The following is a 113,160-nucleotide window of genomic DNA, read 5'->3' as shown; positions in this document are numbered from 1 at the left end:
CGCCGCCCTGTACCTGCGCCGCCCGCTGCTGGTCACCGGCCCGCCCGGCACCGGCAAGTCCTCGCTCGTCTACGCGGTCGCCCGCGAGCTGCGCCTCGGCCCCGTCCTGCGCTGGAACATCACCAGCCGCAGCACCCTGCACGACGGCCTCTACCAGTACGACCCGCTGTCCCGGCTGTACGCGGCCCGGCACGCGCAGGCCACCGAGGCGGGCATCGAGGACCACCTCCGCCTCGGCCCCCTGGGCACCGCCCTGCTCCCCTATGCCCGCCCGCGGGCCCTGCTCATCGACGAGATCGACAAGAGCGACCTCGACCTGCCCAACGACCTGCTCAACGTCCTGGAGGAGGGCCAGTACGAGATCCCCGAACTGGTCCGCGGCGCCCGCCGCACGCCGACGGCGGAGGTGATGATCGACGGCACCGACGAACGCGTCCCGGTGGAGCGCGGCCGGGTCCGCTGCCGGGCCTTCCCGTTCGTGGTGCTCACCAGCAACGGCGAGCGCGAGTTCCCGCCCGCCTTCCTGCGCCGCTGCGTCACCCTGCGGCTGCGCCAGCCCGACGACGGCCAGCTCACGGCGATCGTGCGCGCCCACTTCGACGGTGAGCCCGACACCTACGCGCAGACCCTGATCGACCGGTTCCTGTCCCGGGTCGGCGGCGGCGAGCTGGCCACCGACCAGCTGCTCAACGCCATCTACCTGGCCCGTTCCTCCGACCTCGGCTCGGAGAGTCTGGACGAGCTGGCCGAGCAGTTGATGCCGTACCTGGGCGACGCCCCGCACACGGACGCCTTCTGAGGCCGGATGCCGTCCGACACCCCGGGCTCCCCCGAACCGCTGGCCCGTCTCGCCGACGTCCTCGCCGAGGCGGCCTCCGGCGTACGCCCGACCCCGCTGGAGCTGGCCGAACTGCTGTGGCTGGCACGGCACATGGAGCCGGGAACACCGCCCGACGAGGAGAAGCCCCGCCCCACCCCGGACGCACCGCGCCCCGAACCGCCGCCCGCACCACCCCCCTCCCCCGAGCCGCAGCGGCCGGAGACCCCTTCACCCGCCGACGCCCTCCCCTCCCCCCGCGCACCCCTCCACCTCCCGTCCGCCACCGGGCCCGGCGACGACCGCCCGCACACCACGCTGCTCGCCCCCGCGCCCCCGATGCTGCGCCACCCACTGGGCCTGCAACGGGCGCTCCGTCCGCTCAAACGCCGTATCGAGTCCCCCGTGGGACACGAACTCGACGAGTCCGCCACCGCCGACCGCATCGCCCGGCTCGGCGCGGCCCCCGAGTGGTGGCTGCCGGTCATGCGCCCCGCCCGGGAGCGCTGGCTGCGCCTGAACCTGGTGTACGACAGCGGGCCCACGATGCCCGTCTGGCACCCCCTGATCCGCGAACTGCACACGATGCTGGCCCAGTCGGGCGTCTTCCGCACGGTCGTGCCCTACCGGGCCGAACCCGACGGGACGGTGCGCGGCCCGGGCACCCCCACGACCACCGACGGCCGTACCGTCACCCTGCTGGTCAGCGACTGCATGGGCCCCCAGTGGCGCCAGGGGCCGCCCGGCACCCTGTGGTACTCCACCCTGCGCCGGTGGGCGGCGCGGATGCCGCTGGCCGTCGTACAGCCGCTGCCGGAGCAGCTGTGGCGGGAGACGGCACTGCCCACGACACCGGGACGGCTGTCGGCGCCGTACCCGGCCGCGCCGACGGCGGCGCTCACCTTCACGCCCTACGAACCGCACGAGCAGGGTCCCGCCGTGCCGCTGCCCGTGATGGAGCCCGACCCCGGCTGGCTGGCCAACTGGGCGGCGCTGCTCACGAGCCCCGGCACCTCCGAACTCCCGGCCGCCGTCGCCCTGTTGGACCGCCCGGCCGCCCCGGAGGACCGCGCGGACATCGCCCTGCTGTCCGCCGAGGAACTGATCCTGCGGTTCCGTGCGACCGCGTCACCGGAGGCGTTCCGGCTGGCCGGGCACCTCGCGGTCGGCCGGCCCGACCTGCCGGTGATGCGCCTGGTCCACGCTGCCCTCGAACCGGACCCACGCCCGCAGCACCTGGCCGAGGTCATCCTCAGCGGCATGCTCACCACCGTCCCCGGGCCGCCCGGCTCCTACGCCTTCCGCCCCGGCGTACGCGATCTCCTCCTGCTCGGCCTGCCCCGCTCCGCGCGCACCCGGACCGCCGAACTCCTCCAGCGGGTCGGCGCGTCGATCGACCACCGGGCCGGGAGCTCGCGGGGCGAGTTCCGCGCCTCCACGCCCTCGCCCTCGGGTACGGGGACCGGGGCGGGAGCGGACGGCGAGGCGTTCGCGACGGTGAGCCCGGAGAGCGTGCGACGGCTGACGGGTTCCCCGAAGCGGGCCGACCTCGACGCGCTGCCCGCCCCCGCGCCCCCGCCCGAGCCGCGGCGCCCCGCCGTGCTCTTCGAGGCCGACGACCTCACCGGCCGGCCGGAGGCGCGGATCGCGCTGGAGTACGCGGTGGACCGGATCCTGGAGCGCGCCGGGCTCGCGCAGCGCGAGGTGCGGGTGCGTGCGCACGGCTACCTGGTCCTGGCCCAGCCCGGCGCCTACACGCTCCCGGTGCTGGTGGCGACCCTGCGCGGGCTCGCCGAGGCGGTCGGGGAGCTGGCGGACCCGCCGCGGCTGCGGGTGACGTTCTGGCACACGGCCGGCGCCGGCGATCCCGTCGTACCGCCGGAGGTCCTCACCCTGCAGGACCGTACGCCCGCCGACGTCCTCCTCGTCGTCTCGCCGTCCTGGTACGAGGAGTTCGCGGCCAGTTCCGCCGCGCTGGAGGAGCCGCGCTTCCAGCCCCTGCACGGCGGCGCCCCGGACGAGCCGCCCGTCGCCTGGTACCTCACCCTGTCGACGGCGGGGCCCGAACCGGAGGAACGGGACCTGGTGAAGGGCCCGTTCATCACCCACGACCTGCGTCGGCTGGGCATCCCCGCCCCTGGCCGTACCGCGATCGTGCACACCCAGCCCGACGGGCCGCTGACCCTCCTCAACCCGGCGCGCCCGCACGGCCTGCGCCCGCCCCGCCGCACCACCTACTACGAGGTCGACCTCACCGGTCACCAGGCGTTCCGCACCGTCTCCCTGCCGAGTTCCGGCAAGGGCGCCTTCACCGCCGCGGTCGAGCTGTCCTGGCACGTCGTCGATCCGGTGGCGTTCGTGCGCGCCGAGACCACGCGTGTCTCCGAGCGGCTCCTCGACCATGTGCTGGACGCCGCCCCCCGCATCACCCGCCGGCATCCGCTGCGCCGGGCGGGCGCGGCGCAGCGGGCGGTCAACTCCGGGCTGGGCAGATGGCCGGTGCCGGGCCTGGCGATCTCCTACTCGGTGCAGCTCAGTACGGAGGGCACCCCGCCCCCCGTACCGCGGCGGCCTGCGCCCCGGCCCGCGTCCGAGCTGCTCGCCGACGCCGAGACGGTGCTGCTCGGCTTCGACGGTCCCGTCACCCGGCTGTTCTCCGCGCAGACCGCCCGGGAGGCGGCCCTGGACCTGCTCTCGGTGGTCGCCGAACAGCGCGATCCCGAGGACGCGTTGGCGGGCCGGCCGCTGCCGCGGGCCGCGGGGCACGAGATGTTCCCGCACCCGCTGGACGTGCTGCGCGCCTTCGCCCACGACCGGCTCGCCCCGCAGCTGCGCGACCGCCTCGACCAGCTCGAGCTGCGGGCCGTCCCGGACGCCCCGCTGACCCACAACTCGGTCCTCCTCGTGCGCGTCCTGCACCAGGCCGACCGCCGGGTGGCCGTCGTCTCGGACGTCTGCGAGGAGGCGGTACGTCAGTATCTGCGGCCGTTCCGGCTCCCCCTCGCCGGCGTCCACGGCCGCGCCGCCGACCTCGGCCTGCTGACGCCCGACCCGGACTGTCTGCGGCGCGCCCTGCGCTCCCCCGAAGCGCCGGCTCCCGCGAGCGTGCTGATCGGCTCCACGGTCGCCGAGCTGACCGCGGCCCAGCAACTGGGTCTCGGCTTCATCGGACTGGCCCGGAATCCGACGATCGAGCACGGCCTGCGGGAGGCGGGCTGCGAGGTCACCGTGTCCTCCCTCGCCCCGCTCCTCGAAGCCGCCCAAGCCCTCTGACTTACCTTTACCTTTCGTTCCCTTCGGACATAAGCCGCAAAACCGCCCATTCAGCGGCCCCCCGCCCGGCCCCCTCCAGGCAGCGCCCGGCTCCCGGCCCGCGCACGATGCGAGGGAGGCCCGCCGCCCGGCGGGCCTCCCGGATCAGGAACAGAGAACGAGGCCCGCCACCCTCCACCGGCGGCCCCCACGGTCTGCGCTCTCGGGAGGACCTGCCATGACCGCCAGTCTGGAGCAGCTGCGCCGCTGCCACTTCGCCGTCGACCTGGGGGCGGCCCGAACCCGCGTCTACGTGAAGGGCGCCGGCCTCGTCGTCGACCAGCCGTCCGTCGCCGCCGTGAACACCAAGACCGGCGCGCTCATCGCGGTCGGCGAGTTCGCCGAGAAGATGACCGGCCGCACCCCGCACTACATCCGCGTCGTACGGCCCGTCTCCGGCGGCACCGTCGTCGACATCGAGATGGCGCAGCGCATGCTGCGGCACCTGCTCGGCGACAAGATCCGCCGCACCCTGCGCCGCAAGCCCTTCCTGCGCGCGGCGGCCTGCACCCCGCACGACGCCGACCCGCTGGCCCAGCGGGCGGCCATCGAGACGCTCGTGGGGCTCGGCGCCCGGCGCGTGGAGCTGGTGGACACGCTGATCGCCGCCGCCGTGGGATGCGGGCTGCCCGTCGAGCGGCCCGAGGCCACCATGATCATGGTGTGCGGGGCCGCCGCCACACAGGTCGCCGTGCTGTCGCTGGGGTCGATCGTGACCGCCGAGCGCATCCCGGTCGGCGGTGAGGCCGTCGACCACGCGATCGTCCAGCACCTGCGCCACGAGCACGAGCTGATGCTGCCGAGCCAGTCCGTACGGCCCCTGCAGCTGGCCCTGTCCGGCAACGGGCTCACCCTCCAGGGCCCCGCCTCCACCGAGATCCACGGCCGCGACGTCGCCACCGGTCTCGCCCGGTCCGTGCAGGTCGACACCGCCGCCGTCCGGGACGCCATCGAGACGCCGCTGACGGCCGTGCTCGACGGCATCGGACGGGTGCTGCGGGACTGCCCGCCCGACCTGGTCGCCGACCTCGCCGACCGCGGGATCATGATGGTCGGCGGCAGCGCGCTGCTGCCCGGGCTCGACCAGATGCTGCGCGCGGCCACCGGCATGCCGGTGCACATCGCCGAACGCCCCGACGTGTGCGCCGTACAGGGCCTCGGCTACATGCTGGAGGGCCGGATCGAGCCGCTCGTGCTGGACCCGCTGGCCACCTGAGCGGCACGGGTCCGGGCCGCCGGCCGGTTCGGCGGCGCCTCACGGAGATCCGCGGGTCAGCGGCCGGCCGGCTCCGCGGCGGTCAGCGGGCGAACCAGCAGCGGACCGTGGTTCCTTCGGGGCCGGTGTGCACGCGGACGAGGTCGGAGACGAGGTTGACCAGGAGCAGGCCGCGGCCGCCGCGCTGCTCGCGCGGTGCGGGCCGGCGCCCGGCGAGCGGGTCGACGAGACGGCCCTTGTCGCACACCTCGCTCACCACGTACCCGTCCTCGGCCCACACCCGCACGGTGCCCGTGCCACCGCCGTGCACCACGCTGTTCGTGACCAGCTCGGCCGTGACCAGGGCCAGGTCCTCGACCCTGGCGGGCGCGAGGCCCAGCCGGGCGCCCTCGTCGGTGACGAGGTGCCGGGTCTCGCTGAGGGACTCCGCGTCGAAGCGCACGGCGGGGACGTCGGGGGCGGGCGGCAGGGGTTCGTTGTAGCGGTCGACGACCGTCTCGGGGGCGTAGACGCTGCTCTCCTCCGCCTCCCGCGATCCGCCGCGCAGCAGCACGGGGTGGGTGACGTACGCGTCGGCGATGACCTCCGGGGGCAGGCGCCGGGTGTCGTAGGGGCAGAGAATGGTCGCCTCCCGGCCCCGGAACGCCGCGTTGATCAGCGCCTCGTGCTGGACGCAGGCGGGGTACTCGGCGGGGGTGCGGCCGGCCCAGATCGGCTCGCCGATGATGTGGACGCGCGTGCCGGGCGCCTGGGCGTCGGCGAAGGCCCGCAGCACGCCGGGGATGATCCGGCCGGGGTTGCGCCCGACCTCGCGCATGTCCAGGAACCGTACGGCGTCGGCGTCGGTCCCCAGTTCGTCGCGGATCAGCCGGAGGTTCTCGGCGGGCACGGCCACGGCGACGGGCTCGTCGGCCGCGACCGCGGCGCGCACGAAGGGGACGGTGCCGGCCAGGTACTCGCGCTCGTCGCCGTAGAAGAGCGCGGGATGGACGAAGGGGTCCTGCGGTGTGGTCGCGGTGCTCATGACGACGGCACCTCGATCGTCGGGATGCCGGGCCAGAAAAGATCCAGCAGACGGCGCAGGCTGATGGGGGGTTGCTGAAGCACGATCCTCCTGCCCTCGTCCAGTGACTGCGCCGCGGCGGCGAGCGCGTCGGTGCCGGCGACATCGACGAAGGTGAGCGCGGACAGCTCCAGCCGGTACACGGGCCGCGAGTCGCGCGCGGCACGCGACAGCGCCCCCTCCCACTGCGACAGGGTAGCGAGTCCGACCTCGCCACCGACGCTGAGGCCGGCTCCGTCCGGCAGCGGGAACACGGTGAGCCGCGGTGCGCGGGAGGGCCCGGGCGGTACCCGGTACGGGACGTCCAAGCCCTTCTCCCCTCTTTTCGCGGCTGCTCGGTGGACCCCGGTGGTCGTGAGTTCACGTACCCGTGGGACGGGAGGACATTCCCGGCAGCAGACGGTGTGTACTCCGTCGCGCTACGGGCAGGCGCATGGTCAGCACCGCCGGGTCCCCGCGGGGCTGGTACGGGAGACCCGCGCCCGGCGGCCGGTGACTCAACGTCGTGACGACTGTCGGGAGCAGCGAGGCAGACATGACCTCAGCGGTACACACACCTCTCGGGGGGAAGCTGAACACCCTGGTCATCGACGCGCGGGTGGAAGAGGACCGGGCTGTGCTCACCCCGCGCGGCGAACTCGTCCACGGCTGTACGGACGTGCTGTCCGAGGCGCTGGAAGGGCTGCCGGCGCACGTGGACCGAGTGGATCTGGACATGACCGACGTGGTCTTCATGGACACTGCGGGGCTGCAGTTCCTTGAGCGGCTCGGCGCCTTCGGACGTCGGCGGGCGGTTCCGGTGCGGTCCGGGCACTGGAACGGCCAGCCGCGCCGGATCCTGGAACTCGCCGGCCTGGACCCCGACGCCCCCCTGCGGCACGCGGCCCACCCGGTGGACGGGGAACCCGAGTCGCCGGTCGCCTCCGCGGTCGCCCGGGAGCGCGCGGAGCAGTTGTCGGAGCTGCGCACGGAGGTCGAGCAGCTGAAGCAGGCGATGGCCTCCCGCCCGGTCATCGACCAGGCCCGCGGGGTGCTGATGGCCATGCACGCCTGCACCTCCGAACAGGCGTGGGAGATCCTGCGCGAGACCTCGCAGCGCTCCAACATCAAGCTGCGCGCGGTCGCCGCGGCGGTCACGGCCGGCGCGGAGCCGGACGGCCCCGCGCCTTCCGAGGAACTGCGCCGGGCCCTGCGCACGGCGATCTCGCACCACCTCCGCTGACGCCAGGGCCTGTGAGGTCAGTAGGGCAGGATCCGCCCCGACGGCGTCCTGCGGTCGACGGGGGTGTCGCGGGGCTGGCTCGGGCGGCGGCTGACGCGGACGCGTATCCGGTGGTTCATGACGACCTCCTCGGGTCTCTCGGTCCCTCTGGCCGACGTGAACCAGCCTGGTCCGCGTACCGCCCCGGCACATCGTGCCGACGAAGGCACCTGCCCTGCCTCTCCAGCGGGACCCGGCCGGGCGCCCGCTACTCCCCGGGGAGGAGGGTGACCCCAAGATCCCCCCGACGTCGCACCGATAAACGATCGTTTTCGGCCACGCCCCGAGTGACCTGGCCGAATCAGCTCAGTCCGAGGGAGGACAGGGCGGTGGTCCAGTCGGACGCGACCGCGTCTCGAGCGTCGTCGAGGCCGACGGTCCCGTTGCACACGGCCTTCTTCAGCTTGTTCTCCACGGTGTCCTTGTTGGCCGCGGTCGTGTCCCCGTAGCGCGGCTCGGGCCAGAGGTTCTCCGCGCTCTTCGGGGCGCCGCCGAGCTCGAGCGGGACGAGGTGGTCCTCCTCGTAGTCGGCCGTGCTGGTGTCCGCGTAGCCGTACTCGGCGATCTGCTTGACCTTGAGCGCGTTGGTGTAGGAGGTCGACGGCCGCACGGTGGAGGTCCATCCGGACACGCATATCGTCGAGCCGATGGTGTCCTGCGTGACGTCGGGGTTGTAGGCGCCGGGCTGGCAGACCGGATCGGGCAACGGCAGATAGTCCTGCGAGCAGCCGGCCGCGTGGGCGGCCGACCCCGTACCGAGGATCAGGCCGGCGACGGCGAGACCGAGGGACGTGCTCGTGGCGGTGAGGCGGCGCATGGCGCGCATGGGGGTTCTCCCGCGTTCGGCCCGGGGATTCCGGGCAGTCGTGGGCATGACAGCACCGGCCGGGTCTATGCGGGTAGAAGCAATGGGCGAAGATTCGGTGAACTGGCCGAAGTCTTACCGCCCCATGACGGCCGGTTTCCCAACCCCTGGCCATACCTTGGGAGTTGGGAAACCGACCGGAAACGAGGAGCGCGCGGTCAGTGCGCGGCGAACTGCACGCGGGTCGGCTGTACGACGTTCGGCTTCACGGCGATCCCGTCCACCGTCAGCCGCTCGCCGTAGATGTCGGTGATCCTGATGGATCCACCGCAGCCGCTCCCCTTCTCGGAGAGGAAGTAGTTGTACGAGGTGCGCGGCAGCGCCAGCCACCCGTTCCCGGCGCGCACCTCCAGCCGCGCCACCGGGTTGCGGTGCCCGAGCACCTGGATGCCGCACCAGTACTGGCTGGACCCGGTCTTGTACCGCACCGAGAGCGTCCCGGCGTCGGCGGGGCTCACCAGTTCCCAGGAGACGGCGATCCGCCCGGCCGCGGGCGCGGCGAGCTTGGCGAAGGCCTGCACGCTGAGGTCGAGCTGTCCGACCGCGCAGTCCCCCGGGCACTCGTTGACGATCCGGACCGTGACGGAGGCACCGCTCGCGGCACGGACACGGACGTACGCCCCGCACGCCTTGGACGTCTCGTAGTCGGCGGTGTTCATCGCCGCGATCATCATGTCCGCGCTGGGACCGAACGAGCAGGCGCCATTGCCGTCCGCGGCGTCGTAGTGCGTGGCGACGCCCTGGTAGGTGGTGCCGGGGACGATCCGCCCGGCCAGTGACGCCGAGGCCGGGACGGCGCGCGGCGCCCTGGCCGGTGAACTCGAGGGCCGTGCCGAGGCGGTGGCGGCCGTGGCCGACGGCTTGGCGGTACGGGCCTTCGGCGACGGGGAGGCCGACTCTTTCCGGGACGGCGTCGGCGACGGGCTCGCCTGCTCGGCATCCGCGACGGCCGTGGCCGCGGTATGCCCGGCGGAGGCGGCCGCGCCGCCGCCGTCCGGTCGGAACGCGACCACCAGGGCCACGACGAGTGCCACGGCCGCCACGGCGACGACGGACACGAGAGCCGTACGCCGGTCACGGGGCCGGCGATGCGGAGTATGGGACGCCACGGGCAAGGTCCTTACCTGTTCGGTGACGGGAACGTCGCCCCTGTGTCGCCGCCGACGCCGGAAAGGTTGCCGCCGGTTTTCAGGACAGCGCGCTGCCCGCCCGCCAGGTCGCCCAGTCGACGTTCCAGTCCCCGTAGCCGTTGCCTTCGGCGACGGTGTCCTTGGAGTGGACGACGGTGACCGGATCACCGAGGTGGACGTGCCCGAAGAACCACCGCGCGTCGCTCGTGCTCATGCCCACGCAGCCGTGACTGCCGTTGACCCGGCCGAACTTGCCCGCGTTCCACGGCGCCGCGTGCACGAACGTGCCCGACGGGGTCAGCCGCACCGCCCACTTCACCGAGCCGAGGTTGTACGCCTCGGGGCCGAAGATGCCCACCGTCCGGGAGTTCATCCGGATGCTGGGGACCTTCTCCAGGACGACCATGGTGCCGTTCCAGGTCTCGAAGCCGGGCTTGCCGCTGGAGACCGGAAGGGTGCGCAGCACCTTCCCGTCCTCCTTGACCGTCATGGTCTTGCGGTTCGTGTCGACGGTGCCGACGACCGCGTGGCCGACGTGGAAGCGCACGACGCGCTGCTGGGTCCCGTACACCCCGCCGCCCGCGTCGACGCCGCTCAGGGCCATCCGCAGGGTGACCTCGGTGCCGGACGTCCAGAACTTCCGGGGCCGGTAGTCGACGCGGTCCCTGCCGCTGTGGTCCTTCACCCAGCTCCAGGCCCCCTCGACGTGCGGGCTGGTGGTGACCGAGAGCCTGCGCTCCACGGCCGCCTTGTCCCGGACGGGCTTGTTGAAGACGACGGACACCGGCATGCCGACGCCGACGGTGGCGCCCTTCTCCGGGCTGTACTCGCCGACGAACGTGCCGCGCGCCCGCGCGGTGCCTATGGTGGTCCGCCGCGTCACCGTCTTTCCGTCCGCGTCCTTGGCCCGCGCGAGCACGGTGTACTTCGTCGCCGGGGCCAGCAGGGCGGACGACGTCCAGGTGTGCCCGTCCGCCGACAGCGAGCCGCCGAACTCGTCGGCGTCCGGGGCGCTCACCCGTATGTCCAGGAGTCTGCCGCCGGAGGAGTGGACGGTCACTTTGTCACCGGGCGAGGCGGCCGCCCCGCGCCCCGGCTTCACGGTGATGACGGAGTCCGGGCTCCTGGTGGCCTGCTTGCCGTCGCTCCCGCCGCCCCCACCGCCGTCACAGGCGGTCAGGAGCAGCGCGGCCAGGCCCACGGCGGCCGCCGCTCTCCTCGCCGACCGGCCGACCCCCGGAAGGTCCGCTCCCCGCGACCGTCGTGCCCGGCGCACCTGCATGAGTCCCTCCTCGTCGAACTCTCCTCCACGCTACGTCGGACGAGTGCCACGCCGGGGCCGGGGAATGTGTCGTCGCCGCACGCTTTCAGTGGCTCACCGGCGTGTCGTGGCCGCGGGCCTGCTCGGGGTGCCCTCGGCGCGCAGCGGGCTGCGGCCGGGCCCGGGCCGGCCGCCGGCCTCGGTGGTCCTCCTGGGGTGGTGCCGGGGTACGACGTCCTGCGGGAAGGTCAGCTGGGCGTTCATCCACTTCAGGGCGGCGGGCATCTCCCGTACCCAGGTCGGGAAGTTGTGGCTGCCGTTCTCGGGCAGGATCGAGGCGACCCGCATGGGCGCCTTGACGGCCCTGATGAACGCCTGCGTCTGCGCGTAACCCTTCTCGCCGTGCTTGCTGTTGGCGACCAGGACCGAGACCTGGGGGGCGGGCAGGTGCGCGAGCCGCCACATCAGGTCGTGGCCGTCTACCCGGGCCTGGCGGCCCGGACCGCTGCCGAAGAGGTTGCCGGTGGTGGGGTCGTCCTTGACCTTGTAGTCGGGCGACAGGGCGGCGGCCGTGGTGTAGGCGTGCGGGTCGCGCATCGCGAGCTGGAGGGCGCAGCTGGCGCCGGAGGAGTACCCCATGACGCCCCAGGCGGTGGCGTCGTGGCCGGCCCGGTAGACGGACCGGACGGCCTCCGGCAGGTCCTTGGCCAGGAACGTCTCGGTCTGCGGCCCGCCGGGCACGTCCACGCACTCGGTGTCGCGCGGCGGGGCGATGGTGGGCCGGATCATCACCATGATCGTGGGCTGCATCTGGCCCTTGCCCTGCAGCTCGCCCGCGGTCTGCGAGACCCTCAGGTGCTGGGCGAGGTTGAAGATGCTGCCCGGGTAGCCGCTCAGCGCGACGATCACCGGGAAGCGCATGCGGTGGTACGCCTTCTGGAAGTACTGCGGCGGCAGATAGACGAAGGCCGGGTCGACGACGCCGGTGCGCTTGCCGATGATCTTCACGGACTCGACCCGGCCGACGGCGGCGGCCGGCCCCTTGGGCAGCCCGCTGACCCGGCTCAGTTGCTCGTTGCCGGCCGGCTGCACGAGGGAGCCGTGCACGCTGCTTATGCCGTTGACCGAGCCGTCGCCGTTCTGGTCGGCGGCCTGCGTCACGCCCACGGGGGCGGTGTCGACGTTGCCGAACAGTTCTCCCCAGGAGCCGAAGAACTGGTACGAGGAGTTCACCCCGCAGGCGAAGGCCGCGACGATCGTCACCTGCGTCACACCGATGGCGCACAGCCGCCCCAGCACCTGCCACAGGCCCGGTTTCGCGAGCCGCGGCCACAGCCAGACCAGCAGCGCCACAGACAGGGCTGCCAGCGCCACCATCGCGTATACGGTCGTTCGACTGGTCAAACCCATGTCACTCAGTCCCTGAGATCCCTGCCCGTGCACTTGTCCTGCACAGGAGGAGGGCTGAAGAGCCTTCCGCGTTCCGTAACGAGAGCTTTGGGCGGAAGACATGGCCTGTTCCGCTATGTCACGCGGCGGGAAGACATCGGGCCCGAAACGGGCACGTCTCAGCCGGGCGGCGCGTAGAGGGCCTCGATGTCCGCGGCGAACTTGGCGGTCACGTAGCCGCGCCGCACCTTCTGCGACGGCGTCAGTTCCTCGCCCACGGCGAACCCTCGGCCCAGGATGCGGAACCGCCTGATGGACTCGGCCGCCGACACCGTCCGGTTGGCCTCGTCGACCGCTGCCTGGACGGCCGACCTGAGCTCCGGGTCGTCGCGGAGCTCCGCGACGCCGCCCGCCCACGACCGGTCGTGTTCGCGTCCCCACCAGGTGAGGAACTCGGGGTCGAGCGTGATGAGGGCACCGATGTAGGGCCGCCGGTCGCCGACGAGCACGCACTGGTCGATCAGCCAGTGGGCCCGGAGCCGGTCCTCCAGCGGGGCGGGCGCCACGTTCTTGCCGACGGCCGTGACGATGAGGTCCTTCTTGCGGCCGGTGACGGTCAGATACCCGTCGTCCAGCTCCCCGACGTCACCGGTGCGGAACCAGCCGTCGTCGTCGAACGCCTCGGCGGTGGCCTCCTCATCGTGCAGATAGCCGCCGAAGACGTTCGGCCCCTTCACCAGCACCTCGCCTCCGGGACCGATGCGTACCGCGCAGCCGGGCAGCGGGCGGCCCACGCTTCCGACGCGCTGGGCGCCCGGCAGGTCGAGGGTCACCCCGGAGGTGGTCTCGGTCAGCCCCCAGCCCTCCAGCACGGTGACCCCGGCCCCACGCATGAAGTGCCCGAGACCGGCCCCCAGGGGTGCGCCGCCGCTGCACGCCCAGGCGACCCGGCCGCCCAGCGCCGCCCGCAGCTTCCTGAAGACCAGCCGGTCGAACACCCGGCGCCTGACCCGCAGCCACAGGCCCGGTCCGCCGCGGTCCAGCGCCTCGCTGTAGGCGACGGCCGTCGCCTCGGCGGCCCGGAACATCCTCGCGTGGCCGCCCGCCACCGCCGTGCGCTGAGCGGTGTTGCGCAGCTTCTCGAAGATCCGGGGGACGGCCAGCAGCAACGTGGGCCGGTAGGTCCGCAGTTCGGTGGGGAGGTTCTCGAGGTCACTGGTGTGCGCGACCTGCGCGCCGTTGTGCACGGCGGCGAGCGCGACGACCCGGGCCAGGACGTGGGCCGGCGGCAGGAACACCAGGAGCGTCGTGCGGTCGGTCAGGACGTTCTCCGTGATCCCGTCGGCGGCGGCGACGTTGCGCACCTCGGCGACCAGATTGCCGTGGCTGATCAGGCAGCCCCTGGGCCTGCCGGTCGTACCGGAGGTGTAGACGACGGTCGCCGGCCGGTCGGCGCCGACCGCGCGCCGCCGCCGTTCGACCAGTTCCCGGGGCACCGACCGGCCCAGCTCGACGAGGCGCCCGAGCCCGCCGTCCATGCGCCACACCTCGCCCACCGAGTCCGCCCCGGCGGCGGTGACGACACGGGAGCGCTCCTCGCCCTCGACGAACGCGGCCCTGGCGCCGCTGTCGCGCAGGATCCACTCGACCTGCGCCGGGGACGAGGTCTCGTACACGGGCACGCTGACCGCCCCCGCGGTCCAGATCGCGAAGTCGCACAGCATCCACTCGTAGCGCGAGCCCGACATCAGCGCGATCCGGTCGCCCGGCGCGATCCCGGCCGCCATCAGCCCGGCGGCCAGCGCCTGGACCTCGTCGGCGAACTCCCTGGAAGTGACGGTCCGCCAGCCGCCGTCGACCTTGCGGGCGAACGCCTCGTGGCCGGGGCGGTGCAGGGCGTTGTCGACGATGTCGTCGGTCGCGTTCGCCCGAGGCGACGTCACGTACTTGGCCGGGGTGTACCACGTGTCCGCGTGCGCTGGCTCCTCCATGCCACCATGGTCGCGCTCCGCCGAGCGCCGGTAAGGGGACCAACAGCACCGCGTGAGGGCCCACCGGCCCAGGACGCGGCGGAGACGGGCATCCCACGATGGGGGCACGATGAGTCTTCAGCTCCGCCCCGGCGACGCACCCGCGGGCTATCCGTTCGCGTACGAGCGCGAACTGCGGCTCCGTGACGGCCGACGCGTCGCGATCCGGCCGATCGTGCCGTCCGACGCGCCGGACCTGGCGGCGGCGATCCGCTCGGCGGACGCCGAGACGCTGTACCGCCGCTTTCTGGGCGGCCCGCCGCGCCTCACGCCGGACCTGCTGAACCGGCTGACGAGACTGGACTACGTCCGCCGGTTCGCCCTCGTCGCGGCGGAAGCCGCCTCCGGAAAGGGCATCGCCATCGCGCGTTACGAAGCTCTGGCCGACGGCGTCGCGGAGGTCAGCGTCGCGGTGGACCCGGCCTGGCGGCGCGTCGGACTGGCGACCGCCATGATCGAGTTGCTGGCCCAGGCGGCACTGGAACGGCACATCCACAGCTTCAGCGCCTCCTACCTCGCCGAGAACCGCCCGGTGGCGGCGCTGTTGTCCCTCGCCGACCTCACCGGCCCGCAGGAGATCGAACTGGGACTGGCCGAGTCCGAGGTCGAGTTGGACCGCGGCAGTGTCGCCGCGGCCGTACACGCGATGGACACGCGGCGGGGTTCAGCCCTTGACCGCGGAGCTGGCCACGCCCTGGACGAACCACCGCTGGAAGAACGCGAAGACGATCAGCACGGGCAGGATCAGCAGGACGCCGAAGGCCAGGACCTGTCCCCAGTCGACCGGCATCTGTCCCTGGAAGACGCTCATCTCCAGCGGCAGGGGGCGCACGGCGGGGTCGGAGACCATCAGGACGGGCCAGAGGAAGGCACCCCACTGGGTGAGGAAGGTCAGGATCGCGACGGAGGCGAACACCGGCTTCGACATCGGGACGACGATCGCGAAGAAGGTGCGCCAGGGACCCGCGCCGTCGATCCGGGCGGCCTCCTCGATGCTGGGCGGGATCGCGCGAAAGAACGTGGAGAACTGGTAGATCGAGAAGGCGTTGGCGATGAAGGGGATCGCCTGGACGTAGATGGTGTTGCGCTGGTCGTCGAACATGTAGAACAGCGGGACGGCGACCGCCTCGAACGGTACGAGCATCAGGAGCAGGACGACGGTGAAGACGGCGCCCTGTCCGCGCCAGCGCAGCCGGGTGAGTCCGTAGGCGGCCATGGAGTTGACGATCAGACCGCCGAGCACGACGACGGTGGCCAGGAGCAGTGAGATGCCCATGAAGCGCCAGAAGTAGCCGGTGGCGTCGGAGTCGAAGCTGCTGAGGACGGCCCGGTAGTTGTCGAAGGACAGGTGGGTGGGCAGGAACCCGGTCAGGCCGTTCAGGACCTGGTCGGAGGGCTTGAAGCTGCCGAGGACCAGATAGAGGACCGGCAGGACGAAGACGAACGCGAGCACGCCGAGGACGGCGTAGTCGACGAAGCGGCGCAGGGGTGTGCGGGTCATGATCAGTCCTCGTTGCCGGAGCGGACGACGCGGCGCTGGATGAGGGTCAGGGCGACGACGATCAGGAAGAAGACGACCGTGATCGCGGCCGCCTGTCCGATGTTGTTCTGGTCGAAGGCCGTGGTGACGGCCTGGTACATCACCGTGCGGGTGGCGTCCTCGTCGAGTCCGCCGCCGTGGACGAGGACGTAGACCTGGTCGAAGACGCGGAAGGACAGCACCGAGGTGAGCATGGCGACGAAGACGAGGGTGCCGCGGATGCCGGGCAGGGTGACGTGCCGGAACTGCTGCCACCGCGTGGCCCGGTCGAGCTCGGCGGCCTCGTAGAGCTCGCCCGGTATCTGCTGCAGGCCGGCGAGCAGGATGACCATCTGGAAGCCGACGCCCTGCCACACGGACAGCACGATGACCGAGGCCATGGCGGTGACACTGTCACCGAGCCAGTCGAAGGCTCCCCAGTTGCCGAAACTGACCGCGTGCAGCGCGGAGTTGAGCAGGCCGTCGCCGCTGCGGGCGAGGATGAGCCGCCAGATGACCGCCACCAGGGCCATGGGGAAGACGACCGGTAGGAAGAACAGGGACCGGAAGACGCCGATGGCCCTGAGCTTGCGGTTGAGCAGGATGGCGAGTGCCAGGGCGAGACCTGTCTGCAGGGGTACGACGACCACGGCGAAGGTCAGGTTGTTCAGCAGGGCCCGCAGGAACGGGCCGGACATGTCGGGGTCGGTGAAGATGCGCCGGTACTGCTCGATGCCGAAGAAGCGCGGCGGCAGCGGCGAGCCGAGCCGCACGTTGTAGAAGGACAGGACGACGGCGTAGACGAACGGCACGGCGACGAAGGCGATCAGTCCGCCGAGAGCGGGCGCGGACATCAACAGCCCGTGCAGGGCGTCGCGGTTCGGGCGCCGGCGGCGTACGGGTTCAGGGGATGTGGGTGGTGCGCTCGGCTTCCGCCTGTCCGGTGCGGCGGGCGCGGGGTTCACGATGGTCACGGTGGGGTCCCTCTTCCCGGCCGGGAGGGACGGACGCTGTCAGGGGGCGTCCGCCCCTCCCGGCTGCTGGATGCCGGCTACTGCAGTCGGTAGCCGTCGTTGTCCGAGAAGTCCTGGTCGATGGCGCGGGCGGCCTTGGCCAGCGCCGTCTTCGGGTCGGCGCCGCCGTAGACGTCGCTGAGCGCCTGGCTGAACTTGGCGGTCACCGTGGGGTATCCGGCGGTGACCGGGCGGGTCACGGCGACGCAGGACTTGGCGATGTCGCTGTCACCGCACGGCTTGGCGAGCTGGTCGGCGAAGAGCTGGAGCGGGCCGCCCTGCTTGTACAGGCTGCTCTTGGTGAGCGCGCTCCGGGTTCCGGGAGGAGCACCGTTGGCCGTGGTCATCGCGGTGACGTTGGTGTCGTCGAGGAGCGAGTCGAGGAAGGCTCCGGCCGCCTTGCCGTTCTTGGTGGCGGCGCCGATGCCCCATTCCCAGGAGCCCTGGCCGGTCTTGGGGCCGTTGCCGAAGTCGGGCAGCGGCAGCACGACGAGGTCCTTGCCGACGGCCTTGCTGTAGGCGGGGTACATCCAGTGGCCCACCCAGCTCAGGGCGACGCGGCCCTTGGCGAAGGCGTTGCCGTCGGTGTTGGGGTCGACGTACCGCTTCCAGGACTGGACGGTCTTCAGCGCCGAGGTCACCGCCGGGGTGTCCAGGGCGCCTGCGGCCTTGCCGTTCTTCAGCAGTGAGCCGCCCGCCGACCAGACGACGGGGGCGAAGCCGTAGGTGCCCCACTCGTTGGCGAACCCGTTGCTCTCCTGCAGGTCCAGGCTCTTGCCGTCGGAGTCCTTGGCGGCCAGCTTCTTGACGGCGTCGGTGAACTCGGCCGCCGTCCAGTCGTCGGCCAGGCCCTTGGGGTACTTGATGCCCGCCGCGTCCAGCAGCTTCTTGTTGCCGTAGACGCCGAGCCCGGAGTCGTACATGCCCAGCCCGTACTGCTTGCCGTCGATGCTGCCCTCGGCCTTGATGGCGGGGGTGGCGTTGGCCAGGGTCTTCGCGGAGACGTAGGAACCGATCGCGGCGAGCTTCTTGTTGTAGACGAAGTTGGCCATCGTCGGGCCGTCGAACTCCATCACGTCCGGCAGCTTGGCGGCGTCGGTGGCGGTGATGGTCTTGGTGTAGTCGGTGTCGGGGATCAGCGTGAGCTTGACCTTGACCTTCTTCTGCGAGGAGTTGAAGGTCCGCACCGCGTTCTGCAGTGCGGCGGCCTCACTCGCCTGCCCCTGGTGGGCCCAGACGGTGATGGTGCCGGTGCCGCTGCCCTGTTCGGCGGAGGTGCCGGTGCCGCTGCCCCCTCCGCAGGCGGCCAGCGCGGCCAGGGGCAGGGCGAGGGCGACGGCCGTGGCGGCCGTGCGGCGGAATCTGGGGCTGCCGGGGTTCATGCTGGGTGCCTCCGGTGTGTCGTGCGGGCGAGGGTGGATGGTGCGGAGGTGTGGGGGTGGTGGGGGTTCGGGACCGGCCCGTGCCTTACGGCGACGAGGGCGACGGCTCCGTCATGGGGACCTGGCGGTGGGGCAGGTCGGTGTCGGCGCTCGGCTCCTTGACCGTGAGCGGCAGCAAGTGCCAGGCGTCGACCGTGTAGTTCAGGCGCGAGTCCGGCGCGGTGCGGGCCTCCAGGCGCCAGGGGCCGTCGCCCGTGGGGTAGAAGCGCACGGTGAGTACCTGGCCGGTGGTGGTCAGGAAGACCTCGGCGATGGAGTGGTCGACGACCACACGCAGGTCCACGGGCTGTCCGGTGGGGCAGGGCATGCGGTAGGAGCCGCGGTGGGCGCGGTCGTCGGACGAGGCGTGGTCACGGTCGACGACCAGTTCGCCGGCGGCGGCGTCGAGGCGGATGTCGAGGTACTCGTCCGGGCCGGTGAGCAGCCGCAGGCTCGCCGCCCCGGTCGTCTCCAGACGGGCCGTCAGGTCGAAGGCGCGTCCCACGCCGCCCAGTTGGACGGGTTCCCGGTGAGCCGCGCCTTCCGCGTGGAGCGTGTGCTCGCCGCGCAGGGCGAGGAGTTCGGCGGCGGGCCGCTGGTGCAGGGTGCCGTCGGCGGCGGCCGTGATCTCGCGGGGCAGGGTCAGTACGCCGGCCCATCCGTCCGCGACCGCCCAGTCCTCGTCGCGGGCCTCCGGGGACCAGCCCCACAGCAGCCACCGGTCGCCCGGTGCCCGCAGGAGGGCGGGGGCGTAGCAGTCCGGGCCGTGGTCCACGAGGGCGGGCGGCCCGGCCGCGAAGACGCCGTCGTGCTCCTCGCCGGTCAGCGCTGTGACGCAGCGGTCGCCGTCATGGTCGTTCCAGGCGCTGAAGACGAGCGCCCCGGGGCGTCCGGCGCGCGGCGGCAGGTACTGGGGGCACTCCCAGCCCTCACCGGTGTGCAGGCCGGTGGTGCCGACCGGCTCCTGCCGGCGGGCCTCGAAGGGACCCCGCAGCTCCCATGTCTCCAGGTCCGCCGACTCGTACAGCAGGGCCGCGCCCCGCCCGTCCGCGAGGGCGGCGCCGACCAGCATCCGCCACCGGTCGCCGTCCCGCCAGACGTACGGGTCGCGGTACATGGTGCAGTCCTCGGGCCAGTCGGGGACGACCAGGCCGCCGTGCGGGGTGAAGGTCCGGCCGCCGTCGTGGGAGACGGCGGTGGTGACCGGCTGGTGCTGGGGCGAGCGGTCCCGGCGGTTCGCGGAGTAGAAGACGACGAGGCGGTCGCCGTCGGACACCGCGTTGCCGGAGAAGCAGCCGTCGGCGTCCACGCCGCCGGGGTCCGGGGTGAGGGCGATCGGCAGCGGCTCCCAGCTCAGCAGGTCGGGGCTGCGGAAGTGGCCCCAGTGCATGTTCGCGTGCGTCGCGCCGTACGGGTTGTACTGGTGGAAGACGTGGTAGTGGCCGTCATGGAAGACCAGCCCGTTGGGGTCGTTGATCCAGTTCCGGGGTGGCCGCAGATGCGCGACGGGCCGGTACGGATCGCAGGGCGCGGTGGACACACGCGTGCCTTTCGGTGTGTGCGGCGGAGCATGCGAGGGCGGGCGGTGACCGGACGCGGCCGGCCGCGATCGCCTCGTGGACTCGGTGAAGGTGGCGCCTCCCGCGGCGCCTGTCGAAGGCCCCGTGGCATGCCGACGCAGGCCGGGACCGGCGTGCGGCCGACGGCGAGGCGCGGGAGGGGTGGTGTGCGGCGCCGACCTACGGGTCGGCGGCAGCGCGGCTCAGCAGGCCGCGGTGCTGTCGTGAATCAGCCGGTCATGGCGGTGCGACGGCTCGTTGAAAATGTCGGGGGACATGTGTGTACCCTCACTGTGTTCCGCGTACTGGCAGGACCGACGACCGGTTGCGACGGTCGCCTGTCACGGTGCGAGAGCTTCGCCGTCCCGAGGTCAGAGTCGGGGCGGCGAAGCGACCGATGCCCGCGCCACCAGCGGGCAAGGCAGCTTTTCCTTGGTGTCCGGGCCCGGTGGCCGGCCCGGAGTCTTGGTGAGTGCGAGCAGCTGGGCCACGGCCCGTGCCCCCATCTCGTAGTGCGGGAGCTGGACGGTGCTCAGCTGCGGGTGGACCGACTCGCAGACCAGCTCCTGGTTGTCGAACCCGATGACCGACAGATCCCGGGGGATGGACAGCCCCAGTTCGGCGGCGGCCCGGTAAGCCCCCGCGGCCATCCGGTCGTTGAAGCAGAACAGGGCCGTCGGCCGCTGATCCGCCGTCAGCAGACGGCGTGCGGCCCGGTATCCGGTGTCCACGTCACCGCCGACGGTGTTGAACGGCACGGCCGTCTCGGCCGCGACCAGCGACGGGTCGTAGGCGATGCCGGCCTCGGCGAGCGCCTTGCGGTAGCCCTCCAGGCGGCCGTTGCGGGCGGGCAGGTCGACGGTCTGCACGGTCACGCCGATCCGGCGGTGACCGTGGCCGATCAGCTCGCGCACCGCCACGTAACCGCCCTGGACCTCGTCGGGCACCACGGAGGGGACGGCGGGGTCGGGCGAGCTGGCGTCGAGCAGCACGGTGGGCGTGGCCCGCAGCGCCTCCGGCAGGGTCACGATGCGGTGGTACATGGCCGCGTACAGCACGCCGTCCACCTGACGCTGGAGCAGCATGTCGATGCTGGTGCGCTCCAGTTCGGCGTCGCCGCTGGTGTTGACCAGCAGCAGCACCAGGCCCTCGGCCGCGGCGGCCTCCTGGGCCCCCAGGATCATCCGGCCCGCGTGGGGGGTGGTGGCGATCTCGTCGCTGACGAAGCCGATGGTCTGCGACCGCTGCGTCCTCAGTCCGCGGGCCAGTCCGTTCGGCGCGTACCCGAGTTCGTCGGCGGCCTTCCAGACGCGCTGCCGCGTCTCCTCACTGATCCGCTTGCCCTCGACCCGGTTCAGGACGTGCGACACGGTCGCGGTCGACACACCTGCCGCCGCGGCCACGTCCTTGATCCCGATCCGGCGCGCCATTACCCCTGCCCAATGTGGTCGATTTCGGGTTGGCTAATCGTTTAGCCAACCGCGTGGACATGAGAGTGCCGTCAGCGGGAGCAACTGTCAATGGCTCGTTACGAACTCGTCGCCACGAGGTGTCGGCGCGCCAGGGGCGCCCTTGCGGCACCTGGGGGCCGCAGTGGACCTTGTCCGCCGGGTGCCTGATCCGGCATCAGCCAGAGCCTCCACACATGACCGGCTCGCGGCACTGGACGGCCTTCACGCCGCCTCGGGGAGGGGAGTTGCCTCCGCAGCGGACTGCCCTTCCCATGCGTGCAGGTCCTGTCGAACGGCCGGACCCGGGCCCGCATGCCCGGATCACCGACTTTCGCTACGACCACATCGTGTCCGTCGGGAACGCGCAGTCCGCCTGGGTTACCTGAGGCGCGGTAATCGCGGACCGGCGGCGCGAGGGCGGCCGCAGTCTCGAAGCACGCCGTGGCAGTTCATGCCCTACGTCACGGTGCTCATCCCGTACGACGGAGGCCCACCATGCCCACCATCGCGCCGCCCCCGCTGAGGGCTCTGTCCGCTGAACTCGCCACGCTGCGCCCCCGCATGGAGGCGGTGAGCCTGGCGATCCACGCGCGGCCGGAGCTGAAGTTCTCCGAGTTCCACGCCCACCGGGCGCTGACCCGCTGGCTCACGGAGGCCGGCTTCGCGGTGACGGGGGCGGTGGACGGGATGGAAACGGCGTTCGTGGCCGTGCACGAGGGCCGCCGGCCCGGCCCGTACGTCGCCGTCCTGGCGGAGTACGACGCGCTGCCCGGCGTCGGGCACGGCTGTGGACACAACCTGATCGCGGCCGGGGGCGCCGCGGCCGCGATCGCCGTCGTACGGGCCCTGCCGGCGCACCCGGGAACGGTCGCCGTCATCGGCACGCCAGGCGAGGAGATGGGTGGCGCCGGCAAGATCCGGCTGGCCGAGGCCGGCGTGTTCGAGGGTGTGGACGCGGCGCTGATGTTCCACCCTGCCGACCGCTCCCTCACCACCCAGCACTCGCTGGCCGCGGCGCACCTGCGCGTCGCCTTCACCGGCGTGAGTGCGCACGCCGCGAAGTCACCGTGGGAGGGCCGCAGCGCACTGGCCGCCGCCCAGGTATTCCTCACTGCCCTCGACGCGCTGCGGCAGTTCGTCCCGCCCACCGCACGCCTGCACGGCGTCGTCACGGACGGCGGGCATGCCCCGAACGTCGTTCCCGCCCACGCCGCCGTGGAGTTGTACGTACGGGACCGTACGGCCGCGTCGGCCGGGGCACTGGTCGAGCGGGTCCGCGCGGCCGCCCAGGGCGCGGCGTTGGCCACCGGAACCACGGCCGAGGTGTCCGAGACCGGACCGCTCTACGCGCAGCGCCGCGACAACACCGTGCTCGCCGAGCGGTTCGGGCAGGCGGTGCACGCACTGGGCCTGGACATCGCGCCCGCCGGTCCGGACAGCCCCGCCGGTTCCTCCGACATCGGCAACCTCTCGCAGCTGCTGCCGGTGATCCACCCGTACATCCAGATCGCCGAGCCGGGCACGCCGGCCCACTCCGAGGCGATGCGCGAGGCCGCGGCGACCTCGCTCGCCCACGACCGCACCGAGATCGCGGCGACCGGTCTGGCCCGCGTCGTCGCCGAACTGCTCACGGACGAGGAACTGCTGGCGGCCGCCAGAGCGGAGTTCGCACAGGTCGTTGCGGAAGCCGAGGTGCTGACGTGAGCAGGCTGCGAACCTACACTTCCCGTCATGCCGGTCGTGATCGTCCTGGAAGGGGCCGCCCCGGACCGCTTCACTGTCACCGTGTCGCCGCTCGCCGAACTGGCGGCGAGCCTCCACGTCCTGACCGAACACACCCACCACACCGAACACGCGCTCTGGGCCCAGGCGATCACCCGCGACGCCCCGCCCTCATTCCGGGCCGGCCTGCGCCGCTTCGCCCCGCTGTGGACGGCGCTGCGCTGGCGGGGCTTCTACCCGGGGCTGAACGCGCCCCTGCCGGAACTGACGACGGACCGGTTCGCCGAACTCACCGCCCACACCTGCGCCAGCGGCTACCGCGGCTTCGACTTCAGCCGCCTGCTCCACGACCCGGCACAGGCCACCGCGCTGCGCCGGGCGTCCTCCGGTCTGCCGGAACCGCACCCGGCCCTCGCCGAGGACCTGCTGCGCGACCCGGAGCAACTGCGCATCGACATTCTCGCGTTCCTCGACCTGTGCCGCCGCGTCTTCTTCGCCGGCCTGTGGGCGACGACCGAGCCCGCGCTCGCCCGTGCCGCGCACCTCGTGCGGCAGCGGCTCGCGGACGAGGGACCGGAGGCGGCCCTGCTCTCGCTCAGCCCGTCCAGCGCACGGCCGACCGGTCCGTCGCGGGTCGTCTTCGACAAGGTGCACCACGCGGTGATCAGCCCGGCCCGTACGCCGGTCCTGCTCATCCCGACCCGATACGGCGCCCCGCACCTGCTGGTGAAGGACGAACCGGGACTCCCACCGGTCGTCCACTTCCCGGTGGACGCGCCGGAGATCGGGGTCACCTTGGCCCGCAGCCGCATGCTCGCGCTCACCGATCCGCGCCGCGTCCGGCTGTGCCGGCTCATCGCCCGCCAGGCGATGACCACGGCCGACCTCGCGGACCGGCTGTCGATGACCCGCCCCCAGGTATCCCGTCACCTTCGCGCCCTGCGCGACCTGGGGCTCGTCCGCGTGGAGCGCAACGGCCGCTACGTCCACTACGGTCTCGACCTCGCGGCGGTCGAGCGCATCGGCAGGGACGTGGCGATAGGCCTGCAGCACTGAGGGCGGCGGCATGACGGGCCGATACCCGATCCTCTGCCACCGCGAACTGCGACCCCGGCTGCGGTGGAGCGCGTGGCGCGAGCGGCGCGCTCCGCTGGTAGCGGAGCCCGGTGGAATCCTCGTGCACGAGATCGACGGGGAGCACAGCACGGGGGCCGACGACACGGCGCGGGCCACCGCCGTGACCCTGGTGGACGTCCGCTCCGGCGTGCAGCTGTTCGCCGAATGGCACCTGGCCACGTCCGACTCCGCGGCACATTTCCGCGTCCGGGTGACCTACCACTGCACGGTCGTGGACCCCGTGACGACCGTACGGGGCCGTCGCACCGGCGCCTGGAACCCAGGCCGGGTCCTCGCCCAGGACACCCGCCCATGGCGCCTGCACGGGGAGCATGCCGAACGCGACGAGGACGGACTCCGTCGGTCCCTCACCGCCTTGCTCTCCCCGAGCCCGGCCCACCGGGAGCTCCCCGGGATACGCGTGGAGCTCGGCTGGGTGGACGTGGGGTCCGCCTGGCCGAACGACGTCGATGAAGCGTGATCAGCTCATCCGCCGTGACGCCGCGACTGCACCTCGTGAGTGCGGTCAGCGACGGAGTCGTCATCGCACTCCGCGAAACGGGAAAACGGATCACCGTCCATCTCGCCCTCACACCGAACCAGAGCACTGCTCGTCGTTCGATCAGGTGCTCCTAATGAACGCCGCAGGACGGGGTAGCAGGATTCCGGCAAGATTCCCCCGCACGAAGGTGATGCCAACTCCTATGGCGCAGACACGAGACGTCGTTGAACTCATTCTCCAGGACCACCGAAAGATGGAGGATCTCTTTCGTCTGATGCGCAGCGTCGAAGCCGACCGCGCTGCCGCTCTTCGGGAATTCTCCGATCTGCTGATCGCGCATGCACTGGCAGAAGAGGCGAAGGTCTATCCCGCCCTCAAGCGTTACAAGAAGATCGACGACGAAGAGGTGGAACACGGCGAGGAGGAGCACGAGGAAGGCAACAAGGCACTCCTGGATCTCCTGGAAGTCGACGAGGTCGGCTCCGAGGAGTGGGACGAGAAGCTTGAAGAACTCGTTCAGACCGTCACCCACCACGCCGACGAGGAGGAGCGCACCATCCTCAACGGAGCGCGCGAGAACGTGGCCACGGAGCGCCGCGAGGAACTGGGCGAGGCGTTTACGGAGGAGCGCGAGCGCCAGCTGAAGGCGGGCTGCGGCAGCATCGACAACGTGCGCCGCATCGTCGGCTCCTGACCACAACCCGTCGCCACGCCGTCGGACTGTCGGCGCCGGGTGGAGGGCTGCCGTGATCTCGCGGTTTCCGCTCAGTTCCTTCCCGGGGTCAGGGCGACGACCGTCGGCAGATGTCGGGGTGGCTGGGTCCGGTGGTTTGGAGGCGCAGGTTCCACTGCTTGACCGGGCCCCAGCTGTGGGGCCCGGTCACCAGGAAAAGTGGTAGTCACACCCTTTTTCCCGAGAGAGGGTCTTATCCGGGAAATGCCTGTGGGCCCCGGATGATCCGGGGCCCACAGGCATGTCGCCGCTCGGCGGGTTACCAGCGATACCAGCGTCCCTTACGGCCGCCTGCATCCGCGGAACGCATGACGAAACCCAGCAGCCAGACGACCAGCACGATGACCGCGACCCACCACAGTGCCTTGAGCGCGAAACCCGCACCGAAGAGGATCAGAGCCAGCAGAAGAACAAGAAGCAAGGGAACCATTGTTATCAACCTCCGTCGCTCCTGATGCCCGACAAATGCGGGAACACACGGTCGACTTCCATGGTTTCCCCACTGCTCTTGCGGGCACTCCATCCAGTTTCTCCACGAATACGGGCCGCCCCGGCAACCCCTGCCTCAAGGGCGCCCTCGGTCCGGCCGCCTTCGGCGCGGTGAGAACCAAGGACACCTACCAGCAAGCCCACGATCTGGCACATGCTCAACGATGTATGTGGTGGCCCAGTCCACGCGGGGGCGGCTCGCCGCCGCCGGTTCCGTTCATCGGCCCGTACAAGTCGGCCCCGGGCGCACGGGGACAGCTCCATCCTGTCCGACGAGCGGCGGCTCAAGAGGCCTCCTTCGGTCTGCGGGCTCTTTCGCCGCCGGCGGCGCCGGGGAGTGTGAGCAGCCCTGCCCACGCTTCCCGGCGCGAACCGACGGGCGTGCTCGCATCTCGATCCCGCGAGCCACGAGGTCAACTGACCCGAAGGTTCAACGTACGCAATGCAGGCATCCGAGATACATCGCCCCTATGGACCCTATGACCGACTTGACCGTAATCGGCGTCCCGTATCCGTCCTGCCGATCATGACCACACATAGCGAGACGCTCTACGAGCACCCCTCAACTCGTACCCAGCTCGCATGGTTGCTGGTCGGATCGACTCTTCTCGCGTAGCGAGTGGTGGGGCGGGTGGGACTCGAACCCACGGCCGACGGATTACGAGTCCAGGGAAACCGGACTTTCGGGCGATAATGCCAGCTCGCAGGTGGGTTCGAACCCGTTCCGCAGCGGATCGCCCTTCCCATGGGCAGACCCCCGCACCCGGCAACGCATGGCCGCGAACCCACCTACGCCGATTCGGCGAACTGGCCGAACACCATCAGGCCGGTTCGGTGAACTGGTCGAACACCGTCACGGCGGCGCGGGTGGCGAGGGACCAGCGGTCCTCTCCTTCCGGGTCCTCCAGGTTGGGGTGTCCGGCGATCCAGCGCATATGGAAGCCGTCGAGCAGGGCGGCGATGGTGGTGGCGAGGTGCTCGACCTTGTAGGGCGCGCGCATGCGTAGCCCGTAGGCGTCCAGCAGCGCCTGGTACGCCACGCAGGCGACCTCGGTGAACGACTCGCCGTAGTGCCCCAGGGCGTCGCGGACGCGCGGGTTGGCGGCGCTGGCGTAGAAGCCGAGCAGCACGCGGTAGATCGGGTCCACGCGGTGGTTCTCGTGATTGTCCGTCAGGACATCGTTGAGAGCCTCCTGCCAGGTCGTGCCGCTGTCGACCGCCTTCTTGAAACGACGGATGCTCTCCGGCAGCCCCGGGACCAGTTCGGCCTGTCGGCTGGTGAGGTGGAAGAGGAGATCTGCCTGGAAGTCGGCCTGCGCGGGCCAGATCTGGTAGATGGATCCGGTCGTGATCGCCGGTGCCGTGTCGTCGCCCAGCCTCTCCCGCATGATGCGGGTGGCTTCCTCGGTGACCCGCTTGACGCGGACGAAGTGGGCGCGGGAGAGGTCGTCGCCCTCCTCGGGGCCAACGGAGCGGGGAAGACCACCATGCTCAAGGCCGTCTCCGCCCTGCTGCGCCCCCTCGCCGGCACGATCACGTTCAACGGAACGGACCTCGGCAGGATCCCGGCGGCGACCCGCGCCCGCCTCGGCATCGCCCACGTCCCGGAAGGACGAGGCATCTTCTCCGGCCTCACGGTGGCGGAACACCTGCGCCTCGGTCACCGGGGCGAGCGCCTCGACCAGGCGGCCGCCCACCGTTACTTCCCCGCCCTGTCCCGCCTCCAGGACCGCAGGGCAGGACTGCTCTCCGGCGGCGAGCAGCAGATGCCGGCCATGGGACGAGCCCTGGCCCGCGGCCCCAAGCTGCTCCTGCTCGACGAGCTGAGCCTCGGCCTGGCGCCCATCATCGTCGAGGAGTTGCTGCCCATGGTCAGGCGCTGTGCCGACGACACCGGCTGCGGGGTGCTGCTCGTCGAACAGCACGTCGGCCTCGCCCTCGACATCGCCGACCGCGGCTACGTCCTGCCCCACGGCGAGATCACCGCGCACGCCACGGCCCGGGAACTCCGGGCCGACCAGTCCCGCATCATCGCCGGCTACCTCGGCGAGCAGCACACCTGACCCGGCCGGGCGGCCACAACCGCCGTGAGCCTCAACCGCTCGGGCCGGTCCACCTGTACAACTCGGCCGGATGCTCAGGGCTGCCCGCGTACCCAAGACAAGGAATCCGATGTTCACCTTCCACAGCGAAGACGGCGTCCAGATCCACGTACACGAATGGCAGCCGGACACCCCACCGCGAGCCGTCGTGCAGATCGCCCACGGCGTGGGAGAGCACGCCGGCCGTTACGCCCCACTCGCGGCAGCACTGACCACTCAGGGCTATGCCGTCTACGCCGACGATCACCGCGGACACGGGCTGAGCAGGCACGCCGAGCCCGGTCATCTCGGGGACGACGGCTGGAACCGACTCGTCAGCGACTTGGTCACCCTGTCGGAGGCCATCCGCGAGCAGCACCCCGGCCTGCCCCTGGTGCTGCTGACTGCCAGGACCACGCCCTCATGCAAGTCGACCGGCCGGGCCGCGATCCCGTCGAAGCACGCGCCAACGGGATCGTCCCAGTCGACGGCGGCGGCGGCGGCAGCCTCGGTGAGCCGGAAGTCGCCCAGCATCCCGGTGGCCCGCCACCACACCGCACCGACCCCGCCGCCCACGGCCAGAGCAACGTGGGCGAAGGTCCCCAGGCAGCCACTTCCGCTGACCTGCGTCCCATCAGCGTCCCAACTTCGGCGTCCACTCGCTCGCCGAGGCCTCCCGCGGCGGCTTGCGCCGGCAATGGGCTGATACGTGTATGCCGGTCAGAGCGGTTCCGACCAACACCGATCACAACGCCCTTTGAACTCACCGGCAGCGGATTCAGTCCGTTGCCCCAAAGTCCTGAATCCGCCCGCCCGAAGAGACGTTTCCCCAGGTCACAGGCCTGCACAGTGGGGCGGGTGGGACTCGAACCCACGGCCGACGGATTATGAGTCCGCTGCTCTAACCGGCTGAGCTACCGCCCCATAGCGGCGTGTCGCGTACATGTGTGCGCGCCGTCTGCCGCAGCATAGCCGCTCATACGATCTCCTGCTTCGCAGGGGCGACTTCGCATGCCCTTCAAGACTCCCCCGTGACCTGCACGGTTCCGCCGACACACGGTCGGACATGAAAAAGGACCCCGGCGGGGTCCTCGTTCAGCATGCTCCCCCGACTGGACTCGAACCAGTAACCTGCCGGTTAACAGCCGGCTGCTCTGCCAATTGAGCTACGGAGGACCGAGCTCCCCCGACTGGACTCGAACCAGTAACCTGCCGGTTAACAGCCGGCTGCTCTGCCAATTGAGCTACGGAGGAATGCCTCGTTGCATCGAACGTACCTACCTGGGTATTCGCCAGGGGGCGGGCGCTCGCTGCGACACATACATTAGCGCAAGCAGGGGGGTGCTCCGCCAATCGGTATCCCCCATGGACGGAAGGGTGGCTCCCCCATGCGCTACAAGCTCACGTTCGTCGTCGGCCTGGCACTGGGTTACGTGCTGGGCACACGCGCCGGACGCGAACGCTACGAGCAGCTGAAGAAGTCCGCGCGCCAGGTCGCCCAGAACCCCGCGGTCCGCAACACCGCCGAGACGGCCGCCCAGCAGGGCCGCCAGTTCGCCGGCAAGGCGTACCACGTGGTCAGCGACAAGGTCGGGGACCGGGTGCCGGACTCGGTGACGGACCGGGTGCGCTCCCTGAAGGGCCGGCACACCGACGGCGCCCGCGAGGACGACTGGGGCACCAGCAACACCTAGGCGTACGGCTCCGCGAACTCCCGCGGCTCTTCGCCCATAGAATTTTCGCCATGGGGATAGTCGCCGGGTTGGACAGTTCGCCCGATTTCACTCGCATCGTCGTCTGCGACACGGACACGGGCGCCGTGCTCAGGCAGGGGTATGCCCCCCACCCGGTGGACGGTGACCGCCCCGCCGACGTCGACCCGCAGGCGTGGCTGCTCTCCCTCGGGGAGGCGGCCGGCGGCGGGCTCCTCGAAGGCGTGCAGGCCATCGGCGTGTCGGCGCAGCAGAACGCGGTGATCGCGCTGGACGCGCAGGGCAACACGGTGCGCCCGGCGATGGTCGGCGGCGACAGGCGGACGCAGGTCGCGGCGGCGGATCTGATCGACGCGCTCGGCGGGCGCGAGTCCTGGGCGCAGGCCGTGGGGTCCGTGCCGCAGGCCGCGCAGCCGGTGACCAAGCTGCGCTGGCTCGCCAAGAACGAGCCCGACGCCGCCCTGCGCGCCGCGATCCTGATGCAGGCCCACGACTGGCTGGTGTGGCAGCTGCTGGGGCGGCCCGTGCGACGGACCACCGACCGGGGCGGCGCCTCCGGGACCGGCTACTGGTCGGCGGCCACCGGTTCCTACCGCACCGACCTCGTGGAGCTGGCGCTCGGTCATCAGGTCATGCTGCCCGAGGTGATCGGTCCGGCGGAGGCGGCCGGTACGACGCCGGAGGGGCTGCTGATCTCCGCCGGGACCGGCGAGACCATGGCCGCCGCCTTCGGGCTCGGCATCGGGCTGGGCGACGCGGTCGTCTCGCTGGGTGCCTCGGGGTCCGTGATGGCCGTACATCCCGAGGCCCTCGTCGACGGCACCGGGATGATCACCGCCCTCGCCGACGCGACCGGCATGCACCTGCCCGTGGTCACCACCCTGAACGCCGTACGGACCCTGCGCGGGACCGCCGAACTGCTCGGGCTGTCTGACCTGGAGAGCCTGTCCGACCTGGCGATGAAGTCGACGCCCGGCTCGCACGGACTGGTGTTGCTCCCCTATCTGGAGGGCGAGCGGACGCCCAGCCTGCCGCACACCGCCGGGACCCTCGCGGGCCTGCGGCGGGAGTCGATGAAGCCCGAGCACCTCGCCCGGGCCGCGTTCGAGGGCATGCTGTGCGGGCTCGCCGACGCGCTGGACGTGCTGCGCGGCCGGGGCGTCGACGTACGGCGGATCTTCCTGCTCGGGGCGGCCGCCGAGCTGCCCGCCGTGCAGGCCGCGGCGCCCGCCCTGTTCGGCGTGCAGGTCGTCGTACCGCAACCCGCCGACTACGCGGCGATCGGTGCCGCCCGGCAGGCCGCGTGGGCACTGGGCGTGTCGCAGGGCGCGCTCGACCCGCGCAATCCGCCGGCCTGGCAGGGCGCGGCGGCTCAGGTGCTGGAGCCCGGCGAGGAGCTGGCGGTCGGGCAGGCGGTGCGGCAGCAGTACGTGTCGGTGCGCGAGCAGACCCATCCGGGGGCGTTCCGGGCATAGCGGATCGGCAGCGGAACGTAAGGATCCGGTAGGAGGCCCACCCGGAAGGTCGTACGAAGCGCTGCTCTCGGCTTAATCGGTTGGGGTAACGCGGGGGGAATGTTCGACGATGGGGGCCACGGGCAACGAACCCGCCCCCCACCGCCGACTCCGAGAGACGTAGCGTGCTCATACGACTTCTACGGACCTACCTCAGGCCGTACAAGAAACCCATCGCCGCGGTGGTGCTGCTGCAGTTCCTGCAGACGTGCGCCACCCTCTACCTGCCGACGCTGAACGCGCACATCATCGACAACGGTGTCGTCAAGGGTGACACCGGCTACATCCTCTCCTTCGGCGCGCTGATGATCGGCATCTCGCTGGCCCAGGTCGTGTGCAACATGGGGGCCGTGTACTACGGCGCCCGGACCGCGGCGGCGCTCGGCCGGGACGTGCGCGCCGCGGTGTTCGACCGGGTGCAGTCCTTCTCCTCGCGGGAGGTCGGCCACTTCGGGGCACCCTCGCTGATCACCCGGACCACCAACGACGTCCAGCAGGTCCAGATGCTGGCCCTGATGACGTTCACCCTGATGGTGTCGGCGCCGATCATGTGTGTGGGCGGCATCGTCCTCGCGCTCGGCCTGGACGTGCCGCTGTCCGCGGTGCTGGTCGCCGTGGTGCCGACGCTGGGCATCTGCGTGACGTTGATCGTGCGGCGGCTGCGGCCGCTGTTCCGGGCCATGCAGACCCGCCTGGACACCGTCAACCGGGTGCTGCGCGAGCAGATCACCGGCAACCGTGTGATCCGGGCGTTCGTCCGGGACGAGTACGAGAAGGAGCGGTTCGGGAAGGCCAACGGCGATCTCACCGAGATGCAGCTGGCCACGGGCAACATGCTCGCGCTGATGTTCCCCGTCGTCATGACGGTGGTGAACCTGTCGTCCATCGCGGTGGTGTGGTTCGGCGCCCACCGGATCGACAGCGGCGGGATGCAGATCGGCGACCTGACCGCCTTCCTCGCCTACCTCATGCAGATCGTGATGTCCGTGATGATGGCCACCTTCATGTTCATGATGGTGCCGCGCGCGGAGGTGTGCGCAGAGCGGATCGAGGAGGTCCTCGGCACGTCGTCGAGCGTGGTCCCGCCGACGGCCCCGGTGCTGGAGCTGCGCAGGCACGGGCACCTGGAGATCCGGGGCGCGGGCTTCCGCTACCCCGGCGCCGAGGAGCCGGTGCTCAAGGCCGTCGATCTGGTCGCCCGGCCCGGTGAGGTGACCGCCGTCATCGGCTCGACCGGCAGCGGCAAGTCCACGCTGCTCGGCCTGGTCCCCCGCCTGTTCGACGCCACCGACGGGGAGGTCCTGGTCGACGGCACCGACGTGGCGACCATCGAGCCCAAGCTGCTCGCGAAGACGGTCGGCCTGGTCCCGCAGAAGCCGTACCTGTTCGCGGGGACGGTCGCGACCAACCTGCGCTACGGCAACCCGGACGCCACGGACGAGGAACTGTGGCACGCGCTGGAGGTGGCGCAGGCCAAGGACTTCGTCAGCAAGCTGGAGGGCGGGCTGAACGCGCCGATCGCGCAAGGCGGTACGAACGTCTCCGGCGGTCAGCGGCAGCGGCTCGCGATCGCCCGCACCCTGGTGCAGCGGCCGGAGATCTACCTCTTCGACGACTCCTTCTCCGCCCTCGACTACGCGACCGACGCGGCCCTGCGCGCGGCGCTCGCCGAGGAGACCGCCGAGGCCACCGTCGTGATCGTCGCCCAGCGCGTGGCGACCATCCGGGACGCCGACCGGATCGTCGTCCTCGACGAGGGACGGGTCGTCGGCACCGGCCGGCACCACGAGCTGATGGCGGACAACGAGACCTACCGGGAGATCGTGCTCTCCCAGCTGACGGAAGCGGAGGCTGCCTGATGGCCGGGCCGATGGCGCGGATGATGGGTCAGGGCGGCGGTCCCGACAGCCGTTCGATGGACTTCAAGGTGTCGGGCAGGCGCCTGATCGCCCAGTTCAAGCCGGAGCGGCTGACGATCTACGTGCTGCTGTGCTGCGTGGTCGTCAGTGTCGGGCTCAACGTGATCGGGCCGAAGATCCTCGGCAAGGCCACCGACCTGGTGTTCGCCGGGATCGTCGGGCGGCAGATGCCGTCGGGGGCGACCAAGGAACAGGTCCTGGACTCCATGCGCGCGCGGGGTCAGGGCCAGGTCGCCGACATGCTGCGCAGCACCGACTTCACGCCGGGCAAGGGCATCGACTTCGACGCGGTGGGCCGTGTCCTGCTGCTCGCGCTGTGCACGTTCGTGGTCGCCGGTCTGCTGATGGCGGTGGCGACCCGGCTGGTCAACCGGGCCGTCAACCGCACGATGTACCGGCTGCGCGAGAACGTGCAGACGAAGCTGTCGCGGCTGCCGCTGTCGTACTTCGACAAGCGGCAGCGCGGCGAGGTGCTCTCGCGCGCCACCAACGACATCGACAACATCGGTCAGACGCTGCAGCAGTCGATGGGCCAGCTCATCAACTCGCTGCTGACCATCATCGGTGTGCTCGCGGTGATGTTCTGGGTGTCGTGGCTGCTGGCGCTGGTGGCCCTGGTCACCGTGCCGCTGTCGTTCGTCGTCGCCACGCGCGTCGGCAAGCGGTCGCAGCCGCACTTCGTGCAGCAGTGGCGCACGACCGGCAAGCTGAACGCCCACATCGAGGAGATGTACACCGGGCACACCCTGGTGAAGGTGTTCGGGCGGCAGGACGAGTCGGCGCAGCAGTTCGCCGAGCAGAACGAGGCGCTGTACGAGGCCGGGTTCAAGGCGCAGTTCAACAGCGGGATCATGCAGCCGCTGATGATGTTCGTCTCCAACCTCAACTACGTGCTGGTGGCCGTGGTCGGTGGTCTGCGGGTGGCTTCGGGCGCCCTGTCCATCGGTGACGTGCAGGCCTTCATCCAGTACTCGCGGCAGTTCTCGATGCCGCTGACTCAGGTCGCGTCGATGGCGAACCTGGTGCAGTCAGGTGTCGCGTCGGCCGAGCGGATCTTCGAACTCCTGGACGCGGAGGAACAGCAGGCGGATCCGGTCGAGGGCGCCCGGCCCGAGGAGCTGCGGGGGCTGGTGGAGCTGCAGAACATCTCCTTCCGCTACGACCCCGAGACGCCGCTGATCGAGAACCTCTCGCTGAAGGCGGAACCGGGCCACACGGTCGCCATCGTCGGCCCGACCGGCGCCGGCAAGACCACCCTGGTCAACCTGCTCATGCGGTTCTACGACGTCTCCGGCGGCCGTATCACCCTGGACGGCGTCGACATCGCCACGATGTCCCGGGACGAGCTGCGGGCCCGGATCGGCATGGTGCTGCAGGACACCTGGCTGTTCGGCGGCACGATCGCGGAGAACATCGCGTACGGCGCCGCGCGCGAGGTCACCCGGGGCGAGATCGAGGAGGCGGCGCGGGCCGCGCACGCCGACCGGTTCATCCGTACGCTGCCCGACGGCTACGACACCGTGATCGACGACGAGGGCTCCGGTGTCAGCGCCGGCGAGAAGCAGCTGATCACCATCGCGCGGGCGTTCCTGTCCGACCCGGTGATCCTGGTGCTCGACGAGGCGACCTCGTCGGTCGACACCCGTACCGAGGTGCTGATCCAGAAGGCGATGGCCAAACTCGCCCACGGGCGGACCTCGTTCGTGATCGCGCACCGGCTGTCGACCATCCGGGACGCGGACACGATCCTGGTGATGGAGAACGGCTCGATCGTCGAACAGGGCTCGCACACGGATCTGTTGGCGGCCGACGGCGCCTACGCGCGCCTGTACAAGGCGCAGTTCGCGCAGGCGGTCGCGGAGGTGGACTGATACACCCGGGGGCTGGTCCGACCTCAAGGGGCGCGGGGCCGCATCGATATGCGGCTCCGCCGCGTGGGCGCGACCAGCCCCCACACCCCCGCACCCGGCATCAATCCAGATAGCCCCGAAGCTGATCCGCGAATGCGTGATCCCGGAGCTTGTTGAGCGTCTTGGACTCGATCTGCCGTATCCGCTCGCGGGTCACGCCGAAGATGCGGCCGATCTCCTCCAGCGTGCGCGGGCGGCCGTCGGCCAGGCCGTAGCGCAGTTGCACGACCTTGCGTTCCCGCTCGCCCAGCGTGGACAGCACCGCCTCCAGGTGCTCCCTCAGGAGCAGGAACGCGGCCGACTCCACGGGGCTCGCCGCGTCGCCGTCCTCGATCAGGTCACCGAGGGCCACGTCGTCCTCCTCGCCCACCGGGGCGTGCAGGGAGACCGGCTCCTGGGCCAGGCGGAGCACCTCGCCGACGCGCTCGGGCGGCAGGTCGAGGTGGGCGGCGACCTCCTCGGGGGTCGGCTCGTAGCCCCGTTCCTGCAGCATGCGGCGCTGGACGCGGACGACGCGGTTGATCAGCTCGACGACGTGGACCGGGACCCGGATGGTGCGGGCCTGGTCGGCCAGCGCCCGGGACATGGCCTGCCGGATCCACCAGGTGGCGTAGGTGGAGAACTTGTAGCCGCGGGCGTAGTCGAACTTCTCGACCGCCCTGATCAGGCCGAGGTTCCCCTCCTGCACGAGGTCGAGCATGGTCAGGCCGCGGCCGACGTACCGCTTCGCCACGGACACCACCAGCCGCAGGTTCGCCTCGATGAGGCGGCGCTTGGCCATGCGGCCCATGACGACCAGGCGGTCCAGGTCCAGCGCCAACTCGCTGTCCAGGTCGGGGGTGTTGCTCAGCTTCTCCTCGGCGAACAGGCCGGCCTCGACCCGGCGGGCCAGTTCGACCTCCTCGACGGCCGTGAGCAGCGGGATGCGGCCGATCTCGCGGAGGTACTGGCGGAACAGGTCCGAGGACGGTCCGCCGGTGTCGGCGCGGGCCCGCTCCACGGCGGGCGTCTCCACGGGCTCGGGAGTCTCCGTCTCCAGTGCCTCGGCGGGCGGTTCGGCCGCCTCGGGCGGCCCTTCGGGTTCCACGGGGTCCGCCTCTGGGTGGTGCACGACACGGGTCTGCGGAGGGACCGCGACGAGGACGTCGGCCTCCGCGTCCGGCTCCGTGACGTCGTTGCCGGTGTCGGTCTGGGTGAGGGTCTGGGTCTGCACGCGGGCGACCTCCAGGATGATCGCTGCCAGGGGGTGCGGCAGCGGTACTTCGGGGGCGGAGTCGGCGGCCTCGCCGCTGTCCGTCCCGTACGCGTTGAGCGGAACCGCGGGGGTCTGGGACCCGTACGGGACGGATCGGCCGCGCTCCGAGGACTCAGGCACCGGAACCCAGTGTGGAGTACGACACATCGTCGCCACGAGGGGCGTGCGGTGACTTTTTGCAATCGGGCCGTGACCGGGCGGTTACCGTGCCGTCCGGACGCCTCAGAGAGCGGCGGCGCCGTGTTCGCGCAGGGCCTGGTCGTACTGCTGGAGCACCCACAACTCGTTCTGTACGGCGGCCAGTTGGGCGGGGTCGCCGGAGGTGCCGAGGCGGGTGAGGGTGGAGGTGATGTCACGGACCCGGCGCTCGACGGCCCGGCGGCGGACGGTGACCAGCTGGGCGCCCGCGTACACCTCGTCGACCGTCTTGCGCATGATCGCCTCCACGGCCAGCTCGGTGACCATGGCGCGCACGGTGTCGTCCGGGGCGGCCTCGCGCACCCGGACCAGGTAGTCCTGGGGGTCCTGTACGCCGTACTCGACACCGCCCGCGTCCATGATCGCCTGGCGTACGGCGGCGTAGGGCGCGGCGGTGAACTCGTCGGCGCCGTACGCGTCGAAGGCCGGGGAGACCAGTTCGGGCCGCTGGAGGGCGAGCTTGAGCAGTTCGCGTTCGGTGGCGTAGACGGGGTTGCGGAGGGTGAGGGCGGGGCCGGAGGCGTGGGGGCGCGGGGCGGCGTCGTAGGGCTGCTGCGGGCCGCGGCCGCTCGGCGCGGGGCCCTTGCCGCCGCGGTCGCGGGCCCAGCGGGCGAGCTGGGCGACGCGCTTGACGACGAACTGGGTGTCGAGGATGCCGAGCATGCCGGCGAGCTGGACGGCGACCTCGTGCTGGGCGCCGCTGTTCTTGATGCGGGCCACGATGGGCGCCGCCTCGTCCAGGGCGGCGGCGCGGCCGGCGGGGGTGTCGAGGTCGTAGCGGACGACGATCTGGCGCAGCGCGAACTCGAAGAGCGGGGTGCGGGGTTCGACCAGGTCGGCGACGGCCTCGTCGCCCTTGGCCAGGCGCAGCTCGCAGGGGTCCATGCCGTCCGGGGCGATCGCGATGTAGGTCTCGGCGGCGAACTTCTGGTCGTCCTCGAAGGCGCGCAGGGCCGCCTTCTGGCCGGCCGCGTCGCCGTCGAAGGTGAAGATCACCCGGGCCGAGCCGTTGTCCATCAGCAGCCGGCGCAGGATCTTGATGTGGTCGCTACCGAAGGCGGTGCCGCAGGTGGCGATGGCCGTGGTCACCCCCGCGAGGTGGCAGGCCATGACGTCGGTGTAGCCCTCGACGACGACGGCGCGGCTGGCCTTGGCGATGTCCTTCTTCGCCAGGTCGATGCCGTACAGGACCTGGGACTTCCGGTAGATCGCCGTGTCCGGGGTGTTGAGGTACTTGGGGCCGTTGTCCGCCTCGTAGAGCTTGCGCGCGCCGAAGCCGACGACGTCTCCGCCGATGTCGCGGATGGGCCACATCAGGCGGCCGCGGAAGCGGTCGATGGGGCCGCGGCGGCCCTCCTGGGAGAGTCCGGAGAGGACGAGCTCCTTGTCCGTGAAGCCCTTGCCGCGCAAGAAGCGGGTGAGGTGGTCCCAGCCCTGGGGGCTGTAGCCGACGGAGAAGTGCTGGGCGGCGGCCTGGTCGAAGCCGCGCTCGGCGAGGAAGATCCGGCCGGTGTCGGCCTCGGGGCTGGTGGCGAGCTGTTCGGCGTACCACTCGGCGGCGATCTTGTGCGCCTCGACCAGGCGGATGCGCTCGCCGCGCTGGTGGGAGGGGTTGTAGCCGCCCTCTTCGTAGCGCAGGGTGATGCCGGCCTGGGCGGCGAGGCGCTCGACCGCCTCGGAGAAGGAGAGGTGGTCGACCTTCATCACGAACGTGATGGTGTCGCCGCCCTCCTGGCAGCCGAAGCAGTGGAAGAGTCCCTTGCTCGGACTGACCTGGAAGGACGGCGACTTCTCGTCGTGGAAGGGGCACAGGCCCTTGAGGTTGCCGCCGCCCGCGTTGCGCAGCTGGAGGTACTCGGACACCACGGCGTCGATCGGGACCGCGTCCCGTACCGCCTTCACGTCCTCGTCGTTGATCCGTCCTGCCACGCGTGAATTCTACGGTGGTGGTCGGACATCTAAGAGACGAGGCTTTCGAGCGGAACGTGCGGATCCGCCAGTGCCTCCGTGTTCACCCGGGTCCTGGTGCGGATCAGCTTCTGGATGGGGTCCGTGACGTTCCACACGTTCACGTTCATCCCGGCCAGCACCCTGCCGTCCGTGACCCAGAAGGAGATGAACTCGCGCTTGCCCGCGTCTCCCCGGATCACGACCTGGTCGTAGGTGCCGGGGGGCGCCCAGCCGGAGTACTCCATGCCGAGGTCGTACTGGTCGGAGAAGAAGTAGGGCACGCGGTCGTAGGTGATGTCCCGCCCGAGCATCGCCCGGGCCGCGGCGGGCCCGCCGTTGAGGGCGTTGGCCCAGTGCTCGACGCGCACCCGGGTGTCGAACAGCGCGTGCGGGAAGGAGACGACGTCTCCGGCCGCGTAGATGTCCGGGTCGGAGGTGCGCAGCCGTTCGTCGACGACGATGCCGCCGCCGTACGCCCGGTCGGCGATCTCCAGGCCCGCGGCCTCGGCGAGGCCGATGCGGGGGGCCGCGCCGATCGCGGCGAGGACGTCGTGCGCGGGGTGCTCCTCGCCGTCGTCGCTGCGGGCCGCCAGCACCATGCCGTCCTGGCCGACGATCTCCGTCAGCTTCGCGCCGAAGTGGAAGCGGACGCCGTGCTCGCGGTGCAGGTCGGCGAAGACGGCGCCCAGCTCGGGGCCGAGGACGCCGTGCAGCGGGGTCGGCCCGTGCTCGATGACCGTGACCTCCGCGCCGTACTGCCGGGCCGCCGCGGCGACCTCCAGGCCGATCCAGCCGGCGCCCGCGATGACGAGGTGGCCGTTGTCCCGGCCGAGCGCGGCGAGGACGTGCTTGAGCCGTTCGGCGTGGGCGAGGCGGCGCAGGTGGTGGACGCCCGCGAGGTCGGTGCCGGGGATGTCGAGGCGGCGCGGCTCGGCGCCGGTGGCGAGCAGCAGCTTGTCGTAGCGGACGAGGGTGCCGTCCTCGCCGAAGCGGACCGTCTTCGCCTCGCGGTCGATGGCGTCGACGGTCTCGCCGAGGTGCAGTTCGATGTCGTTGCGCGCGTACCAGGCGGGTTCGTGCACGAAGACGCTGTCGCGCTCCTCCTTGCCCAGCAGGTAGCCCTTGGAGAGCGGGGGACGCTCGTACGGGTGGTCGCGCTCGTCGCAGATCAGTATCACGCGGCCGCTGAAGCCCTCCGCTCGGAGCGTCTCGGCCGCCTTCGCGCCGGCGAGGCCGCCTCCGACGATGACGAATGTCTGATCCGCGTCGACCACTTGATGCCTCCTACGGGGGTCTGGGGGGTGTCCCACCAGAAAACACTGTGGGTGCCGCCACATGCGAGCGTCCCGCACGGAGCGTGATGGGGGAAGAGGGAGTGGCCCGATCAGGCCACGGAGTGTCACATTCGGGCTCATTCCTCGTCACCCACGCCCCCTCAGTCTCCCGTCTGCCCCGTCAGACGTCCGTGAAGCGATCGGGCCGAGGCGTCGGTGAGGGAGGCGATCTGGTCGACGATCACCCGTTTGCGGGCACGGTCGTCGCCTGCCTGCTCGAACAGGGACCGGAACTGCGGGTCCAGGCCGTCGGGCGCACGCGCGGTGAGCGCCTGCGCGAGTTCGGCCACGACGATCCGCTGGTCGGCGCGCAGCCGCTCCTGTTCGGCGCGCTGCATCACGTAGCGGTGGGCGACGGCCTTGAGGATCGCGCACTCCAGTCGGGTCTCGCGCGGTACGACGAGTGCGGCGTCGTACCGGGTGAGCCGGCCCATGCCGTACGCGGCGCGGGTGGCGGACTCGGCGGCGAGGGCGAAGCGGCCGATGAGCTGGCTGGTGGCGTCCTTGAGACGGGCCTGGGCGACGGCCGTTCCGTCGTAGGCGTGGGGCCACCACTCCTGGTCCTGGAGGCGGTCGAGGGCGGCGGCGAGTTCGGCCGGGTCGGTGTCCGCGGGCACGTAGCGGCCGCGGGCCACCGCGAAGACCTCCTGGCGCTCGGGCTCCGCGTGCAGGCAGTCGGGGTCGATGTGGCCGGCGTGCAGGCCGTCCTCGACGTCGTGCACCGAGTACGCCACGTCGTCGGACCAGTCCATGACCTGGGCCTCGAAGGTGGCGCGGGTGCCGGGGGCCTCCTTGCGGACCCAGTCGAAGACGGGGCGGTCGTCCTCGTAGACACCGAACTTGGGCGAGGCGGGGTCGGTGGGGTGGCCGCCCCTGGGCCAGGGGTACTTGGTGGCGGCGTCCAGGGTGGCCCTCGTGAGGTTGAGGCCCACCGAGCCCTCCGGGGTGAAGCGCTTGGGCTCGATGCGGGTGAGCAGCCTCAGGGACTGCGCGTTGCCCTCGAAGCCGCCGCAGTCGTGGGCGAATTCGTTGAGTGCCTGTTCGCCGTTGTGGCCGAACGGGGGGTGGCCGAGGTCGTGGGAGAGGCAGGCGGCCTCCACCAGGTCGGGGTCGCAGCCGAGGGCCGCGCCGAGTTCGCGGCCGACCTGGGCGCATTCCAGGGAGTGGGTGAGGCGGGTGCGAGGGCTGGCGTCCCAGGCCTGGTTACGGGTGCCGGGGGTGACGACCTGGGTCTTGCCGGCGAGCCTTCTGAGCGCGGAAGAGTGCAGTACGCGCGCGCGGTCGCGTTGGAAAGCGGTGCGGCCGGGGCGTTTGTCGGGTTCTGGGGCCCAGCGTTCTGTTGCCTGCGCGTCGTACGACATGTCTCGACAGTAAGGGCAGGGACTGACAATCCGCCCCAGGGGCCGCCGGGTTCCGTCAGACGGCGAGTGCGGGTCGTGGCCGGCCGGTCGCGCCCGTGAGGGTGTCGGCCCGCACCGGCGTGGCGAGGGTCTGGTCGTACCGGTGCAGGAGCAGTTCCGCCATCGCCGGGTGGGTGCCGAGCGGGGCCGAGGCGATCCAGGGGGCGGCCTCCGCGCACTCCGTCGCGAAGCGGCCGGGGGCCGTGAAGTAGGAGGCGACCGCGACCCGGTGACGGCCGCTCGCCGCGAGGGCCCGGATCGCGTCCGGGACGGTCGGGGCCGCCGTGGTGGCGTAGGCCGGGACCACCGGGACGCCCAGGCGTTCGGCGAGGAGTTCGGCCGTGCGTCCGGTGTCGACCTTGGACTCGGGGTCGCGGGAGCCCGCGGCGGCCAGGACGACCGCGCTCGCGCGCCGCGTCCCCTCGTCCATGCGGGCGCGCCAGCCGGCCTCGACGAGGCGGGCGTACAGGGCGTCGACCAGAAGCGGGTGCGGGCCCAGGGCGTCGGCCACGCGCGCGTGCACGTCCGACGCGGCGGCCATCTCGGGGATGTCGCGCTTGATGTGGTAGCCGCGGCTGAGCAGCAGGGGTACGAGGACCGCCTCCCGCCCGCCGAGGCCGGCCAGGGTGTCGGGGAGCAGGGGCTCGTTCAGTTCGATGTGGCCCAGGTGGACGGGCAGGCCGGGGCGCCGCTCGCGGACCCGCTCCAGGAGCGCGCGGACGGTGCTCAGGGCCCGCGGGTCGCGGCTGCCGTGCGCCACGACGACCAGCGCGGGAGGGGCCGGGCGGCGCCGGCCGTCCAGGGAGACGAGGCTGAGCTGGCCCGCGAGCCGGCTGCCGATCTGGCTCAGGAGGTGCGCCGTACTGTCCGTCATGCGTCGATCCTCGCCGGGGCAGGTTGCCTCCCCGTTGCCTGGTGATGACGGGCGTTTTCCGGCGGTTCACGCCGGGGGGTGTGGGCTCTGTGAGGCCGCACGACCTGCGGTTTCGTCGCGCGGAGTGAACCTGGTCACGTAGGGTGTGCCGAACCGCGGGGCCCGACGGGACGTCTCTGACTGTCGAGAAGCAGGCGGAAGAGGGGGGACGTTCGATGCGCAGACCGCGGCTGCCACGCACGCGTACCGGACAGCGGCGGCTCGTGCAGGCCGTGATGGCCGGGTGCGTGCTGGCGCTCCTTCCGGTGACCTGGCTGTACGTCTCCACGGCCGGGCGGCTGGGCACGGTCGCGGACGCGCCGCGCACCGAGGTCGCCGTCGTCTTCGGCGCCGGTCTGTGGAACGGCGAGCCGTCACCGTACCTGGCCAACCGGCTCAACGCGGCGGCGAAGCTGTACCGCGAGAACCGCGTCGAGGTGGTCCTCGTCACCGGCGACAACAGCCGCAAGGACTACGACGAGCCCGACGCCATGCGCACCTATCTGACCAGGCACGGGGTGCCGGACGGGCGGATCGTCAGCGACTACGCGGGCTTCGACACCTGGGACTCCTGCGTGCGCGCCAAGAAGATCTTCGGCGTGGACCGGGCGGTGCTGATCAGCCAGGGCTTCCACATCCGGCGGGCGGTGGCGCTGTGCGAGGCCGCGGGTGTGTCGTCGTACGGCGTCGGGGTGGACGCCAAACACGACGCGACCTGGTACTACGGCGGCACCCGCGAGGTCTTCGCGGCCGGCAAGGCGGCGCTGGACGCCGTGTTCCGCCCGGACCCGCAGTTCCTGGGGCCCAAGGAGAAGGGCGTCGCGAAGGCGCTGGCGAGCGCCCGGTGACACGGGGCTCACGCCGGCCGGCGCGGCACGGGGAGGCCGCCGTCCCGTCCGCGTAACAAGGGGCCGCGCCGCACGTAACACGGCCGAAGCACGCTGGCCGGTATGCAGAACACCGTGACGCCCACCCACTGCCCGTACTGCGCCCTGCAGTGCGGGATGAACCTGACGCCCACCGCGGACGGCACGGTCGAGGTGAGCGAGCGCACGGACTTCCCGGTGAACCGGGGCGCGCTGTGCGGCAAGGGCCGTACCGCGCCGGCCGTGCTCTCGTCCCGGGTGCGCCTGACCTCCCCGTTGGTGCGCTCCGAGGGCACTCTGGTGCCCGCCACCTGGGACGAGGCACTGGACCGGATCGCCGGCCGGCTGCTGCGGACGCGCGCCGAGCACGGGCCGGACGCGGTCGGGGTGTTCGGCGGGGGCGGCCTGACCAACGAGAAGGCGTACACGCTCGGCAAGTTCGCGCGGGTGGTGCTCGGCACCTCCCAGATCGACTACAACGGGCGTTTCTGCATGTCGTCGGCCGCGGCGGCCGGCATCAAGGCGTTCGGGCTCGACCGGGGGCTGCCGTTCCCGCTGGAGGACATACCGAGGACCGGCTGCGTGATCCTGGTCGGGTCGAACCTCGCCGAGACCATGCCGCCGTCGCTCAGGTTCTTCACCGAGCTGAAGGAGAACGGCGGCACGCTGATCGTCGTCGACCCGCGGCGCACCAGGACCGCCGAGCAGGCCGATCTGCACCTGGCCCCGCGACCGGGAACCGACCTCGCGCTCGCCCTGGGCCTGCTGCACCTAATCGTCGCCGAGGGCCGGGTCGACGAGGAGTACGTGGCCGGGCGCACCGCCGGCTGGGAGGACGCGCGGGCCGCGGCGATGGCGCACTGGCCGGAGTACGTGGAGCGGATCACGGGGGTGTCCGTTCCTCAACTCCGTCAGGCGGTGCGGATGTTCTGCGAGCCCGAGCACGCGATGGTGCTGACCGCGCGCGGGCCCGAGCAGCAGTCCAAGGGCACCGACACCGTGGGTGCGTGGATCAACCTGTGCCTGGCGACCGGCCGGGCGGGCCGGCCGCTGAGCGGTTACGGCTGCCTGACCGGGCAGGGCAACGGACAGGGCGGGCGCGAACACGGCCAGAAGGCCGACCAGTTGCCCGGCTACCGCAAGCTGGACGACCCGGCGGCGCGGCGGCACGTCGCCGAGGTGTGGGGCGTGGACCCGGACAGCCTGCCGGGGCCGGGGCGCAGTGCGTACGAGCTGCTGGACGCGTTGGGGACGGACATCAGGTCGCTGCTGCTGATGGGGTCGAACCCGGTGGTGTCGGCGCCGCGCGCCGCGCACATCGAGGACCGCCTCAAGTCGCTCGACTTCCTGGCCGTCTGCGACGTGGTCCTGTCGGAGACGGCGGCGCTCGCGGACGTCGTGCTACCGGTGACGCAGTGGGCGGAGGAGACGGGCACGACGACCAACCTGGAGGGCCGGGTGCTGCTGCGGCGGCAGGCGATCACGCCGCCCGTCGGCGTCCGCAGCGATCTGGAGGTCATGCGCGAACTCGCCGACCGGCTGGGCGTGGAGAAGGGCTTCCCGACCGATCCCGAGGAGGTCTTCGAGGAGTTGCGCCGGGCGAGCGCGGGCGGGCCCGCCGACTACTCCGGGATCACCTACGGCAGGCTCGCGGAGGAGAACGGGGTGTTCTGGCCGTGCCCGCAGGACCTGTCCGGTCAACTCCCGGCGCAGGCGCCCGAGGAGGCCCACCCGGGGACCCCCCGTCTCTTCCTCGACCGGTTCGCCACCCCGGACGGCCGGGCCCGGTTCGTGCCCGTCTCGCACCGGCCGATCGACGAGGAACCCGACGACGAGTACCCGGTCCTGCTGACGACCGGGCGAGTCGTCGCCCAGTACCAGTCCGGTGCCCAGACGCGCCGCGTCGACGAGCTGAACGCCGCCGCGCCGGGCCCGTTCGTGGAGCTGCACCCGCGGCTGGCGGCGCGGCTCGGGGCGGCGGAGGGCGATCCGGTGGCGGTGGTGTCGCGGCGGGGGCGCGCCGTCGCCCCGGCCCGCATCACGACGGCCATCCGGCCCGACACGGTCTTCATGCCCTTCCACTGGCCGGGCGAGGGACGCGCCAACACCCTGACCAACCCGGCGCTGGACCCGACCTCGCGGATGCCGGAGTTCAAGGCGTGCGCGGTGCGGCTGGAGCCGGTCACCTCCCGGGGGAGCTCCTGAGCAGCCAGTCCCCGCTCTCGATGGGCCGCCCGCGGGCCCGCAGGCGGGCGGCGACCGAGGGGGCGGCGACGTACACCCAGGCGCGGACGAGGGCGCCGTCGGCGTCGCGTCGCACCTCGCGTTCGACGCGCTCGTAGAGGTTGCGGGGGTCCCCGGGCGCGTACTCCTCCAGCCGGTCGAGGGCGACGAGCAACTCCGCGTACCGCTCGGGCATCGCGGTCACCAGCTCGCCGCACACCTCGCCGCCGCCGGGTGCCTCCACGGCGTACGGATAGCCGGGGCCCGCGTACAGCACCGAACCGGTCAGCCGCCCCGGTTCCTCGGCGCGGGTGCGGCCGCGCAGGAAGAGGTCGTGGTTGACCTCGCCGGGGCGAAGGGTGCCGTAGACGAAGAAGGGCAGCTGGGGGCTCACAAAAACGATTCTCTCTCCACACACACCTCCTCACACGCACTCTTTACGGCTGCCTGTCATGGCCCCTTAAATCTTGGTCAACACAGCGCCGACCACCCCCACGCGCCCGGCGCCCTACCGAGGAGATCGATGAGTCGGATCCGGCTGCACCCCACCACCGCCCGCAGGTCCCGTCGTCTCGCCGCCGCCACCGCCGTGGCCGCCACCACCGCCGCCCTGCTGGCCTCCGCGCTCTCCCCCGCCTCCGTCGCCGCCGACAGGCCGACCAGGGCCGGCGCGATCGAGAACGCGGCATCGGCCCTGCTCGCCCATGCCGCGAGCCTGGGTCTGACGTCCGCCGAGGGCACGTCCGTGCGGGACGTGATCGTCGACGCGGACGGCACGCAGCACGTCCGCTACGACCGCACCTACCGCCGACTGCCCGTTCTGGGCGGCGACTTCGTGGTCCACCTGGCGCCGGACGGAAAGTACCGCAGCGCGAACCGGGCGACGCGGAGCGAGATATCCCTGGCCTCGATCGTCCCCTCCATATCGGCGCCCAAGGCCGCCGACCTCGCGGCGAACGCCCTGCGCGCCGTGAACCTCGGCGAGACGCTGAAGCAGCTGACGGCCAAGCCCCAACTGGTCGTCGACGCCCTGCACGGCACCCCGAAGCTGGCCTGGCGCACCCAGGTGGCCGCCAAGGACTCGCTGGGCAACCCGGTCGCCCGCACGGTGCTCACGGACGCGAGAACGGGCCGGCAGATCGACGCCTGGGACGACATCGAGACCGCGACGGGCGACGGCAAGTCCCTCTACAGCGGCACGGTCCCGCTGGAGACGACCCTGTCGGGGTCGACGTACCAGCTCAAGGACCCGACCCGCGGGAACACGTACACGGGCGACGCGGCTAACAAGACCGACCTGTGCTTCCTGACGAACATCTGCATCAGCCGCGCCCCGTCGACGGTGTTCACCGACACCGACAACCACTGGGGCACCGGCGCCGCTTCGGACCGCGCGAGCGCCGCGGTCGACGCCCAGTACGGCACGGACGTCACCTGGGACTTCTACAAGAACACCTTCGGCCGCAACGGCATCGGCGGCGACGGCAAGGGCTCCTACAACCGCGTCCACTACGGCAACGCCTACAACAACGCGTTCTGGGACGACAGTTGCTTCTGCATGACCTACGGCGACGGTGACGGCACGACGTTCGGGCCGCTGGTGTCGCTCGACGTCGCCGGCCACGAGATGACCCACGGCGTCACATCCAAGACGGCCGCCCTGACGTACTCGGGCGAGTCCGGCGGCCTGAACGAGGCGACCTCGGACATCCTGGGCACGCTGGTGGAGTGGTACGCGAACAACTCGTCCGACCCCGGGGACTACCTCATCGGCGAGAAGATCGTGAAGTCCGGCTTCGGCCGGGAGGCGCTGCGGTACATGGACAAGCCGTCCAAGGACGGCAACTCGGCCGACTACTGGAGCAGTTCGGTCGGCAACCTCGACGTCCACTACTCCTCCGGGGTCGCCAACCACTTCGCCTACCTGCTCGCGGAGGGCAGCGGCGCGAAGACGATCAACGGGGTCAGCTACAACTCGCCCACCTCCAACGGCTCGACGGTCACCGGGATCGGACGGGACAAGCTCGGCCGGATCTGGTACCGGGCGCTGACGGTCTACATGACGTCGTCGACGAACTACGCCGGCGCCCGGACGGCGACCCTGAACGCGGCCAAGGACCTGTACGGGGCCGGGAGCACGGAGTACAACGCGGTGGCGGCGGCCTGGAGCGCCGTGAACGTCAACTGAACCGACGTCGAATCGCGGTTGCGGCCGCTCCGGTGCTGTCCACCGGAGCGGCCGTCCCGTCTCCCCGAGCCGCCGCTCAGCCCCCGTACGGCCTGCGCTCCCGCGCCTCCCGCAACCCGCGCGCCCACCAGACCAGTTGGTCCAGCATCGTCTTCGCCGCCGCGTCCGGACCCGTCGGGTCCTTCGGACGGCCGTCCTCGAAGGCGCCGCCCGCGTTGTGGAAGGAGACGGTGTCCCGCACCGTCACGGCGTGCAGCTCGGCGAGGACCTGGCGCAGGTGTTCCACCGCGCGCAGGCCGCCCGAGACGCCGCCGTAGGAGACCAGGGCGACCGGTTTGGCCTGCCATTCCGTGTAGTGCCAGTCGATGAGGTTCTTGAGGGCCGCCGGATAGGAGTGGTTGTACTCGGGGGTGAGGACGACGAAGGCGTCGGCCGCCGCCAGTTTCGGGGTGACCGAGGACAGGGCCGCCGCCGTCTCGGGGGTCCGGGCGAAGGTCGTGGGGAGTGCGGCGTCGGCCACGTCCACGACCTCCACGAGCAGGTCGTCGCGGTCGTGGAGGCGGGTCAGGAGCCAGTCGGCGACGACCGGGCCGAAGCGGCCGTGGCGGTTGCTGCCGATGACGACGGTGACCTGGAGAGGGGCATCGGGTGTCTGCATGCCGGTCAGCGTCGTATCTCAAGTTCGGTTGAGGTCAAGTCCGGACTCCGCCGGAGCCGGATCACCCGTTCACACGCGCGCTCTGCGCCCTTCGGGTGCTCTTCCGCCGAACCCACCCGACCCGCCGTTGACCTGCTGAAACTCCCCTCGAGGAGGTCGTGGGCGCGCATGTCTGACACCCATTCACCCCATTTCTGACGCTCCTTCAGGAAGCGCGCTCGCTCCGCTGCCACTTACCTCGGAAGGGCAGAGGACACCAGCAAGAGCTCGAAGGAGCACCGATGCGCCGTACCGCCCGTCTGCTGTCCGCCGCCGCGCTCGCCGTCGCGGCCGCGGGACTCGTCGCGGCGCCCGCGTACGCCGACGACGACGAGGGCGGCCTGGAGGTGTACCCCTCCTCGGCCGAGCCCGGCGGGCAGGTCACCGTGAACACCTCGGCGTGCGACGGCGGTACGGCGGAGGGCGACGCCGGGGCCGTGGGCGCCGGTGCGTTCACGCTCGCGCCCAGCAGCCACGAGGGCGACGCGATCGGACAGTTCCGGGTGCCGCCGAGCGCGCAGCCGGGGACGTACGAGATCGTCGCGAAGTGCGCCGAGGGCGACCGCGAGGTCTCCGGCGACCTGGTGGTCACGCTGTCGCCGGTGCGGGGCCAGGTGCAGCCCCGGGGAAGTGTGAAGACGGGGGTCGGTGGCGTGATGGGCCCCGACCCCGTGCAGACCGCGGCCGGCGTGGCGGCTCTCGCCGTCGCCGCCGCGGGCGGTACCTGGCTCCTGCATCGCCGGGCGAGAGGCGACGGGATCTGACGGACACCCTCCGCTGTCCGTCCGCCGGTACCGCATGTCCCTCCCCCTCCGGGTCCGACGCCCCTCGCGGCCCGGAGGGGGACCGGGGTTCCCAGCCGTGGCAGGGTCCGCCCGCTCCCAGGCAGGAGGCTCGTGTGCGCAGGTTCAGCAATGTCGCCATAGCGTCCGTGACCGTCGTCTCCCTGTGCACGGGCGCCTGGCTGCTCGGCAGCGGTGAGGAGACCCACGCCCCGCCGCAGCCCTCCGCGGCCGAGGCCCGCTCCGGGGCCGCCGATTCCCGGTCCGCGCCCGCGCTGCCGCCGTCCCCGCCGGACCGCATCCGCATCCCGTCGATCCGCGTCGACGCCCCTCTGATGGGCCTGGGCCTCACCCGGTCCGGCAGCCTCGGCGTCCCGCCCGCCGGGGAGAAGAACCTCGCCGGCTGGTACGAGGCCGGCACCACCCCCGGCGAGACGGGGACGGCGATCGTGGCCGGCCATGTCGACAACGCCGACGGACCCGCCGTCTTCTACGACCTGGGCGCCGTGAAGAAGGGCAGCGCCATCGACGTCGACCGGCGGGACGGCAGCACCGCCCGGTTCACCGTGGACGCGGTCGAGGTGTACAAGGCGGCCGGCTTCCCCGACCAGAAGGTGTACGGCGCCGCGGACCGGCCCGAGCTGCGGGTGATCACCTGCGGCGGGGGCTACTCGCGGTCGACCGGCTACCAGGGCAACGTGGTCGTCTTCGCGCACCTCACGGGCAGTCGTCGCTGACCACGGCCGCCACGACGGTCCGCGCGCAGTCCAGGGCCTCGGTGTGCGTGGTGTCCACCTCCAGGTCGTAGACCACGCCCTGGTGGACCACCTCCGCCTGCTTCTCGGCCATGCCCGGGGCCCGGTCGCCGCGGACGATCTCCCGGCCCGCGGCCACCGCCGCCTCGCAGCGCACACCGACCCACAGCACGTCGAGGCCGGCCAGCGGTTCCCGCCAGCGATCCTGGGACGCCGCGCCGCCGAGGAAGACGTCGTCGATGATCACCCGGGCGCCCGCCCGTGCCGTCGCCGCCACGCCCCGCCGCCAGGCCGCCTCCAGCCTGGCGAACTCCGGGCCCACCTGAACCGAGCCGTCCGGCGAGACGAGCGCGGCCTGCAGGGAGGCCGGCATCGCCTCGACCAGGCCGTCGATCCCGAACGCCAGCCACGGCTCGGGCAGCAGCGCCTGCAAGCACCGTACGATCCCCGACTTGCCGGAGCTGGAGCCGCCGTTCAACACGATCACCTCAGTCGCCATGCGGTGACCGTACCGTCCGGCCGCCCAGCGCTCGTAGGCAATATCCGCGGCCGCCGGCCGGCCCGTCGAGGCGCGCGGGCCCGGGCGCCCCCGCCCGGCCTCACACCACGCCCCCGGCGTGTGCTCCGAACCCTCACACCCACCCCGCGCGGGTACTGAGGGCAGCGTTCCCCGCGGGAAACAGACGTGATGCGGTCGGGTAACACCGGCAACGCACGCTCCTGGACATGACCTCGAATACGCGTGTGGTGGTGATCGGCGCCGGGCTCGCGGGCGTCCGGCTCGCCCGGCGGCTCGGTGAGCTCGGCACGCCCGTGACGCTGATCGGCGAGGAGGAGCACCGCCCGTACAACCGGGTGCTGCTCGCCGAGGTGCTGGCCGGGCGCTACAGCCCGGACGTCATCGCGCTGCCCGCGCCCGCGGAGCTGGTCCGCGGCCGGGTCACGGGCATCGACCGCGAGGTGCGAGCCGTACACCTCGCGGACGGCTCGAAGATCGCATACGACACCCTGGTCCTGGCCACCGGCTCGAACCCGGTGCTGCCGCCGCTGCGCGGTCTGTTCACGCCGGACCACGTGCTGCCGGAGGGCGTGCACGCGTTCCGCACCATGGACGACTGCCTGGGCCTGTCGAAGGCCGTACGGCCGGGGGTGCGGGCGGTCGTCATCGGCGGCGGGCTCCTCGGGGTCTCCGCGGCCCGCGCGCTCGCCCGGCGCGGCGCCCAGGTCGTCCTCGCCCAGCAGTCCGAGCGGCTGATGGAGCGTCAACTCGACCCGGCCGCCTCCAAGCTGGTCCGCCGGCACCTGACCGACCTCGGCGTCGAGGTCCACACCGAGTGCCGGGTACGGGACGTGCGCTGCGTCGGCGGCGCCGTCCGCTCGGTCGAGATGCACGACGGCTACGCGCTCGACGCCGACCTCGTCGTCCTGGCCTGCGGGGTCCACCCCCGCGTCGGCCTCGCGCAGACCGCCGGCCTGGAGGTCCGCAAGGGCGTCCTCGTCGACGACGAACTGCGCACCTCCGACCCGCACATCCGGGCCGTCGGCGACTGCGTCCAGCACGACGGCACCGTGTACGGGCTCGCCACCCCGGCGCTCGAACAGGCCGAGGTGCTGGCCGAGTCGCTGTCCGGCCGCTCCGACGCCCGCTACACCGGCACCCGTTCACTCACCCGGCTGACGCTGGCCGGTGAGGGCTTCTTCGACCTCGCCGCGTTCGGCGAGACGGAGCCGCGTCCCGGGGACGACGTCGTCCAGCTCACGGACGCCACCCGCGGCACCTACCGCAAGGTCGTCGTCCGCGACGACCGCCTGGTCGGCGGGGTCCTCGTCGGCGAACTCGGCACCGTCGGCGCGCTCGCCCGCGCCTGGGAGGGAGCAGAGCCGCTCCCCGACGACGGCCCCCTGCTCCACCTGCTCACCAATGATGGAGGCTCCTGATGACCGCCGCCCCGGAGGCCACCCCCACGATCGTGCTCGTCGGCCACGGCATGGTCGGCCAGCGCTTCCTCGAAGCGCTCGCCGCCCGCGGCCTGACCGCCACGCACCGCGTGGTCGTGCTGTGCGAGGAGCCACGTCCCGCGTACGACCGCGTCGCCCTCACCTCGTACTTCTCGGGCCGGACGCCCGAGGAACTCTCCATGACCGACATGGAGTTCATCAACGACCACGGCATCGAGCTGTACGTCGGCGACCCGGCCGAGACGATCGACCGCGCGGCGCGGAAGGTCACCGCCCGCTCCGGCAGGGTCTTCGACTACGACACCCTCGTCCTCGCCACCGGCTCCTTCCCCTTCGTGCCGCCGGTGCCGAACAAGGACGCCGAGGGCTGTTTCGTCTACCGCACGATCGAGGACCTGCTCGCGATCGAGGAGTACGCGAAGTCGAGGGCCACGGTCGGCGCGGTGGTCGGCGGCGGCCTGCTGGGACTGGAGGCGGCCGGCGCCCTGAAGGGCCTCGGACTCACCTCCCACATCGTGGAGTTCGCGCCCCGGCTGATGCCCGTCCAGGTGGACGAGGGCGGCGGCGCGGCCTTGCTGCGCACCATCGAGGAGATGGGCCTGAGCGTCCACACGGGCGTCGGCACGCAGGAGATCGTCGTCGGTGAGGACGGCGCGGTCACCGGCATGAAGCTGTCCGACGGCTCCGAACTCGCCACGGACCTGGTGGTGTTCAGCGCCGGTGTCCGGCCGCGGGACCAGCTCGCCCGCGACTGCGGCCTGACCGTCGGCGAGCGCGGCGGCATCACCGTCGACGAGCACTGCCGTACCGTCTCCGACCCGCGCGTCTTCGCGATCGGCGAGTGCGCGCTGGCCTCCGACGGCCGGGTGTACGGCCTGGTGGCCCCCGGTTACGAGCAGGCGGAGACGGCCGCCGCGACGATCGCCGAGGACGAGGCGTCCTTCACCGGCGCCGACCTGTCGACGAAGCTGAAGCTGCTCGGCGTCGACGTGGCCTCCTTCGGCGACGCCCACGGCGCCACCGCCGACTGCCTGGACGTCGTCTACTCCGACTCCCGCGCCGGCCTGTACAAGAAGCTGGTCATCGGCCGCGACGGCACCCTGCTCGGCGGCATCCTCGTCGGCGACGCGGAGGCGTACGGCACGCTGAAGGCGTTCACCGGTTCCGTCCCGCCGGTCAAGCCCGAGTCGCTGGTGCTGCCCGCCGGTGCCGGCGAGTCCGTCCAGCTCGGCCCGACCGCGCTGCCGGACGACGCGATCATCTGCTCCTGCAACAACGTCACCAAGGGCACGATCCGCGGCGCGGTCACCGAGCACAGCTGCACCACCGTGCCCGAGGTGAAGAAGTGCACCAAGGCCGGTACGACCTGCGGCAGTTGCGTCAAGGTGCTGGGCCAGCTGGTGGACGCCGAACTGGAGGCGTCCGGCGTCGAGGTCGACAAGGGCCTGTGCGGCTGCTTCTCGCAGACCCGCGAGGAGCTGTACGAGATCGTCCTCGCCCTGCGCATCAACACCTACCAGGACCTGCTGGACCGCTACGGCCGCGACGGCGCCCGGGGCGGCGACGGCTGCGAGGTCTGCAAGCCGGCGGTCGGCTCGATCATCGCCTCCCTCGCCCCCACGATCGGCGCGAGCGGCTATGTCCTGGACGGCGAGCAGGCGGCCCTGCAGGACTCCAACGACCACTTCCTCGCCAACCTGCAGAAGAACGGCTCGTACTCGGTCGTGCCGCGCATCCCCGGCGGTGAGATCACCCCCGAGGGCCTGATCGTGATCGGTGAGATCGCCCGGGACTTCGGCCTCTACACGAAGATCACCGGCGGTCAGCGGATCGACATGTTCGGCGCTCGCGTCGAACAACTCCCGCTGATCTGGATGCGGTTGGTGGACGCCGGCTTCGAGTCCGGCCACGCCTACGGCAAGGCGCTGCGCACGGTGAAGTCCTGCGTGGGCTCCACCTGGTGCCGCTACGGCGTCCAGGACTCCGTGCGGATGGCGATCGACCTGGAGCTGCGCTACCGGGGCCTGCGCTCCCCGCACAAGCTCAAGTCCGCGGTGTCGGGGTGCGCCCGCGAGTGCGCGGAGGCCCAGTCGAAGGACTTCGGCGTCATCGCGACCGCGGGCGGCTGGAACCTGTACGTCGGCGGCAACGGCGGCGCGACCCCGCGCCACGCGGACCTGCTCGCCCAGGACCTGTCCGACGCCGAACTGATCCGTCTGATCGACCGGTTCCTGATGTTCTACATCCGCACCGCCGACCGCCTGGAGCGCACCTCGACCTGGCTGGAGCGCATCCCCGGCGGCCTGGACCACGTCCGTGACGTGGTCGTGGAGGACTCCCTCGGCATCTGCGAGGAGCTGGAGTCCCTGATGGCGGCGCATGTGGCGAACTACGCCGACGAGTGGGCCACCACCATCAACGACCCCGAGAAGCTCGCCCGGTTCGTGTCCTTCGTCAACGCGCCGGACACCCCCGACCCGGTCGTCGGCTTCGTCCCCGAACGCGACCAGATCAAGCCCGACCTGCCGCTGCTGTCCATCGGCATGCGCCCCTCTGAAGACGTCCTGGAAGGAAGCGCCCAGCGATGACCCTGGCACCCGAGACCACCGACCTGAAGATCCAACTGCAGCTGGAGGACGGCTGGTTGACGGTCTGCGACCTGACCCAGCTGGTCCCCGGCCGGGGCGTGGCCGCGCTCCTGCCCGACGGCCGGCAGGCCGCCCTGTTCCGCGACCGCAACGGCGAGCTGTACGCCGTGGACAACCGCGACCCCTTCGGCGGCGCGGCGGTCCTCTCCCGCGGCCTGACCGGCACCCACCAGGGCCGCCCGTTCGTCGCCTCGCCCCTGCTGAAGCAGCGCTTCGACCTGGTGAGCGGCGAGTGCCTGGACGACGAGACGGTACGGATCGCCACGTACGAGGTCCGGGCGGCGTAGCCGCAGAAGCCGTATTCTTGACCGGTCGTTCTGGTCGCCACTAGCCTGCACACCGTGGCCAGGACCAAGGAGTTCGATCCGGAGGCCGCGCTGCAGGCAGCCCTGGAGCTGTTCTGGCGGCGCGGCTACGAGGCGACGTCCATGTCCGACCTGGTGGACCACCTCGGCATCGGCCGCGCCAGCATCTACGCGACCTTCGGCAGCAAGCACGAGCTGTACCTGAAGGCACTGGAACGCTACGACCGGGCCGGCCTCCCGCCGATCATGCGGGAGCTGTCCCGGCCGGGCCCGGCCCTGCCCGCCGTACGGGCCGTCGTACGGCGTTACGCCACCGAGGCCGCCGACGACCGGCTGCGCCTGAACGGCTGCCTGGTCACCAACACGGCCTCCGAACTCGCCCCGCACGACCCGGCCGCCGCCCGGCGGGTCGAGCGCAACTGGGACCAGCTGGAGACCGTGCTGCACTCGGCGCTGCTGCGCGCCCAGGCCCAGGGCGAGCTGCCCGCCGACCGCGACCCGCTCACCCTCGCCCGCATGCTGCTGGTCCTGCTGCAGGGCCTGCGCGTGGTCGGCAAGGCGTCCGGCGACCCGGCCCGCGTACGCGACGCGGCGGAACAGGCGCTGGCACTGCTGGACTGAACAGCGATTGGGCGGCGCCTTTTTATTTGCCGCCATATTGAACCGATCGGTCAAGAAAAGGGGAGATCATGACCAGAGCCCGTTTCACGGGGAGGACCGCTCTCGTCACGGGAGGGGGGTCGGGCATCGGCCGAGCCGTCGCGCTCGCGTTCGCCGCGGAGGGCGCGTCCGTGGTCGTGGCCGGCCGGCGCCGGGAACCACTCGACGAGACGGTCGCGCTGATCGAGCGGTCGGGCGGCAAGGGACTCGCCGTGCCGGCCGACGTCTCCGTCGGCGCCGAGGCGTCCGCCGTGGTCCGGACCGCCGTCGAGACCTTCGGCTCCCTGGACGTGGCCGTCAACAACGCGGGTGTCTTCAGGGGCGGCGCACCCCTGGCCGACCTGTCCGAGGAGGACTGGCGGGCACAGCTCGACGTCAACGTCACGGGCGTGTTCCTGGCACTGCGGGCGCAGGTGCGGCAGATGCGCGCCCAGCGCTCGGGCGGCGCGATCGTCAACGTCTCCTCCACCTTCGGGGCCCACACCAGCCCCGCCGGCGCCGCCGCCTACTCCGCCACCAAGGCCGCGGTGACGGCGCTGAGCCGGGGCGCGGCCCGGGACCACATCGGCGACGGCGTTCGCATCAACGTCGTCAGCCCGGGAGCCACCGACACGCCCATGTCGCTGCGGCCGGGCGAGACGGAGTCCGACCGCACCGAACGGGCCGCGGTCACCCTGCCGTTGGGCCGCATCTCCACCACCGGGGAGATCGCCGCCGCAGTCCTGTACCTGGCCTCCGACGACGCGGCCTCGACGGTGGGCACGGACCTGGTCGTGGACAGCGGCGGCTCACTCTGAGCGGGCGTGCCCGCAGGGTGGGTGCCGGGGGTCCTCAGGCCTTCAGCGCGTCGTACGTCACCCCGGTCAGCCGCTCCGAAGCCTCCCAAAGCCGTTCCCCCGCCGCGTCGTTGAACGTCCACGGCGCCCGCCACGACGGGGCCGGCGCCCCGCGCCACATCATGAACGACGGTCCCGTGAACGAGTCGGGGCGCACACCGGGCGCCGTCGCCGCGTACAGCACGGGCAGGGCGCCGGCCTCCGCCGACTGGGCGAGGACGCGGTTGCCGAGCTCCACCAGCCGTCCGACAAGCCGGCGCCCCTCCATGCGGGGGCCGGCGGTCTGCAGGTTGGTCGAGGCGTACCCGGGATGCGCGGCAGCGGCCACCACGTCCGACCCGTGTGCCGCCAGCCGCCGCGCCAGCTCGTGGGTGAAGAGCAGGTTGGCGGTCTTGGAGCGGGCGTAGGCGACCCAACGCCGGTAGCGGCGCTCGCTGTTGAGGTCGCGGATGTCGATGTTGGCCATCGCGTGCATCTCGCTGGAGACCGTCACCACCCGGGCGCCCGAGGTGGCGAGCAGGGTGGGCAGCAGCAGGCCGGTCAGGGCGAAGTGCCCGAGGTGGTTGACCCCGAACTGCGTCTCGAAGCCGTCCGCCGTCGTCCCGTACGGCAGCGCCATCACCCCGGCGTTGTTGACGAGCAGGTCGAGATGCTCGTACGGGAAGCGGTCCGCGAAGTCCCGTACCGAGCGCAGGTCCCCGAGGTCGAGGCGAGCGCACTCGGCGACGGCGTCCGGTACCTCGGCGAGGATCCGGTCCACCGCCGCGTTCCCCCGCACCTCACTCCGGCACGCGAGCACCACCCGCGCCCCCTTGCGGGCGAGCTCCCGCGCGGTGACGTACCCGATCCCGCTGTTGGCACCGGTGACGACGGCGATCCGCCCGGCCCAGTCGGAAACGCCGTCAACCGTCCAGCCGACCATGACCGAACTCCCTTCGAGGTGGGCTCGCGGTGCCTTCGTGACTCCCAGCGTAGGAGAGAGGGGCGGCTGCAGCCCGAAGGGGCGGCACCTCCGCACAAGGTGCCGCCCCCTCTTTCGTGATCCGGAGCCGCCGCCCATCGGTGTTGAGGGTCGGGGACGGGCGGCGGCTCCGGGGTTCGGGTGGGTCAGCGGTGGTCGCTGCCCTCCGACTGCACGGCCGCGCGTCCCGCCTCCAGGCGCGCCACCGGGATACGGAACGGCGAGCAGGAGACGTAGTCGAGTCCCACCTCGTGGAAGAAGTGGACCGACTCCGGGTCGCCGCCGTGCTCGCCGCAGACGCCGAGCTTGAGGTCGGGACGGGTCTCGCGGCCAGCCTTCGCGGCCAGGCTGACCAGGGAGCCGACGCCGTCCTTGTCGATCGTCTCGAAGGGGCTGACGCCGAAGATGCCCTTCTCCAGGTAGGCCGTGAAGAAGGAGGCCTCCACGTCGTCCCGGCTGAAGCCCCACACCGTCTGGGTGAGGTCGTTCGTGCCGAAGGAGAAGAACTCCGCCGCCTCCGCGATCTGGCCCGCCGTGAGCGCGGCCCGCGGCAGCTCGATCATCGTGCCGATGGCGAGCTTGAGCTGGGTGCCGGTGGCGGCCTCGACCTCGGCGACGACCTGGTCGGCCTCCTCGCGGACGATCTCCAGCTCCTGGACGGTACCGACGAGCGGGATCATGATCTCGGCGCGCGGGTCGCCCTTGGCGGCCTTCCGCTCGGCGGCCGCCTCCGCGATGGCACGGACCTGCATGGTGAACAGGCCGGGGATGACGAGACCGAGGCGTACGCCGCGCAGACCCAGCATCGGGTTCTGCTCGTGCAGCCGGTGCACCGCCTGCAGCAGCCGCAGGTCGTTCTCGTGCGACTCCTGACGGGACTCGGCGAGCGCGACACGCACCGACAGCTCGGTGATGTCGGGCAGGAACTCGTGCAGCGGCGGGTCGAGCAGGCGGACGGTGACGGGCAGCCCGTCCATCGCCTTGAACAGCTCCACGAAGTCCGCCTTCTGCAGCGGGAGCAGCTCCTTCAGGGACTCCTCGCGCTCGGCCTCCGTGTCGGCCAGGATCAGCCGCTCGACCAGCTCGCGCCGGTCGCCGAGGAACATGTGCTCGGTGCGGCACAGGCCGATGCCCTGGGCGCCGAAACGGCGGGCGCGCAGCGCGTCCTCGGCGTTGTCGGCATTGGCGCGCACCCGCAGCCGGCGCATCCGGTCGGCGTACCCGATGATCCGGTGCACGGCCTCGACCAGCTCGTCGGCGTCGTCGGCGCCGGCGTGCATACGGCCCTCGAAGTACTCCACGACCGGCGACGGCACGACCGGCACCTCACCGAGGTACACCTTGCCGCTGGAGCCGTCGATGGAGATGACGTCGCCCTCCTCGACGACGTGTCCGCCGGGGACCGTCATCCGGCGCCGCTTGGTGTCGACCTCCAGCTCCTCGGCACCGCAGACACAGGTCTTGCCCATGCCGCGCGCGACGACGGCCGCGTGCGAGGTCTTGCCGCCACGGCTGGTCAGGATGCCCTCGGCGGCGATCATGCCGTCGAGGTCGTCGGGGTTGGTCTCCCGGCGGACCAGGATGACCTTCTCGCCCGACCTCGACCACTTCACGGCGGTGTACGAGTCGAAGACGGCCTTGCCGACGGCCGCGCCCGGCGAGGCGGCGATGCCCCGGCCGACCTGCGCGACCTTCGCGTCCTCGTCGAAGCGCGGGAACATCAGCTGGGCGAGCTGGGCGCCGGTGACCCGCTGGAGCGCCTCGGCCTCGTCGATGAGCCCCTGGTCCACCAGCTGCGTGGCGATACGGAAGGCGGCACCGGCCGTCCGCTTGCCGACGCGCGTCTGCAGCATCCACAGCTGGCCGCGCTCGATGGTGAACTCGATGTCGCAGAGATCCTTGTAGTGGTTCTCCAGGGTCTCCATGATCTGCATCAGCTGGTCGTACGACTTCTTGTCGATCGTCTCCAGCTCCGCGAGCGGAACGGTGTTGCGGATGCCGGCGACGACGTCCTCGCCCTGGGCGTTCTGCAGGTAGTCGCCGTAGACGCCCTGGTGGCCGCTGGCGGGGTCACGGGTGAAGGCGACGCCGGTGCCCGAGTCGGGGCCGAGGTTGCCGAAGACCATGGAGCAGACGTTGACGGCCGTACCGAGGTCGTGCGGGATGCGCTCCTGGCGGCGGTAGAGCTTGGCCCGGTCGCCGTTCCAGGAGTCGAAGACCGCCTTGATGGCGAGGTCCATCTGCTCGCGCGGGTCCTGCGGGAAGTCCCGGCCGGCCTCCTTCTTGACGATCTTCTTGAAGGCGGTGACCAGCTTCTTCAGGTCGGCGGCGTCCAGTTCGGTGTCGACCGTGACCTTCTTGGTCTCCTTGGCCTTCTCCAGCGCCTCCTCGAAGAGGTCGCCGTCGACGCCGAGGACGGTCTTGCCGAACATCTGGATGAGGCGGCGGTAGGAGTCCCAGGCGAACCGCTCGTCGCCGGCCTGGTCGGCGAGGCCCTTCACGGACTTGTCGGAGAGTCCGATGTTGAGGACGGTGTCCATCATGCCGGGCATGGAGAACTTGGCGCCGGAGCGGACGGAGACGAGCAGGGGGTTGTCGGGCTGACCGAGCTTCTTGCCCATCTTGGTCTCGAGGGCGTCGAGGTGCGCACTCACCTCGTCACGCAGTGCCGCGGGCTCCTCGCCGCTGTCGAGGTAGACCTTGCAGGCTTCCGTCGTGATGGTGAAGCCGGGGGGAACGGGGAGTCCCAGGTTGGTCATCTCGGCGAGGTTCGCGCCCTTGCCACCGAGGAGGTCCTTGAGATCCTTGTTTCCCTCGGTGAAGTCGTAAACGAGCTTCGCTACGTGAGGTTCTTTGTTTTCCGACACGGGTCTCGACTCCCTCGAAGACGCGGTGGCTGCCCTGACGGCCAGGAACATACCCAGATCGAAGGCGTCTGGGTACGTCTACTCGTGCGTCATGTGCCCGTAACCAGCGCTCCGCCAGAGGATTGAAAGTCAAAGCTCGGCAAGCAACCGGCCACTTGTGTTTTCACTTCTTGAACGCATCAACGCCCACAGGTGCGGTTTTGCGCTCACATGAGCACTGCTCATGCGCACCTGTTTTCGCTCGATGAACGATCAAACGGTGGCACCCAGTGCCACTCCTTGGAGAAGTGCAGCCGCTCAAGATCCGCTCATCTGAGCGCAACCCTTATCAAGGGTGGCGAGAATCACGCTGCCACAGCGCACCGGATTTCACCATGCGGACGCGCCCGGACCTGCACCGGAACACGAAACCCGGACGTCACACGCCCATCGCCGACAGCCGCTCCTCCACCCGCTCCGGCGCGTACAGGTACTCCACGACCAGCGCCGCGGCCCCCACCAGACCGGCCCGCTCACCGAGCCGCGAGGTGACCACGTCCAGATGGGCCGTGGAGCGGGGCAGCGCCCGCTGGTACAGCAACTCCCGCACCCCCGTGAGGAAGGGGGTTCCGGCCAGATCCCCCGCGATCATCAGCACACCGGGGTTCAGCAGCGTCACGACGGTCGCCAGCACGTCCCCCACCCGCCGACCGGCCTCCCGGGCCAGCCCGACGGCCTCAGGGTGCCCGGCCGCCAGCAGGTCCCGCACGTCCGAACCCGAGGCCGCGGGCACGCCCGCCTCCGCCAGCCGCCGCGCCACGGCGCCGCCACTGGCGACGGCGGCGAGACACCCGTACGAGCCACACCGGCACAGCGCCTCCGCGCCCACCCGGATGTGCCCGATGTCCCCCGCGCCCCCGTCGATGCCCCGGAAGATCGAACCGCCGACCACGACCCCCGCCCCGATCCCGGTCGACACCTTCACCAGCACGAACGCCGAACAGTCGGCGTATCCCGCCCGCTGCTCGCCGTACGCCATGAGGTTCGCGTCGTTGTCGACGAGCACCGGGACCGCCCCGGCGCCCGTGCGCTCACCGAAGGCCCTGCTCAGCCGGCCTCTTATGTCGTAGCCGTCCCAGCCCGGCATCATCGGCGGCTGCACGACCCGCCCGGTCTCGCTGTCGACCGGCCCCGGCACGGCGAGCCCGATCCCGCAGGCCGACTCCGCCGGCCGCCCGGCCTTCTCCAGCAACTCGGCGAACCAGCCGCCCAGTTCGCCCAGCACGGCGTCCGGGCCGTCCTCGACCAGCAGGACGCCGGAGCGTTCGGCGAGGATCTCGCCGGTCAACGACAGGACGGCGGCGCGCGCGTGCCGGGTGTCGAGGTCGGCGGCGAGGACGACGGCGTGCTCGTCGTCGAACTCCAGCGTGATGGAGGGGCGTCCGCCGAGCGGCGAGTCCACCGGCCCGCCGGCGCCCTCGCGCAGCCAGCCCGCGCGGAAGAGGCGGTCGAGGCGCTGACCGACGGTGGCGCGGGACAGTCCGGTGACCTGCTGGAGCGCTCCGCGCGTGGTCGCGCGTCCGCTTCGCACCAGTTCGAGCAGATCGCCGGCGCGTGCCTGTCCACGTCCCGTCATGCGCACCCCCTTGTGCTTCTCAAGCCTGCATTACATATTGAGTTTTGCGTGTTAAATAGACGTAACTCTACGATGGCTACGACCGAACCGGTCGCCCGCACCTTCTTCGGGGAGCCCCGAGTGGATCGCACCGCCCAACTGACCAGCCGCGCCACAAAGCACCCCACTGCATACGATCCACCCCCCACGCGGGATTCACCGCACGTCAGGGCCGCCCGTGTGCTGGAGGACAACTGGACGGGCTCCTCCACGGTCCCCTCACGCAGCCTGTACCCGCACCAGTGGTCCTGGGACTCGGCGTTCATCGCGATCGGCCTGCGCCACCTGTCGCCGTTACGGGCCCAGACGGAGCTGGAGACGCTGCTGTCCGCCCAGTGGGGCGACGGCCGCATCCCGCACATCGTCTTCAACCCCTCCGTGCCCCTCGACGCGTACTTCCCGAGCCCCGACTTCTGGCGCTCCTCGACCGCGGGGCGCGCTGCGGGCGCCCCGCGCACCGTACAGACCTCCGGCATCGTGCAGCCACCGGTGCACGCGCTCGCGGCCTGGCTGGTGCACTGCGCCGACCCCGGACTCTCCCGTGCGCGCGGCTTCCTGGCCCGGGTGTACCCCAGGCTGGCGTCCTGGCACCGCTATCTGCTGCACCGCCGGGACCTGGGCGGCGGCGGGCTCGCGTCCGTCGTCCACCCCTGGGAGCAGGGCATGGACAACAGCCCCTGCTGGGACGCCCCTCTCGGCCGGGTCGTCCCCGCCCCGGCCCGCTCCTTCCGCCGCGCCGACCTCGACCACGGCGCCCCCGAGGACCGGCCGACGGATCTCGACTACGGACGGTACGTGCGGCTGGCGACGGACTACCGGGATCGCGGGTACGCCGACGGAGGCGGCGAATTCGCCGTGGAGGACCCGGCGTTCAACGCCCTGCTGATCGCCTCCGAGCACGCGCTGGCCCGGATCGCCCGCGAACTGGGCGCGACGGGAACGGCCCGGCACGCCCGCGCGGAACGCCTGACGGCAGCGCTCGTACGGCGACTGTGGGACCCGGCGAGCGGGATGTTCCTGTGCCGGGACCTGCGGGGCGGGGAAGGGGCGAGGGAGAGGGAGAGCACCGCTCACACCTCAGAGCACCGCTCGCAGAGCACCGCTCTCGCGTCAGAGCACCGCTCGCAGAGCACCGCTCTCCCACCGGAGCACCGCTCACACAGCACCGCTCACGGAGCACCGCTCGCACCCCAGAGCACCGCTCACGCACCAGAGCACCGCTCACGCACCAGCACCTCCGCCACCTCCCCGACCTCCCCCACCGGGGCCCTCATCCCCGAGCTCAGCGTCTCCGGGCTCGTCCCGCTCATCCTCCCCGGCCTCCCCCGCGACGTCGTCGCCTCGCTCCTGGGGACCCTGCGCGGGCCCCACTTCGGGCTCGGGGACACCACCAGCCTGGTGCCCAGTTACGACCTCCTCGGCGAGGCCTTCGACCCGCACCGCTACTGGCGCGGCCCCGCCTGGTTCAACATCAACTGGCTGCTGGAGAGCGGACTGCGCACGCACGGCGAGCCGGAAGCCGCCGACGCGCTGCGCGAGGCCGTCCTGGACATCGCCGACGGCTCGGGCTTCGCGGAGTACGTGGACCCGCACACCGGCGAACCCTGCGGAGCGCTCGGCTTCGGCTGGACCGCCGCGCTCGCGCTGGATCTGCTCCACACGCGCCCCGGAGACGGCGTGTCCCCGACGGGCATCGACACGTTCGACGAGATGAGCGACGAGAACGCAAGGGGAGGGGACCGGTGATGAGCGACCGGCATCATCTGCTCGTGCACGGTGGGACGTTCGCGGCCGTGGGCGACGGCGGGGACATCAGCGGGGTCCGGGGGGCCGGCTCCCCGGACGGTCTGTTCGTACGGGACGCCCGGCATCTGAGCCGTTGGCAACTGACGGTCGACGGCGCCGTACCGGAGTCGCTCACGCCGGTCGCGGACGGGGACGCGGCGCGCTGTGTCCTCGTCCCGCGCGGCGGCCGCCAGGAACCCCCCGCCTACACGGTCTTCCGCGAGCAGGCCGTCGGGGACGGCGCGTTCGTGGAGTCCCTCAAGGTCACCAGCAACCGCCCGGCGCCGACCACGGTCCGCCTCGCGATCACCGCGGACGCGGACTTCACCGACCAGTTCGAACTCCGCTCCGACTACCGCACCTACGCCAAGACCGGCGCCACCCGCTCCCGCCAGGTACTGGACGACGGGGTGGAGTTCGTCTACCGGCGGGGCGAATGGCGTTCCTGTACGACGGTGACGGCGGAGCCCGCTCCGGACGCCGTGGAGGAGACGGGCACGGGAGCCCGTCGCCTCGTATGGACCCTGGACCTCGCACCGCACGGCACCGCGGAACTGGTCCTTCGTGTGATGGCCCGCCCGCACGGGGACAAGCGGGCCCTGCGCGTGCCGGCCTCCCCCGCCGCGGTCACCGAACAACTCATCGCTCTCGAGGGCGAGTTCGTGGAGGGCGTGGCCTTCCCGACGGGCTGGCCGGAGCTGGCGGCGGCGTGCGCGCGGGGCCTGGCGGACCTCGCCTCGCTCCAGCTGCCCGCGACGGGCCCGGACGGCGAGGAACTGCGCGTGCCGGCCGCCGGCGCCCCGTGGTTCCTGACCCTGCTGGGCCGGGACGCCCTGCTCACCTCCCTCTTCGCCCTCCCCTACCGCCCGCAGCTGGCCGCCGCGACCCTGCCCGCCCTGGCCGCGACCCAGGCGACCGAGACGGGCGTTGACTCGGTGGCCCAGCCCGGGAAGATCGTGCACGAGGTCCGCCACGGCGAGCTGGCGCACTTCGGCCAGGTCCCGTACGGCCGCTACTACGGTTCGGTGGACGCCACCCCCCTCTTCCTCGTCCTCCTCGGCGCGTACCTGGAGCAGACCGGCGACACCGCGCTCGCCCGCCGCCTGGAGCCCCACGCGCGGGCGGCGATCGGCTGGATGCTCGACCACGGCGGTCTGACCTCGCGCGGCTATCTGGTCTACCGCGCCGACCAGGGCGGCCTGGCCAACCAGAACTGGAAGGACTCCCCCGGCGCGATCTGCTCGGCCGACGGCACCCGGGCGAGCGGCGCGGTGATGGCGGCGGGGGCACAGGGGTACGCGTACGACGCGCTGCGCCGCACGGCGTGGATCGCGCGCACGGTCTGGGCGGACGAGACGTACGCGGCGCTGCTGGAGCAGGCGGCCGGTGATCTGCGCGACCGTTTCCAGCGGGACTTCTGGATGCCGGAGCGGTCCTTCCCCGCCCTGGCGCTGGACGGCGAGGGCCGGCAGGTGGACGCGCTGGCGTCGGACGCCGGTCATCTCCTCTGGTCGGGGCTGCTGGACAAGGAGTACGGGGAGGCGGTGGGCCGGCGGTTGCTGGAGCCGGACTTCTTCTCCGGCTGGGGCGTCCGCACACTGGCCGCCGGGCAGGCCGCGTACCACCCGCTGTCCTACCACCGGGGTTCGGTGTGGCCGCACGACAACGCGCTGATCACGCTGGGACTGGCGCGGTACGGGCTGCACGACGAGGCGCGCACGGTGGCGCACGGCCTGGTGGACGCGGCGAACGCCACGGGGCACCGGCTGCCGGAGGTCATCGCGGGGTACGGGAGGGACGCGCACGCGGAGCCGGTGCCGTATCCGCACGCGTGCGAGCGTGAGTCCCGCTCCGCGGCGGCGCCCCTGGCCCTGCTGACGGCGGTCGGCGGCGCCTGAGGGACCGGCCCGTTGACCAGCCGTTTGCCGGGTGTTTGCCCGGTGCCGTGAACACCCGCGGGGGGCCCGCCGTACGGAAGGTCGGCGGGTCCTTGCCTCCCCAGCGTGGCCCGCCCCTCCCTCTCCCGGGCCTCGCTACGGAAGGACCTTCGGGTGCCTGTCTTCACGCGCCTTCGCCACCAGCCGGAAACCGCCGACGCCGTCACCGAGGGCACGTCACCCGAGCAGGAGACGGCCGCGCGGGTCACCCTGCGGTCGCGGTTCGCGGCCTGGCGCGAACGGCATCCCGAAGTCGTCCGCGGCACCGGGTGGACGATCACGGCCCTCGCCGCGGCCCTGGTGTTCCTGGCCCTGGTACTGCCGAACAAGGAGAGCGCGCTGCACGCGGACCGGTTCGTCCGGATACCGGTGGAGGCGATCCTCGGAGCTGCGGCGGCCCTCACCCTCCCCCGCCGGCCCCGGCTGACGGTGGCGGCGCTGTCCGGCGCCGCGCTCGGCGCGATGACGATCCTGAACCTGCTGGACATGGGCTTCTGGGAGTACCTGGGCCGGCGCTTCAACCTGGTCCTGGACTGGGAGCTGCTGCCGGACGCGCAGTCGTACGTCAAGGACTCCATGGGCGGCACGGTGGCGACGCTCGCGACGGTCGGCGCCTTCGTCCTGGTGCTCCTGCTGCTCACCGTCATGGCGCTGGCGATGGTCCGGCTCAGCTCGGTGCTGGCGCGCAACAAACAGGCGGCGACCAGGGGAACGCTGGCCACGGCCGTCGTATGGGTGCTGTGCTCCGCACTGGGTCTGCAGATCGCCGGGACGCCGGTCGCGGCCGACCGCGCGGCGGGGGCGGTGGTGTCCCAGGCGCGTCTGGTCCACACCACCCTGCGCGACGAGGCGGAGTTCCAGAAGGTCGCCAAGATCGACGCGTTCGGCAACACCCCGCCCGGTCAGCTGGTCCCGGACCTGCGCGGCAAGGACATGATCTTCACCTTCATCGAGAGCTACGGCCGCAGCGCGATCGAGGACCCGGTGGAGGCACCCGGCGTCGACGCGACCCTGGACGCCCGCACCAAGGCCCTCGCGAAGGCGGGCTTCCACGCCAAGAGCGGCTGGCTGACCTCCGCCACCTACGGCGGCAGCAGCTGGCTCGGCCACTCCACCACCATGTCGGGCCTGTGGATCGACAACCAGCAGCGCTACCGCACGCTGATGGCGAGCGACCACATGAGCCTGACCGAGGCGTTCAAGAAGAGCGGCGCCTGGGACACGGTCGGCATCATGCCGGGCGTACAGAAGAGCTGGCCGGAGTCGAAGTTCTACGGCCTGGACTCCTACCGCAACGCCTTCCAGATGGGTTACAAGGGCCCCAAGTTCAGCTGGTCCACGATGCCCGACCAGTACGCGCTTCAGCAGTTCCAGAACCTGGAGCACGGCAAGAAGCGCACCAAGCCTCTGATGTCCCTGGTCATCCTGACCTCCAGCCACCAGCCCTGGGCCCCGATCCCCAAGATGGTCCCCTGGAACAAGCTGGGCAACGGCACGATCTTCAACGCCGTCCACGCGGCGGGCAACAAGCCCTCGGACATCATCGCCAGTTCCCCCAAGTCCCAGGCGGAGTACGGCAAATCAGTCCAGTACTCCGTCACGGCCCTCACCGAGTGGCTGGAGCGCTACGGCACGAAGGACACCGTCCTGGTCTTCCTCGGCGACCACCAGCCCATCCCCCGGGTCAGCGGCAACCACGCCAGCCGCGACGTCCCGGTCTCGATCGTCGCCAAGGACCCCAAGGTCCTGGACAGGATCTCCGCCTGGAACTGGACGGACGGCCTGCGCCCCGCCCACAACGCCCCGGTCTGGAAGATGAGCGCGTTCCGCGACAAGTTCCTGACGGCATACGGCTCGACGAAACACCCGAAGAAGAGCTGAGGAGCGCCGCACACACCAATCCGCCGTGGTGGCCGATCGCGCAGTTCCCCGCACCCCTGGGAAGCCGCGGTCACCGACGGCGAGAAGGGGCCGGGGCGGGGGGTGTCCGCCCGCAGCGGCGGGCGTCCATCACCGGCACGGATCGAGACACGGCACCGCCCGACCGAGGACGGACACCCCCCGCCCCGGCCCCGCCCCACGACGAAGCCGTACGCGGCCGAACCTCAGCCCCCCCGACGAAGCCGTACGCGGCCGAACCTCAGCCCCCCGACGTGTCGAGCTCCGCGTCCTCCCCGACGCCCGCGCAGTCGTAGGGGTCCTTCAGCCACCCGTCCGGCAGCACGACCCTGTTGTTGCCGGAGGTACGCCCCCGCGGCCCGTCGGCACCGGCCGGCCAAGCCTGATCGAGGTCCAACTCGTCCAAGCCGCCCCGCAGTTCCTCCAAAGAGGAGGTAATGGCCAGCCGCTTGCGCATCTCGCTGCCGACGGCAAAGCCCTTCAAGTACCAGGCGACATGCTTACGAAAGTCGACGACACCCTTCGCCTCGTCGCCGATCCACTCCCCCAGCAACCGAGCGTGCCGCACCATGACGTCGGCGACCTCACGCAAGGAGGGCCGCGCGATGTCCTGCTCGCGCCCCTCGAACGCCGCGACCAGGTCCGCGAACAGCCACGGCCGCCCGAGGCACCCCCGCCCCACGACCACGCCGTCGCACCCGGTCTCCCGCACCATCCGCAGCGCGTCCTCGGCCGACCAGATGTCCCCGTTCCCCAGCACCGGAATCTCCGGCACATGCTCCTTCAGCCGGGCGATGGCGTCCCAGTCCGCGGTACCGCCGTAGTGCTGCGCGGCCGTACGCCCGTGCAGGGCGATCGCGGTGACGCCCTCCTCGACGGCGATCCGCCCGGCGTCCAGATACGTGATGTGGTCGTCGTCGATGCCCTTGCGCATCTTCATGGTCACGGGCAGGTCCCCGGCGCCCGAGACGGCCTCCCGCAGGATCGCCCGGAGCAGGTTCCGCTTGTAGGGCAGCGCGGACCCGCCGCCCTTCCGCGTCACCTTCGGCACGGGGCACCCGAAGTTGAGGTCGATGTGGTCGGCGAGCCCTTCCTCCGCGATCATGCGGACGGCCTTGCCGACGGTGGCGGGGTCGACGCCGTACAGCTGGATCGACCGAGGCTTCTCGCTCTCGTCGAAGTGGATCAGCTGCATGGTCTTCTCGTTGCGCTCGACCAGCGCCCGCGTGGTGATCATCTCGCTCACGAAGAGGCCCTTGCCGCGGCTGAACTCCCGGCACAGGGTCCGGAAGGGAGCGTTGGTGATCCCGGCCATGGGGGCGAGGACGACAGGAGGCTGGACGGTGTGCGGACCGATCTGCAGGGGCGTGGACATTAGCCCATTGTCACCCATGAAAAACACGGCCTTCGCACTAACCCACCCCCCACCCACCCCCACCACGCAACCCCATGCACCCGCCATTAGTTAGCACCACTATTAGTTAGACACACTATCGACATCGGCGTACGATAAAACGCATGCCCGAGCTCAGTCCCCGCCGACGTCTGCTGGTCCTGGCGATCTGCTGCATGAGCCTGCTGATCGTCAGCCTCGACGTCACCGCTCTGAACGTCGCCCTCCCCGACATGCAGCGCGAACTGCACGCGAGCACGTCCGGCCTGCAGTGGACGATCGACGCGTACACCCTCGTACTGGCCTCGCTCCTGATGCTCGCGGGCTCCACCGCGGACCGGATCGGCCGCAAGCGCGTGTTCATGACCGGCCTGGTCCTGTTCGTCGTCGGCTCGCTGCTGTGCTCGCTCGCCCCGAACCTCGACTCACTGATCGCGTTCCGCATGATCCAGGCGGTCGGCGGCTCGATGCTGAACCCGGTCGCCATGTCGATCATCACCAACACCTTCACGGACCCCCGCGAACGGGCCCGGGCGATCGGTGTCTGGGGCGCCGTGGTCGGCATCTCCATGGCGGCCGGCCCACTGGCCGGCGGCCTGCTCGTGGAGTCCGTCGGCTGGCGGTCGATCTTCTGGGTCAACCTCCCAATCGGCCTCACGGCCCTGCTGCTGACCCTGCGCTTCGTCCCCGAGTCCCGCGCTCCCAGGGCCCGCCGTCCCGACCCGGTCGGGCAGCTCATGGTCATCGCGCTGTTCGGCTCCCTGACGTACGCGATCATCGAGGCCCCGGACTCAGGCGTGACCGCGATCCTGCCGTTCGCGCTGGTCGCCGCGGCGGCCCTGGGCGGCCTGCTCTGGTACGAGCCGCGACGCGACGAACCCCTGATCGACCTGCGCTTCTTCCGCTCGGTGCCGTTCAGCGGCGCGACGGTGATAGCGATCGCGGCGTTCGCCTCGCTGGGCGGCTTCCTGTTCCTGTCGACGCTGTACCTGCAGAACGTACGCGGATACGACGCACTGCACGCGGGGCTGTGGATGCTGCCGATGGCGGTGCCGATGTTCCTGTGCGCACCGCTGTCCGGACGGCTGGTCGGCAGCCGGGGGCCGAGGCTGTCCCTCGTGGTCGCCGGGGTGGCGATGACGGTGAGCGCGGTGCTGTTCGCGGCGTTCGACGCGGAGACCTCGAACGCGACGCTGTTCATCGGGTACGCGCTGTTCGGCATCGGCTTCGGGTTCGTGAACGCGCCGATCACCAACACGGCGGTGTCGGGCATGCCGCGTGCGCAGGCGGGAGTCGCGGCTGCGGTCGCCTCGACGAGCCGGCAGCTGGGTCAGACGCTGGGGGTCGCGGTGATCGGTGCGGTGCTGGCGTCCGGCGTGGAGGGGTCGTCGTACAGGTCGGCGTTCGTGTCCGCTTCCGTACCGGGGTGGTGGGTCCTGGTCGGCTGCGGTGTCGCGGTGTTCGCCCTCGGGGCGGTGACCACGGGGCCGTGGGCGCGGGGCACGGCCGAGCGGACGGCCGAGAAGTTGCGGTCGGCGGAGGTGAGGGAGGCCGTGGGGGTCAGCGCGTAGTCCCGGCCACAACCCGGTGGGGGCTGAGCGCGCAGTTCCCCGCGCCCCTTCAGGGCGCCTCCGAGCCCCCGGCGTGATTCGGCGCAGCCCCCCGCCCCCTAAGAGCCACTCTCCCTGGCCAGCGCTATCTCGTGCAGCTTCTGCATCCTGGCCCGCGTCTCCTCGTCCGCCGGCACATAGGTCACCAACCGCGAGCCCACCTCGGGCCCCAGCCACAGCTCGGTCTGGTCCACGACGAGTCGCCCCACGAGCCGGTTGAGGAACTCCTTGCGCTTGCTGTGGGCCACGACCACCTCGTGCCGCTCCCACGCCTCGCAGAACTCCGGGTATTCACGCAGCCGCTTGAGCAGCAGCTTCCAGGCCGGCTCGCCGAGGTGCCCGGCCATGGCGGCGCGCAGCCGGGCGGCCATGAGGCGGCGGGTCTCCTCCAGGTGCACGATCGAGTCGCGCCACTCCTGGTTGGTGTAGGAGAGCAGGACGCAGTTGCGGTCCTCCGGCGCCACCTCCGCCAGGTCGCACAGCAGCAGCCCGAGGACGCGGTTGTGGGCGAGGATGTCGTACCGGCTGTTCTGGATGCTCGCGGCGTACGGCTCGAGTTGTTCCAGCATGGCGCGCAGCGCCGGCGTCACCGACGGGCAGGTCAGGGCCGGTGTGGGGTCGACGGCGCCGGCGAGCTGGAAGAGGTGGGCGCGCTCGGTGGGGTCGAGCATCAGGGTGCGGGCGAGGGCGTCGAGGACCTGCACGGAGACCTGGATGTCGCGGCCCTGCTCCAGCCAGGTGTACCAGGTGACGCCGACGGCGGAGAGCTGGGCGACCTCCTCGCGGCGCAGCCCGGGTGTGCGGCGCCGCCGGCCGCGCGGGAGGCCGACCTCCTCCGGGGGGATCCGCTCGCGGCGGCTGCGCAGGAAGGCCGCCAGCTCGTGCCGCCGGACCTCGGCGCCCGTGCCGCGGGAGCGCGCGGTCACCGTCTCCTGGGCCATGGTCGTCATGCCTCTACTGTGCCCCCCTCGCCACCCTGTTTCCAGGTACTGCTTCTACCAGGATAAAGACACTCTGGTACCACGCTGGGAGAGGGCGCAGCCTCGATGACGTGACCGAAACCATCGCTACACGCACCGTCCGACCGCCGGCCGCGACGCCCTCGCTCGGCGGCGTCGGGCTCTTCACCGTGCTGCTGGCAGCGGCGCTGCCCCTCATCGACTTCTTCATCGTCAACGTCGCCCTGCCGACGATCGGCCGGGACTTGCACGCGAGCGAGTCCGTCCTGGAACTCGTCGTCGCCGGTTACGGGTTGGCGTACGCCGTGCTCCTCGTCCTGGGCGGCAGGCTCGGGGACCTGTTCGGCCGGCGCCGCTTCTTCCTCGGCGGCATGGCGGCGTTCGGGCTGACCTCGCTGGCCTGCGGTCTGGCCCCCGACGCCTGGTCGCTGGTCGCCGCGCGGGTGGCGCAGGGCGCGTCGGCCGCCGCGATGCTGCCGCAGATCCTCGCCACCATCCAGTCGGCGACCGCCGGACCGCGCCGCGCGAAGGCCATGGGCCTGTACGGCGCCACGGCCGGCCTGTCCATGGTGGCCGGGCAGATCCTCGGCGGGGTCCTGGTCGCGGCGGACATCGCGGGCACCGGCTGGCGCGCGGTGTTCCTGGTGAACGTACCGGTGGTCGTCGTGGGCCTGCTGCTGGCGGCCCGTGCCGTCCCGGAGACGCGTTCCCGGCACCCCGAGCCGGTCGACGGCCCCGGCACCGTCCTGCTCACCGCGTCCCTGCTCGCCCTGCTGGCGCCGCTCACCGAGGGCCGCTCGGCGGGCTGGCCGCTGTGGACGTGGCTGTCGCTGGTGGCGTTCCCGTTCCTCGCGGCGGCGTTCTACGCGGTGGAGCGCCGGGCCGACCGGCAGGGCCGCACCCCTCTCGTTCCCCCGTCGCTCTTCGCGCTGACGTCGTTGCGGCGCGGTCTGGTGATGATCCTGCCGTTCTCCGTCGGCTTCAGCGGCTTCATGTTCGTGATCGCCGTGGCCTTGCAGCGGGGTGCGGGTCTGGGGCCGGTCAGGGCCGGTCTGGCACTGGCGCCGATGGCCGTGGTGTTCTTCTTCGTCTCGCTCGCCGGTCCGCGCCTGGTCGCCCGGTACGGCACCCGGGTGGTCACCGCCGGGGCGCTGCTGCAGGGGCTGGGCATCGGCCTGATGGCGCTGGCGGCCTGGCGGTCCTGGCCGGATCTCGGGCTGGTCGAGCTGCTGCCGGGCGCGGTGTTGGCCGGCGGCGGTCAGGCGCTGCAACTGCCCATCATCTACCGGGTGGTGCTCTCCGAGGTGGAGCCGGTCCGGGCCGGTGTCGGCAGCGGTGTGATGATGACGACCCAGCAGTCGGCCCTCGCTCTCGGCGTGGCCGCTCTGGGCACGCTGTTCCTGTCCCTGGTCCCGGGCAGCGGCATGCGGGACGCCCTGGTCGTGACGCTGCTGACCCAGCTCGGCTGCATCGTCGTGACGGGCCTGCTGAGCCTGCGGCTGCCCCGCACCATCGGCTGACGGGGGCGCGGTCCTGTGTGGGATCGGCCACGGGTTGGTCAACTCACCGTGGAGGTCCCCTGTTGATGTTGGTCTTGCTGCACACTCCTGTGCCGGAGGGGAGGCAGCATGCTGGAGATCAACACGAGCAGGGTGAGGCGCTGGGACGGGCACGGCCGCGAGCACGTCGTCCGCGTGCAGCGCACCGGTCTGCAGCGGACGATCAGATGTGACACCTGCGGCTGGCGGCAGGGGGCGCAGTTCCTGCCCTGGCTGAAGGCCGAGGAGCATCTGGCGGAGGCGCACCAGGCGACGGTGGATCCGACGGAGGCGGAGCCCTCGGGCTGAGGCGCCGGGAGAGATGAGTTTCCGGCGTGGCAGGAGTCGTACACGGCAGGAGTCGCAGACCTGACCGCACCCTGACCGCACCCGCGCGCACCGGAAGGCCGGAGATGACCGAGACCGAACTGAAGGCCGTGCTGCGCCGCCATGTCGAGGACGGCACCGTGCCCGGTGCCGTCGCCCTGGTGGCGCGCGGCGAGGACGTCGAGGTGGTGACCGTCGGCTCCGTGGACACCGACGGAACCGCGCCGATGGCGCGTGACTCGATCTTCCGTATCGCCTCCATCACCAAGCCGATCACGGCGGCGGCCGTGCTGATGCTGGTGGAGGAGGGCGTGGTCGCCCTGGAGTCGCCGGTGGAGGAATGGCTTCCGGAGCTGTCGAAGCCGACGGTGGTGCGGACGCCGTCGAGCCCGGTGGACGACGTGGTCCCGGCCGCCCGCCCGATCACGGTCGAGGATCTGCTCAGCTCCCGCACCGGCTGGGGCTTCCCCTCCGACTTCTCGCTCCCGGCGGTGCAGTCGCTGTTCACGGTGCAGAAGGACGGCCGCGCCCCGCAGGACTGGCCGGACGCGGACACCTGGCTGGGCCTGCTCGCCCGGGTGCCGATGCTGCACCAGCCGGGCGAGGCCTGGCTCTACGGCACCTCCTCCGACCTGCAGGGCATCCTGGTCGAGCGGGCGTCGGGCCGTACGCTCCCGGACTTCCTGGGCGAGCGGGTCTTCGCGCCGCTGGGCATGACGGACACGGCGTTCGACGTTCCGCCGTCGAAGCGGCACCGCTTCACCTCGGCCTACGTACCCGCCCCCGACGGCTCCCCGCGTCTGTCGGACACTCCGGACGGCCGGTTCAGCAGCGCCCCGCGCTTCCGCTCGGGCGGCGGCGGCCTGGTCTCCACGGCCGACGACTGGCTGGCCTTCGCCCGCCTCCTGGTGAACGGCGGCACCACCCCGGACGGCCAACGGCTGCTCACCTCCACGTCGGTCAGCCGCATGACCACCAACCACCTCACGGCCGAGCAGCGCGACCGCGCCACGCTCTTCCTGGAGGGCCAGGGCTGGGGCTACGGCGGCCAGGTCGACGTCACCCCGTCCGACCCCTGGAACGTCCCCGGCCGCTACGGCTGGGTCGGGGGCACCGGCACGACGGCCCACATCGTCCCGCCCGCCGGAACCGTCTCGATCCTGCTCACCCAGGCGGGCATGGCGAACCCGACCCCCACACCGGTGATGCGGGACTTCTGGCGGTTCGTGGCCGGCGGCTGAAACGGCCGGGCGGCGCGGTTCGCGCCCACCCTACGATCACACTCGTCCGCCAGGCGGGTCCAGGCCGGGTCTAGGCGGACAATCCCCGCACCAGCAGATCCACCACCGCCTCGAACTCCCCCTCCACGCCCGGCCGTTGCCACTCCTTGGCGTAGCCCGGGTCGTGGAAGCGGGCCGTGGCCTGGAAGAGGGCGCGGGCGGCGGTCGCCGGGTCGGTGACCGTAAAGGTGCCCGCCTGGGCACCGGCGCGGACGATCCCGGTGAGCTGGTCGGTCAGTTCGGTGATGTGGGCGCTCACCACCTCACCCGCCCCGTCCGTCAGCACGGAGTACGTGGCGAACAGCTCCGGGTCGGCACCGGCCTTGCGGCGCTTGGCGGCGAAGAGGGCCGCGAGCCACTCGCGCACCCGCGCCTCCGGGTCCCGTCCGGCGTCGGCGGCGATCCCGGCCAGGACCTGCGTCGTCCGGTCCAGCCACCTCTTGGTCACCGCCTCCCGCAGCGCGGCCTTGGTCCGGAAGTGCCGGTAGACGCTGCCGTGGCTGACGCCGAGCGCGCGGGCCACGTCGACCACGGTGGCCTTGGCCGGGCCGTGGCGGCGCAGCACCTCCTCGGTGGCGGCGAGGATGCGCTCGGCGGTCAGGGTCTCGCTGGTCGGAGGCATGGCTAGACGGTACCCGGCACCGCGATCAGCGTTCGCTGTCGAGCATGGCCATCTGTGCGGGCGCGTACCGCTCGCCGGCCGCCGCGTCCGCCGGTACGGCCGCCTCGATCGCGGCGAGGTCGGCCGCGTCCAGGGTCACGTCCAGGGCGCCCAGGGCCTCGCCGAGCCGCTCGCGGGTGCGGGCGCCGACCAGCGGCACGATGTCGTCACCCCGCGAGAGCACCCAGGCGATGGCGATCTGGGCGACGGAGACGCCCTTCTGCTCGGCGATCTTGCGCAGGGACTCGACCAGCGTGAGGTTGTGCTGGAGGTTGTCGCCCTGGAAGCGGGGCGAGTGGGCGCGGAAGTCGGTCGCCGCGTATTCCTGGCCGGGCGTGACATGCCCGGAGATCAGCCCGCGGGAGAGCACCCCGTACGCGGTGACGGAGATGCCCAGCTCGCGCAGGGTGGGCAGGATCTCCCGCTCGGGCCCGCGGGAGATGAGCGCGTACTCGATCTGGAGGTCGGCGATCGGGGCGGTGGCGGCGGCCCGGTGGATGGTCTCCGCGCCGACCTCGCTGAGCCCGATGTGGCGGACGTACCCCTTCTCGACCAGTTCCGCGATCGCGCCGACGGTCTCCTCGATCGGCACGTCCGGGTCGAGCCGGGCGGGCCGGTAGACGTCGATGTGGTCGACGCCGAGGCGCTGGAGGGAGTACGCGGCCCAGGTCTTCACGGCGGCCGGGCGCGTGTCGTAGCCGAGCCACTCGCCGTCCGGGGCGCGGTGGGCGCCGAACTTCACGCTGACCAGCGCGTTCTCCCGGAGGGCGGCCGGGGCGGTGCGCAGGGCTTCGGCGATCAGCAGTTCGTTGTGGCCCATGCCGTAGAAGTCGCCGGTGTCGAGCAGGGTCACGCCGGCTTCCAGGGCGGCGTGGATGGTGGCGAGTGACTCCGCGCGGTCCGCGTCGCCGTACATGCCGGACATGCCCATGCAGCCGAGGCCGAGGGCGGAGACCTGGGGGCCGGTGGTGCCGAGGGTTCGGGTTCGCATCGTCATGCCACCACCCTGACATGACAGCTGACAGGTTTCAATATCTGTCAGCTGTCACCCCAACGTCCCGCCCCGCGCCTCCACCCCCTCCAACCTGGTCCAGACCTATTGACGAGAGGTCTGGACCAGAGCACTGTCATGCCTACGACACCTCACCGCACCCCCACCGGGAGGCCCGTATGCTCCGCCGCACCCTGTCCCTGCTCGCCGCCGCGCTGGCGACGGCCTGTCTCACCCAGCTCCCCGCGGCCACCACCGCCGCCGCCGCCGCCGACACCTGCGCGGTGAAGCCGCGTCCGTCCGGCAAGGTCCTGCAGGGCTACTGGGAGAACTGGGACGGCTCCGCCAACGGCGTCCACCCGCCCTTCGGCTGGACCCCGATCACCGACTCCCGCATCCCCGCCCACGGCTACAACGTGATCAACGCGGCCTTCCCGGTGATCCGTTCGGACGGAACGGCCCTGTGGGAGGACGGCATGGACTCGGGCGTGAAGGTGGCCACGCCCGCGGAGATGTGCGCGGCGAAGGCCGCCGGCCAGACGATCCTGCTGTCGATCGGCGGCGCCGCGGCCGGCATCGACCTCGGCTCACAGGCGGTGGCCGACCGCTTCGTGGCGACGATCGTCCCGATCCTGAAGAAGTACAACTTCGACGGCATCGACATAGACATCGAGACGGGCCTGGTCGGCAGCGGCAGCATCACCCAACTCTCCACCTCCCAGGCCAACTTGATCCGCATCATCGACGGAGTCCTGGCGCAGATGCCGGCGGGCTTCGGGCTCACCATGGCCCCGGAGACGGCCTACGTCACCGGCGGGAGCGTCACGTACGGCTCGATCTGGGGCGCATACCTGCCGATCATCAAGAAGTACGCCGACAACGGCCGCCTGTGGTGGCTCAACATGCAGTACTACAACGGCAGCATGTACGGCTGCTCGGGCGACTCCTACCAGGCGGGCACGGTGCAGGGCTTCACGGCCCAGACGGACTGCCTGAACAAGGGCCTGGTCGTGCAGGGCACGACGGTCAGGGTGCCGTACGACAGGCAGGTCCCCGGCCTGCCCGCCCAACCGGGCGCCGGCGGCGGCTACATGTCACCGTCCCTCGTCTCCCAGGCCTGGAAGCACTACGGCAGCTCCCTCAAGGGCCTGATGACCTGGTCGGTCAACTGGGACGGCTCGAAGAACTGGACGTTCGGCGACAACGTGAAGTCCCTGCAAGGACGCTGACGGAACCCGAACGCCGGACGGGCTTCGCAGCCCGTCCGGCGTTCGGGTTTCAGGCCCGCGCGGGGCCGGTACGTCGGTTGTGAGGGGCTCAGCAGCCCAGCAGGCGTCCGGCCAGGTAACCCTCGATCTGGTCGAGCGACACCCGCTCCTGCTTCATCGAGTCCCGCTCGCGCACCGTCACCGCGTTGTCGTCCAGGGTGTCGAAGTCGACGGTCACGCAGTACGGCGTGCCGATCTCGTCCTGGCGGCGGTAACGGCGGCCGATGGCGCCGGCGTCGTCGAACTCGATGTTCCAGTTCTGGCGCAGCGCCTGGGCGAGGCCCTTGGCCTTCGGCGACAGCTCGGGGTTCCGGGACAGCGGGAGCACGGCGACCTTGACCGGCGCCAGGCGGTGGTCGAGCCGCAGTACCGTGCGCTTCTCCATCTTGCCCTTGGCGTTCGGCGCCTCGTCCTCGACGTAGGCGTCGAGGAGGAAGGCCAGCAGCGTACGGCCGACACCGGCCGCGGGCTCGATGACGTACGGCGTCCAGCGCTCGCCGGCCTCCTGGTCGAAGTAGGAGAGGTCCTGGCCGGAGGCCTTGCCGTGGGCGTTCAGGTCGTAGTCGGTGCGGTTGGCGACGCCTTCCAGCTCGCCCCACTCGCTGCCGCCGAACTGGAAGCGGTACTCGATGTCAGCGGTGCGCTTGGAGTAGTGGGAGAGCTTCTCCTTCGGGTGCTCGTACCACCGCATGTTCTCCTCGCGCAGGCCGAGGCCGGTGTACCAGCTCCAGCGCTGCTCCATCCAGTACTCCTGCCACTTCTCGTCCTCGCCCGGCTTGACGAAGAACTCCATCTCCATCTGCTCGAACTCGCGGGTGCGGAAGATGAAGTTGCCGGGCGTGATCTCGTTGCGGAAGGACTTGCCCATCTGCGCGATGCCGAACGGCGGCTTGCGGCGCGAAGTGGTCTGCACCTGGGCGAAGTTGGTGAAGATACCCTGGGCGGTCTCGGGGCGCAGGTAGGCGATGGAGCCGGAGTCCTGCGTCGGACCGAGGTGCGTGGAGAGCAGACCGGAGAACTGCTTGGGCTCGGTGAACTGGCCCTTGTTGCCGCAGTTCGGGCAGTTCACGTCCGCCAGGCCGTTCTCCGGGAGGCGCTTGTGCTTGGCCTCGTAGGCCTCCTCCAGGTGGTCCGCGCGGAACCGCTTGTGGCAGGAGGTGCACTCGGTCAGCGGGTCCGTGAAGGTGGCGACGTGACCGGAGGCGACCCAGACCTCGGGGGCCAGGATGACGGACGAGTCGATGCCGACCACGTCCTCGCGCGACGTCACCATGTAGCGCCACCACTGGCGCTTGATGTTCTCCTTGAACTCGACACCCAGCGGCCCGTAGTCCCAGGCGGCGCGCTGGCCACCGTAGATCTCACTGCAGGGGAATACGAAGCCACGGCGCTTGCTCAGGCTGACGATGGTGTCGATCTTGTCGGCGGCCACGGTGCTCTCTTCATTACGACGACGGGCGACGAAGCGAGATGCTTCCAGCGAATGCTTCAGGGTACCGGCGGGGGCTGCCCCTCAATCAAATCGGTGCCGGTCGGATCGTTTATTGACAACGGTTTCCATGTTTGATGAAAATGACTGTCATGAACGTACGACGACAGCACATATCCGCGGTGGCCGTGGCGGCCGTCACCGCACTCGGCCTCGGCACGCTCACCGGCTGCTCCGGCGACAGCGCGGCGGCGGCCGGCACGGGGAAGTTCGACGTCGTCGCGTCGTTCTACCCGATGGCCTTCCTCGCCGAGCGGATCGGCGGCGCCCACGTGCACGTCACGAGCCTGACCCAGCCCGGCCAGGAACCGCACGACCTGGAGATCAGCGCCCGGCAGACCGCGCAGCTCCAGGACTCCGACGCGGTGCTCTACCTGAAGAACCTCCAGCCCTCCGTCGACGACGCGGTGGCCCAGTCCGAGGTGAAGACCAAGATCGACGCCGCCTCCCTGACCTCGCTGGAGAAGCACGGAAACGAGGTCGGCGGCCACGCGGCCTCCCACGACGGCTCGAAGAACGAGGAACTCTCCGGTCTCGACCCCCACATCTGGCTCGACCCGGTGCGCTACGCCCAGGTCGCCGAGGGCGTCGGCAAGGCCTTCGAGAAGGCCGACCCCGAGCACGCGGCCGACTACAGGAAGAACACCGCGACGCTGGTGAAGCGGCTGCACGCCCTCGACACGCAGTTCAAGGACGGCCTCGCGCACACGAAGTCCAAGGTCTTCATCACCACCCACGCCGCCTTCGGCTACCTCGCCGAGCGCTACGGCCTGACCGAGGAGGCCATCAACGGCCTCGACCCCGAGTCCGAGCCCAGCGCCGCGCGGGTACGGCAGCTGGAGACCATGGCCAAGGCCGACGGCGTCACCACCGTGTTCTACGAGACGCTCGTCAGCGACAAGACCGCGAAGACCGTCGCCTCCGACGCCGGCCTCGAGACGGACGTCCTGGACCCGATCGAGGGCATCACGTCCAAGTCCCGCGGCACGGACTACTTCTCGGTCCAGGAGGCCAACCTCAAGGCCCTGCAGAGCGCTCTGGGAGAGAAATGACGACACAGGACGGCATGAACGAGCCCGTCATATCCCTGCGCGACGTCCGCGCCGACCTGGGCTCGCGGCCCGTCCTGCGCGGAATCGACCTCACCGTGGCACGCGGTGAGGTGGTCGCGCTGCTCGGCGCCAACGGGTCCGGCAAGTCGACGGCCATCCGCACGATCATCGGCCAGGTGCCGGTGAGCGCCGGGCGCATCGAGCTGTTCGGCACCGAGCGCGGGCGGTTCCGGGACTGGGCGCGGGTGGGCTACGTCCCGCAGCGCACGACGGCCGCCGGGGGCGTGCCCGCCACGGTCACCGAGATCGTCTCCTCCGGCCGGCTGTCCCGGGCCCGCTTCGGCGTGCTGCGCAAGGCCGACCACGCGGCCGTACGCAGGGCCCTTGAGCTGGTCGGCATGGCGGACCGCGCCAAGGAGTCCGTGAACGCCCTGTCCGGGGGCCAGCACCAGCGCGTCCTGATCGCCCGCGCGCTCGCCGCCGAACCGGAACTGCTGATCATGGACGAGCCGATGGCGGGCGTGGACCTGGCCAGCCAGGAGGTGCTGGCGCGGACCCTGCGCGAGCAGGTCGCGGCCGGTACGACCGTCCTGCTCGTCCTGCACGAACTCGGGCCCCTGGAACCGCTGATCGACCGCGCGGTCGTCCTGCGCGACGGCTGCGTCCTGCACGACGGCCCGCCCCCGAAGGCGGTCGGCCAGCACGCCCTCCCCGGCCACGACCACGTCCACCCCCACGAGCCCGGGCCGCCGCGCACGGGACTGCTGGGCTGAAGGAACTGTGATGGACTTCCTCGACTACGCCTTCATGCAGCGGGCCCTGCTCGCCGCCGTCCTCGTCGGCGTCACCGCCCCGGCGATCGGCATCTACCTCGTCCAGCGCCGCCAGGCCCTCATGGGCGACGGCATCGGCCACGTGGCGATGACGGGCGTCGGCCTCGGCTTCCTGCTCTCCGCCTCCCCGGTGTGGATGGCGACGCTCACCTCCGTGCTCGGCGCGGTCCTGATGGAACTGATCCGCTGGTACGGCCGCACCCGCGGCGACATCGCCCTCGCGATGCTCTTCTACGGCGGTATGGCCGGCGGCGTGATGTTCATCAACCTCGCGCCCGGCGGCTCCAACGCCAACCTGACGTCGTACCTGTTCGGCTCCCTGTCGACCGTCTCGCCGTCGGACGTGACGGCGATCTGTCTGCTGGCCGGCTTCGTCGTGCTGGTCACCCTCGGCCTGCGCCGCCAGCTGTTCGCGGTCAGCCAGGACGAGGAGTTCGCGCGGGTGACCGGCCTGCCCGTGCGTGCGCTGAACCTGCTGACCGCCGTCACGGCGGCGGTCACGGTGACGGTCGCGATGCGGGTGGTGGGCCTGCTGCTGGTCAGCGCGCTGATGGTGGTGCCCGTGGCCGCCGCCCAGCAGCTCAGCCGCAGTTTCGCGGCGACCTTCGCGATCGCCGTGGCGATCGGGGTGACGGTGACCATCGGCGGCACGGTCACCTCCTACTACCAGGACGTGCCGCCCGGCGCGACGATCGTGCTGCTGACCATCGCGGCCTTCCTGGCGCTGACCGCGCTCGCCGCTCCCGTGGCCCGGCGCCGGGCCCGGGCGGCGGCGGCCGCGCGGCCCGTCGGGGAGCCCGCCGAGTGCGTGATCCCGGCCGCCCGGGAAGCCGTCGGCGAGGTCGGCGTCTGACCGCGCCCGGGCCGGGCTGGCACAATGGCCCGGCAGGCGTCGTGGACGCGAGCCGCAGAAGGAGGACCCGGTGACGACCGCTGGACCGCCCGTGAAGGGCCGCGCCACCCGGCAGCGTGCCGCCGTGGCGGCGGCCCTCGACGAGGTCGACGAGTTCCGCAGCGCGCAGGAGCTCCACGACATGCTCAAACACAAGGGCGACTCGGTCGGTCTGACCACGGTCTACCGCACCCTGCAGTCCCTCGCGGACGCCGGCGAGGTCGACGTCCTGCGCACCTCCGAGGGCGAGTCGGTCTACCGCCGCTGCTCCTCCGGCGAGCACCACCACCATCTGGTGTGCCGGGTGTGCGGCAAGGCGGTGGAGGTCGAGGGCCCGGCCGTGGAGAAGTGGGCGGAGGCGATCGCCGCCGAGCACGGGTACGTGAACGTGGCGCACACGGTGGAGATCTTCGGAACCTGCGCGGAGTGCGCCGCCGCCGGCAACTGACCTCGGTCTGCCGACGGCGGGCGGAAGGCGCCGTGGGCTACTCGGCGGGCTCGTTGCCTCGCATCGCGGCCTCCATGGCCAGGAGTTCCTCGTTCGGTACGGCGCCGCCGAAGCGGCGGTCGCGGGAGGCGAACTCGACGCAGGCCCGCCACAGGTCGCGGCGGTCGAAGTCCGGCCACAGCACGTCCTGGAAGACCATCTCGGCGTAAGCGCTCTGCCAGATCAGGTAGTTGGAGGTGCGCTGCTCGCCGCTGGGCCGCAGGAACAGGTCCACGTCCGGCATGTCCGGGTAGTACAGGTACTTGGCGAGGGTCTTCTCGTTGATCTTCGACGGGTCGAGCCGGCCGGCCTTCACGTCCTCGGCCATGGCCTGCGCGGCGTCGGCGATCTCGGCGCGGCCGCCGTAGTTCATGCAGAAGTACAGGGTGAGCCGGTCGTTGTCCTTGGTCTGCTCCTGGGCGATCTGGAGCTCCTTGGCGACCGACTTCCACAGCTTGGGCATCCGGCCCACCCACCGCACCCGGACGCCGAGTTGGTCGAGCGTGTCACGGCTCTTGCGGATGAAGTCGCGGTTGAAGTTCATCAGGAAGCGGACCTCGTCGGGCGAGCGCTTCCAGTTCTCGGTGGAGAAGGCGTAGAGGGAGATGCTGCCGACGCCCATCTCGATCGCGCCCTGCAACACGTCCACCACCCGCTCGGCGCCGACCTTGTGGCCCTCCGTGCGGGGCAGGCCGCGCTCCTTGGCCCAGCGGCCGTTGCCGTCCATGACGATGGCCACGTGGTTCGGGACCAGCTCGCCCGGGAGCTTCGGCGCGCGGGCGCCGGACGGGTGCGGCTCGGGTGCCCTGTACTCGCGGCGCCGGCTTCCCAGGATCCCGCGTACGACCATCTGCTTCTCGTCTCCTCTTACCGCTTACTTCTCTACGTAACGAAGCGAACGCAGCCCGCGTTCCATGTGCCAGTGCAGATAGGCGGACACCAGCCCGCTCCCCTCCCGCACGTGCCGCGGCTCGCACGCGTCCGCGGTCTCCCAGTCTCCCGTAAGCAGCGCGGCGAGGAGTTCCAGGGTCTGCGGGGACGGTACGACGCTGCCGGGCACCCGGCAGTCCACGCACACCGAGCCGCCGGAGGCGACGGAGAAGAAGCGGTTCGGCCCGGGCATCCCGCACTTCGCGCAGTCGCTGAAGCTCGGGGCGTAGCCGTTGACGGCGAGGGAGCGCAGCAGGAAGGCGTCCAGCACGAGGTGCGGGGCGTGCTCGCCGCGGGCCAGGGTCCGCAGGGCGCCGACGAGCAGCAGGTACTGCTGCACGGCCGGTTCGCCCTCGTGGTCGGTGAACCGCTCGGCGGTCTCCAGCATGACCGTGCCGGCGGTGTAGCGGGCGTAGTCGGTCACGATCCCCCCGCCGTACGGGGCGATGGTCTCGCTCTGTGTGCACAGCGGCAGCCCGCGCCCCACCAGCTCGCTGCCCCGCGCGAAGAACTGCACGTCGACGTGGGAGAAGGGTTCGAGGCGCGCCCCGAACTTGGACTTGGTCCGCCGCACTCCCCGGGCCACGGCCCGCACCCGCCCGTGCCCGCGCGTGAGCAGCGTGATGATCCGGTCCGCCTCGCCCAGTTTCTGGGTGCGCAGGACGATGCCGTCGTCCCGGAAAAGACTCATCGCGTGCCCCTCATGGAGTCCATTCTCCCGTACGGCGGCGGGTCAGCGTGCGCGGTCGGGGCGACTGATGGTGTCCCAGGGGGCCAGGTTCCAGGGGCTGGCACGGTTCGCCGGGTCCAGGAGGGCGCGCAGGTGTGCGTCGGCGACGGCCTGCGAGGCCGGCGAGGAGGGGTCCCGGGCGGCCTCCAGCCCGTCCCGCCAGACCTTGCGCCCCAGCAGGTAGTGGTCGGCGTACCCCTGCCAGGAGGAGTACGCCGACACCACCGACGGCACGATGTTCTTCAGCGCGGTCCAGGCCTCGGCCTCGGTGATCAGCCCGGCGGCGAAACCGCGCCGGGCGATGTCGACGTACAGCGCGGCGTCCCAGGCGAGCGGGGAGACGCCGAGCAGCCGCTGGGCGCGGGCCCGGTAGCCGCTGCGGGACAGCTCGTCGAGCCGGTCGACGAGTTCCTCGCGCGAGGTGATCTCCCACTGGTCGGCCAGCCAGCCGCGGGCGCTGTCGTCGTCGATGCGGGTGAAGGGGTACAGGGTGGTGCGGGAGGCGTCGTGGTCACGGCTCACCGGGGCGCTCAGCGACACCATCCACAGCTGGTGCGCGGTGAGCGGGGTGGGGTACCGCCTGTCGGTGCGCGGCTGCGACTTCGTCCGTCTCCATATGCTCCACAGACCCATGGCCCCGCACCCTACTCACGTCAAGGGACCTCACCGCCGCTGCGGGCGTCCGCTTGGGCCGTCGCCGCGCCGAGCCGCTCGGCCCGGGTGACCGCGCGCAGCGCCCCGGGCTCGGCGTCCCACTCCCGCCCTCCGCCGTACGGTCTGAGTTGGACGTACGGTCCTTCGTGGCCCATGACGATGCCGACTCTTCCGGTGCGGGTGTCCACGACATGAGTTCCGACGGGAGGTTTCATTTTCTCTCCTTAACGACCGTAACAAAAACAGCTCACAATTCCGGGCGGCGGCATGTCGATTGCGCCTCAAGCGTGCTCCCCTTTCTTTTTGGGTTTCACGCTTTTCCGTAACCCGGCTGCCTGACACCCCTACACTCGGCAGGAGTCTGTGAACTGCGACTACGGCGCAGTGGAAGAGGTTTGTGGTATTCGGATTATTTCACTCGGCGACCCGGCGCAGTCGGCGGGGAGCGCGGCCCGGTTCCGCCTCGGGCTCGGGCTCCGGCTCCGTCGCCGCCCACAGCTCGTCGAACTGGCTGATGCGGTCCTCGACGTGCTCCCGCTTCATTCTGAGCATCGTCATGTCGGGCCTGACATGGTGATCAGGCCGTGTTTCGTAGCACAGTTCGCCGTCGAAGATGATGAAGTCCATCACCGTGCCGCCCGGATCGAGCTGTGACTGCACGCCGATCCGCGCGTCGATGCCGTGCCTGCGCTGACGCTGGCAGATCTGCCTCAGGGCCTCGGTGACCTCGTCCGGCTCGTCCACGAGAAACAGCCGCCGGACCTCCACGCCGCGGGTCTTGATGGCCTTCTCCTGCGCCACCAGATAGCGCTTCGCGGGCTCACTGGACCAGAAATCCCGGTCGACGGTCGTGCTGGTGGCGTAGAGCGTCTTCTTGACGCACAGGGCGAGGTCGATCAGCCATTCGTGGTTCTCGAAAGAGGAGTCCGCACGGCCGCTGATGAGATCCTCCATGAGTTCGGCGAGACGCTTCAGTTCCTCCTCCGCGAAGCTCTTGACGATCCCCGGCGCCTCGTCGCCGACCTGCGTGTACGCCTTGACCAGCCGGGTGACCTCCTCGGAGCGCAGGACGGAGCCGTCGACCTTGCTGAACAGCTCCGTCGCCTCGTTGATCTTGGCGAAGCTCTGGTCGACGGCCGCCCGCATCTCCGCGTGGTGGTTGGCCAGGCTCTGCTTCATGTCGTCGATGTGCCGGCGCTGGCTGTTCTCGACCACCTCGAGGCGCTCGCCGAAGTCCACGAGGTACTGCACGATCAGTGTCGCGCTGCCGAGGACGATGGACGCCACCCACTGCCAGATGTTGTTGTCGTCCCCGTTCAGCAGGACGGTCAGCAGGAAGGCGCCGCCCGCCGCCGACGCTGTGATGAGGATCTTCCAGAACAGCTTGGGTATGCCCTGCCGCGGCAGCCCCGCCCCGTTGTCCCCTGTGCCTAACGACGCTCCGCTCACGTGTCTCCCCCGTCGGGTATGTGGTTGGTGCCGTCCCTCAGTTGGTGCTCAGTGCCTGGTGCAGCAACGGGATCGCCTGGACGGCCAGTTGGTCCCGGATGCGCTGGACCAGGTTCTGCCACTGGCGGGTGAAGCCCGGTTCCCGCTCCAGTGCCTCCCACAGGTGGACCAGTGAGCGGTCCACCCGCGCGTGCGGCATCCACAGATGCAGCAGATGGTCGACGGCCGGGCGCAGGGCCTGGACCGCGGCGGGCCCGTCCGCCGCTGCGAGCCGGCTGCTCTCCAGCATGTGCACCACGGTCGTCAAAAGCCAGTCGTGCAGCGCGAGGTCCTCGCACAGCCCCGCGGCCGCGGCCACCGGTGTGTTCTCCGGCAGCCTCAGTTCCACGGTCCGCAGGCCGTCCTCGGCCAGCGTGAACCGGGTCAGTTCCGCCCGCTCCCCCTCGGGGATCCGCCGGGCGACCCAACGCAGATGCGTGCGGCGGGACTTGAAGGGGACCTTGCGGTCCAGCAGCGGGTGGCGCAGCAGCCGCGCCAGCAGGGCCTCGGCGATCGCCCCGAGGTCCAGCTCCCCGCGGCCCGCGCCCTGCAGCACGCCCCGCGCGGTGGACTGTTCGGGCAGCCTGCCGAACGGCTCGACGACCCCGGGCCGTACCAGATAGTGCCCCCAGGGGCGGCGCGTGTCGGGGCCCGCGGACGGGGCACTGAAGTAGGCGGTGGCCTGCAGCAGCCGGCCCTCGGTGAGTGCCGCGCGGGCGGCCACGGTGCCGACGGCGCGGACCTTGGTGCCGTCGGCGGTGGGCAGCCGGCAGTCCACTCCGGTCAGCGTCTCGGGGGAAAGGGCGTACAGATTGGGCCGTTCGGAGACCCGCACGTGTTCGTCGGCGCGCAGTCTGAGCAGCCCGGCGGCGGCCCGGCCGTCCAGCGCCTGGAAGGACGGCAGCAGGCAGGTGCGCACCTCACCGCAGGCGAGGGCCGGGGGCGCGGGCTCTCCGGAGGGCCTCGCCATGTCAGCGCCCGCCGGAGGCCGGGCCGGCCGCCGGGTCCTCGTAGAAGATGTACGTGGCCCGCTGGGCGACCGCGTCAGGTACCTCGACCTTCTCGCCCTTGGAGCGTTCGGTGACCTGGCGCAGGGCCTCGGCGTCGACCTGGGTCTGGTCGAGGATGAGCCGCACGGCGTCCTCGACGGCCAGGAAGCGGTTGGGCAGCAGGGTGCAGGTGCGGTAGGCGCTGAAGGCCGCGGCCCGCGGGTTGAGCTGGAGCAGAGGCGGCAGCCGGTCCCAGTCGTGCGGGAACTCCGCGCCGTCCCAGGGGCGCGGGACGAGCACCGGCTCGCCGAGGTGGCGTAACAGCCCGAGCCGGGCCAGCTGCCACACGGCGGCCAGGAACGGGCAGGACCACAGCCGCCGGCCGTCCTGCTCGGACCACAGTTCGACGTCCATGAACACGGAGTGGTTGCGGGCCGCGGTCTCCTCCGGCGGCTGCCAGCTCCTTACCTCGCCCAGGGCGGCGCGCTCGGTGGTGGGCGTGCGCCGGCCGTTGGCGAGCCAGCCGGTCTGGCCCACGGGCGGGCGGGAGCCGTTGCTGCCCGGCGGCGGCGACTCCACCAGGCGGTGCGCGACGGATTCGGCGATCTCGATCCGGTCGGCCACCGCACAGCCCGACTCACGGGCCAGGTAGTCGATGCCGAGGCCCGCCTTCTCGGCCTCCTCCAGCACCAGGGGGACGAGTTCGGCGGGCGTCGAGAAGCGGGTGAAGTAGTCGTCGATGAGGAAGCAGGTGCTGATGCGGGGCCGCTTGTCGCCGGTGCGGCGGGCCACGGAGGCGCGGACGGCCTCCACCCACAGCCGCACCTCGGCGAAGTGCTCGCGCAGCCGTTCCGGGCCCGCCTCGAAGTCCTCCATGTAGAGGTGCCCCAACTCCAGCGAGAGATGGGACAGTTGCACGGACCGGGTGCGGGGCTGCGCCGTGGTCTCCCGGAAGACGGCCTCGGTCACACCTGCTCCCAGTGCTTGTCGTCGGTGATCCGGGCGGCCAGCCGGCTGAGCGCCTGCCACGTCTCCATGTTGGCGATCTGGCTGTCGAGCACGTCCTCGTCGGTGATGAGCTGCTCACGCCACTGCAGGACCGGTTCGAGGGGGATGGAGCCGAGGACCTGGCTGTAGCCGATGCCATGGGTGGAGGCGAGCTGCTTGAGGTCGGCGTCGGCCTTGCGCAGCCACGCCGACTGGGTGGGCGAGACCTGGGACCACAGCGGCGACTCGGGGTCGGGTACGGCGGCCCGCACGAAGCGGATGGCACCGCGCAGCGCCTCCTCGTCGTGGCCGCGGTCGACCCCCGCGGCGACGATGCCGCGCTCACCGAGGACCAGGCTCGCGGCGGCCGCCACATGCTGGCGGGTCCAGCGGTGGAACACCAGCCAGCGGGCGGTGACGTGGCTCATCTCCGGCCGTGCGGTGGCCTCCAGGACCATGTCGACCGCGTACGAGCGGCCGGCGCTCAGGTCCACGAAGACCAGGTCGAACTCGTAGGACAGCTTCAGCAGCAGGTCGGCGCAGAGCCGCACGTGGTCGCCGGTGGTGGCGAACTCGCCGCCGCCGACGTCACCGGGCATCAGCACGAGCCGGCCGCAGCCGGGCGGCGGGTCGCGCAGCACCTGGTGCTCGGTGACGGCCCAGACGTCTATGCGTTCGGGCTCGACGACCTGGCCGTCTAGGTAGGAGTGCAGTCCGCCGCCCTCGATGGCGAGGCGGGCGTCGGCGACGTCGAAGACGGCCGAGGCGGTGGGCGAACCGAAGTCGAAGTCCAGGTAGCAGACGTCGTCCCCGGCCAGTGCCCGGTGGTAGGCGAGGTTGGCGCTGGTGACGGAGCGGCCCGTGCCCCCCTTGTCGGAGGCGGCGAAGATCAGCACGCCGTCACCGTCCCTGGGCCGCGGCCTCGCGGGCCCGGGTGAGCGCGTCGAGCTGGCCCAGCACGTCGAGCGCCAGCGCGTAGGCGGTGCCGGGGCGTTGGTCGAGCAGGTCGCGGGCGCGGCGGAGCTTGACCTCGATGTTCCGCAGCTGCATCCCGTGCCGTCCGTCGTCGGAGGGGGCGGCCTCCATCTGTTCGTTGCCCAGGAGGTGGGCGGCCTCACTGAGCAACGCCCCGGCCAGCTCGGTCAGTTCGGAGCTGCGGACCGGAGGCTGCCGGTACATCTCGTGGACCTGGACCATCACCTCGGCGACCCGCTCGGTGATGTTCCACGACACCGGCACATGGCGGGTGACGATCTCCGCGCCGGGGTAGGCGGCGTGGACGTTGTCCCACAGGCCGGTGCCCTCGCCGTCCCGGATGCGGCGCCGCCACATGTGGCCGAAGGCGTCCTCGGCGAGGCTGAGCAGCCGGTCGTGCGAGGCCAGGTTGCGCGACAGGGTGCGCAGCTGGATGGTCCGCTTCAGCAACTGCGCCGAGAAGTCGTGCAGCGACCACGTCATGGGCGCGCCGAGCTGTTCGCCGCCCTGGAGGGGCAGTTTGACGCCCGCGTTGTGCAGTTCGAAGACCTTGGGGTCGTCGCGCGTCATCCGGCTGGTGATGCGGCCGCGTTCGGCGAGGCGTTCCATGACGGTGACGGTGCGGGCGAGGTCGTCGTCGGTGGCCCGGCGCCGCATCAGGTCGTGGACGAGGATGGCGGCCACGGAGAGGGAGAAGTACTCGGACTCCAGCTCCTGTCCCGTCGTACGCCAGGGGATGTCCTCCAGGGGCCAGCGTTCGGGGTCGAAGCGGGCGATGCCGGACCAGTACTGCTGGGTCAGCTCCCAGCGCAGCCGGAGCGCCTCGGCGAGCTTCTGCTGCTCGGCGTTGAGCAGGCCCAGGGTGAGGGTGCGCTCGGAGAACAGGTCCTGGATGCCGTCGAGGGCGACCACGGTGAAGTACAGGTACGGCACCGCGCGGGCCACGCCCTTGGGCTGCGGTCCGATGGGCTCGTCGGTCTCGACCTCGGGAGCGTCCTTGACGAGGCTCCACGCCCAGCCGCACTCGAAGTACTGGTTCTCGTCCTTGAGGCCTTCCTCGACGTCGATGCCGAGGGACAGGCTCTCGACGATCGCGGCGCGCAGGGCGCGGAAGCGGCTCTGGTACATGGTCAGCACCTGGCGCTGCGACAGCCGTCCCTGGCCGAGGAGTTCGGTGAGGTTGCGGCCCTGGTCGGAGTCGGTGTCGAAGGCGTTGACGGTGAAGGAGCGCAGCAGGCCCACCATGGCGGCGGTGAGCCGGTTGCCGGTGGCCGCGCGCAGCTCGGCGATCGTCTCCTGGATGTCGGTGCGTCTGGTCCTGGTCTCGTAGATCTTCAAGAAGCCGAGGGTGGCCAGGCACAGGGTGATGGACATGGAGAAGGAGTCGACGACGTCGAGCCGGCGCTGTTCTTCGGTGAGTTCCTGGGACTTGTCCCCGGAGCCGTAGTAGTAACCCCCGGCGAACGTGGGCCTCTTGTCCTCGCCGGTGTGCGTGCGCATGAAGTCGGAGGCGGCCCGGACGAGGTTGGCCGGAAGGTCGAGCCGGCCGCCGCCCCGCCGCAGCGCCTGGTGGACGTCCGCCTGCGTGGTGTCGGGGTCGTCCAGCCGGAACTCCGGGATCTCCGTGGCCGGGTACAGCAGGCAGAGCAGCCGCTCGGCGTCGGCGACGCTGCTCTTCCCGCCCCACTCGCCCCAGACCCACTGCCCCTGTTCGAAGGAGTGGCGGCCGATGGCCTGCCAGATGTCCAGCAGATGCTGGCGTGGCTTGATCTGCATCCCATGCCCCTCACACAGGCCGCACTGCCGTCACTTGAGGAATGTCCCTCTTCTGTTGTGAAGATCCGCAGTGTCGAAGAACCGTCTGCTCAGACGGCCGGAATTTCCGCGTCCGTATTCTTTCGCCAGCCGTGAGCCAGGATCATTCCCGAATATCCGTCGCGCACACCTGGCTCGGCCTTCAACCGCTGCACCTCGAAGGGCCCGGCGAATGGCTCGAGGCTCTCGCGGACCTCGGTTTCGCCGACGTCGCAGGCCGGGAAGAAATGCTCGCCGACGTGGTAGCCCCGCGAGTGCTCCATGAAGGCGGCGGCGAAGGGGGCGCCGGGGGCGAGGGCACCCATGAAGCGCTCGACACCCAGGGCGAACTCCTTGGGGTCGGCGGTCATCGACTCGGCGACGAAGAACATGGTCCCGACCGACCAGCGCCCGCCGAAGCGCTCCAGACCGAAGATGCTGCCCTGCTCGACCTTGGCGACCTTGCGGAAGCGCTCGCGGGGGTCGAAGTCGGCGGCGGCGTACGCCTCGTGCTCGCACAGGGCGTCCCAGAACGGGTCCCAGCCGTCGCCGTAGGAGTCGATCTGACTCTCGAGATACCTCACGTTCCCCGGCGAGTGCTCGAAGAGGGTGACCTCGTCGGCCCAGGGCATCATGGAGAACGCGGGATAAAGATTCGCACCGGCGCCCACGTCGATGCCGTATACCGGCCCGAGGCCCTGCTTCCGGAAATGACCACCGAAATGTTCCCGAAGAATATTCAGGATCTCCGCGTCCTCTGCCTGTAAGTCGCGGTAGTTGTGATCAACGTAGGCGATCGGGTCGAATGAATCCCAGGGCGCGTCGGCATTATGCTGCACCCGGACATCCCCCGACGATCTCAAGGTCATTTGACCACGGTACCAGTCCTGGGAATTACCGTCATGTCCTTCGGTCAGGCGGGGCGCACCGGGGGGCGCATGGGGGCGAATGCATTCATGCCCTGATCCGGCCTTGAACGGCCGGATTGTCCCGCTCAAGATGGTCGGAACTCTGCCGAACACTCCGGAAAGGCAGACAGACAGGCGTCTCGCCCGTACCACCCGTACGGGTGTCAACGTACCTTGACTCCCATCCCGCAGGGGGGCGGCATGACGGCTCTTCCAGAGAAACGTTTTCCTTCCACAACGAGCAACACGGACCGGCCCCTGACGCTCAGAGGCGTCGTCGAGGCCGACCTTCCCGAGCTCCACCGCCTCGACAAGGAAGCCTTCCCCGAAGAGCCGTACCACTACTTCGAACTGCGCCAGGCCTACGACGTCCACGCCGACCGCATCCTCGTCCTCGACGACGGCGAGAGCCTGCACGGCTACGTCCTGTTCGTCACCACCTCCGACGGCTACGTGAACTGGATCAAGAGCCTCGCCATCACCCATGACCTGCGCGGGCGCGGGCTGGGGCGCCGTCTGATGCTGGAGGTGCTGCGCCGGTTGCGCGCGGAGGGCGTCCACCAGGTCCGGCTGACCGTGGAACCGACGAACGCGGCCGCGATCACGCTGTACCGCTCGCTCGGCTTCGACTTCGAGGGAGGCGTCCACAAGCACTACTTCGGGCCCGGGGAGGACCGGATGATCATGACGCTGGGACTGTGAGGCGGGGGCGGTCGCGCGTCAGGGGGACACCAGGCCCGCCTCGTACGCGAGGATCACCAGCTGCACCCGGTCCCGGGCGTCCAGCTTGGCCAGGAGGCGGGTCAGGTAGGTCTTCGCGGTGGCGACGCTGATGCACAGCTCCGCGGCGATCTCCGTGTTGGACAGGCCGCTGCCGACGAGGGTGAGGACCTCGCGCTCGCGGTCGGTGATGCCCGTCAACTCCCTTCGCCGTCCCCGCTGTTCGGGGCGGGCGGCGAAGTCGTGGATCAGGCGGCGGGTCACGCTCGGGGCGATCAGCGCGTCGCCGGCCGCCACCACCCGGACCGCGCCGATGATGTCGTCGAGGGCCATGTCCTTGACGAGGAAGCCGGACGCGCCGGCGCGCAGGGCGCCGTACACGTAGGCGTCGTCGTCGAAGGTCGTCAGGACGACGACGCGTACCTCGCCCTGCGTGCCGGTGATGCGGCGGGTGGCCTCGATGCCGTCCATGCCCGGCATCCGGATGTCCATCACCACGACGTCCGGGGCGAGTTCACCGGCCAGCCCGACCGCCTCCTCGCCGTCGGCCGCCTCGCCGACGACCTCCACGTCCTCGAGGTCGGCCATGACCATGCTCAGCGCGGTCCGGATGAGTTCCTGGTCGTCGACCAGGAGGACCCGGACGGGCGGTGCGGCCGTCGGCGCCGTCATCGCACGGCCGCCGGCAGCGGAAGCCGGGCGGCCACGCGGAAGCCGCCCTCGGCGCGCGGCGCGGCCGTGAACTCGCCGTGCAGCAGGGCGACTCGCTCGCGCATGCCGACCAGGCCGAAGCCCGTGTCGGTCGAGGTGCCCTGCCCCAGGCCGTCGTCCGTGATCTCCACGGCGAGTTCCCGCTCGTCGCGGAAGTCGACGGTGACCCGGCACGCGCGAGTGCCGGCGTGCCGTACGACGTTGGTGACCGACTCCTGGATGATCCGGAACGCCGACAGGTCGATGTCGGGCGGCAGCGGCCACGGCTCGCCCAGCCGGCGCACCTCCACCCGGACGCCCGCCGCGGTCGTCGTGGCCGCCAGCCGGTCGACGTCCGCCAGGCCCGCCGGGACGGTGTCCGGGTCCTGTCCGGGGTCCGCGGCCCGCAGGGCGACCAGCATCCGGCGCAGTCCCGCGAGCGTCCGGCGCCCCTCGTTCTCCACCGCCCGCATCGCCGTCAGGGCGGCCTCGGGGTGGGCGGTCGCCACCCGGGAGGCCGCGCCCGCCTGCAGGGCGATGATGCCGATGCTGTGAGCGACCGTGTCGTGCATCTCCCGTGCTATGCGCAGGCGTTCGGCGGTCACCGCCTGGGCGGCCTGCTCGGCGCCGAGGCGCTGGGCGTGTTCGCGGGACTCGTGCGCGGAGTTGCCCAGCAGCCAGGCGATCACGGTGACCAGGGCGACGGCCAGTTCGGCGGAGGTGCCGGCGGGCCAGCCGCGCAGCATCCGCACGGCGAGGTAGAGGATCAGGGTGCCGACCGCCATGGCCAGGGCGACGAGCCCGGTGCGCCGCGGACGGGCGGCCGCGACGAAGTACAGCGCCACCATGGTGGTGAGGTACTGCGCCAAGGGGAGTTCGGCGACGCCGAGGGTGGTCGTCTCGAGGATCCCGGCGAGGATCGTCAGGGCGACGGCGAGCAGCGGCCTGCGGTGCAGCAACCGGCCGCCTCGGACGGCCAGCGCGGTCGACAGCGCCAGGAACGTCAGCCCGTCCCAGCGGTAGAGCTGGGCCGCCGGCCACTGGGCGGGCTCCGTCTCGCCGGGCAGCCGGAAGGTCGTCAGCAGGGTGAACAGCGTGCTCGCGCCCCACACGAGCGCGATCCACGCGGCCGGTGAGACGCGTTTGACCAGGGGCGGCGGAGGCGGGGCTGCGGGCATGACGCGATCGTAGGGCCGGCGCGCGGGCAGGTCATCGGCCCGTGGACGTACAACCGGGGTCTACAGGCGGCCCCTCGCAGTGTCGGCTCCCGCCCGATGCCCGGCACCCGCCGTCCGCGGGACCGTGGTCGCATGATCGAAGTCGAGCAGCTCACCAAGCGCTACGGCCCCACGACCGCCGTACGCGACCTGTCCTTCACCGTCCGCCCCGGCCATGTCACCGGCTTCCTCGGCCCGAACGGCGCGGGCAAGACCACGACGCTGCGGATGCTGCTGGGGCTCGTCGAGCCGACCGCCGGCACCGCGACGGTCGGCGGGCACGTCTTCCGCCGCCACCCGCGCGGGCTGCGCCACGTCGGCGCGCTCCTGGACGCGCACGACGTGCACGGCGGCCGCAGCGCGCGGGCGCATCTGCACGCGCTGGCCCGTGGCAACCGCATCCCGCGGCGGCGGGTGGACGAGGTGCTCGCCGAGGTCGGCCTGACCAAGGCGGCGGCCGGGCGCCGGATCGGCACCTACTCCCTCGGTATGCGGCAACGGCTCGGCATCGCGGCCGCGTTGCTCGGCGACCCGCCGGTGCTGATGTTCGACGAGCCGCTCAACGGGCTCGATCCGGAGGGCGTGCTGTGGGTGCGGGGGCTGTTCCGCCGGCTCGCGCACGAAGGGCGGACCGTGTTCGTCTCCAGTCACCTGATGTCCGAGATGGAGCACACCGCCGACGAGCTCGTCGTCATCGGCCGGGGTGAGCTGATCGCCGCCGAGAGCCTGGCCGAGTTCGCCGCGCGCGGGACGGAGCCGACGGTGACGGTGCGCTCGCCGGACTCGGGCGCCCTGGCCGCCGTACTGGTGAAGGAGGGTGCTTTGGTGGAGCGTTGCGACGGCGACACGCTGAAGGTGCGAGGGGCCGGCGCGGTTCGCGTGGGCGAGCTGGCACACGAACACCGCTTGCTGTTGTGGGAGTTGACGACGCAGGTCGCCTCCCTGGAGACGGCCTTCATGGAACTGACCGCCGACAGCGTCGAGTACGCGGCAGGAGAGACCCGATGACCACCGCCCTCGCCCTGCCGCCCGCCCGTTTCACCGACCTGCTGGCCGCCGAGTGGATCAAACTCCGCTCCCTGCGCTCCACTTACTGGGCCCTCGGCTCCAGCGCGCTGGCGCTGGTGGGCTTCAACGCGAACGCGGCCCGCGCCGACTACGCCAACTACCCGCACTACAGCGGCCCCATCCTGCGCGACTTCGTGTACTGGGCGCTGCGGGACGCCTTCACCCAGGGCGCCGCGCTGATGCTGGTGCTGGCGGCCGCGAGCATCGGCGCGATCGCGGTCGTCGGCGAGTACGCGACGGGGCTGATCCGTACGACGTTCACCGCCGTGCCCGACCGGCGGGCGCTGATGACGGCCAAGGTGGCCGTGGTGACGGCGGTGATGACGGTGTACGGCGCGGTCGTCGCGGGCGCCTCGTACGCGGTGACCCAGGCCATCCTCGACGGCCGCGGCCAGGGTGTGCCGATCGGCCACCCCGGTGCCTGGCGGGTGGTCGCCGCGTCGGCGCTGCTGGCGCCGGTGAGCGCGCTGGTGGGGATGGGGCTGGGCGCGGTGGTCCGGCACAGCGCGACGACGATGGTGCTGACCACGTTCGTGCTGCTGCTCCTGCCGTCCTTCGTCACCGAGCGCTATCACTGGACGGCCTGCGTCAGGAACGCCCTTCCCTTCAACGCCTGGGTCCGGCTGGTGGACGTCGGGTACGGCACCCACCCCTACACGCTCGTCGACCGATACCCCACGACCGTCGCCGGCGCCTGGGTCGTGCTGGCGGTGTGGGCCGGGGTCTCGGCGGTGCTGACGGTGGTGGTCGTGGACCGGCGGGACGTGTGACAAACCCGGGGGCGGTTCTGAGGTAAACCCCCGTGTCCACTGGGGCGTTGCCCGGATGGGACGGGCGCGGCGGGTCCGGGAGGCTCGTCGTCATGAAGCAGATGACGAAGAGACTCGCGCTGATCGCCGCCGCCTCCGGTGTCGCCCTCGGCGCCCTCACCCCGCTGCACGCGTCCGCGGCCGGCCGCCCTTCCGAGAGCCTGAAGTGGACCAAGTGCGAGGGCAGCGGCCTGGATCCACGCCAGCGGTGCACGACGGTGTCCGTGCCGATGGACTACGCCGACCCGCGCGGCCCGAAGATCGACGTCGCCGTCTCCCGGGTCCCCGCCGGGAATCCGGCCCGGCGGCGCGGTGCCCTGCTGATGATCCCCGGTGGACCCGGCGGCTCGGGCCTCGACGACCCCTCGCAGAAGGGGCGCAAGCTGCCCGAGGCCGTTCGGGACCGCTACGACCTGATCGGGATCGCCCCGCGCGGGAACGCCCCGTCCACGGCGGTCGACTGCGGATGGGAGCACGCCGACCTCGGGGCCACCACACTGCGGCCCTGGCCCGCCGCGGACGGGTCCGTCGACGGCAACATGGCCGCCGCCCGGCGCATGTCGGACGCCTGCGCCCGCAACGGCGGTGAACTGGTGCGGCACATCAGCACCCGGAACAACGCCCGTGACATCGACCGCGTCCGGGCCGCGCTGGGCGAACACAGGCTGTCGCTGTGGGGCGAGTCGTACGGCACCTACGTGGGCGCCGCCTACAGCACGATGTTCCCGGCGCGCACCGACCGTGTGGTCCTGGACAGCAATCTCGACCCCGACCCGGTGCTGGCCGAGCGCGCCTTCCTCGCGGGGTTCGAGACCGGCGTCGAGGACGTCTTCCCCGAGTTCGCCAAGTGGGCCTCGCGGCCCGGCAATCCGGACCGGCTCGCCCGCACCGCCGCCGAGGTACGGCCGCTCTTCCTTCGCCTGGCCGCGCGGTTGGACCGTGAACCGATCCCCTGGCCCGGCGCCAACCCGCAGGAGCTGAACGGCAATGTGCTCCGCCAGACGATGATGGGCGACTTCTACGACCCCGACGACTGGCCCGACCTGGCGAAGCTGGTCCTGGCCGCGCGGCAGGGCACCGTGCCGCCCGCGCCGGCGTCCCCGCCGGAGGACGTCCTGCGGAACGTGTACTCGGTGGCAGGCGCCACCATCTGCAACGACGTCGCCTGGCCCCGTAAGGCGTCCGAGTACCGCAAGGCCGTGGACGCCAGCCGCGCCGCGTACCCCCTGACCGCGGGCATGCCCCGCAACGCGATGCTGTGCGCCGCCTGGCCCTACCGCCCGCGGGAGACACCGGTGCGCGTCACGGACCGGGGTCCCGCCAACATCCTCATGGTGCAGAACGAGCGGGACATGGCCACCCCCCTCAGCGGCGCCCGCAAGCTCCGCGCCGCCCTGGGGCACCGTGCCGTCATGGTCGTCAACGACGCCACCGGCCACGACGCCTACCTGGCCAACGGCACCGCGTGCGGCGACGCGACGGTGTCCCGCTTCCTGGCCACGGGTGAGCGGCCCGGGACGGACGTCACCTGTCAGTGAGCGCGGCCCGCGTAGCGGCGGGCCAGCGCGTGGAACGCCTCCTTCGGCTCCCAGTGCCAGCCCGAACGGGGGTCGTCGGGGCGGTCCTTGATGGTCTTGGTGATGCTGTAACTGGCCATGTCCAGGTCCTTGCGCGGGTCGTCGGCGCGGTGCGGGGCGTCCGGGGTGACGAACTCGAAGGCCATCGCCGCGTACAGGCCCATCGCCTCGAAGACCCCCAACAGGTCCGTCAGATAGGCGGCTTGGGTGTGTTCGCTGCGCACGAGGTGGCCCTTGATCTCGCCCTTGTCGTAGTCGACGACGTCCCAGCCCATGCCGCCCGCCTGCGGCGCGCCCTTGTAGGTGCAACACCCGAACTCGGTGATGGCGAGGGGTTTGCCCCGGCGCAGATAGCGTCTCAACTCGCGTACGTAGTCGGCGCGGTGGGGAAAGCAGGAGTAGTAGTCGATGCCGACGACGTCGAAGAGCCGCCAGTCGACCCGGTCGTCCTGGGCGGCGGCGTAGCTCAGCCGGCCCCGGAAGACGGAGCGGCCGAGGGCAGCCGCCCGCGCGGTGAAGCGGTCGAGGCGGCGCTGCATCCGCACGGGGTCGACGTTGCCCTTCCGCAGGTTCTCGACCCGCTCCAGGACCGTCGCGCCGGGCACGATCCCGGGCACGAACAGCCAGAACTCGCAGCCCACGCTGAAGTCGACGCTCGCGCCCTGCCGCCGCAGCCGCTCCGCGAACCGGCCGCACTCGGCCAGGTGCTCCAGGATGTCCCGCTCGGGGGCGTCGGCGAGCGTCGGCTGCAGCCACACGTGCAGTCCTTGTTCGGCGGCCTCGGCGGCGGTGGCGGTGAGGCGTTCGACGCCGTCGCCGGTGACGTCGACGGTGTCGGCGTGCAGTTCGTCGCGGACGGCGCGGATGTCCCGGCGCATCCGGGCGGCGCTCCACGCGGTGCCGGGCGTCTCGCCCTCGCCGACGGTGTAGACGACGCCCCGGTGGCGCAGGCCGTGGTGTGCGGCGGCCGCGGCCGGCCGGCTCGCGACGGCGACCGAGACGGCCGCCGCCCCCGCCAGGAACCGGGCCCGGCTGATCCCCTTCGTCTTCTCCATGCCCCCACTGTGGCGAGGGCGGCCGCGCGCCGCCGTCCGCCGATGGTCTACGGCCGGGCAACCATGGGACGACCCACGGCGTCGCTCACTGAAGAGATCGTCGACGAGCCCCGAGCGAAGGAGAGCAAGATCCCAGCCCGACGCAGCCTCCTCATGGCCGGCACCGCCACCGTCACCGCGCTCCTGACCGGCGCCCCCGCCCACGCCGCCACCGACCGCCTGACCGAACTGGAGCGGGAACACGGCGCCCGCCTCGGCGTCTTCGCGCACAACCTGCGCACCCGGCGGACCGTCGCCCACCGTGCCGACGAGCGCTTCCCCATCTGCTCCGTGTTCAAGACCCTGGCCGCCGCGGCCGTCCTGCGCGACCTGGACCGGCACGGCGAGGTGCTCTCCCGCCGCATCCACTACACCCGGGACGACCTCGTGGACGGCGCTCCCGTCACCGGGACGGAGGAGCATCTGGCGCACGGCATGACGATCGCCGAGCTGTGCGACGCGGCCGTCCGGTACAGCGACAACTCCGCCGGCAACTTCCTGCTGCGGGAGCTGGGCGGCCCCACCGCGATCACCCGTTTCGCCCGCTCGCTCGGCGACCCGGTCACCCGCCTGGACCGCTGGGAACCGGAGCTCAACTCGGCCGAACCGGGCCGCCGTTCGGACACCACCAGCCCGCGCGCGATCGGCCGCACCAACGCCCGGCTGCTGCTGGGCGACGCCATGGACCGCGCCGACCGGGCCCTGCTCACGCACTGGCTGCTGAACAACACGACCGGCGGCGCCCGCATCCGCGCCGGGGTGCCCGGCACCTGGTCGGTCGCCGAGAAGACGGGCTCGGGTTCGTACGGCACCACCAACGACGTGGGCGTGGCCTGGACCCCGGACGGCGCCCCGATCGTGCTGGCCGTCCTGTCCACCAGGACGGACCGGGACGCCGCCTGGGACAACGCCCTGATCGCCTCGGCGGCCGGCGTGGTGGCGGACGCCCTCAGCTAGCGAAGCCCCGTACGTACCGTTTCTGCCACGGCGTCTCCACCGCGCGCCGGTCGTAGTGACGCCGTACGAAGTCCACGGCCTCCTCGGCCGGTACGCCGTCCAGCACCGCCAGGCAGGCCAGCGCCGTGCCGGTGCGCCCCCGGCCGCCGCCGCAGGCGACCTCCACCCGCTCCTTCGCGGACCGCTCCCACGCCTCGGCCAGCGCGGCGCGGGCTGCCGGGCGGTCGACGGGGAGGCGGAAGTCGGGCCAGCGCAGCCAGGTGGACTCCCAGGGCACGGGCGGCGGTCGGCGGCCCAGGAGGTAGAGGGCGTACGAGGGCGTGGGCGCCGCCGGGTCGAGGGGGTGCCGCAGGCCGCGGCCGCGGACCAGCCGGCCCGACGGCAGCCGCAGCACACCGGGGTCGGTGGGTCGCCAGGTGTCCGTCATCGGGTCAGGGTACGGGCCTCGATGCCCCGGAAGTGGTGCTCCATGGCCCGCTGGGCGCCCGCGGCGTCCCGTGCCCGCAGGGCCGTCACGATGTCCCGGTGCCGGCGGACCGTCACCTCGGGCCGGGGGTCGTCCGTCCAGCCGCGGGCCGCGGCCACCCTGCGGAAGACGGTCCAGAAGGCGCCGAGGAGCTGGGGCACGAGCGGGTTGCCCAGCGGAGCGTAGAGCAACTCGTGGAACTGCCGGTCGAGTTCGGGGAAGGGACGGCCGGCCCGGACCGCCTTCTCCATCCGGGACACGACCGCCTCCAGCGCGTCCAGTTCCGCCTCGTCGACCGAGCCCGCGATCCGCCGGATCAGCCCTTCCTCCAGCACCTCCCGTACCTGGAGGATCTCGGCGAGGGCGCCGGTGTCGTCGTCGTGCCGGGCGAGGGTGCGGAAGGTGAGCCCGTCGACGAGCGGGGTGAGGGAGGCCTCGCCGACGTAGGTGCCGTAGCCGTGTCTGATCTCGACGATGTCGAGGGCCTGCAGGGCCTTGAGGGCCTCGCGCACGGAGTTGCGGCTGACGCCGAGGTCCTCCATCAGCTCGGCCTCCGTGGGCAGCGGGGCGCCCGGCCGGAGCCGGCGGTCGAGGATGAGCTGGACGACCGCGCGCCGGATACGGCTGTTGCCGGTCTCCGTGTTCCTTGGCTGCGCGGGCATGCGCCGCATCGTACGCGCGCCGGACGTCCCACGTCCCATGTCCGGCGTCGACGTGCGTCAACTCCCGCCATTTCACACCGCCATTGGTGCGACCTCTGACGGCTACGCCATTCGTGTGCGATCCCTTGACCGCCCCCTGGGCCGCTCCTAGGGTCGCGGCTGACGAACAGGACGTAGGACGTCGTATCTCCTGGCCACCGAGACAACTCCTCGCTGGACCTCTCCCGCTGGAGGAACCGTGCATCGCCGGACCTTCCTGAAGCACACCGGCGCGCTGGGTGCGGCCGCCGCCGTCTCCGCGTCGTTGTCGGCCTGCTCCTCCGGGCCCCAGTCCACCAACGACACGGGCGGCTCGGGCGGCAAGGACCGCACGCTGACCGCCGTCATCGGCTACGGCAACGACGGCTCCTGGGACCCCACCCAGACCGCGTCCGCCTTCTGCATGGCCGCCAACAACCACATCTACGAAGGCCTCCTGGACACCGACCCCCTCACCCGCGAGCCGTACGCGGCGCTGGCCACGCGGATCCCGCAGGACGCGAACGCCACGTCGTGGAAGTTCACACTGCGGGCCGGGGCGAAGTTCCACGACGGCAAGCCGGTCACCGCGGACGACGTCGTGTTCGTCTTCGACCGCATCCTCGACCCGAACACGCAGACCCTCGCCAAGGGCTTCTTCGCCAGCTGGCTGAAGGAGGTCCGCAGGATCGACGAGCGGAACGTCGAGCTGGTGCTCAAGTTCCCCTTCCCGGACGGGCTTTCCCGGCTGACCCTGGCGAAGATCATGCCGAGGCACGTCTTCTCGAAACCGGGAGCCTGGGACAAGGCGACCGCCGGGCTCGCGATCGGCTCGGGGCCCTACCGCCAGACCGCCCACCACCCGAAGTCCAACACCACCTTCGCCGCGTTCGCGGACTACAACGGCCCGCGCAGGCCGGCCTTCGCGAGGATGAACTGGCTGACGATCGTGGACGCGGCGCCGCGCGTCGCCCGGATCTCGGGCTCCAGCGCGGGAGCGCAGATCTCCGACAACATCCCGTACGCCAACATCGAGCAGCTGCGGAGCGGCGGGCTGACGGTCGCGGGCGGCGCCGGGATGAACAACCTGTTCCTGATGTTCAACACCAGGCACAAGCCCTTCGGCGACGTGCGGGTGCGCCAGGCCCTGCATTACGCGATCGACACCGGCAAGATGGTCGAGGTGGCGCTCAAGGGCCACGGAAGGCCCTCGACGTCGTTCCTGAACGAGGGCAACCCCGGCTACCGGCGCGCGAAGACCGTCTACGACCACGACCCGGAGAAGGCGAAGGCGCTGCTGAAGGCGGCCGGGGTGAGCGGCCTGAAAATCAACATCCTCGCGGTGAACGTCAGTTGGATCGTCGACTGCCTGCCCACCATCAAGGCGTCCTGGGACGCGATCGGCGTACGGACGACCCTGGACCCGCAGGAGACGACCGCCGTCTTCACCAAGATGGACCAGAAGCAGGACTACCAGGTCGTCGCCGCCGCCTCGAACCCCAACCAGTTCGGCCTCGACGCCGACCTGATCATGCACTACAACTACGGGCCCACCAACCTCTGGATGAACTACGCCCGTTGGGCCGACGACGCCGTCGCCAGGCAGCTCTTCGAGGACATGGACCGGGCCACGCGGGAACCGGACGCGGCCAAGAAGAAGACGATGATCCAGGACTACATCGACACCGTCGCCGAACAGGCCGTCCTCTACCCGGTCGTCCACAACGAGCTGATGACCGCCTGGGACCCGAGGAAGCTCACCGGCATAAGGGCACAGCCCTACCCGGGCATCAACCTCCTTCAGGCGAAATGGGCCTGACGGAATGATCGCCGTCCTGCGCATCCTGCTGCGTCGCGTCGCCCTCCTCGTGCCGCTGATGCTCGGCATCGTGCTCTTCGTGTTCCTGGTGATGCGCTTCTCGGACGTCGACCCGGCCTCCGCGTTCTTCCAGGGCGCCAACCCCACCCCGCGGCAGCTGCACGACTTCCGCGAGCGCAACGGCCTGCTGGACCCGCTGCCCGTCCGCTACGTCCACTTCGTCGGCGACCTGCTCCACGGCGACATGGGCACCAGCGCCCTGACCCGCGCCCCGGTCGTCGACCAGGTCACCACCGCACTGCCCCTGACCCTCCAACTCACCTTCCTGGGCCTGGGCGTCGCGGTCGTCCTGTCGCTGCTCGGCGGGGTGACGGCCGCGATCTACCGGGACCGGCTGCCCGACCAGATCATCCGCGTCGTCTCCCTCACCGGCGTCGCCGCGCCCGGCTTCTGGCTGGCGCTGCTGATGATCCAGTACCTGGCGGTCGACCTGGGCTGGTTCCCGACCGGCGGCTACATCAACCCGGCCGACTCGCTCACCGGCTGGCTGAAGACGATGACCCTGCCGGCGCTGGCGCTGTCCCTGCCGGTGGCGGCCCAGCTCACCCGGGTCGTACGGACGTCGGTGGTCGAGGAACTCGACAAGGACTACGTCCGTACGGCGATCGGCAGCGGGCTGCCGCCCCGAGTCGTCGTGGGCCGCAACGTCCTGCGCAACGCCCTCATCAATCCGCTGACCGTGCTGGGCCTGCGGGTCGGCTATCTGCTCGGCGGCGCGGTCGTCATCGAGACGATCTTCTCGCTGCCCGGCATGGGCAAGCTGATGATCGACGCCGTGAAGAACGGCGACCCGGCCGTCGTCCAGGGCGTCGTCCTGACCACCGCGACCGGCTTCGTCGTCGTCAACCTCGTCATCGACGTGCTGTACCTGCTGGTCAACCCGCGACTGAGGGAAGCCACCTGATGTTCACGCGCGCACGGCTCACCGAGGTCCTCGCCCGCCCCGGCGTCCGCCTGCGCGGCCTGCGCCGGCTGCCCCCGCTGTCGAAGGCCGCCGTGTGCTTCCTGACGGTGGTGGTACTGGTGGCGGTGCTCGCCCCGCTGATCGCGCCGGACGACCCGCTCGACCAGCAGGAGCCCGTCGGCGGCACCGGGCACCCCTCCGCCGAGCACTGGATGGGTCAGGACAGCCTCGGCCGGGACATCCTCAGCCGGCTCATGTACGGGGCCCGCTGGTCGCTGGCGATCGGCCTCGGGGCGACGGCCCTCGCGCTGGTCGTCGGCGCGCTGATCGGCGCCGTGGCGGCGACCTCGCGCAAGGCCATAGACGAGACGCTGATGCGCTGCCTGGACGTGGTGATGGCGTTTCCCGGCATCGCGCTGGCCGCCGTGCTGGTGGCCGTGTTCGGCGGCGGCATCACGGTGCTGATCTGCGCGATCGCGTTCCTGTTCACCCCGCCCGTGGCGCGCGTCGTGCGGGCCAACGTCCTCGACCAGTACGGCGAGGACTATGTGACGGCGGAGCGGGTCATCGGCGCCCGTACCCCGCACATCGTGCTCCGGCACGTGGCCGTCAACTGTGCCGCCCCGGTCCTGGTGTTCTGCACCGTGCAGGTCGCCGAGGCCATCGTCTTCGAGGCGTCGCTGTCCTTCATCGGGGCGGGGGTGCGGCCGCCCGACCCGTCGTGGGGCAGCGTCATCGCCGACGGCAAGAACATGGTGCTGACCGGGGGCTGGTGGGCCACGGTCTTTCCCGGGCTGCTGATGCTGGTGACCGTGCTGTCGCTGAACATCCTCTCCGAGGGGGTGTCGGACGCCTGGGCCTCGCCGGCCGGGCGGGACGTGGGGTTGGCGTCCGACGAGGACCGGTTGGAGGCGCGGGAGGCCGGGGGCGGGGAGGTGCTGCAGTTGCCGGGGCTTGTGGAGGCGGCGGCGAGGTTGCGGGCGCGCGCGGGACGGGGTGCCACGGGGGGTGGTTCGGCGGGTGCGGCTTCGTCTGGGCTGGTCGCGCAGTTCCCCGCGCCCCTTCAGGGCACGGTCCTGAGCGTCGAGAGCCTTGCCATCGGGTTTGAGGGGCGGCACAACGGCGTCGACATCGTGGACGGAATCTCCTTCGAGGTGCGTTCCGGGGAGGTTCTCGGGCTGGTGGGCGAGTCGGGGTGCGGGAAGTCGCTCACCGCGCTGACGGTCATGGGGCTGCAACCCCGTGGCGCCCGTGTCCGCGGCCATGTCCGTTTCGACGGACGGGAGTTGTTGTCCCAGTCCCCGCGGGCCCGCCGCCGTCTCCTCGGGCACGAGATGGCGATGATCTACCAGGACGCGCTGTCCTCGCTCAACCCCGCGATGACCATCCGCGCGCAGCTCAAACAGGTCGTACGGCGTGGTGGCCGCCGTACCCCGGCGGAGTTGCTGGCGATGGTCGGTCTCGACCCCGCCCGGACCCTGCGGAGTTATCCGCACGAGCTGTCCGGCGGGCAACGCCAGCGCGTGCTGATCGCGATGGCGCTGTCCCGGGACCCGAAGCTGATCGTCGCCGACGAGCCGACGACCGCGCTGGACGTCACGGTGCAGGCGCAGGTGATGGAGCTGTTGCTGCGTCTGCGCGAGGAGTTGGGCTTCGCGTTGATCCTGGTCTCGCACGACCTGGCGCTGGTGGCCGACGTCACCGACCGGGTGGCGGTGATGTACGGCGGGCAGATCGTGGAGACGGGCGTGACCGCCGATCTGGTGGAGGCGCCGGCCCACCACTACACCCGCGGTCTGCTCGGCAGCGTGCTGTCGCTGGAGTCGGCGGCCGCCCGCATGACGCAGATCAGGGGCGTCGTCCCCTCCCCCGCCGACTTCCCGGCGGGCTGCCGCTTCGCGGACCGCTGCCCCCTGGCGACGGACGTGTGCCGCACGACCGCGCCCGCCCTGCTGGGCACCCCCACCCATACGGCGGCCTGTCACCACCCGGCAGTCGAACTCGTGGCATCGGAGCCGGAGGCCGTGCAGTGAACGCGATCGTCGAACTGTCCGGCGCCCACGTCGTGCACAAGGCCCGCAGCGGCGGCCTGTTCACCCGGGACCGGGTGTACGCCCTGACCGGCGCCGACCTCGTCGTCGCCCCGGGTGAGACGGTGGGCGTGGTCGGCGAGTCCGGCTGCGGCAAGTCGACCCTGGCGAGGGTGCTGGTCGGCATCCAGCGCCCGACCGCCGGCACGGTGTCCTTCCAGAGCCGTGAGCTGTGGTCGATGCCCGCCGCCGAGCGCCGCACCGCCGTCGGCGGCACCACCGGGATGATCTTCCAGGACCCGTCGACGGCCCTGAACCGCCGTCTGCCGGTGCGGCAGATCCTGCGCGACCCGCTCGACGTGCACGGTCGCGGCACCAGGGCCCAACGCGAGGAGCGGGTGCGCGAGTTGATGGCCCTCGTCGGGCTGCCGCGCGCCCTGGCCGACGCGCTGCCCGGCCAGCTGTCCGGCGGGCAGCGGCAACGGGTCGCGATCGCACGGGCGTTGGCGCTGGATCCGGCCCTGGTGGTGGCGGACGAGCCGACGAGCGCCCTGGACGTGTCGGTGCGCGCGCAGATCCTGAACCTGCTGCTGGATCTGAAGGAACGCCTGGGCCTGGCCCTGGTGTTCGTCTCGCACGACATCCAGACGGTACGGCGGATGAGCGACCGGGTGATCACCATGTATCTGGGCCGGATCGTCGAGGAGTCCCCGGCCGCCGAGGTCACCGGCCGGGCCCGGCACCCGTACACCCGGGCCCTGTTCTCGGCGACCCCCGGCCTGCTGAACCCCGTCGAACCCATCCCGCTGACCGGGCCGGTCCCGTCGGCGACGCACCCGCCGAGCGGCTGCCCGTTCCGCACCCGCTGCTGGAAGGCCGACGACGTGTGCGCGTCCCGGATGCCGGACTTCTCGGCCGCGTCGGCGCCGGGGCACCGCTTCCGCTGCCACCATCCTGTGCGGGAGGACGCCTCGACCCGCGACCTCGTACGGCAGAACCATCCCAGGGAGCCCTGAATGACCTTCCCCGCCCCGCTCACCGGTGTCGTCCCGCCCGTCTGCACGCCGCTGACACCGGACCGCGAGGTGGACGTCCCCTCCCTGCTCAGGCTGGTCGACCACCTGGTCGGCGCCGGGGTGGACGCGCTGTTCGTGCTGGGCTCGACGTCGGAGGTGGCGTATCTGCGCGACGCGCAGCGCAGGCTGGTGGTGGAGTCGGTGACCGGCCATGTGGGGGGCCGGCTGCCGGTGCTGGCCGGGGTGGTCGACATGACGACGCCGAGGGTGCTGGACCATGTGGCGGCGGTGACGGCGGCCGGCGCGGACGCGGTGGTGGTGACGGCGCCCTTCTACGCGCGGACGCACCCGGCCGAGATCGCCCGGCACTTCCGTCTGGTGGCGGCCGCGTCCCCGGTCCCGGTGATCGCCTACGACATTCCGGTGGCCGTCCACACCAAGCTTCCCGCGGACGTGGTCCTGGACCTCGCCGCCGAGGGCGTCCTGGCGGGGTTGAAGGACTCCAGCGGCGACCTGGCCGCCTTCCGCGAGGTCGTCACCGGTGCCCGCGCCCGCCCCGACATCACCGGCTTCAGTGTGCTGACCGGCTCCGAGCTGCTCGTCGACGCGGCCCTGGCGCTCGGCGCCGACGGCGCCGTCCCCGGCCTCGCCAACGTCGACCCGGACGGCTACGTCCGCCTCGACCGGCTGTGCCGCGCGGGCGACCTGGAGCGGGCGCGGGCCGAACAGGAGCGGCTGTGCGCCCTGTTCGGCCTGGTCTCCGTCGGCGACCCGGCGCGCATGGGCGGCGGCTCGTCGGCGCTGGGGGCCTTCAAGGCGGCGCTGCACCTGCGCGGGGTGATCGACTGCCCGGTGACCGCGGACCCGCAGATCCCGCTGTCGCCGCAGGAGGTGCAGCGGGTCGGCAAGTACCTCGCGGCGGCCGGCCTGCTCTAGAGGCCGTCGGCGGGCAGTCGGTGGAACTCGATCGTCCCGTAGGGGTTGTTGACGCCCGTCTCGTACAGGAGGCCCACCGTCGCGCGGTCCACCGGCACCAGGTCGGAGTAGGCGGCGGGCCGCTGGGAGAGCGTCAGTGCCCTGGTGAAGGTCGCCCCGGCGTCCGTGCTGCGCCACACCGTCATCGCCCGCCGGGCCGTCGGCACGGACGGGCCGGAGAACAGCAACGGAGCCTTCGCGCCGCGCGCTCGGAGCACGCTGCCCTGGACGACGGGGACGTCGTCCAGGGTGGGCCGGACGGCGTACGGCCGGTCGAGGGTGCGGCCGCCGTCGCCGGAGTAGGCGTCCAGGCGGTTGCCTGCGCTCGTGCCGTTCTGGTCTCGGGCGCTGAAGTACAGCCTGCCGTCGGGGAGTTCGGCGGCGCTCGACTCGTTGGGGTTGACGCGGCCGTCGTGCGCGCCGTCCACGAAGCCGATGCGCCAGGTGGCGCCGCCGTCGTCGCTGTAGAGGGCGTGGCCGCCGTAGTACCTGGCCTCCTGCCCGGTGTCGGTGGAGCCGGCGGGCGGCGCCACGGAGTGGTCGGCGGGGATCACCAGGCGTCCGGCGTGCGGGCCGCGGGTCAGGGCGACCGCGTGGCCGGGGCCGGTCGCGTACCACCGCCAGTCCGGCCGCTTCACCTGCGCCGTGATGTCCCGGGGCGCGGAGAAGCCGCGCCCGTCGTCCAGGCTGCGCTGCACGAACACCCGCCGGCTCCGCTCCGGCGTGACCTCCCCGCGCATGATCTGCGCCTCGGTGACGGCGCCGCTGTTGTAGGAGGTGACGAGGACGATCGCGCCGGAGCGCGGGTCGACGACGGGGGCCGGGTTGCCGCGGGTGTCGCCGTCCCCGGCGGCGACCACCCGCAGCGGACCCCAGGTGCAGCCGCCGTCGACCGAGCGCCTGAGGACGACGTCGATGTCGCCGGAGTCGCCTGCGCCGTCGTGGCGGCCCTCGGCGAAGGCGAGGACCGTGCCCCGGGCCGTGGTGACGGCCGCCGGGATGCGGTAGGTGTCGTAGCCGCCCTCCCCCGAGGTGTACGGGACGGAGGAGACGCAGCCGGGGTCCGCCAAGGCGTGCGTCGTCGCGGTGAGAGGGGCGAGGGTCGCGAGGGTGACGAGGAGGGTGCGGCTCAGGAGGGTCACGGCCCCATGGTTCCCGGGGTGACCAGTCCCGACTCGTAGGCCACGATCACCAGTTGTGCCCGGTCCCGCGCCCCCAGCTTGCCCATGATGCGGCTGACGTGCGTCTTCGCGGTCAGCGGACTCAGGCCGAGGGATTCACCCACCTCGGTGTTGTTCAGTCCCCGGGCGACGAGCGTGAGCACCTCCCGCTCCCGCTCCGACAGGCACTCCGGCCCGCCCGCGGCCGGCACGGACGGGCTGCGCAGGAACCGTTCGATCAGCCGTGCCGTCGGCCCCGGCGACAGCAGGGCCTCCCCGGCGGCCACCGTGCGGATGGCGTCCAGCAGTTCGGCCGGACGGGTGTCCTTCACCAGGAACCCGGAGGCCCCGGCCCGCAGCGCCTCCACGATGTTCTCGTCGGTGTCGTAGGTGGTGAGGACGAGCACCTTCACCGCGGCGAGGTCCTCGTCGGCCGCGATCAGCCGGGTCGCCTCGATGCCGTCCAGGTCGGGCATGCGGACGTCCATCACCACCAGGTCGGGGCGCTCGCCGCGGGCCAGTTCCACGGCCTCCCGGCCGGTGCCGGCCTGGCCCACGACCGCCATGTCCCGCGCCGACTCGACGAGCATCGCGAACGCGGCCCGTACGAGGGTCTGGTCGTCGGCGAGCAGTACGCGGATGGTCATCCGTTCTCTTCCCCCGTCGTCGTCAGCGGCAGTACGGCCCTCACCTCGAAGCCGCCCGCGTCCCGTGGCCCGGCGTCGAGTGTGCCACCGACGCTGCGGGCCCTCTCCCGCATGCCGACCAGCCCGAAGCCGGGCGCGGTGCCGGGGGTGGGCCCGGTGCCGTCGTCGGTGACGGTCAGCCGCAGGGCGCCGTCCGCCTCGTACAGCTCGACCCGTACGGCCGGTTCGGGGCCGGCGTGTCTGACGGCGTTCGTCAGCGCCTCCTGCACGATTCGGTAGGCGGCGGCGCCCACGGCGGGCGGTGCCTGCTCCACCCGTACCGTCGGTTCCACCCGCGCGCCCGCGAGCCGGGCGGCCTCCACGAGGTCGGGCAGGCCGTCGAGGCCGGGCAGTGGGCCGCGGCCGTCGGGGCAGTCGGCCTCCCGCAGCACCTCCAGCGTGCCCCGCAGTTCGCCGCGCGCCGTCCGGCACGTCTCCGCGATGTCGTCCAGGGCCTTCGCGACCGTCTCCCGGTCCAGCCGCTCGGGGTCGGCGGCCAGGACGTGCGCGGCGACGGAGGTCTGGACGCCGATGAGCGTGATGCTGTGGGCCAGCAGGTCGTGCAGGTCGCGGGCGATGCGCAGGCGTTCCTCGGCGACGCGGCGGCGGGCCTCCTCCTCGCGGGTACGTTCGGCGCGCTCGGCGCGTTCGACGATCGCGGCCACGTACTGGCGGTAGTAGCGGACGTCGATGCCGCAGAAGAGCACCGCGATGACCCAGCCGGAGATGCGCAGGACCTCCACCGCGCCGGCGGGGTTGCTGAAGAGGTTGACCAGCACGGACGCGCTCAGGACGGTGGCGCCGACGCAGAGGGTGCGGCGTACCGTGCCGGTCGCCGCGACCGTGTAGAGCGCCACCACGGTCGCGGGCGTGGGGGCGGTGTGGTTGTTGTCGAGGGCGTGGTAGGCGGCGAGCAGCGTCAGGACCGTGGTGGCGACGAGCAGTGGGCGGCGCCGCCGCCACACCAGCGGCACGTGGGCGGCGAGCAGCAGCGTCCAGCCGAGCGCGTCCGGGCGGCGGCCCGGGTCGGTGGTCAGCGCCAGGCACACGGCCACCGCGGCGAGCACGGCCGCGAGGATCGCGTCGTTGCGGGTGCCGTGCGGGGCCGTGCGCGGGTCGCGGTTGATCACCGCCATGACGCGCTCGGCCCTGCGCTGCCGTGTCACCGTCGTCCCTTCCACAGCGTTCAGCTTCACACGGTCTCGGGCTGTCGCCGCACCGGCAGCGGTTCCGGTTCCCGTGACAGCCGTCCCGGCCACCACACCCGCCGCTTCAGCAGCACGCTCGCGGTCGTGACCAGGTACGTGCGCACCAGGAAGGTGTCCAGCAGCACGCCGACCGCGATCACGAAGCCGAGCTCGACCAGCGCCACCAGCGGCAGGGTGGTCAGCACGGCGAAGGTCGCGGCGAGCACGACGCCCGCCGACGCGATCACCCCGCCGGTGGTGCGCAGCGCGGTCAGCGCGGCCGCCCGCGGCTCGGCGCCGGCGATCGACTCCTCCCGCATGCGGTGCATGAGGAAGATGCCGTAGTCCACGCCGAGTGCCACCAGGAAGACGAAGGACAGCAGGCCGAGGCCCGAGTCCGTGCCGTGGAAGCCGAACACCGGCCCGAACGCCAGGCCGCCGATCCCGAGCGCGGCGCCCCACACCGCCACGACGGCGACGAGCAGCATCAGCGGCGCCACGAGACTGCGCAGCAGTCCTACGAGGATCACGAACACGGCGGCCAGGACGAGCGGTACGACGACCTCGCGGTCGCGGACCTGGCTGTCGGCCAGGTCGAGCTGCTGGGCGCTGGGTCCACCGACGTAGGTGCCGTAGGTGTCGTCGAGTCCGGCGCGCAGCGCCTCGATGGTGCGGGTCTCCCCGGCGGACTCGGGTGCCGCGGTGGCGTAGACGGAGATCTCGGTCCAGCCGGAGCCGCTGCGTCCGGCCGTCGCCTGGGCGACCCCGTCCGTGGTCCTGGCCTTGGCCAGTACGGCGTCCGTGCGGCCGGTGGGGGCGATGACGGTGATCGGCTGGCTGCTGCGGCCGGGGTAGGCGCGGGTGAGGGTCTGGGCGGCGGCGATCGACTCGGGCTGCTTGGTGAAGGAGTCCTCCTGCTTGAGGGTGCCCGGGAGGTCGAAGGCGCCCAGCGCCAGCGCGCCGAGCAGTACGGCGCCGCCGGCGAGGACGGCGGCGGGCCGGCGCGCGGCCGAGTCGCCCATCGCCGAGAACAGCGACCGGCGTGCCTTCGGCTCGCTGCCGAAGGCGGGGATCAGCGGCCAGAAGACGCGGCGGCCGAGGACGACCAGGAGGGCGGGCAGCAGTGTCGTCATGGCGATCAGTGCGGCGAGCACGCCCACCGTGCCGACCGGGCCCATGCCGCTGCTGCTGTTGAGGTCGGCGGCGAGCAGGCACAGCAGCCCGGCCGCGACCGTGCCCGAGGAGGCGAGGATCGCCGGTCCGCAGCCGCGCAGCGCGGCCCGCATGGCGTCGTACGGGCGCTCGTGGCGCCGTAGCTCCTCGCGGTAGCGGGAGATGAGCAGCAGCGCGTAGTCGGTGCCCGCGCCCAGCACCAGGACCGTCATGACGCCGCCGCTCTGGCCGGTGACGGTGACGCCGAACGCCTCGTGCAGGCCGTAGCCGGCGGCCATCGCCATACCGGCGGCGACGCCGGCGACGGAGAGCGGCACCAGCCACAGGAAGGGGCTGCGGTAGATGAGGATCAGCAGGGCGGTGACGACGCCGAGGGTGGCGTAGAGCAGTGTGCCGTCGATGCTGCCGAAGACCTTGCCCATGTCGGCGTTGAGGGCGCCGGGGCCGCCGACCTGAACGGTCAGTCCGGCGCCGCCGTCGGCGACGGCCCGCACCCCGTCGACGAAGGCGTCGCGCTTGTCGTCGTCCTGGCCGGGGCCGGTGCTGGAGACGGGGTACATGACGGTCGTGCCGTCGCGGGACGGGACCGCGTGCGGGTGCCCGGTGATGTCGTACCTGCCGGTGATCTCGGCGATCTGCTGCGCGGCCTTCTCGCGGTCGGCGGCGGTGAGGCCGCCGTCGCGGTGGTAGACGAGCACCAGGTCGGTCGACTCGCCGCCCGGCAGCCGGTCCTGGATGCGGGCCACCTGGGTGGAGTCGGCGCTGTCGGGCAGGTAGTCGACGGAGCGGTTCTGCTGGATGCCGGAGAACTTCCCGGCGAGCGGCCCGGCGAGCACCAGGGCGGCCAGCCACAGCGCGAGCACCGCCCAGGGCACGGCCCGTCGACGCCGTACGCCTGGCCGTGCGCTTGTCCTTACGGCCCCCATGGACGGGCCTCCCTCCGGTCGGGTGTCTGGGTCGGTTCCAGACTCCCGGCGGAAGGGGGCGGGTTCGTCGGGCGTGCGGGCGAGTTCGGGGTTACTGCCGCTGGAGGCGCCGGGCGCGCGTTACTCCCAGGGGAGTATCAGGACGGCGTACGTGCCGCCGCCAGCAGCCGGGTCACGTCGTCGGCGCAGATGGTCAGGGCGGCGCCGACCGTGCTGAGGACGTCGCGTTCGGCCGGGGTGTAGGGGCCGTCGGCCAGGGCGATGCGGGCGCCCTGCAGCAGGATCGATTCGCGGCCGACGGGGGCGAGGTGCGGGGCGAGGGGGTCGAGGGCCTCGTGGAGCTCGATGGCCAGGCCCGCGCCGCAGGACTGGCCGTAGACCCGGCCGGTGTCGGCGGCCAGGGCGTCGACCAGGGCCTCCAGCTGTTCCTCCGTGCAGTCGTCGAAGCCGGCCGCGCGGACCGCGCTCGCGGCGGTCTCCAGGGACGTGCGCGAACAGGTGCCGCCCGCGGCGAGCACCGCGAGGGCGACGGTGTGCACGGCGTCGCGGAGCATCGCGGAGAAGCGGGTGGTGGTGGGGTGGTCCAGGGCGTCGGTGCCGAAGTGGCGGTTGCAGGCGGCGCACTCGACGACGG

The 113,160-nt window shown here is 71.7% G+C and carries 96 protein-coding genes, 3 tRNA genes and 1 pseudogene (2 of these 100 running past the window's edge); 47 read left to right on the top strand and 53 right to left on the bottom strand.

Annotated elements, in window-relative coordinates:
• The 3 genes from ACIGDI_RS02980 to ACIGDI_RS02970 form a co-directional block, all read left to right on the top strand.
• Positions 1-799 carry the 3' portion of an AAA family ATPase gene (locus tag ACIGDI_RS02980; RefSeq protein ID WP_399889610.1) on the top strand. Its footprint begins 203 nt before the window's first position, so 799 of the gene's 1,002 nt are visible here — the last part of the coding sequence; its start codon lies off the left edge, out of view; it ends in the stop codon at positions 797-799.
• 6 nt (positions 800-805) lie between these two features.
• Positions 806-4,090, top strand: a complete 3,285-nt coding sequence (locus ACIGDI_RS02975; protein ID WP_399889607.1) for an SAV_2336 N-terminal domain-related protein — start codon at positions 806-808, stop codon at positions 4,088-4,090.
• Between the two features lie 217 nt (positions 4,091-4,307).
• Complete coding sequence (locus tag ACIGDI_RS02970; RefSeq protein WP_383672663.1) at positions 4,308-5,345, top strand: rod shape-determining protein; 1,038 nt, start codon at positions 4,308-4,310, stop codon at positions 5,343-5,345.
• A gap of 82 nt (positions 5,346-5,427) precedes the next feature.
• On the opposite strand, the gene ACIGDI_RS02965 is transcribed toward ACIGDI_RS02970, so the two are convergent.
• On the bottom strand, positions 5,428-6,369 hold the full coding sequence (locus ACIGDI_RS02965) for an anti-sigma factor RsbA family regulatory protein (RefSeq protein WP_399889603.1): 942 nt from the start codon (positions 6,367-6,369) through the stop codon (positions 5,428-5,430).
• Positions 6,366-6,716, bottom strand: coding sequence for an STAS domain-containing protein (locus tag ACIGDI_RS02960; RefSeq protein ID WP_399889600.1), 351 nt, complete (start codon positions 6,714-6,716; stop codon positions 6,366-6,368). The genes ACIGDI_RS02965 and ACIGDI_RS02960 overlap by 4 nt, the downstream gene beginning before the upstream one ends.
• A 227-nt stretch (positions 6,717-6,943) precedes the next feature.
• Here ACIGDI_RS02960 and ACIGDI_RS02955 point away from each other — a divergent pair, with 227 nt between their 5' ends.
• Positions 6,944-7,630 (top strand): ANTAR domain-containing response regulator, encoded by a 687-nt coding sequence (locus tag ACIGDI_RS02955; RefSeq protein WP_399889597.1) that lies wholly within the window; start codon positions 6,944-6,946, stop codon positions 7,628-7,630.
• A 340-nt stretch (positions 7,631-7,970) separates the two neighbouring features.
• Here the strand turns inward: ACIGDI_RS02955 and ACIGDI_RS02950 are convergent, their stop codons facing one another.
• The 5 genes from ACIGDI_RS02950 to ACIGDI_RS02930 all read right to left on the bottom strand — a co-directional run bounded on the left by ACIGDI_RS02950 (position 7,971) and on the right by ACIGDI_RS02930 (position 14,305).
• A complete protein-coding gene (locus ACIGDI_RS02950) occupies positions 7,971-8,495 on the bottom strand; it encodes a hypothetical protein (RefSeq protein WP_399889594.1) in 525 nt (174 codons plus the stop codon).
• A 197-nt stretch (positions 8,496-8,692) separates the two neighbouring features.
• Positions 8,693-9,643, bottom strand: a complete 951-nt coding sequence (locus tag ACIGDI_RS02945; protein WP_399889591.1) for an expansin EXLX1 family cellulose-binding protein — start codon at positions 9,641-9,643, stop codon at positions 8,693-8,695.
• 79 nt (positions 9,644-9,722) lie between these two features.
• Positions 9,723-10,946 (bottom strand): Ig-like domain-containing protein, encoded by a 1,224-nt coding sequence (locus tag ACIGDI_RS02940; protein ID WP_399889588.1) that lies wholly within the window; start codon positions 10,944-10,946, stop codon positions 9,723-9,725.
• 93 nt (positions 10,947-11,039) lie between these two features.
• Complete coding sequence (locus ACIGDI_RS02935; RefSeq protein WP_399889585.1) at positions 11,040-12,335, bottom strand: alpha/beta hydrolase; 1,296 nt, start codon at positions 12,333-12,335, stop codon at positions 11,040-11,042.
• Between the two features lie 158 nt (positions 12,336-12,493).
• A complete protein-coding gene (locus ACIGDI_RS02930; RefSeq protein ID WP_399889582.1) occupies positions 12,494-14,305 on the bottom strand; it encodes an AMP-dependent synthetase/ligase in 1,812 nt (603 codons plus the stop codon).
• A 109-nt stretch (positions 14,306-14,414) separates the two neighbouring features.
• Here ACIGDI_RS02930 and ACIGDI_RS02925 point away from each other — a divergent pair.
• A pseudogene (locus ACIGDI_RS02925) lies at positions 14,415-14,879 on the top strand (GNAT family N-acetyltransferase); the annotation flags it as partial.
• A 129-nt stretch (positions 14,880-15,008) separates the two neighbouring features.
• Here ACIGDI_RS02925 and ACIGDI_RS02920 read toward each other — a convergent pair.
• From ACIGDI_RS02920 to ACIGDI_RS02900, 5 genes are all read right to left on the bottom strand, one after another.
• The gene (locus ACIGDI_RS02920) at positions 15,009-15,845 is read right to left on the bottom strand and encodes a carbohydrate ABC transporter permease (protein ID WP_399889578.1); all 837 of its coding nucleotides are present in this window, start codon (positions 15,843-15,845) and stop codon (positions 15,009-15,011) included.
• 2 nt (positions 15,846-15,847) lie between these two features.
• Entirely contained in the window at positions 15,848-16,837 is a 990-nt protein-coding gene (locus ACIGDI_RS02915; RefSeq protein WP_399889575.1) for a carbohydrate ABC transporter permease, read from the bottom strand.
• A 77-nt stretch (positions 16,838-16,914) separates the two neighbouring features.
• The gene (locus ACIGDI_RS02910; protein WP_399889572.1) at positions 16,915-18,258 is read right to left on the bottom strand and encodes an ABC transporter substrate-binding protein; all 1,344 of its coding nucleotides are present in this window, start codon (positions 18,256-18,258) and stop codon (positions 16,915-16,917) included.
• An 85-nt stretch (positions 18,259-18,343) separates the two neighbouring features.
• Complete coding sequence (locus ACIGDI_RS02905; RefSeq protein WP_399889569.1) at positions 18,344-19,837, bottom strand: glycoside hydrolase family 32 protein; 1,494 nt, start codon at positions 19,835-19,837, stop codon at positions 18,344-18,346.
• A 390-nt stretch (positions 19,838-20,227) separates the two neighbouring features.
• The gene (locus ACIGDI_RS02900; protein ID WP_399889566.1) at positions 20,228-21,286 is read right to left on the bottom strand and encodes a LacI family DNA-binding transcriptional regulator; all 1,059 of its coding nucleotides are present in this window, start codon (positions 21,284-21,286) and stop codon (positions 20,228-20,230) included.
• A 516-nt stretch (positions 21,287-21,802) separates the two neighbouring features.
• Between ACIGDI_RS02900 and ACIGDI_RS02895 the strand changes: the two genes are divergently transcribed.
• From ACIGDI_RS02895 to ACIGDI_RS02880, 4 genes are all read left to right on the top strand, one after another.
• The gene (locus ACIGDI_RS02895) at positions 21,803-23,011 is read left to right on the top strand and encodes an amidohydrolase (protein WP_399889563.1); all 1,209 of its coding nucleotides are present in this window, start codon (positions 21,803-21,805) and stop codon (positions 23,009-23,011) included.
• Positions 23,012-23,038: 27 nt separating this feature from the next.
• Entirely contained in the window at positions 23,039-24,085 is a 1,047-nt protein-coding gene (locus tag ACIGDI_RS02890; protein WP_399889560.1) for a DUF5937 family protein, read from the top strand.
• Positions 24,086-24,095: 10 nt separating this feature from the next.
• A complete protein-coding gene (locus tag ACIGDI_RS02885) occupies positions 24,096-24,626 on the top strand; it encodes a hypothetical protein (RefSeq protein WP_399889558.1) in 531 nt (176 codons plus the stop codon).
• A gap of 223 nt (positions 24,627-24,849) precedes the next feature.
• Positions 24,850-25,341: a hemerythrin domain-containing protein gene (locus ACIGDI_RS02880; RefSeq protein WP_399889555.1), complete on the top strand. Its 492-nt coding sequence runs from the start codon at positions 24,850-24,852 to the stop codon at positions 25,339-25,341.
• 298 nt (positions 25,342-25,639) lie between these two features.
• Here the strand turns inward: ACIGDI_RS02880 and ACIGDI_RS02875 are convergent, their stop codons facing one another.
• Both ACIGDI_RS02875 and ACIGDI_RS02870 read right to left on the bottom strand, forming a co-directional pair.
• Complete coding sequence (locus ACIGDI_RS02875; protein WP_399889552.1) at positions 25,640-25,810, bottom strand: hydrophobic protein; 171 nt, start codon at positions 25,808-25,810, stop codon at positions 25,640-25,642.
• 880 nt (positions 25,811-26,690) lie between these two features.
• The gene (locus tag ACIGDI_RS02870) at positions 26,691-27,257 is read right to left on the bottom strand and encodes a hypothetical protein (RefSeq protein ID WP_399889549.1); all 567 of its coding nucleotides are present in this window, start codon (positions 27,255-27,257) and stop codon (positions 26,691-26,693) included.
• A gap of 42 nt (positions 27,258-27,299) precedes the next feature.
• On the opposite strand from ACIGDI_RS02870, the gene ACIGDI_RS02865 reads away from it, so the two are divergent.
• Both ACIGDI_RS02865 and ACIGDI_RS02860 read left to right on the top strand, forming a co-directional pair.
• On the top strand, positions 27,300-27,932 hold the full coding sequence (locus tag ACIGDI_RS02865) for an ABC transporter ATP-binding protein (RefSeq protein WP_399889546.1): 633 nt from the start codon (positions 27,300-27,302) through the stop codon (positions 27,930-27,932).
• Between the two features lie 70 nt (positions 27,933-28,002).
• Positions 28,003-28,656 carry a serine aminopeptidase domain-containing protein gene (locus ACIGDI_RS02860; RefSeq protein ID WP_399889543.1) on the top strand — a complete coding sequence of 218 codons (654 nt, stop codon included), beginning with the start codon at positions 28,003-28,005 and terminating at the stop codon, positions 28,654-28,656.
• A 144-nt stretch (positions 28,657-28,800) separates the two neighbouring features.
• Here the strand turns inward: ACIGDI_RS02860 and ACIGDI_RS02855 are convergent.
• The 3 genes from ACIGDI_RS02855 to ACIGDI_RS02845 form a co-directional block, all read right to left on the bottom strand.
• Positions 28,801-28,874 (bottom strand) — tRNA-Ile (locus ACIGDI_RS02855).
• Positions 28,875-29,053: 179 nt separating this feature from the next.
• A tRNA-Asn gene (locus ACIGDI_RS02850) sits at positions 29,054-29,126 on the bottom strand.
• A 5-nt stretch (positions 29,127-29,131) separates the two neighbouring features.
• Positions 29,132-29,204, bottom strand: a tRNA-Asn gene (locus ACIGDI_RS02845).
• Between the two features lie 134 nt (positions 29,205-29,338).
• Here ACIGDI_RS02845 and ACIGDI_RS02840 point away from each other — a divergent pair.
• From ACIGDI_RS02840 to ACIGDI_RS02825, 4 genes are all read left to right on the top strand, one after another.
• Positions 29,339-29,644 carry a YtxH domain-containing protein gene (locus ACIGDI_RS02840; RefSeq protein WP_200703324.1) on the top strand — a complete coding sequence of 102 codons (306 nt, stop codon included), beginning with the start codon at positions 29,339-29,341 and terminating at the stop codon, positions 29,642-29,644.
• Positions 29,645-29,694: 50 nt separating this feature from the next.
• Positions 29,695-31,137, top strand: a complete 1,443-nt coding sequence (locus tag ACIGDI_RS02835; protein WP_200703323.1) for an FGGY family carbohydrate kinase — start codon at positions 29,695-29,697, stop codon at positions 31,135-31,137.
• Positions 31,138-31,301: 164 nt separating this feature from the next.
• Positions 31,302-33,035, top strand: coding sequence for an ABC transporter ATP-binding protein (locus ACIGDI_RS02830; RefSeq protein ID WP_399889539.1), 1,734 nt, complete (start codon positions 31,302-31,304; stop codon positions 33,033-33,035).
• Positions 33,035-34,966, top strand: a complete 1,932-nt coding sequence (locus tag ACIGDI_RS02825) for an ABC transporter ATP-binding protein (RefSeq protein WP_399889536.1) — start codon at positions 33,035-33,037, stop codon at positions 34,964-34,966. The genes ACIGDI_RS02830 and ACIGDI_RS02825 overlap by 1 nt, the downstream gene beginning before the upstream one ends.
• A 100-nt stretch (positions 34,967-35,066) precedes the next feature.
• Here ACIGDI_RS02825 and ACIGDI_RS02820 read toward each other — a convergent pair whose 3' ends face one another.
• The 5 genes from ACIGDI_RS02820 to ACIGDI_RS02800 all read right to left on the bottom strand — a co-directional run bounded on the left by ACIGDI_RS02820 (position 35,067) and on the right by ACIGDI_RS02800 (position 42,016).
• A complete protein-coding gene (locus ACIGDI_RS02820; RefSeq protein ID WP_399889533.1) occupies positions 35,067-36,380 on the bottom strand; it encodes an RNA polymerase sigma factor in 1,314 nt (437 codons plus the stop codon).
• 102 nt (positions 36,381-36,482) lie between these two features.
• The gene (dnaG, locus tag ACIGDI_RS02815) at positions 36,483-38,387 is read right to left on the bottom strand and encodes a DNA primase (protein ID WP_399889530.1); all 1,905 of its coding nucleotides are present in this window, start codon (positions 38,385-38,387) and stop codon (positions 36,483-36,485) included.
• Between the two features lie 29 nt (positions 38,388-38,416).
• Positions 38,417-39,682 (bottom strand): NAD(P)/FAD-dependent oxidoreductase, encoded by a 1,266-nt coding sequence (locus ACIGDI_RS02810; RefSeq protein WP_200703028.1) that lies wholly within the window; start codon positions 39,680-39,682, stop codon positions 38,417-38,419.
• A gap of 161 nt (positions 39,683-39,843) precedes the next feature.
• Positions 39,844-41,103 (bottom strand): deoxyguanosinetriphosphate triphosphohydrolase, encoded by a 1,260-nt coding sequence (locus tag ACIGDI_RS02805; protein ID WP_399889526.1) that lies wholly within the window; start codon positions 41,101-41,103, stop codon positions 39,844-39,846.
• A 55-nt stretch (positions 41,104-41,158) separates the two neighbouring features.
• Positions 41,159-42,016 carry a sirohydrochlorin chelatase gene (locus tag ACIGDI_RS02800; protein WP_399889523.1) on the bottom strand — a complete coding sequence of 286 codons (858 nt, stop codon included), beginning with the start codon at positions 42,014-42,016 and terminating at the stop codon, positions 41,159-41,161.
• A gap of 215 nt (positions 42,017-42,231) precedes the next feature.
• Here ACIGDI_RS02800 and ACIGDI_RS02795 point away from each other — a divergent pair, with 215 nt between their 5' ends.
• A complete protein-coding gene (locus ACIGDI_RS02795) occupies positions 42,232-42,903 on the top strand; it encodes a vancomycin high temperature exclusion protein (protein ID WP_399889520.1) in 672 nt (223 codons plus the stop codon).
• 102 nt (positions 42,904-43,005) lie between these two features.
• On the top strand, positions 43,006-45,126 hold the full coding sequence (locus ACIGDI_RS02790) for a molybdopterin oxidoreductase family protein (protein ID WP_399889517.1): 2,121 nt from the start codon (positions 43,006-43,008) through the stop codon (positions 45,124-45,126).
• Here the strand turns inward: ACIGDI_RS02790 and ACIGDI_RS02785 are convergent.
• The gene (locus ACIGDI_RS02785; protein ID WP_399889514.1) at positions 45,104-45,538 is read right to left on the bottom strand and encodes a gamma-glutamylcyclotransferase family protein; all 435 of its coding nucleotides are present in this window, start codon (positions 45,536-45,538) and stop codon (positions 45,104-45,106) included. The genes ACIGDI_RS02790 and ACIGDI_RS02785 overlap by 23 nt on opposite strands.
• A gap of 129 nt (positions 45,539-45,667) precedes the next feature.
• Here ACIGDI_RS02785 and ACIGDI_RS02780 point away from each other — a divergent pair, with 129 nt between their 5' ends.
• Positions 45,668-47,332: a M4 family metallopeptidase gene (locus tag ACIGDI_RS02780; protein ID WP_399889511.1), complete on the top strand. Its 1,665-nt coding sequence runs from the start codon at positions 45,668-45,670 to the stop codon at positions 47,330-47,332.
• Between the two features lie 76 nt (positions 47,333-47,408).
• Here ACIGDI_RS02780 and ACIGDI_RS02775 read toward each other — a convergent pair whose 3' ends face one another.
• Entirely contained in the window at positions 47,409-47,990 is a 582-nt protein-coding gene (locus ACIGDI_RS02775; protein WP_399889508.1) for an NADPH-dependent FMN reductase, read from the bottom strand.
• A 281-nt stretch (positions 47,991-48,271) separates the two neighbouring features.
• Here ACIGDI_RS02775 and ACIGDI_RS02770 point away from each other — a divergent pair, with 281 nt between their 5' ends.
• Positions 48,272-48,793 (top strand): hypothetical protein, encoded by a 522-nt coding sequence (locus ACIGDI_RS02770; protein WP_399889505.1) that lies wholly within the window; start codon positions 48,272-48,274, stop codon positions 48,791-48,793.
• Between the two features lie 134 nt (positions 48,794-48,927).
• Positions 48,928-49,548 carry a class F sortase gene (locus tag ACIGDI_RS02765; protein ID WP_399889502.1) on the top strand — a complete coding sequence of 207 codons (621 nt, stop codon included), beginning with the start codon at positions 48,928-48,930 and terminating at the stop codon, positions 49,546-49,548.
• Here ACIGDI_RS02765 and cpt read toward each other — a convergent pair.
• Positions 49,529-50,065 carry a chloramphenicol phosphotransferase CPT gene (gene cpt, locus ACIGDI_RS02760; protein WP_399889499.1) on the bottom strand — a complete coding sequence of 179 codons (537 nt, stop codon included), beginning with the start codon at positions 50,063-50,065 and terminating at the stop codon, positions 49,529-49,531. The two genes, ACIGDI_RS02765 and cpt, sit on opposite strands and share 20 nt — an antisense overlap.
• 227 nt (positions 50,066-50,292) lie before the next feature.
• Between cpt and ACIGDI_RS02755 the strand changes: the two genes are divergently transcribed.
• The 5 genes from ACIGDI_RS02755 (at position 50,293) to ACIGDI_RS02735 (ending at position 55,935) form a co-directional block, all read left to right on the top strand.
• Positions 50,293-51,504 carry an NAD(P)/FAD-dependent oxidoreductase gene (locus ACIGDI_RS02755; protein ID WP_399889496.1) on the top strand — a complete coding sequence of 404 codons (1,212 nt, stop codon included), beginning with the start codon at positions 50,293-50,295 and terminating at the stop codon, positions 51,502-51,504.
• Positions 51,504-54,113: a nitrite reductase large subunit NirB gene (gene nirB, locus ACIGDI_RS02750; protein ID WP_399889493.1), complete on the top strand. Its 2,610-nt coding sequence runs from the start codon at positions 51,504-51,506 to the stop codon at positions 54,111-54,113. The genes ACIGDI_RS02755 and nirB overlap by 1 nt, the downstream gene beginning before the upstream one ends.
• Positions 54,110-54,460 carry a nitrite reductase small subunit NirD gene (nirD, locus tag ACIGDI_RS02745; RefSeq protein WP_200703040.1) on the top strand — a complete coding sequence of 117 codons (351 nt, stop codon included), beginning with the start codon at positions 54,110-54,112 and terminating at the stop codon, positions 54,458-54,460. The genes nirB and nirD overlap by 4 nt, the downstream gene beginning before the upstream one ends.
• Positions 54,461-54,514: 54 nt before the next feature.
• Entirely contained in the window at positions 54,515-55,099 is a 585-nt protein-coding gene (locus tag ACIGDI_RS02740; RefSeq protein WP_399889490.1) for a TetR/AcrR family transcriptional regulator, read from the top strand.
• A gap of 68 nt (positions 55,100-55,167) precedes the next feature.
• Positions 55,168-55,935, top strand: a complete 768-nt coding sequence (locus ACIGDI_RS02735; RefSeq protein ID WP_399889487.1) for an SDR family NAD(P)-dependent oxidoreductase — start codon at positions 55,168-55,170, stop codon at positions 55,933-55,935.
• A 34-nt stretch (positions 55,936-55,969) separates the two neighbouring features.
• Here the strand turns inward: ACIGDI_RS02735 and ACIGDI_RS02730 are convergent, their stop codons facing one another.
• The 3 genes from ACIGDI_RS02730 to ACIGDI_RS02720 all read right to left on the bottom strand — a co-directional run bounded on the left by ACIGDI_RS02730 (position 55,970) and on the right by ACIGDI_RS02720 (position 61,417).
• Positions 55,970-56,896: an oxidoreductase gene (locus ACIGDI_RS02730; RefSeq protein ID WP_399889484.1), complete on the bottom strand. Its 927-nt coding sequence runs from the start codon at positions 56,894-56,896 to the stop codon at positions 55,970-55,972.
• Positions 56,897-57,081: 185 nt separating this feature from the next.
• Positions 57,082-59,802 (bottom strand): pyruvate, phosphate dikinase, encoded by a 2,721-nt coding sequence (gene ppdK / locus ACIGDI_RS02725; RefSeq protein ID WP_399889481.1) that lies wholly within the window; start codon positions 59,800-59,802, stop codon positions 57,082-57,084.
• A gap of 418 nt (positions 59,803-60,220) precedes the next feature.
• A complete protein-coding gene (locus ACIGDI_RS02720; RefSeq protein ID WP_399889478.1) occupies positions 60,221-61,417 on the bottom strand; it encodes an ROK family protein in 1,197 nt (398 codons plus the stop codon).
• 120 nt (positions 61,418-61,537) lie between these two features.
• On the opposite strand from ACIGDI_RS02720, the gene ACIGDI_RS02715 reads away from it, so the two are divergent.
• The 3 genes from ACIGDI_RS02715 to ACIGDI_RS02705 all read left to right on the top strand — a co-directional run bounded on the left by ACIGDI_RS02715 (position 61,538) and on the right by ACIGDI_RS02705 (position 67,059).
• Positions 61,538-63,202, top strand: coding sequence for an MGH1-like glycoside hydrolase domain-containing protein (locus ACIGDI_RS02715; RefSeq protein ID WP_399890464.1), 1,665 nt, complete (start codon positions 61,538-61,540; stop codon positions 63,200-63,202).
• Complete coding sequence (locus tag ACIGDI_RS02710) at positions 63,202-65,139, top strand: glycogen debranching N-terminal domain-containing protein (RefSeq protein ID WP_399889475.1); 1,938 nt, start codon at positions 63,202-63,204, stop codon at positions 65,137-65,139. The genes ACIGDI_RS02715 and ACIGDI_RS02710 overlap by 1 nt, the downstream gene beginning before the upstream one ends.
• A 153-nt stretch (positions 65,140-65,292) precedes the next feature.
• The gene (locus ACIGDI_RS02705) at positions 65,293-67,059 is read left to right on the top strand and encodes a CDP-alcohol phosphatidyltransferase (protein WP_399889472.1); all 1,767 of its coding nucleotides are present in this window, start codon (positions 65,293-65,295) and stop codon (positions 67,057-67,059) included.
• Positions 67,060-67,318: 259 nt separating this feature from the next.
• Here the strand turns inward: ACIGDI_RS02705 and dusB are convergent, their stop codons facing one another.
• Positions 67,319-68,452 (bottom strand): tRNA dihydrouridine synthase DusB, encoded by a 1,134-nt coding sequence (gene dusB, locus ACIGDI_RS02700; RefSeq protein ID WP_399889468.1) that lies wholly within the window; start codon positions 68,450-68,452, stop codon positions 67,319-67,321.
• A 143-nt stretch (positions 68,453-68,595) separates the two neighbouring features.
• Between dusB and ACIGDI_RS02695 the strand changes: the two genes are divergently transcribed.
• Positions 68,596-70,041, top strand: a complete 1,446-nt coding sequence (locus ACIGDI_RS02695; protein WP_399889465.1) for an MFS transporter — start codon at positions 68,596-68,598, stop codon at positions 70,039-70,041.
• A gap of 98 nt (positions 70,042-70,139) precedes the next feature.
• On the opposite strand, the gene ACIGDI_RS02690 is transcribed toward ACIGDI_RS02695, so the two are convergent.
• Positions 70,140-71,030, bottom strand: coding sequence for a helix-turn-helix transcriptional regulator (locus ACIGDI_RS02690; RefSeq protein ID WP_399889462.1), 891 nt, complete (start codon positions 71,028-71,030; stop codon positions 70,140-70,142).
• A 101-nt stretch (positions 71,031-71,131) separates the two neighbouring features.
• Between ACIGDI_RS02690 and ACIGDI_RS02685 the strand changes: the two genes are divergently transcribed.
• The 3 genes from ACIGDI_RS02685 to ACIGDI_RS02675 all read left to right on the top strand — a co-directional run bounded on the left by ACIGDI_RS02685 (position 71,132) and on the right by ACIGDI_RS02675 (position 74,145).
• Positions 71,132-72,559 carry an MFS transporter gene (locus tag ACIGDI_RS02685; RefSeq protein WP_399889459.1) on the top strand — a complete coding sequence of 476 codons (1,428 nt, stop codon included), beginning with the start codon at positions 71,132-71,134 and terminating at the stop codon, positions 72,557-72,559.
• A 108-nt stretch (positions 72,560-72,667) separates the two neighbouring features.
• Positions 72,668-72,886: a hypothetical protein gene (locus ACIGDI_RS02680; protein WP_399889456.1), complete on the top strand. Its 219-nt coding sequence runs from the start codon at positions 72,668-72,670 to the stop codon at positions 72,884-72,886.
• Between the two features lie 104 nt (positions 72,887-72,990).
• Entirely contained in the window at positions 72,991-74,145 is a 1,155-nt protein-coding gene (locus ACIGDI_RS02675) for a serine hydrolase domain-containing protein (RefSeq protein ID WP_399889453.1), read from the top strand.
• 70 nt (positions 74,146-74,215) lie between these two features.
• Here the strand turns inward: ACIGDI_RS02675 and ACIGDI_RS02670 are convergent, their stop codons facing one another.
• The gene (locus ACIGDI_RS02670) at positions 74,216-74,806 is read right to left on the bottom strand and encodes a TetR family transcriptional regulator (RefSeq protein ID WP_399889450.1); all 591 of its coding nucleotides are present in this window, start codon (positions 74,804-74,806) and stop codon (positions 74,216-74,218) included.
• A 25-nt stretch (positions 74,807-74,831) separates the two neighbouring features.
• Complete coding sequence (locus ACIGDI_RS02665; protein ID WP_399889447.1) at positions 74,832-75,842, bottom strand: aldo/keto reductase; 1,011 nt, start codon at positions 75,840-75,842, stop codon at positions 74,832-74,834.
• Positions 75,843-76,015: 173 nt separating this feature from the next.
• Here ACIGDI_RS02665 and ACIGDI_RS02660 point away from each other — a divergent pair, with 173 nt between their 5' ends.
• Entirely contained in the window at positions 76,016-77,065 is a 1,050-nt protein-coding gene (locus tag ACIGDI_RS02660) for a chitinase (RefSeq protein ID WP_399889444.1), read from the top strand.
• Positions 77,066-77,153: 88 nt separating this feature from the next.
• Here the strand turns inward: ACIGDI_RS02660 and ACIGDI_RS02655 are convergent, their stop codons facing one another.
• Positions 77,154-78,536 carry a glycine--tRNA ligase gene (locus ACIGDI_RS02655; RefSeq protein WP_142151839.1) on the bottom strand — a complete coding sequence of 461 codons (1,383 nt, stop codon included), beginning with the start codon at positions 78,534-78,536 and terminating at the stop codon, positions 77,154-77,156.
• Between the two features lie 149 nt (positions 78,537-78,685).
• On the opposite strand from ACIGDI_RS02655, the gene ACIGDI_RS02650 reads away from it, so the two are divergent.
• From ACIGDI_RS02650 to ACIGDI_RS02635, 4 genes are all read left to right on the top strand, one after another.
• Positions 78,686-79,645: a metal ABC transporter substrate-binding protein gene (locus ACIGDI_RS02650; RefSeq protein ID WP_399889442.1), complete on the top strand. Its 960-nt coding sequence runs from the start codon at positions 78,686-78,688 to the stop codon at positions 79,643-79,645.
• Complete coding sequence (locus tag ACIGDI_RS02645) at positions 79,642-80,418, top strand: metal ABC transporter ATP-binding protein (protein WP_399889439.1); 777 nt, start codon at positions 79,642-79,644, stop codon at positions 80,416-80,418. The genes ACIGDI_RS02650 and ACIGDI_RS02645 overlap by 4 nt, the downstream gene beginning before the upstream one ends.
• A 10-nt stretch (positions 80,419-80,428) precedes the next feature.
• The gene (locus ACIGDI_RS02640) at positions 80,429-81,331 is read left to right on the top strand and encodes a metal ABC transporter permease (RefSeq protein ID WP_200705589.1); all 903 of its coding nucleotides are present in this window, start codon (positions 80,429-80,431) and stop codon (positions 81,329-81,331) included.
• A 70-nt stretch (positions 81,332-81,401) separates the two neighbouring features.
• Positions 81,402-81,818, top strand: a complete 417-nt coding sequence (locus ACIGDI_RS02635; protein WP_058925414.1) for a Fur family transcriptional regulator — start codon at positions 81,402-81,404, stop codon at positions 81,816-81,818.
• A 37-nt stretch (positions 81,819-81,855) separates the two neighbouring features.
• Here the strand turns inward: ACIGDI_RS02635 and ACIGDI_RS02630 are convergent, their stop codons facing one another.
• From ACIGDI_RS02630 to ACIGDI_RS02585, 10 genes are all read right to left on the bottom strand, one after another.
• The gene (locus ACIGDI_RS02630) at positions 81,856-82,707 is read right to left on the bottom strand and encodes an isoprenyl transferase (protein WP_399889435.1); all 852 of its coding nucleotides are present in this window, start codon (positions 82,705-82,707) and stop codon (positions 81,856-81,858) included.
• Positions 82,708-82,731: 24 nt separating this feature from the next.
• Positions 82,732-83,478, bottom strand: a complete 747-nt coding sequence (recO, locus tag ACIGDI_RS02625; protein WP_200705587.1) for a DNA repair protein RecO — start codon at positions 83,476-83,478, stop codon at positions 82,732-82,734.
• A gap of 42 nt (positions 83,479-83,520) precedes the next feature.
• Entirely contained in the window at positions 83,521-84,150 is a 630-nt protein-coding gene (locus tag ACIGDI_RS02620) for a DUF1266 domain-containing protein (protein ID WP_399889432.1), read from the bottom strand.
• 20 nt (positions 84,151-84,170) lie between these two features.
• Positions 84,171-84,386, bottom strand: a complete 216-nt coding sequence (locus tag ACIGDI_RS02615; RefSeq protein WP_399889429.1) for a hypothetical protein — start codon at positions 84,384-84,386, stop codon at positions 84,171-84,173.
• A gap of 199 nt (positions 84,387-84,585) precedes the next feature.
• Entirely contained in the window at positions 84,586-85,620 is a 1,035-nt protein-coding gene (locus ACIGDI_RS02610) for a DUF6879 family protein (protein WP_399889426.1), read from the bottom strand.
• Between the two features lie 37 nt (positions 85,621-85,657).
• Positions 85,658-86,629 (bottom strand): SCO2521 family protein, encoded by a 972-nt coding sequence (locus tag ACIGDI_RS02605; RefSeq protein WP_399889424.1) that lies wholly within the window; start codon positions 86,627-86,629, stop codon positions 85,658-85,660.
• 1 nt (position 86,630) lies between these two features.
• Positions 86,631-87,617: an SCO2522 family protein gene (locus ACIGDI_RS02600; protein ID WP_399889421.1), complete on the bottom strand. Its 987-nt coding sequence runs from the start codon at positions 87,615-87,617 to the stop codon at positions 86,631-86,633.
• On the bottom strand, positions 87,614-88,531 hold the full coding sequence (locus ACIGDI_RS02595; RefSeq protein WP_399889418.1) for an SCO2523 family variant P-loop protein: 918 nt from the start codon (positions 88,529-88,531) through the stop codon (positions 87,614-87,616). The genes ACIGDI_RS02600 and ACIGDI_RS02595 overlap by 4 nt, the downstream gene beginning before the upstream one ends.
• A 4-nt stretch (positions 88,532-88,535) precedes the next feature.
• Entirely contained in the window at positions 88,536-90,386 is a 1,851-nt protein-coding gene (locus tag ACIGDI_RS02590) for an SCO2524 family protein (protein WP_399889415.1), read from the bottom strand.
• A gap of 89 nt (positions 90,387-90,475) precedes the next feature.
• On the bottom strand, positions 90,476-91,273 hold the full coding sequence (locus tag ACIGDI_RS02585) for an SCO2525 family SAM-dependent methyltransferase (protein ID WP_399889412.1): 798 nt from the start codon (positions 91,271-91,273) through the stop codon (positions 90,476-90,478).
• Positions 91,274-91,513: 240 nt separating this feature from the next.
• On the opposite strand from ACIGDI_RS02585, the gene ACIGDI_RS02580 reads away from it, so the two are divergent.
• On the top strand, positions 91,514-92,014 hold the full coding sequence (locus ACIGDI_RS02580; protein WP_399889409.1) for a GNAT family N-acetyltransferase: 501 nt from the start codon (positions 91,514-91,516) through the stop codon (positions 92,012-92,014).
• A gap of 18 nt (positions 92,015-92,032) precedes the next feature.
• Here the strand turns inward: ACIGDI_RS02580 and ACIGDI_RS02575 are convergent, their stop codons facing one another.
• Both ACIGDI_RS02575 and ACIGDI_RS02570 read right to left on the bottom strand, forming a co-directional pair.
• Positions 92,033-92,704: a response regulator gene (locus ACIGDI_RS02575; RefSeq protein WP_399889406.1), complete on the bottom strand. Its 672-nt coding sequence runs from the start codon at positions 92,702-92,704 to the stop codon at positions 92,033-92,035.
• On the bottom strand, positions 92,701-93,900 hold the full coding sequence (locus tag ACIGDI_RS02570; RefSeq protein ID WP_399889403.1) for a sensor histidine kinase: 1,200 nt from the start codon (positions 93,898-93,900) through the stop codon (positions 92,701-92,703). Before ACIGDI_RS02570 ends, ACIGDI_RS02575 begins: the two co-directional genes overlap by 4 nt.
• Positions 93,901-94,032: 132 nt before the next feature.
• On the opposite strand from ACIGDI_RS02570, the gene ACIGDI_RS02565 reads away from it, so the two are divergent.
• The 3 genes from ACIGDI_RS02565 to ACIGDI_RS02555 all read left to right on the top strand — a co-directional run bounded on the left by ACIGDI_RS02565 (position 94,033) and on the right by ACIGDI_RS02555 (position 97,354).
• Positions 94,033-94,947 (top strand): ABC transporter ATP-binding protein, encoded by a 915-nt coding sequence (locus ACIGDI_RS02565; protein ID WP_399889400.1) that lies wholly within the window; start codon positions 94,033-94,035, stop codon positions 94,945-94,947.
• The gene (locus ACIGDI_RS02560) at positions 94,944-95,777 is read left to right on the top strand and encodes an ABC transporter permease (RefSeq protein ID WP_399889397.1); all 834 of its coding nucleotides are present in this window, start codon (positions 94,944-94,946) and stop codon (positions 95,775-95,777) included. The genes ACIGDI_RS02565 and ACIGDI_RS02560 overlap by 4 nt, the downstream gene beginning before the upstream one ends.
• A gap of 92 nt (positions 95,778-95,869) precedes the next feature.
• Complete coding sequence (locus tag ACIGDI_RS02555) at positions 95,870-97,354, top strand: alpha/beta hydrolase (protein WP_399889394.1); 1,485 nt, start codon at positions 95,870-95,872, stop codon at positions 97,352-97,354.
• On the opposite strand, the gene ACIGDI_RS02550 is transcribed toward ACIGDI_RS02555, so the two are convergent.
• The gene (locus ACIGDI_RS02550; protein ID WP_399889391.1) at positions 97,348-98,448 is read right to left on the bottom strand and encodes an abortive phage infection protein; all 1,101 of its coding nucleotides are present in this window, start codon (positions 98,446-98,448) and stop codon (positions 97,348-97,350) included. The genes ACIGDI_RS02555 and ACIGDI_RS02550 overlap by 7 nt on opposite strands.
• Before the next feature lie 153 nt (positions 98,449-98,601).
• Between ACIGDI_RS02550 and bla the strand changes: the two genes are divergently transcribed.
• Complete coding sequence (gene bla / locus ACIGDI_RS02545; RefSeq protein WP_399890461.1) at positions 98,602-99,444, top strand: class A beta-lactamase; 843 nt, start codon at positions 98,602-98,604, stop codon at positions 99,442-99,444.
• Here the strand turns inward: bla and ACIGDI_RS02540 are convergent.
• Positions 99,437-99,871, bottom strand: a complete 435-nt coding sequence (locus ACIGDI_RS02540; RefSeq protein WP_399889388.1) for a protein-tyrosine phosphatase family protein — start codon at positions 99,869-99,871, stop codon at positions 99,437-99,439. The genes bla and ACIGDI_RS02540 overlap by 8 nt on opposite strands.
• Positions 99,868-100,581, bottom strand: coding sequence for a FadR/GntR family transcriptional regulator (locus ACIGDI_RS02535; RefSeq protein WP_399890458.1), 714 nt, complete (start codon positions 100,579-100,581; stop codon positions 99,868-99,870). Before ACIGDI_RS02535 ends, ACIGDI_RS02540 begins: the two co-directional genes overlap by 4 nt.
• A 229-nt stretch (positions 100,582-100,810) precedes the next feature.
• Between ACIGDI_RS02535 and ACIGDI_RS02530 the strand changes: the two genes are divergently transcribed.
• From ACIGDI_RS02530 to ACIGDI_RS02510, 5 genes are read left to right on the top strand one after another with little or no spacing between them, the layout of a single operon-like run.
• On the top strand, positions 100,811-102,409 hold the full coding sequence (locus ACIGDI_RS02530; RefSeq protein WP_399889385.1) for an ABC transporter substrate-binding protein: 1,599 nt from the start codon (positions 100,811-100,813) through the stop codon (positions 102,407-102,409).
• Positions 102,410-102,413: 4 nt separating this feature from the next.
• A complete protein-coding gene (locus ACIGDI_RS02525; RefSeq protein ID WP_399889383.1) occupies positions 102,414-103,373 on the top strand; it encodes an ABC transporter permease in 960 nt (319 codons plus the stop codon).
• Positions 103,373-105,406: a dipeptide/oligopeptide/nickel ABC transporter permease/ATP-binding protein gene (locus ACIGDI_RS02520; RefSeq protein ID WP_399889380.1), complete on the top strand. Its 2,034-nt coding sequence runs from the start codon at positions 103,373-103,375 to the stop codon at positions 105,404-105,406. The genes ACIGDI_RS02525 and ACIGDI_RS02520 overlap by 1 nt, the downstream gene beginning before the upstream one ends.
• A complete protein-coding gene (locus ACIGDI_RS02515; RefSeq protein WP_399889377.1) occupies positions 105,403-106,419 on the top strand; it encodes an oligopeptide/dipeptide ABC transporter ATP-binding protein in 1,017 nt (338 codons plus the stop codon). Before ACIGDI_RS02520 ends, ACIGDI_RS02515 begins: the two co-directional genes overlap by 4 nt.
• On the top strand, positions 106,420-107,355 hold the full coding sequence (locus ACIGDI_RS02510; protein WP_399889374.1) for a dihydrodipicolinate synthase family protein: 936 nt from the start codon (positions 106,420-106,422) through the stop codon (positions 107,353-107,355).
• On the opposite strand, the gene ACIGDI_RS02505 is transcribed toward ACIGDI_RS02510, so the two are convergent.
• The 5 genes from ACIGDI_RS02505 to ACIGDI_RS02485 all read right to left on the bottom strand — a co-directional run.
• The gene (locus ACIGDI_RS02505; protein ID WP_399889372.1) at positions 107,352-108,536 is read right to left on the bottom strand and encodes an exo-alpha-sialidase; all 1,185 of its coding nucleotides are present in this window, start codon (positions 108,534-108,536) and stop codon (positions 107,352-107,354) included. The genes ACIGDI_RS02510 and ACIGDI_RS02505 overlap by 4 nt on opposite strands.
• Positions 108,533-109,201, bottom strand: coding sequence for a response regulator transcription factor (locus tag ACIGDI_RS02500; protein WP_142151866.1), 669 nt, complete (start codon positions 109,199-109,201; stop codon positions 108,533-108,535). The genes ACIGDI_RS02505 and ACIGDI_RS02500 overlap by 4 nt, the downstream gene beginning before the upstream one ends.
• Positions 109,198-110,376 carry a sensor histidine kinase gene (locus tag ACIGDI_RS02495; protein ID WP_399890455.1) on the bottom strand — a complete coding sequence of 393 codons (1,179 nt, stop codon included), beginning with the start codon at positions 110,374-110,376 and terminating at the stop codon, positions 109,198-109,200. The genes ACIGDI_RS02500 and ACIGDI_RS02495 overlap by 4 nt, the downstream gene beginning before the upstream one ends.
• A 56-nt stretch (positions 110,377-110,432) precedes the next feature.
• Positions 110,433-112,526 carry an MMPL family transporter gene (locus ACIGDI_RS02490; protein ID WP_399889368.1) on the bottom strand — a complete coding sequence of 698 codons (2,094 nt, stop codon included), beginning with the start codon at positions 112,524-112,526 and terminating at the stop codon, positions 110,433-110,435.
• A 137-nt stretch (positions 112,527-112,663) separates the two neighbouring features.
• On the bottom strand, positions 112,664-113,160 hold the 3' portion of the coding sequence (locus tag ACIGDI_RS02485; RefSeq protein WP_399889365.1) for a TerB family tellurite resistance protein. It continues 199 nt past the right edge of the window; 497 of the gene's 696 nt are visible here — the last part of the coding sequence; its start codon lies beyond the right edge, outside the window; it ends in the stop codon at positions 112,664-112,666.

The organism is Streptomyces sp. NPDC085900 (genome assembly GCF_044540925.1).
Lineage (GTDB): Bacteria > Actinomycetota > Actinomycetes > Streptomycetales > Streptomycetaceae > Streptomyces > Streptomyces gilvifuscus.
The sequence above is the reverse complement of the archived record's forward strand: the minus strand, read 5'-3'. Positions and strand labels throughout refer to the sequence as shown.

What these genes read in the sequence shown, in the direction of transcription:
- ACIGDI_RS02690 (WP_399889462.1), bottom strand. Translation starts at nt 71,030, where the DNA reads ATGACGACCATGGCCCAGGAGACGGTGACCGCGCGCTCCCGCGGCACG.
- ACIGDI_RS02670 (WP_399889450.1), bottom strand. Translation starts at nt 74,806, where the DNA reads ATGCCTCCGACCAGCGAGACCCTGACCGCCGAGCGCATCCTCGCCGCC.
- ACIGDI_RS02730 (WP_399889484.1), bottom strand. Translation starts at nt 56,896, where the DNA reads ATGGTCGGCTGGACGGTTGACGGCGTTTCCGACTGGGCCGGGCGGATC.
- ACIGDI_RS02860 (WP_399889543.1), top strand. Translation starts at nt 28,003, where the DNA reads ATGCTCAGGGCTGCCCGCGTACCCAAGACAAGGAATCCGATGTTCACC.
- nirD (WP_200703040.1), top strand. Translation starts at nt 54,110, where the DNA reads ATGACCCTGGCACCCGAGACCACCGACCTGAAGATCCAACTGCAGCTG.
- ACIGDI_RS02580 (WP_399889409.1), top strand. Translation starts at nt 91,514, where the DNA reads ATGACGGCTCTTCCAGAGAAACGTTTTCCTTCCACAACGAGCAACACG.
- ACIGDI_RS02535 (WP_399890458.1), bottom strand. Translation starts at nt 100,581, where the DNA reads ATGCGGCGCATGCCCGCGCAGCCAAGGAACACGGAGACCGGCAACAGC.
- bla (WP_399890461.1), top strand. Translation starts at nt 98,602, where the DNA reads ATGGCCGGCACCGCCACCGTCACCGCGCTCCTGACCGGCGCCCCCGCC.
- ACIGDI_RS02695 (WP_399889465.1), top strand. Translation starts at nt 68,596, where the DNA reads ATGCCCGAGCTCAGTCCCCGCCGACGTCTGCTGGTCCTGGCGATCTGC.
- ACIGDI_RS02870 (WP_399889549.1), bottom strand. Translation starts at nt 27,257, where the DNA reads ATGCGGGAGAGGCTGGGCGACGACACGGCACCGGCGATCACGACCGGA.
- ACIGDI_RS02590 (WP_399889415.1), bottom strand. Translation starts at nt 90,386, where the DNA reads ATGCAGATCAAGCCACGCCAGCATCTGCTGGACATCTGGCAGGCCATC.
- nirB (WP_399889493.1), top strand. Translation starts at nt 51,504, where the DNA reads ATGACCGCCGCCCCGGAGGCCACCCCCACGATCGTGCTCGTCGGCCAC.
- ACIGDI_RS02940 (WP_399889588.1), bottom strand. Translation starts at nt 10,946, where the DNA reads ATGCAGGTGCGCCGGGCACGACGGTCGCGGGGAGCGGACCTTCCGGGG.
- ACIGDI_RS02970 (WP_383672663.1), top strand. Translation starts at nt 4,308, where the DNA reads ATGACCGCCAGTCTGGAGCAGCTGCGCCGCTGCCACTTCGCCGTCGAC.
- ACIGDI_RS02770 (WP_399889505.1), top strand. Translation starts at nt 48,272, where the DNA reads ATGCGCCGTACCGCCCGTCTGCTGTCCGCCGCCGCGCTCGCCGTCGCG.
- ACIGDI_RS02510 (WP_399889374.1), top strand. Translation starts at nt 106,420, where the DNA reads ATGACCTTCCCCGCCCCGCTCACCGGTGTCGTCCCGCCCGTCTGCACG.
- ACIGDI_RS02900 (WP_399889566.1), bottom strand. Translation starts at nt 21,286, where the DNA reads ATGGCGCGCCGGATCGGGATCAAGGACGTGGCCGCGGCGGCAGGTGTG.
- ACIGDI_RS02560 (WP_399889397.1), top strand. Translation starts at nt 94,944, where the DNA reads ATGACCACCGCCCTCGCCCTGCCGCCCGCCCGTTTCACCGACCTGCTG.
- ACIGDI_RS02550 (WP_399889391.1), bottom strand. Translation starts at nt 98,448, where the DNA reads ATGGAGAAGACGAAGGGGATCAGCCGGGCCCGGTTCCTGGCGGGGGCG.
- ACIGDI_RS02520 (WP_399889380.1), top strand. Translation starts at nt 103,373, where the DNA reads ATGTTCACGCGCGCACGGCTCACCGAGGTCCTCGCCCGCCCCGGCGTC.
- ACIGDI_RS02680 (WP_399889456.1), top strand. Translation starts at nt 72,668, where the DNA reads ATGCTGGAGATCAACACGAGCAGGGTGAGGCGCTGGGACGGGCACGGC.
- ACIGDI_RS02675 (WP_399889453.1), top strand. Translation starts at nt 72,991, where the DNA reads ATGACCGAGACCGAACTGAAGGCCGTGCTGCGCCGCCATGTCGAGGAC.
- ACIGDI_RS02805 (WP_399889526.1), bottom strand. Translation starts at nt 41,103, where the DNA reads ATGTCGTACGACGCGCAGGCAACAGAACGCTGGGCCCCAGAACCCGAC.
- ACIGDI_RS02910 (WP_399889572.1), bottom strand. Translation starts at nt 18,258, where the DNA reads ATGAACCCCGGCAGCCCCAGATTCCGCCGCACGGCCGCCACGGCCGTC.
- ACIGDI_RS02835 (WP_200703323.1), top strand. Translation starts at nt 29,695, where the DNA reads ATGGGGATAGTCGCCGGGTTGGACAGTTCGCCCGATTTCACTCGCATC.
- ACIGDI_RS02920 (WP_399889578.1), bottom strand. Translation starts at nt 15,845, where the DNA reads ATGACCCGCACACCCCTGCGCCGCTTCGTCGACTACGCCGTCCTCGGC.
- ACIGDI_RS02720 (WP_399889478.1), bottom strand. Translation starts at nt 61,417, where the DNA reads ATGACGGGACGTGGACAGGCACGCGCCGGCGATCTGCTCGAACTGGTG.
- ACIGDI_RS02795 (WP_399889520.1), top strand. Translation starts at nt 42,232, where the DNA reads ATGCGCAGACCGCGGCTGCCACGCACGCGTACCGGACAGCGGCGGCTC.
- cpt (WP_399889499.1), bottom strand. Translation starts at nt 50,065, where the DNA reads ATGGCGACTGAGGTGATCGTGTTGAACGGCGGCTCCAGCTCCGGCAAG.
- ACIGDI_RS02605 (WP_399889424.1), bottom strand. Translation starts at nt 86,629, where the DNA reads ATGGCGAGGCCCTCCGGAGAGCCCGCGCCCCCGGCCCTCGCCTGCGGT.
- ACIGDI_RS02565 (WP_399889400.1), top strand. Translation starts at nt 94,033, where the DNA reads ATGATCGAAGTCGAGCAGCTCACCAAGCGCTACGGCCCCACGACCGCC.
- ACIGDI_RS02825 (WP_399889536.1), top strand. Translation starts at nt 33,035, where the DNA reads ATGGCCGGGCCGATGGCGCGGATGATGGGTCAGGGCGGCGGTCCCGAC.
- ACIGDI_RS02710 (WP_399889475.1), top strand. Translation starts at nt 63,202, where the DNA reads ATGAGCGACCGGCATCATCTGCTCGTGCACGGTGGGACGTTCGCGGCC.
- ACIGDI_RS02800 (WP_399889523.1), bottom strand. Translation starts at nt 42,016, where the DNA reads ATGACGGACAGTACGGCGCACCTCCTGAGCCAGATCGGCAGCCGGCTC.
- ACIGDI_RS02665 (WP_399889447.1), bottom strand. Translation starts at nt 75,842, where the DNA reads ATGACGATGCGAACCCGAACCCTCGGCACCACCGGCCCCCAGGTCTCC.
- ACIGDI_RS02935 (WP_399889585.1), bottom strand. Translation starts at nt 12,335, where the DNA reads ATGGGTTTGACCAGTCGAACGACCGTATACGCGATGGTGGCGCTGGCA.
- ACIGDI_RS02950 (WP_399889594.1), bottom strand. Translation starts at nt 8,495, where the DNA reads ATGCGCGCCATGCGCCGCCTCACCGCCACGAGCACGTCCCTCGGTCTC.
- ACIGDI_RS02500 (WP_142151866.1), bottom strand. Translation starts at nt 109,201, where the DNA reads ATGACCATCCGCGTACTGCTCGCCGACGACCAGACCCTCGTACGGGCC.
- ACIGDI_RS02735 (WP_399889487.1), top strand. Translation starts at nt 55,168, where the DNA reads ATGACCAGAGCCCGTTTCACGGGGAGGACCGCTCTCGTCACGGGAGGG.
- ACIGDI_RS02640 (WP_200705589.1), top strand. Translation starts at nt 80,429, where the DNA reads ATGGACTTCCTCGACTACGCCTTCATGCAGCGGGCCCTGCTCGCCGCC.
- ACIGDI_RS02790 (WP_399889517.1), top strand. Translation starts at nt 43,006, where the DNA reads ATGCAGAACACCGTGACGCCCACCCACTGCCCGTACTGCGCCCTGCAG.
- ACIGDI_RS02840 (WP_200703324.1), top strand. Translation starts at nt 29,339, where the DNA reads ATGCGCTACAAGCTCACGTTCGTCGTCGGCCTGGCACTGGGTTACGTG.
- ACIGDI_RS02575 (WP_399889406.1), bottom strand. Translation starts at nt 92,704, where the DNA reads ATGACGGCGCCGACGGCCGCACCGCCCGTCCGGGTCCTCCTGGTCGAC.
- ACIGDI_RS02630 (WP_399889435.1), bottom strand. Translation starts at nt 82,707, where the DNA reads ATGGTCGTACGCGGGATCCTGGGAAGCCGGCGCCGCGAGTACAGGGCA.
- ACIGDI_RS02875 (WP_399889552.1), bottom strand. Translation starts at nt 25,810, where the DNA reads ATGGTTCCCTTGCTTCTTGTTCTTCTGCTGGCTCTGATCCTCTTCGGT.
- ACIGDI_RS02755 (WP_399889496.1), top strand. Translation starts at nt 50,293, where the DNA reads ATGACCTCGAATACGCGTGTGGTGGTGATCGGCGCCGGGCTCGCGGGC.
- ACIGDI_RS02525 (WP_399889383.1), top strand. Translation starts at nt 102,414, where the DNA reads ATGATCGCCGTCCTGCGCATCCTGCTGCGTCGCGTCGCCCTCCTCGTG.
- ACIGDI_RS02660 (WP_399889444.1), top strand. Translation starts at nt 76,016, where the DNA reads ATGCTCCGCCGCACCCTGTCCCTGCTCGCCGCCGCGCTGGCGACGGCC.
- ACIGDI_RS02645 (WP_399889439.1), top strand. Translation starts at nt 79,642, where the DNA reads ATGACGACACAGGACGGCATGAACGAGCCCGTCATATCCCTGCGCGAC.
- ACIGDI_RS02555 (WP_399889394.1), top strand. Translation starts at nt 95,870, where the DNA reads ATGAAGCAGATGACGAAGAGACTCGCGCTGATCGCCGCCGCCTCCGGT.
- ACIGDI_RS02615 (WP_399889429.1), bottom strand. Translation starts at nt 84,386, where the DNA reads ATGAAACCTCCCGTCGGAACTCATGTCGTGGACACCCGCACCGGAAGA.
- ACIGDI_RS02490 (WP_399889368.1), bottom strand. Translation starts at nt 112,526, where the DNA reads ATGGGGGCCGTAAGGACAAGCGCACGGCCAGGCGTACGGCGTCGACGG.
- ACIGDI_RS02780 (WP_399889511.1), top strand. Translation starts at nt 45,668, where the DNA reads ATGAGTCGGATCCGGCTGCACCCCACCACCGCCCGCAGGTCCCGTCGT.
- ACIGDI_RS02570 (WP_399889403.1), bottom strand. Translation starts at nt 93,900, where the DNA reads ATGCCCGCAGCCCCGCCTCCGCCGCCCCTGGTCAAACGCGTCTCACCG.
- ACIGDI_RS02650 (WP_399889442.1), top strand. Translation starts at nt 78,686, where the DNA reads ATGAACGTACGACGACAGCACATATCCGCGGTGGCCGTGGCGGCCGTC.
- ACIGDI_RS02930 (WP_399889582.1), bottom strand. Translation starts at nt 14,305, where the DNA reads ATGGAGGAGCCAGCGCACGCGGACACGTGGTACACCCCGGCCAAGTAC.
- dusB (WP_399889468.1), bottom strand. Translation starts at nt 68,452, where the DNA reads ATGTCCACGCCCCTGCAGATCGGTCCGCACACCGTCCAGCCTCCTGTC.
- ACIGDI_RS02965 (WP_399889603.1), bottom strand. Translation starts at nt 6,369, where the DNA reads ATGAGCACCGCGACCACACCGCAGGACCCCTTCGTCCATCCCGCGCTC.
- ACIGDI_RS02540 (WP_399889388.1), bottom strand. Translation starts at nt 99,871, where the DNA reads ATGACGGACACCTGGCGACCCACCGACCCCGGTGTGCTGCGGCTGCCG.
- ACIGDI_RS02775 (WP_399889508.1), bottom strand. Translation starts at nt 47,990, where the DNA reads ATGCAGACACCCGATGCCCCTCTCCAGGTCACCGTCGTCATCGGCAGC.
- ACIGDI_RS02885 (WP_399889558.1), top strand. Translation starts at nt 24,096, where the DNA reads ATGACGGGCCGATACCCGATCCTCTGCCACCGCGAACTGCGACCCCGG.
- ACIGDI_RS02955 (WP_399889597.1), top strand. Translation starts at nt 6,944, where the DNA reads ATGACCTCAGCGGTACACACACCTCTCGGGGGGAAGCTGAACACCCTG.
- ACIGDI_RS02975 (WP_399889607.1), top strand. Translation starts at nt 806, where the DNA reads ATGCCGTCCGACACCCCGGGCTCCCCCGAACCGCTGGCCCGTCTCGCC.
- ACIGDI_RS02890 (WP_399889560.1), top strand. Translation starts at nt 23,039, where the DNA reads ATGCCGGTCGTGATCGTCCTGGAAGGGGCCGCCCCGGACCGCTTCACT.
- ACIGDI_RS02585 (WP_399889412.1), bottom strand. Translation starts at nt 91,273, where the DNA reads ATGACCTTGAGATCGTCGGGGGATGTCCGGGTGCAGCATAATGCCGAC.
- ACIGDI_RS02620 (WP_399889432.1), bottom strand. Translation starts at nt 84,150, where the DNA reads ATGGGTCTGTGGAGCATATGGAGACGGACGAAGTCGCAGCCGCGCACC.
- ACIGDI_RS02895 (WP_399889563.1), top strand. Translation starts at nt 21,803, where the DNA reads ATGCCCACCATCGCGCCGCCCCCGCTGAGGGCTCTGTCCGCTGAACTC.
- ACIGDI_RS02495 (WP_399890455.1), bottom strand. Translation starts at nt 110,376, where the DNA reads ATGGCGGTGATCAACCGCGACCCGCGCACGGCCCCGCACGGCACCCGC.
- recO (WP_200705587.1), bottom strand. Translation starts at nt 83,478, where the DNA reads ATGAGTCTTTTCCGGGACGACGGCATCGTCCTGCGCACCCAGAAACTG.
- ACIGDI_RS02880 (WP_399889555.1), top strand. Translation starts at nt 24,850, where the DNA reads ATGGCGCAGACACGAGACGTCGTTGAACTCATTCTCCAGGACCACCGA.